Raw genomic sequence first — 82,339 nt, 5'->3', positions numbered from 1 at the left:
GTGGATGCGGGCGCCTATCCCAAGAGCTTCTCCACCCTGAAGCTGGGGGAATCCCACTTCTATTTCTACAACACCCCCGGCGCGCTCACCTTCCCGGACCCCTCCTGGTTCACCGGCCGCGCCTTCGCCCCGCCCGAGGGCGGCGGCATGCCGGCGAACTTCCCGCTGGGCATCATGCAGTTCCCGGCCATGGCCGACGGCGCCTGCCCCACCTGCAAGACGCTGGCGGTGGCCGGCAGCTTCGTCATGTATGCCAAGGGCCAGAACAAGGCCTGTGCCGGCGCGCTGCTGAAATCCATGGCCACGGTGGAGAACGGCACGGCGTGGATGGAGCAGGTGTCGCTCCAGACCGGGCTCAGGTCCGACCCGGCCAAGATCAAGAGCAGCCATGCGGAGTATTTCGCCGAGCTGAACGCGCGCAACAAGGATGCCAAATACTTCTTCGGCACCCCCTTGTTCTACTATCGCGCCAAGTGCGCCGAGACCTACACCCAGGTGATGAACAACGCCTTCCCCGCCGGCCTGATCAGCGTTCCGGAGGCCGCCGAGAAGATGGATGCGGCCTGTTTCAAGGGGTGAGCAGCTGATGGCGCATGATGCAGCTTTGGCGTCTCCAAAAGCGGAACCGGGCGAGATCTCCTCGCCCGGTTCCCTGGCGGACCCCCGCCGCACCAGCTGGCCGGTGCTGATGGTGTTTCTGGTGCCGGCCCTGGCCATCTATGGCGGGCTGACCGCCTATCCGGCGGTGCGGACCATCTACGACAGCTTCTTCACCATCGAGGGCCTGGAGGTCTCCTTCGTCGGGCTGCAGAACTATCGCGACCTGCTCCAGGACGAGACCTTCTGGGTGGCGGTGCGCAACACCTTCGTGTGGGCCTTCATCGCCCCGGTGCTGGATGTGGCCACCGGCCTCCTGCTGGCGGTGGCGCTCTATGCCGGGGTGCCGTTCGCCCGCTTCTTCCGGGTGGCCTGGTTCACGCCGGTGCTGCTGTCCTATGTGGTGGTCGCGATCCTGTGGATGTGGATCTACAATTACGACTGGGGCATCCTCAATGCTGGCCTGCGGGCGGTGGGCCTCGGTTCCCTGGCGCAATCCTGGCTGGGCAATCCCCAATTGGCGCTGGGGGCGCTGATTGTCACCCATGCTTGGAAATGGGCCGGCTTCAACATGGTGGTGTGTCTTGCCGCCATCCATTCGCTGCCCAAGGAAGTGCTGGAGGCGGGCGAACTGGACAATTGCGGCTGGGGCGCCAAGCTGCGCTACATCATCGTGCCCATGCTGCGGCCGACCTTGCTGAACCTCTATATCCTGGCCTTCATCGGCAAGATGAAGATCTTCGATCTGGTGTGGATCATGACCGCCGGTGGGCCGCTATGGGCGACGGAGACCGTCTCCACTTATGTCTACAAGCGCGCCTTCAACTGGAACACCTTCGATCTCGGCTATCCGTCCGCCATTGCGGCGGTGTGGTTCGGGGTGGTGTGCGCGGCGGTGATCATCCTCAACCGCGTCCTCGCCTCCAAAGAGCGGCTGGAATATTGAGATGAGCTTCACCTCCCTGTTCGGCCCCCGCGATCGCGGCGCCACGCCCATGCCCGGCCTGTTCGGCAAGATCATGCTGGCTCTGGTGATCGGCGCCTACACCATCTACACGCTCGGTCCGTTCCTGTGGCTGGCAACCATGTCGGTGCGCACCACGGCGGAGATCAGCGCCGACCATTATGCCTGGCCCCGGCCGTTCCACTGGGAACAGTTCCGCATCGCCTGGGTGGATTCCAACTTCGCCACCTATTTCTGGAACTCCGCCTTCGTGGTGGTGGGCGCGGTGGCGGTCGTCACCTTGCTGGGGGCGGCGGCGGCGCACGCGCTGGCGCGCTATCGCTTTCGCGGCAACCGCGTCATCTATGCGGTGCTGTTCTCCTCCATCATCTTCCCGCCGCAGATCACCTTGATCTCGCTCTACCAGATCCTGGTGAACTACAATCTCTACAACTCCCTGTTCGGGCTGATGCTGGTCTATATCTCGCTCCAGCTGCCGCTCACGGTCTATCTGCTGGAAGGCTTCTTCGCCCGCATCCCGCAGGACCTGTTCGACGCCGCCAAGATGGACGGCTATGGCGATATCGAGATCTTCCGCCGCATCGTGCTGCCCATCGGCATGCCGGCCATCGCCACCACCTTGATCCTGAACTTCATCCAGCTGTGGAACGAGTTCCTGTTCGCCGTGGTGCTGATCACCGATCCCGACAAGCGCACCCTGCCCATCGGCATCCGCGCCTTCATGGGCGACCATTTCCAGGACATCGGCATGATCGCCGCCGGCGTCATGATCTCGGTGGTGCCGGTGATCCTCGCCTATGTCTTCTTCTCCGAAAAACTCATCCGCGGCATGACGGCCGGCGCGGTGAAATAAGAGGAATCGTCATGTCGGTCGTGACCCTCGACAAGATCAGCAAGCGCTATGGTTCGGCCAGTCCGGTGGTGGACGCTGTGGACCTCACCATTGCCGATGGCGAGTTCATGGTGCTGCTGGGGCCGTCCGGCTGCGGCAAGTCCACCACCTTGCGCATGATCGCCGGGCTGGAGGCCATCAGCGCCGGCACCCTGTCCATGGACGGGCGGGTGATGAACCACGTGCCCGCCAAGGACCGCGACATCGCCATGGTGTTCCAGTCCTATGCCCTCTATCCGCACATGAGCGTGGCGGAAAACCTCGCCTTCGGCCTGCGCCGCCGCAAGGTGGGCACGGCGGAAATCGACCGCCGGGTGAAGGAGGTGGGCGATCTGCTCGGCCTCGGCGCGCTGCTGGCGCGCAAGCCCAGTGCGCTCTCCGGCGGCCAGCGCCAGCGGGTGGCTTTGGGCCGGGCCATGGTGCGCGAGCCCATGGTGTTCCTGTTCGACGAGCCGCTGTCGAACCTCGATGCGGCGCTGCGGGTCAACACCCGCAACGAACTCATCAAGCAGCATCATCGCCTTGGCTCCACCATGATCTATGTCACCCACGATCAGGTGGAGGCGATGACCATGGGCACCCGCATCTGCGTGATGAATGGCGGCAAGGTGGCGCAGATCGGCGCGCCATTGGAGGTCTACTGGCATCCGGCCGACACCTTCGTCGCCCGCTTCCTCGGCTCGCCGCCGATGAATCTGTTCACCGCGCCGCTCACCCGCACCAGCGAGGGCTTCGGCTTCGCGACGCCGGGCCTGACCGCGCCGCTGACCCGCTGGTCCGCCGCAACGCTGGCCCCCCATGCGGATCGCCCGGCGGTGTTCGGGGTGCGGGCGGAAGACCTGCATCTGGATCGCGCCGCCGCCGGCCCCGGCCCCACCGGCACCATCCGCGGCCGGGCATTCGCCATCGAGCCTTTGGGGGCGGAGACTTTGGTGGTGTGCGAGACCGCGCTGGGCGAATGCACCGCCCGCCTGCCGCGCACGGTGGCATTGCGGCCGGGGGAGGAGGTGGATCTCCTGTTCTCCGCCAGCGCGGCTTATGTGTTCGACGGCGCCACCGGCAAGGCCATCCCCGCCGACGAGACCGCGAGCGCGGTGCGCGGCGTGCTGCGGAGCCTGCAATGAGCACTTACTCACCACGGGGCGAACTGCGCATCGGCCTCATCGGCGCCGGCTGGGTGACGCAGCACCATCTCACCGCCTGGCGGGCACTGGCCGGGCGCGCCCGGGTGGTGGCCATCGCTGATCCCGACCGCGCCAAGGCGCAGGACCGCGCCGCCGCCTTCGGCATTGCCCATGTCTATGAGGACGCCGCCGCCATGCTGGCGGCCGGTGGCCTGGATGCGGTGGACATCGCCGCCCCCCGCGCCGCCCATGCGGATCTGGTGCGGCAGGTCTCGGCCACCGGCCTGCCGATGATCTGCCAGAAGCCGTTGGCGCCGACCCTGGCGGAGGCGCAGGCCCTCGTCGCGGAAGTGGCCGGGCGCAGCCGGCTAATGGTGCATGAGAACTGGCGGTTCCGGGCCTATTATCGCGATGCCGCCCACTGGCTGAAGTCCGGCCGCATCGGCCGGGTGAAGGCCGCGCGGCTGGTGCTGGCCACCAGCGGCACGGTGCCGGACGCGGAAGGGCGCTATCCGGCGCTGGAGCGCCAGCCGTTCATGCGCACGGAAACCCGCATGCTGGTGGCCGAAGTGCTGATCCATCATCTGGACACGCTGCGCATGCTGCTGGGGCCGCTGGTGGTCTCGGCGGCGGTGCTCAGCCGCACCTGCCCGGCCCTGGCGGGGGAGGATGGGGCGGTGATCCAATTGGAGAGCGCCGGCGGCGCCGGCATCCAGCTGTTCGCCAGCTTCGCGGTGCATGGGGCACCGCCCTCCCAGGCGGACTGGCTGGAGATCATCGGCGAGACCGGCACCTTGCGCCTTGATGGCGCGACGCTGAGCTGCATGGGCCATGCACCGGAAACCCGGCACTATGACCTGGCCGAGACCTATCAGGGCTCCTACACCGCCACCCTGGCGCATTTCCTTGATGCGTTGGCCAGTGGCGCCCCATTCGAGACCGCACCCGAGGATAATCTGGAGACCCTGCGCTTGGTGGAAGACTGCTATCGCCTGTCCGGCTGGGATGCGGGAGAGACCGCATGACGGCTGTGCCTGCGCCCGAGATCGCGCCGCCCGTCTCCCGCGACGCCAGCCAGAGCGAGATCGTCCGGCGCATCGAGGAGGACATCATCTTCGGCCGCTTCGCGCCGGGCTCGCGCCTGGTGGAGGATGTGCTGATGGCCCATTACGGTGCCTCGCGGCATTTCATCCGCCAGGCCCTGGCGCAATTGGAGCGCACCGGCATCGTGCGCCGCGAGAAGAATGTGGGCGCCACCGTCTGCTCCTATTCGGCGGAAGAGGTGCGGCAGATCTATGAGGTGCGCGAGATGCTCACCCGGCAGGCGGCGCTGCTGATCCCGCTGCCGGCGCCCGCGGCGCTGATCGCGGAACTACAGGCGGTGCAGGCGCGCTATGCCCGGTTCGCGGAGGCCGGCGACCTGCGCGGCATCCACGAAACCAACGATGCCTTCCATCTGCTGCTGTTTTCCGCCTGCGGCAACCCGTATCTGGTGAAGTCGCTGCAGGACTATATGGGCCTGACCTTGCCCATGCGGGCCAAGAATCTGGCGGATCGCGACGGCCTGGACCTGTCCCGCCGCCAGCATGATCTGATGATCGAACTGCTGCGCGGCCGCGACAATTGGGCCTTGGCGCAATTGTGCATCGCTCATATGGAGCCCAGCAAGGCGGACTATCTCGACCGCGTGGCCTCCAGCCGCGCGCCTGTGTCACTCGCCGAGTGAGAGCGGCGCGGGCTTAAAGCCCGAGATAGGCGGATCGCACCTTGGGGTCGGCCAAGAGCGCCTGGCCGGCACCCTCCAGCACCACGCGGCCGGTCTCCAGCACATAGCCGCGATCGGCGATGGCCAGCGCGGCGGAGGCATTCTGCTCCACCAGCAGGATGGTCATGCCCTCGGCTTTGAGCGCCACCACCGCCGCCAGGATCTGGTCAACCAAGAGCGGGGCGAGGCCCAGCGAGGGCTCGTCCAGCAGCAGCAATTTGGGCGCCGCCATCAGCGCCCGGCCGATGGCCAGCATCTGCTGCTGGCCGCCGGACAGGCTCATGGCGGCGATGCGGCGGCGTTCCGCCAGCACCGGGAACATGGCGTAGATCCGCTCCAGCCGCTGGGCCTCCTGGCCATCGCGCTTGCGATAGGCGCCGAGGCGCAGATTGTCCTCCACGCTCAAGGGGCCGAACACCTGCCGGCCTTCCGGCGATTGGGCGATGCCGAGGCCGACGCGGGCATGGGCTTTCAGATGGCCGATGGCATGGCCCTCGAACGAGAGCCGGCCCCCGGTCATGGGCTGCACGCCGGAGAGGGTGCGCAGCAAGGTGGTCTTGCCGGCGCCGTTGGAGCCGACCAAGGCGACGATCTCGCCGGTTGCCACGGTGAGGCTCACCTCATGCAGCACCGCGATGCGGCCATAAGCGGAGCTGAGGCCTTCAATGCTGAGCACGATCGGCCTCCCGGCTGCCATGGTCGCCCAGATAGGCGGCGATCACGGCGGGGTCGTTGCGCACGCTCTGGGGCGGGCCTTCCGCCAGCCGCCGGCCCTGGGCCAGCACCAGAACCCGGTTGGAGATCTTCATCACCAGCTTCATGTCATGCTCGATCAGCACCACCGCCACCCCATCGCGGGCGATGGCGCAGATCAGCGCGTCGAGGGTTTCGGTCTCCACCGCATTGCAGCCGGCGGCGGGCTCATCCAGCAGCAGCAGGCGCGGATTGGCGGCCAGCGCCCGGGCGATCTCCAGGCGCTTCAGCACCCCATAGGACAGCGAGCCGGCGGGGCGATCCGCATAGGCCGCCAGCCCCACCCGCTCCAGCAGGGCCAAGGCGGCAGTGCGGGTGATGCGGTTCTGGCGGGAGACCGAGGGCAGGCCCAGCAGGTCCGCCAGCAGCGAGGAGCGCTCGGCCAGATGGCAGCCCACCATCACATTCTCCAGCGCCGTCATGCGGAAGAAGATCTGCAGATTCTGGAACGTGCGGGCCATGCCCCGGCGCACCAGCAGATAAGGCGAGAGGCCGGTGATGGTCTCCCCGTCCAGCGCGACGCTGCCGCGCTGGGGACGATAGATGCCGGTGACGAGATTGAACAAGGTGGTCTTGCCGGCGCCATTGGGGCCGATGATGGAGAACACCTCGCCGGGCTCCACCGCAAAGCTCACCCCATCCACGGCCACGAGGCCGCCGAAGCTGATGCCGATGTCGGAGACTTCGAGCACGCTCATGACAGGCGCTCCAGCAGCCAGCGGCGGATGGTGGGCACGATGCCGTCGGGCAGGAAGATCATGAACACCATGATCAGCAGCCCCAGCACCGCCTGTTCATATTCCTGGAAGGCGGTGAGCGCCTGTGGCAGCACCACCAGGAAGGCGGCGCCCACCACCGCCCCGAACACCGAGCCCAGCCCGCCGATGATGACCATCGCCACCAGCTCGATGGACTGCATGAAGCTGGACGCCTCCGGGGTGATGAGCCCGTTCAGGGAGGCCAGCAATCCGCCGGCAAAGGCGGCATAGACCGCGCCGATGACGAAGGCGCTGAGCTTCTTGGCGGCCACATTCACCCCCACGCCGGCGGCGGCCACTTCGCTGTCATGCAGCGCCCGCAGCGCCCGGCCCGAGGGGCTGGCCTGGAGATTGAGCGCCAGCCACGCCCCCACCAGCAGCGCCCCGGCGCTGACCCAATACCAGTTGAGCGCGCCGGTGATGCGCCAGCCCAGCACGGTCATGCGCGCCACCGCCATGCCGTCCGGGCCGCCGGTGACGGCGCTTTCGCTGTTGAAGACGAGCGCCAGGATCATGCCGAAGCCCAAGGTGGCGATGGCCAGATAATAGCCCTTCAGCCGCAGGATCGGCCGCCCCACCAGATAGGCGATGAGCCCGGCGAGCGCCGCCGCCAGCACCAGGGACAGCAGCGGCGGCAGGCCCAGATGGGCGGGGCCGATGGCCACCCCATAGGCGCCCAGGCCCAGGAAGCCCGCATGGCCGAGACTCACCTGGCCCGCATAGCCCATGAGGATGGTGAGGCCGAGGGCGGCCAGCGCGAAGATCCACACCAGCGCTGCCACCCGCAGGTAGAAAGCGGACGGGGCGATGAGCGGAAACAGCGCCATGATGGCGGCCAGCAGCAGCAGGGCCGCGAGCCGCGAGCGCAGGAGGGCGACCAGCATCACACCCGCTCCACGCTGCGGCCGCCGAACAGGCCGCGGGGCATGAACAGCAGCACCAGGAGGATGGCGACGAAGGCCACCGCATCCTTATAGGTGGAGGACAGATAGCCGGCGCCGAAGGTCTCCAGGAGGCCGATCAGCAGTCCGCCCACCACCGCGCCGAGCGGGTTGCCCATGCCGCCCAGCATGGCGGCGGCAAAGCCCTTGAGGGCGAACAAGGTGCCCACATCGAAGCGGGTGAGGGTGATGGGGGTGACGAGAATGCCCGCCACCGCGCCGATGGCCGCCGAGACGCCGAACGCCAGCGCCAGGATCACGGTGACATTGATGCCCACCAGCCGCGCCGCCAGCCGGTTGGCGGCGGTGGCCAGCACCGCCTTGCCCAGCAGGGTGTGCTCCAGAAAGGCATAGAGGCCGGCCACCACCACCAAGGCGCCGCCCATCACCCACAGGCTCTGCGGCAGGATGGTGGCGCCACCCAGATGGATGGGGTCGGAGCCGGAGAAGGCGGGCAAGGAGTGGAACTGCTTGTCGAACACGATCTGCGCCACGCCGCGAATGAAGATGGAGGCGCCGATGGTGATCATGATCAGCGCCACCGGCGAGGCGCCGCGCGCCGGCTGGATGGCGAAGCGATGCAGCGCCAGGCCGACCATCACCGCCGCGACGATGGCGATGAAGGCGGCCACCGGCAGAGCCAGGCCCGCGGCGGTGAGGAAGACGGTGCCCATGCCGCCGATCATCACGAAATCGCCCTGGGCGAAATTGATCACGTCGGAGGCGTTGTAGATCAGCGTGAAGCCGAGGGCGACGAGGGCATAGACCGCGCCCACCGTCAGGCCCGAGAACACCAATTGCAGAAATTCAGCCATGGCCTCTGGCACCGTGCCTTTTTGCGGGCGGGTCCGCGGCCGGGCAAACCGCCACGGCCGCGGGAAGAGCGAAGGTCAGGAGTGCCGGCGGCTCACTTGGCCGCGGGAGCCAATGCCCAGTCGCCGTTCTTGATCTCCAGCATGCGGAACGAGTCCGTGCCGAGGCCGAGATGATCGGTGGGCGACATGGTGTAGATGCCGGTGACGCCCACATAGCCCTTGGTGGCTTCCAGGGCATCGCGGATCTTCTGCGGATCGGCGGATTTCGCCTTCTCGATCGCCTGCACCACCAATTGGATGCCATCGAAGGCATAGCCGCCGAAGGTGGAGACCGGCTGCGCGGTGGCGGCCTCATAGCTGCCCTTATAGGCGGCGACCACCGGCTTCTGCGGATCGCCATCGGCCAATTTGTCGGCCACCAGCAGCGCCGGGGCGGGCAGGCGCACGCCGTTGGCGGCAGGGCCGGCCAGGTCGATGAAGCTCTTCGAGGCCACGCCATGGCTCTGGTAGAGCGGCACGGCGATGCCGAGCTGGGCATAGTTGCGGGTGACGATGGCCGGGCCCTGGCCGAAGCCGGGGTTCAGCACCGCCTGGAGGCCGGCGGTGTTCTTGATCTTGTTGAGCTGCGGCGTCATGTCGGAATCGGTGGCGCCGTAGCTCTCGTCGGCGACGATGGTGATGTTGTAGTCCTTCACCACCTTCAGGCACTGGGCGCGCATGGACTTGCCGAAGCCGTCGGTGCCGGAGATCAGGCCCACCTTGGTGAAACCGCGGGCCTTCATGTCCTCGAAGATCTTCTGGCAGGCGGTCTTGTCGGTGTGCGGGGTCTTGAACACGAAGGCGCGCACCGGATCGATGATCTCGATGCCGCCGGCGAACGAGACGAACGGGATCTTGGCGTCCTCGAACACCGGGATCATGGCCATGGTGCCGCCGGTGGAGGTGCCGCCCGCCACCGCCACGACCTTGTCGTCTTCGACCAGGCGCGTGGCGAAGGTGCGGGCCTTGTTGGCGTCGCCCCCGTCGTCATAGAGAATGAGTTCCACCGGCCGGCCCAGCAGGCCGCCCTTCTTGTTCAGCTCCTCCACATAGAGCTTCAGCGTCCGCGCCTCCGGGTCGCCCAGGAAGGCGGCGGGGCCGGTGGCGGAGACCACCGAGCCGATCTTGATGGGATCGGCGGCAAAGCTCGCGCTGGTGAGGGCCGAGACGGACAGCGCGGCGGCGAGGGCCGCGGCACGCAGCATCCATCGTCCGGTCGGGGACGTTCCCATGTGGCGTTCCTCCAAAAGGTCTTGAAGCCTGCGACCGGGGGCGGTTGATCCCCCTCCCGGTGCCCGCCCGAGAAAAAGCTTCGCGGGTGGATGCATTGATCCTATGATTAACCGACCGATTGGTCAATGATAGCTGCGCGGCATTTTTCACCCCCTCTCTGGGTGCGCCGCACACGCCTGATCGACCGCTCGGACAATTTTTGTTATGCGGTGAACATGTCAAAGCCCCGGGCGCGCGCGGCAGCGCCGCCGGGGAGGGCGCCCACGGCGCCATAAGGACGGATGGTTTCTGGAATGGCTCGCACCCGCGCACAGGATTACGACGCCAAGCGTCTGGCGATTCTCCACCGCTCGGCGGAATTATTTGCTCAATATGGCTATTCCGGCACCTCGATCACCATGATCGCGGAGGCCTGCGGCGTCTCCAAGGCCTTGCTGTATCACTATTATCCGGACAAGGAGGCGGTGCTGTTCGACATCCTCTCCGCCCATCTGGAAGAATTGGTGGCCGAGGCCGAGCGGGCCGCCGCCTCCACGGAAGATGCCAAAGAACGGCTCTATGCTCTGGTCGCCGCGCTGCTGGAGGCCTATCGTGATGCGGATGCCGAGCATCAGGTGCAGATCGCCAATCTCAAGCTGCTGAATGACGAGCACCAGGAGGCCCTGCGCGCCATGGAGCGCACCCTGGTGACCATCTTCTCCGATGCTTTGGCGCAGGCGGTGCCGGAGGTGGGGCGCGGGCCGTTGCTGAAGCCGCTGACCATGTCGCTGTTCGGCATGCTGAACTGGCATTACATGTGGTTTCGCGACGGCAAGGGCCTGACCCGGGCGGAATATGCCCGGCTCGTCACCGATCTGGTGGCCACCGGCTCGTCCGCCGCCAGCGCCCGGCTGGCGCTCGCCGCTCCGGCGGCGCCGAAGGCGGCCAAGCCCAAGGCGGTGGCATCGGCTGCGCCCAAGGTCACGTCCAAAGCCAAAGCGAAGGCCGTCGCACCTGTGGGCGCGCCCCGCCGCACGGCGGCGCGGGACTAACGGTTTCCAGGGCGCGCCGGTCGGGCTATGGATCGGGCCATGTCGCGCACCCCTCTGGACCAGATTCTGGACCATCTGCGCGGGGAACCCTCCCGCACTTGGTCCATCATCATCACCATCTATGGCGATGCCATCGTGCCGCGCGGCGGCAGCGTGTGGCTGGGCACGCTGCTGGCCTTCTTCAAGGCGCTGGAGATTTCCGACGGCGTGGTGCGCACCGCCATGTCGCGCCTGGCCTCCGACGGCTGGCTGGAGCGGGCCAAAGTGGGGCGCAACAGCTTCTATCGCCTCGCCGACAAGGGCCGCGAGACCTTCCGCGCCGCCGCCGACCACATCTATCATCCGCGCCCGCCGGTGTGGTCCGGCCATTTCGACATGCTGCTGCTGGACAATGGCATGGACCGCGAGGCCGCCCGCGCCGCGCTGGAGGCCGCCGGCTTCGGCGGGCCGGCGCCGGGCCTGTGGATCGCGCCCGCCGGCCGCCCCGTTCCCGCCGCCGCAGCCGAGGCGCTGCGCCTGCACGCGGGCGGGGATGCGGCCACCAACCGGGCGCTGGCGGCGCGCGCCTGGCCGCTGGCGGAAACGGCGGCGGCCTATGCCCGCTTCCTCGCCGTGTTCACGCCGCTGCGGGCGCAACTGGAGGCGGGGGCGCAGCTTTCCGATCTGGATGCGCTGGTGGTGCGGGTGCTGCTGATCCACGAATATCGCCGCATCGTGCTGCGCGACCCCATCCTGCCGCCGGACATCCTGCCCGAGGACTGGCCCGGCGCGGCCGCGCGGGCGCTGTGCGCGGCGCTCTATCGGCCGCTGATCGGCCCGTCGGAGCGCTGGCTCGATGCCAATGGCCTCGCCGAGAGCGGCGATCCACTGCCGCCGGCGCGGGAAATCAGCAGACGTTTCAAGGACTAAGCGAACAAGTGGACGGGGTGTCGTTCGCGGGTTCATTTATGTTACGAAAAAACATTGCATGAGAAAATTTGGTTACATATAATCATTCGAAACAGGGAGGTCACCGTGTACACGCAGGCCCTCAACAGCCAGCCCGAAACGGGCGAACGCCAGATCGAAGACGCCGTCCTCGCCGCCCGCTTCCAGGAGCGGATCGATGCCGAGGAGCGCATCGAGCCCAATGACTGGATGCCGGCCGCCTATCGCCGCACTTTGGTGCGGCAGATCTCCCAGCACGCCCATTCCGAGATCATCGGCATGCTGCCGGAAGGCAATTGGATCACCCGCGCCCCTTCGTTGCGCCGCAAGGCGGCGCTGCTGGCCAAGGTGCAGGATGAATGCGGCCACGGCCTCTATCTTTATTCCGCCGCCGAGACCTTGGGCACGGCGCGGGAGGAGCTGGAAGAGCAGTTGCTGTCCGGCAAGGCCAAGTATTCGTCCATCTTCAATTATCCCACCCTCACCTGGGCGGATATGGGGGCGATCGGCTGGCTGGTGGACGGTGCGGCGATCATGAACCAGATCCCGCTGTGCCGCTGTTCCTACGGGCCTTATGCGCGGGCGATGATCCGGGTGTGCAAGGAGGAATCCTTCCACCAGCGCCAGGGCTATGAAATCATGCTGACGCTCGCCCGCGGCACGCCGGAGCAGAAGGAGCTGGCGCAGGATGCGCTGAACCGCTGGTGGTGGCCCTGCCTGATGATGTTCGGCCCCCCCGATGCGGAGAGCGCCCATTCGGATGCTTCCACCCGCTGGAAGATCAAGCGCTTCTCCAATGACGAGCTGCGGCAGAAATTCGTCGATGCCACCGTGCCCCAGGCCCACTTCCTGGGCCTGACCCTGCCGGATCCTGAGCTGAAGCTCAATGAGGAGACCGGCCACTGGGCCTATGGCGCCATCGACTGGGAGGAGTTCAAGCAGGTGATCGCCGGCAACGGCCCCTGCAATCGCGACCGCATGGCCGCGCGCCGCGCCGCCCACGAGGACGGCGCATGGGTGCGCGAGGCGGCGCTCGCCTTCGCGCAGAAGCAGGGCCGCAAGGCCGCCGCCTGAGCCATCCGCCGGGCCCGCGCCCGGCGCTCACACCCATCTGACAGCCGCCGACGCCCCACAAGAGGCGCGGCAGGGGAGGCATCCATGTCCAATCCGGCCATTCCGCTCTGGGAAGTGTTCATCCGCAGCCGCAACGGGCTGGCGCACAAGCATGTGGGCTCGCTGCATGCGCCCGACGCCACCATGGCCTTGCAGGCGGCGCGCGATCTCTACACCCGCCGCGGCGAGGGATTGTCCCTGTGGGTGGTGCCGTCCAATGCCATCACCGCCTCGGACCCCGCCGACAAGGACATGATGTTCGAGCCCACCGCCTCCAAGATCTACCGTCACCCCACCTTCTACGAGGTGCCGGACGAAGTCGGGCATATGTGAGCGGGCATCGCCCCCCAAGCTGAAGCACCAATCCGGCGGCAGCGGCAAAGCTGCCCCATCCAGGGAGAGACCCCATCATGGCCACCGGCTCCATCACCGTGGCGCAGACGCCGCTTGTGCTCTATGTGCTGCGCCGCGCCGACGATGCGCTGATCCTCGGTCATCGCCTGTCCGAATGGTGCGGCCGCGCGCCCATGATGGAAGAGGAGATGGCGCTGGCCAATATGGGGCTGGACCTCATCGGCCAGGCGCGCTCGCTCTACACTTATGCGGGCGAAGTGGAAGCCGCCGGCCATGACGAGGATGCCTATGCCTATCGCCGCGACGTGCGCGGCTATGGCAATCTTCTGCTGGTTGAGCAGCCCAATGGCGACTTCGCCCGCACCATGGCCCGCCAGTTTCTCTATTCGGTCTATATCGATCTCTATTGGCGGGCGATGATGGCCTCCAGCGATGCCACGCTGGCCGCCATCGCCGCCAAGGCGGAGAAGGAAAGCGCCTATCACGTGCGCCACTGCGCCGAATGGCTGGTGCGCCTGGGCGACGGCACTCCTGAGAGCCACCGCCGCATGCAGGCGGCCATCGACGATCTGTGGGCCTTCACCGGCGAGATGTTCGAGGTGGACGAGGCTGAGCGGGAACTCATCGCCGCCGGCATTGCGGTGGATCCCGAGACATTGCGTGCCGCCTGGACCGCACAGGTGGACGAGGTGCTGGCCACCGCCACGCTCGCCAAGCCCGCCGCCGCCTGGATGCAGAAGGGCGGCCGCAGCGGGCGCCACAGCGAGCATCTGGGCCATCTCTTGAGCGACCTGCAATATATGCAGCGGGCCTATCCCGGTGCCACATGGTAGCCGCCGATAGCGAAGCCCGCCGCGCCGCCGCCTGGCAGGTGGCGAGCACGGTGGTGGACCCGGAGATCCCGGTGCTGTCCATCGCCGATCTGGGGGTGCTGCGGGCGGTGCGGGTGGGAGAGGCCGGCATCGAGGTGGAGATCACCCCCACCTATTCCGGCTGCCCGGCCATGAACATGATCGCGCTGGAAATCGAGCTGGCGCTGGCCAAGGCCGGGCTCGGCCCGGCCAAGATCACCACCGTGCTCTCCCCCGCCTGGACCACCGACTGGATGACCGATGAAGGGCGCCAGAAGTTGCGGGATTACGGCATCGCCCCGCCCGCCAAGGCCGCCGGCCGGCGGGCGCTGTTCGGGGCCGATGTGGTGGCGTGCCCGCAATGCGGCTCCACCGATACGGCGGAGATCGCCGCCTTCGGCTCCACCTCGTGCAAATCTCTCTGGCGCTGCGCCGCGTGCCGGGAACCCTTCGATTATTTCAAATGCCACTGAGCCGGTGATCTCATGTCCACAGCGAGCCCGAAATTTCATCGTCTGGCCATTCGCGACGTGAAGCGCGAGACCCCGGATGCGGTGTCCATCGCCTTCCAGGTGCCGCCCGATCTGGCCGCGGACTATGCCTTCGCGCCGGGCCAGTATCTCACCCTGCGCGCCACTCTGGAGGGGGAGGATCTGCGCCGCTCCTATTCCATCTGCTCGGGGCCGGATGACGGCGAATTGCGCATTGCGGTCAAGCAGGTGGAGAACGGCCTGTTCTCCTCCTGGGTGAACAGCACCCTGCGCAGCGGCGACGAGCTGGAGGTGATGACCCCCACCGGCCGGTTCGGCCTGCACCAGAGCCCCGGCGACGGGCGCCTGCATGTGGGCTTTGCGGCGGGTTCCGGCATCACGCCGATCCTGTCCATCGTGCGCGGCGTGCTACAGCGGGAGCCCGCCAGCCGCTTCTTCCTGTTCTACGGCAACCGCTCCACCGCCGACATCTTGTTCCGCGAGGAGCTGGAGGAGTTGAAGGATCGGTTCCTGGACCGGCTGTCCATCTTCCATGTGCTGTCCCAAGAGGAGCAGGATGTGCCGGTGCTCAATGGCCGGCTCGATGGCGCCAAGGTGCGCCTGCTGCTCAGCGCCATGGTGCCGGCGGCGGCGGTGGACCATGTGTTTGTCTGCGGCCCCTCGGGCATGGCGGATGATCTGGAGGCGACCCTGGCGCAGATCGGCATCGCGCCGGAGAAGATCCATATCGAGCGCTTCGTCTCGGCCTTGGGCGGGCGCCCCCGTCCGGTGCCGGCGCCGGTCGCCGTCGATGCGACGCCGGCCCATGTGGCGTCGCTGATCGTGGACGGCAAGCGCCGCGACATTCCCGTGGCGGAGGGCGAGGCGATCCTGGATGCGGCGCTGCGGGCGGGGATGGATCTGCCGTTCGCCTGCAAGGGCGGCATGTGCTCCACCTGCCGCGCCAAGGTGGTGGAAGGCAGCGTCGAGATGGACGTGAACTACTCCCTGGAGCCGTGGGAATTGCAGGCCGGCTTCGTGCTCACCTGCCAGTCCCACCCCACCACCGCGCGGGTGGTGGTGGATTTCGACCAGATGTGAGCGGCCTTCCATAGCACTCAAGGCCCGGCCCTGCGCCGGGCCTTTTTGTTTGTGGTGCATGGACTTGCGGGAGTCCGAAAATGAAAAGAGCGGCCCGAAGGCCGCTCTTTCCGATCGGGAGGTGCCCGCCCTAGTCCTTCGGGCGGCGATCCACCACGCGCTTGGCCTTGCCCACCAGGGTACGCTCGATGGTGTCCGGCGGATGCAGCTCCATGCGCACGGTGATGCCCACCGTATCCTTGATCCGGTTCAGCACCTGCCCGGCCAGGGCGCCGGTGTCGACGCTGCCCCAGCGGCCCTCGCGCAGTTCCGCATGCACGGTCATCTCGTCCATGCGCCCGGAGCGGGTGAGTTCGAGCTGATAGTGGCCGGAGCAAGCCTCCACCGCCATCAGGATTTCCTCGATCTGGGTGGGGAACACATTGACGCCGCGCAGGATGATCATGTCGTCGCAGCGACCCGTCACCTTTTCCATGCGCCGCATGCCGGGGCGGGCGGTGCCCGGCAGCAGGCGGGTGAGGTCGCGGGTGCGATAGCGGATCACCGGGAAGGCCTGCTTGGTGAGCGAGGTGAACACCAGTTCGCCCTTCTCGCCGTCCGGCAGTACCTCGCCGGTGAGGGGATCGATGATCTCCGGCAGGAAATGGTCTTCCCAGATGTGCAGGCCGTCCTTGGTCTCCACGCATTCCTGGGCGACGCCGGGGCCGATGACTTCGGACAGGCCATAGATGTCGGTGGCATCCAGCGCGAAGGCGCGCTCGATCTCCTGGCGCATGGCATTGGTCCAGGGCTCGGCCCCGAACACGCCGAACTTCAGCGAGGAGGCCTGCGGATCCAGCCCCGCCTTGGTGAAGCCGTCGAGGATGGACAGCATGTAGCTGGGCGTCACCAAGATGGCTTCAGGCTTGAAATCATGGATCAACTGCACCTGGCGCTCGGTCATGCCCCCCGACATGGGCACAACGGTGCAGCCGAGGCGCTCGGCGCCGTAATGGGCGCCGAGGCCGCCGGTGAACAGGCCGTAGCCATAGGCCACATGCACCATCATGCCGGGGCGCAGGCCCGCGGCCCGCAGCGAGCGGGCCATGACATCGGCCCACATGTCGATGTCGGCCTTGGTATAGCCCACCACGATGGGCTTGCCGGTGGTGCCGGACGACCCATGGATGCGCGCCAGCTGATCGCGCGGCACCGCGAACAGGCCGAAGGGATAATTGTCCCGCAGGTCGGTCTTCACCGTGAACGGGAATTTGGCCAGATCCGAGACCTGGCGGAAATCGGACGGGTGGACGCCGGCGGCATCGAACTGCGCCCGGTAGAACGGCACATTGTCATAGGCATGGCGCAGCGACCAGGCGAGGCGCGCGGTCTGCAGCGCCACGATCTGGTCGCGCGAGGCCCGTTCCGCCCCGTCCAGATTGTTCAGGACCGAGGTGTCGAAGGCGGGGGGCTGGAGAGCCATATTCATCGTCTCCTCCTCAAACGGTGTCTTTGGGGTCGCGGCTCTGCGGCGCGCTGGGGACGGTCTCGATGAACGAGCCGCCTATGGTGCGAGAATGCCCGCGAAACTCGGCAATGGTCACGCCATCGCGGGAGATGCACACGTCATAAATGCCGGAACGGCCGCTGCGTGTCACCTCGCGGGCGGTGGCCAGCAGCCGGTCGCCGCGCTGGCCCGGCCGCACGAAGGTGATGCTGCACTGCGCCGCCACCGTGGTGTCGCCATGGGAATTGCAGGCAAAGGCGAAGGCGCTGTCGGCGAAGGCGAACAGGAAGCCGCCATGGGCGGTGCCATGGCCATTGGTCATGGCCTCGCCCACGGTCATGGCCAGCGTCGCCGTGCCGGGGCCCACCGCCACCAATTCGATGCCGAGGCCCTGGCTGGCGCGGTCGTCCGCCCACATCGCCTCGGCAGAGCGCCGGGCAATGTCTTGCGCGGCGGCGGGGCTGATCTTGGCGGCGCTCATGACGGGCGCCCGGTGAAACGGGGCGCGCGTTTCTCCAGGAAGGCGGTGACGCCCTCGCGATAGTCCGGGGTGCGGCCGGCCTCGCGCTGGAGGTCGCGCTCCAGGTCCAGCTGGGCGTCGAGATCATTGCCGCCGGAGGCGTTCAGCGCCGCCTTGATGCGGGCGAGCCCCTGCGTCGGCTGGGTGGCCAGATGGGCGGTGAGGGCCTCGGCCTCGGTGGCCAGAGCGGCGTCGTCCACCACTTTCCAGATCATGCCCCAGGCCAGGGCGGTTTCCGCCGGCAGGGGTTCGGCCAGCATCATCAGGCCGCGGGCGCGGGCATCGCCGATGAGGCGGGGCAGGAAATAGGTGCCGCCCGAATCCGGCACCAGGCCGATCTTGGCGAACGCCTGGAGGAATTTGGCCGAGCGCCCCGCCAGCACGATGTCGCAGGCCAGAGCGATGTTCGCCCCGGCCCCTGCGGCGACGCCATTGACCGCGCACACCACCGGCTTGTTGAGGGCGCGGATGCGGCGGATCAGCGGATTGTAGAGGGTATCCAGCGTCTCGCCGAGATCGGGCGGGCCGTCGCTGCCGGCGCGGTCGCCCAGATCCTGGCCGGCGCAGAAGCCGCGCCCGGCCCCGGTGAGCAGCACCGCGCGGCAGTTGTCGTCCGCCGCAATCTCCGCCAGCGCCTGCGCCAGCGCGCCATGCAGCGCGGTGTTGAAGGCATTGAGCCGGTCCGGGCGATTGAGGGTAAGCGCGGTCCAGCCGTCGCGGCGGTCCACGAGAAGCACTGGCTCCACTGTTTCCTCCTTCAGGGGGACTTGATGACCCCTCTTGAATTAACCGATCGATCGGTTAATCATTAGCGCAAGGGACAGGCTTGTCAACACGCCGCCAACGGTCCCACGGGCAGGGAGAACACCATGGACACTTTGCTCCGGGCGCATCGGGCGCCGCCGGATGAGACGCAGCCGACGTGCACCGGCGCCCGCCGCGTCCCCCTCCCTGCCTCCCGCCTGTCCGGCACCGCCGGCCTTTGCCCATCCCGTTGCGGCGCGGTCCGCCGGGCGCGCCCCACGGGCGCCTGACCTGTCATTTCCTGGAGCGTTTCATGGCCCACGCTTATATCTGCGACTTCGCGCGCACCCCCATCGGCCGCTATGCGGGCGCCCTCAAGGATGTGCGCACCGACACGCTCGCCGCCCATCCCCTGCGGGTGCTGAAGGAGCGCAATCCCGGCATCGACTGGGCGGCGGTGGATGACGTCATCCTTGGCTGCGCCAACCAGGCCGGCGAAGACAATCGCGACGTGGCCCGCATGGCGGTGCTGCTGGCCGGCCTGCCGGACAGCGTGCCCGGCACCACCATCAACCGCCTGTGCGGTTCGGGCCTGGATGCGGTGGGCATGGCCGCCCGCGCCATCCTCACCGGCGACGCCGATCTGGTGATCGCCGGCGGGGTGGAGAGCATGACCCGAGCTCCCTTCGTCATGGGCAAGGCCAGCGAGGCCTTCTCCCGGCAGGCGGAGATCTTCGACACCACCATCGGCTGGCGCTTCATCAATCCGGTGCTCAAGGCGCAATATGGCGTCGATTCCATGCCCGAGACGGCCGAGAATGTGGCGGCGGACTTCGCCATCTCCCGCGCCGACCAGGATCTGTTCGCCTGGCACTCGCAGCAGCGCACCAAGGCGGCGCAGGCGGCGGGTTTTTTCGCCCGCGAAATTGCCCCCATGGACATTCCCGGCAAGAAGGGCGCGGTGACCACCTTCGCGGTGGACGAGCATCCCCGTGGCGACACCACGCTGGAACAATTGGCCGCCCTGAAGGCGCCGTTCCGCAAGGAGGGCGGCTCGGTCACCGCCGGCAATGCCTCGGGCGTGAATGACGGCGCGGGCGCACTCATCCTCGCCTCCGAGGCGGCGGTGAAGGCCTATGGGCTGACGCCACGGGCGCGGGTGGTCTCGGTGGTGGCGGTGGGCGTGCCGCCGCGCATCATGGGCATCGGCCCTTCCCCGGCCACGCAGAAGCTGCTGGCGAAGAACAAATTGGCGCTGGCCGACATCGACCTCATCGAGCTGAACGAAGCCTTCGCCGCCCAGGGCCTCGCGGTGCTGCGCCAGCTGGGCCTGCCCGATGACGCCGAACATGTGAACCCCCATGGCGGCGCCATCGCCTTGGGCCATCCGCTCGGCATGTCCGGCGCACGCCTCGCCATGACCTGCGTCAGTGCCCTGGAGCTGCGCGGCGGCAAGCGCGCCGTGGCCACCATGTGCATCGGTGTCGGCCAGGGCATCGCCGCCTTGATCGAGCGGGTGTGAGCCCCGCCCGCAGTTTCGCATCGCCTTCCCAATCAGGGGCCGCGACGGCCCCACAGGCGCCCCAAGGCGCTCCCGGTCAGCGACCGGACGGAGGAAACAGACCATGACCCAGATCCTCAACAGCTACGCCTGCGACCAGTGGTTCGTGCCGTCGTCCGGGCTGGTGGACATCGTCAGTGCCATCGACGGCCGGGTGGTGGCTCAGGCCTCCAGCACCGGGCTGGCGATGGACGCGATGGTGCGTCATGCCCGTGATGTGGGTGGGCCGGCGCTGCGGGCGCTGACCTTCCATCAGCGCGCCGATATCCTGCGGGCGCTGGCGGGCTATCTGGGCGAGCACAAGGAGCAGCTTTATGCGCTCGCCGCCGACACCGGCGCCACCCGGCGGGACAATCTGAACGACATCGACGGCGGCATCGGCACGCTGTTCGCTTATGCCTCGCGCGGTCGTCGCGAACTCCCCAGCGAGCATTTCGTGGTGGAGGGCGCGCCCGAGGGCCTGTCCAAGGGCGGAACCTTCGTCGGCGCGCATATTCTCACGCCGCTGCATGGGGTTGGCGTGCACATCAACGCCTTCAACTTCCCCTGCTGGGGCCTGCTGGAGAAATTCGCCCCGGCCTTCCTGGCGGGCGTTCCGGTCATCACCAAGCCGGCCACCGCCACCGCTTATGTGACCGAGGCGCTGGTGCGGCTGATGGTGGCATCCGGCGTGCTGCCGGCGGGCAGCCTGCAGCTGATCTGCGGCTCAGTGGGGGATCTGCTGGATCATCTCTCCGGGCAGGATGTGGTGTCCTTCACCGGCTCGCTGGAGACCTCCGAGGCGGTGCGCAATCATCCGGCGCTCTCGCGCCATGCGGTGCGGTTCGTGGCCGAGCGGGATTCGCTCAATGCCGCCGTGTTGGGGCCGGATGCGGTGCCGGGCACGCCGGAATTCGACCTGTTCCTCAAGGAAGTGGTGCGGGAGATGACGGTGAAGGCCGGGCAGAAATGCACCGCCATCCGCCGCATCCTGGTGCCCCGCGCGGTGGAGAGTGTGGTGGCGGAGGCGCTGGTGGCGCAGCTGTCCGCCATCCGCATCGGCGATCCGCGCGCGGAAGAGACCCGCATGGGCGCGCTGGTCAGCCGGGCGCAGCGCAAAGCGGTGCTGGATGCAGCCACCGCCATTGCCGGCGAGGGCGAAGTGCTGTGCGGCAGCCTGGACGCGCCCGAGGCCCTGGATGCGGCCCATCCCGGCGGTGCCTTCCTGGCGCCGATCCTGCTGCGCTGCGCCGCGCCGCTCACCGCCCACCACGCCCATGCCACCGAAGCCTTCGGCCCGGTGGCGACCCTGATGGCCTATGACAGCCTGGAGGAGGCGGTGGCGCTGGTGGCCAAGGGCGAGGGCAGCTTGGTGGCCTCGGTGTTCACCTATGACCCGCAGGTGGCGGCGGCGCTGGTGTTCGGCATCGCGCCCTATCACGGGCGCCTGCTGATGGTGGATCGCGATTGCGCCAAGGAATCCACCGGTCACGGTTCGCCTTTGCCGGGCCTGGTGCATGGCGGCCCTGGGCGGGCCGGCGGCGGTGAGGAGATGGGCGGCCTGCGCGGGGTGTTCCATTATATGCAGCGCACCGCGCTACAAGGCTCGCCGGGCCGGCTGTCGCAACTGACCGGCAGCTGGATCAAGGGCGCCCCGGCGCCGGTGTCGCCGACCCATCCGTTCACGCGCGACTATGATGCCCTCGCCATCGGCGACACGGTGGAGACCGGCGCGCGCACCATCAGCCTGGAGGATATCGAGCATTTCGCCCATTTCACCGGCGATACCTTCTATGCCCACATGGATGAAGCGGCGGCCAAGGCCAACCCGTTCTTTCCCGGCCGGGTGGCGCACGGCTATCTGATCCTGTCGTTCGCCGCCGGCCTGTTCGTGGACCCGGCGCCGGGCCCGCTGCTGGCCAATTACGGGCTCGACAATCTGCGCTTCCTGAAGCCGGTCTCGCCGGGGGATGCCATCCGCGTGCGGCTCACGGTCAAGCAGAAGCAGGCCGGGCGCAAGCCGGAATATGGCGAGGTGCGGTGGGATGCGGAGGTGTTCAACCAGAGCGACGAGACGGTCGCCCGCTACGAACTGCTGACCATGAGCGCCCGGCCAGTGGCCTAACTTCAAAGCCCCTCCCGCGGTCCGCTGCCGGACCGCGGGAGGGGAGGGTGTCAAACGACGGCGTCGCCTTCGCGCACCGGCTCGCCGCGGGACACCCGTGCCATATTGTCGAACATGCGCGAGACCGTGGGGGCGAAGAAGTCCGAGGCATTGGCCGCCAGATGCGGCGTCACCACCAAAGTGGGAATGCCCAGCAGCGGGCTGTCCGCCGGCAAAGGCTCGGTCTCGAACACATCCATGGCGGCGCCGGCGATCTGGCGGCTGTGCAGCGCCGCGATCAGATCGGCCTCCACCACCACCCCGCCGCGGGCCACATTCACCAGGATGGCGGTGGGCTTCATGGCCGCGAACGCCGCCTTGTCGATCATGTTGGCGGTTTCCGGCGTCAGCGGGCAGTGCAGCGACACCACATCGGCGACCGCCAGGATCTCCGCCAGCGAAGCATGCTTCACGCCGAGGGCGGCTTCCTCGGCGGCAGAGAGGGGGGTGCGCTTGGAATAGAGGATGGTGCAGCCGAAGCCCTTCAGCACGCGGGCCACCGCCGTGCCGATGGCGCCGAAGCCGACGATGCCCACGGTCTTGCCGGACAAGGTGTAGGTGTCGCGCGGCAGGCCGCCGATGCCGGCCCAATGGCCCTTCTGCAACTCGGCGTTGGAATAGGCGATGTGGCGCAGCGCGGCCAGCATCAGGCCCAAAGTGAATTCCGCCACCGGAATGGCATTGCTGCCGGTGGTGCGGGCCACCTTGATGCCCAGTTCGCGGGCGGCGTCGATGTCGAGATTATCGACGCCCACGCCCCATTTGTGCAGCAGCTTCAGCTTGCGCGCCGCCCGCAGCACCTCGGCCGAGGCGCCCACCTGGCCGGCGATGGCATAGTCCGCCTCGCCGATGATCTCTTTCAGATGGTCGTCGCCGCGAGCGGTGGCGACGGTGAGCACGAAGCCCGGCGGCAGCAGTTCGCGCAATTTATCGGCGCGGGCGGGCGGGAGCGGGTCGAGCAGAACGATGGTCTCGGTCATAAGGGGCAGTCCGGTCAGGTCAGGAATGTCAGGCGATGGAAAAGCGGGCGCCGGCACGGGCGAGCCCGCCGGAAATGGCCACCGGCGTGCCGTCGGCGCGCCAGCAGGCGGCGCCGGTGAGGGTGCCGTCGTCATTGAACTGGATGGCATTCATGCCGCCGGCCACCCGCGGCACCCGCAGCACCTTGTGGCCGCGGGCGGTGAGGGCCTCGGCCACCGCATCGGGGAAGGCGGGCTCCAGTTCCAGCACCCCGCCTTCGGTCCATACTCGCGGCGCCTCCACCGCCTCCTGCAGGCTCATCTTGTGGTCGATGAGATTGAGGATGGCCTGGAGCGCCGAGGGGAAGATGCGCAGCGCGCCGGGCAGGCCGAGGGCGAACGCCAGCTTGCCGTCGCGCAGCGCCATCATGGGCGCCATGGAGGTGAACACCCGCTTGCCCGGCGCAATGGACAGCGCCCGGCCGGGGTGGGGATCGAAATTGTACATGTAATTGTTGGTCAGCATCCCCGTGCCGGGGATCTGGGTGCAGGCGCCGAACAGGGAATTGATGGTCTGGGTGGTGGAGACCACATTGCCGTCGGCATCCGCCACCGTGACATGGGTGGTGTTGTTGGATTCTCCGCCGGTGATGCCCGCGGTCCAGGCCTTGGCGTGGGCCAGATCGATGCCGGCGCGGCGGCTGTCCGCATACGCCTTGGAGGTGAGCAGGTCCACCGGCACTTTGACGAAGGCCGGATCGGCGGTGGCGACCGCTCGATCGGCAAAGGCGATCTTCAGCGCCTCGGTGATGAGATGCACCCCATCCGCCGAGCCGAAGCCGAGGCCGGCAATGTCATAGGCCTCCAGGATATTGAGCATCTGCACGATATGCACCCCGGCCGAGGCCGGCGGCGGCGGGCCGAGGATCTCGAAGCCGCGATAGCTGCCGCGCACGGGCGCGCGGTCGATCACCTGGAACGCGGCCAGATCCGCCTGGTCGATCAGCCCGCCATTGGCGGCCATGAAATCGGTGAGCGCGGCGCCCAGCGGGCCGTCATAAAGCGCGGCGGGGCCGGTGGCGGCGATGAGGCGCAGGCTGGCGGCATAGTCGGCCTGGATCAGCCGGGTGCCGGCGCGTATTGCGCTGCCGCCGGGCAGGAACAAAGCGGTGAGGCCGGGATCGCGGGAGAGGTCGGCGGCGCAGTCGGCGGTGCAATTGGCCAGATAGGGGCTGACGATGAAGCCGCGCTCCGCCAGCCGGATGGCTGGTTGCAGCACATCCTCCAGCGATAGCGTGCCGAAGCGCGCCAGCGCCATGCACCAGCCGGCCAGGGCGCCGGGCACCGCCACGGATTTCGGGCCGATGAGGTTTTCCCGGTCGCGGGTATCGCGGGCGGTGGCGAGGTCGTCGGACAAGGTCTCATACATGTCCGCCCGCGCCTGGCCGGGGGCAGTAGAGAGGCCGTCCAGCACCAGGGAGCGGCCATCGGCGAGGCGCAGATGGGCGACCCCGCCGCCCAGAATGCCCACCATCATCGGCTCGACGACGGTGAGGGCAAACAGAGCGGCGATGGCGGCGTCCACCGCATTGCCCCCCGCCAGCAGCATTTCGCTGCCGGCGGCGGAGGCCAGAGGATGGTTGGTCACCGCCATGCCGCGCGACCCCGTGGCCGGCAGTTTCTCGCAGGTGAAATCCGCGATCCGGGCGCGGGGAGGGGCGGCGGGCATGGGGGTATCCTGTTCAGGCGTTACGGCGGGGGAGGATCAGGCCGGAACCTTCTCCGCATAGTGCAGCACGAAGCGGGTGCACAGCTCGGTCAGCTTCTCGCTGAGGGCCGCGCCGGTTTCCGCCGAGCACAAGGTGGGATCGCCCTTGGCGACGCCGTCGTGATAGACCTCGTCATAGGCATTGGGCATGTTCACTTCGATGCCCTCGAAGCTGGCGGTGCCGAGGCCGGTGAACGGGATGTCCAGCAGCGGATCGCGCTTCAGCGGCTTGCCGGCGGGGATCAGATCGGTGCGGATCAGCTCCGGGAACAGGTGCAGGCCGAGGCTGGTCAGCGGATCGGAGCCATGGCCGGACACGGCGGCCGCCTTTTCGGCGCCGACAATGCCGGGCAGCAGGCCATAGGCGATGCGCCACAGATAGAGGCTGGGCAGCAGGATCTGGCCGCGCTGGTACAGCTCGCGCGCCACTTCCGAGATCGGGCCCACATTGCCACCGTGGCCGTTGATGACGATGATGCGGCTGAGGCCGTTGCGGTGCAGGCTGTCCACCATGTCGCCGATGACCGCGGTGAGGGTGGCCTGGGACAAAGCGATGCCGCCGATCATGGGGCTGAACCAGTCGTCGCCGCCGAACGGCAGCACCGGGGCCACCAGGGTGCGCACGCCGCGGGCGCTGGCGCGCAAAGCGATCAGCTCCGCCATCTTCTCCGCCAGCAGATAGTCGCCCATGGGGGCGTGCGGGCCCTGATCCTCATGGCTGCCCATGGGCAGCAGAATGACGGGGTTTTCCCCCAGAATTTCACGCGCCTCGCCACCGGCGATGGTGCCCATATGCACGCTGGGGTCTGTCTTGTTGGCCACGTGTGTCTCTCCGGTGGTTTCTAACGGCGGTATCAGGGCTTAGCTGCCGGTGCGGCAGCCCGCGAAATCCGCGTGCGGCCCCGGTCCGAATCTCTGCATCGGCGGTTGGCACCTTGCCACAGCCGGCCGCCGAGGCGCAGCCCGCCGGCCCGTGGGGTGTGCATCATTATCTGAATACCGCTGAGTGGTGTCGTTGGCCCCTGAAGCCTGGGTGGCGGTAGCCGGCGCAGGAATAGGATCAAAAAACGACGTTGCCCCTTTCACCGATCGCGGTGACAGCTTGGTAGCGTCGCGAATCGGTCACGCCGTGCGCGATCTGTGGTCTGGGCGGCGGGAAGAAACTTGCGATGTGATTGACCCCGTGCGGAAAAAGCTACCGCACGTGTTGTCATCAAGATGTTGCCTGTGCGACGTTGCGGAAGCGCCTAGCCGTATGGGGTCAGGCGGACGAAAAATTTGTGTCGGGCCGGATATTTAGAGTCGCGGGTGGGATTTTGTTATGCAGGCGCCGGTTGTTGCGTTCGGTCACGGTGATGTCGAAACCTCCCATCTGCCACGGCGCAAGGTCGGCATCGGGGAGGTGAGTGGCCTGCTGCCGTCCCGATTCGGGACCGGCGCATCACCGTGCCATGCCTTGCCGCGTGGCCTGACGCACGCGCGCATCCGGGCGGAGCGGGGCGCGTGATGGGCGACGGCGGACCGATCTCGATGCCGTCCGGGACCGGGGCCAGCGGCCGCCGGGGCGGCAGGGCGCGCCGTGGTTTCACCGATGCCCTGCTGAGCAGTTGCGCCACCGTGGCGCTGATGCTGGCGCCCGTGGTGGTCACCATGGGTGTGGCGCTGCCCGGCCCGGCGCAGGCGCAGACCAAGACGCTGAGCGCCACCAGCTCCGGCGCCACCCTCGACAATTATCCGGGCTACACCAATTTTCTCATCACCACCGCCACCACCGTCAGCGCCATTTCCGTCAGCGCGGTTGCCGGCAGCGGCGCCAACATCTGGACCCTGACCAACCAGGGCACGGTCACCGGCAATTCCGTCCCGGGCATTTCCTTCGCCGGCGGCGGCCTGGTGACCAACAGCGGCACCGGCGCGCGGATCTCCGGCTCCATCGGCGTGAACATCCTGGGTGCGCAGGGCACCGTGGTGAACGATGGCGTGATCACCGCCAGCAACAGGGGCATCTATTTTGATGCCGGCGGCACGGTCACCAACTCCGGCACCGCGGCATCGATCACCGCCGGCGGGTACGGCATCTATATCAAGAATGCCAACGGCACCGTCACCAATGCCGGCACCATCCGCAGTACGGGCGATAGTGCCATCGCCATCTGGTATGCGGGCGGCAGCGTGACCAACGCCGCCACCGGCGTGATCGCGGGCGCCAACAATGGCGTGACCTTCGGCTCCACCGATGGCGCCAACGCCACGGTCACCAACAACGGACTGATTACCGGCACCAATTCATACGGGGTGAATGTCGATAAGGGCTTTATCAACAACAACGCCACTGGAACGATTTCTGGCAAGTCCGGCGTGCAGATTGGGCTCGGGGGTGCCACGCTCGTCAATGACGGCCTCATTACCGCGAACGGCACCTTCTCGGGGGTGGTGAGCAGCGATGCGAGCAGCCCCGGCGTGCGCGTCATTGGGACCTCCCTCATTACCAATAATGCCACCGGGACCATCACCGGCACCGCCATGGGCATTTACTTGGCCGGTAGTGGAAGCCGGGTGACCAATGCCGGCACCATCAGTGTCGGGGCTGCCGGCGGATTTGCCATCTATTCGATCAGCCTCGCCACCATCACCAATTCCGGGGTGATCCTGGGCGGTTCGTCCGGGACCGGCATCTATCTCGCCACCGGCGGGACGGTGACCAACAGCGCGGTGGCGGCGACGATCTCCGGCGGCTCCAGGGGTATCGCCATCAAGGGGGCGCCTGGCACGGTGTCGAACAGCGGCACGGTGATCAGTGCTTCGGGCGTCGGCGTTGCGCTGGCGCTGGGCGGCAAGGTGACCAATAATGCCGGGGCGACTATTTCCGGCACTGTCGGCGTGACGAACGCGGGCACCCTCGGCACGGTGATCAATTACGGCACCATCATCGGCACGAGCGGCACCGCCATCCGCTTCACCGGCGTATTGGATGACTCGGTGCAACTGCGGCCGGGGGCTGTGGTCACCGGCGTCATGGACGCCGGCAACGGTACCGACTTGTTGCAGTTCGGCGGCTCCACGGCGGGCACCATCGCCAATGTGAGCGCGATCAATTTCGAAAACGTCACGGTCATTACCGGGGCGAACTGGACCTTCACCGGCTCAAACACGCTGGGCAACGCCGCCCTGACCAATCTGGGCCAGATGACGGTCGCAAATGCCGGCACGTTTACCAATGCCGGTTCCGGCTCGGTCACCAATGCGCGGACGCTGACTGCCGCGGGGACCTTCGCCAATAGCAGCGCGCTGACCAACAATGGCACAGCCAGCACCGTCATTGTTGCCTCCGGCGGCCTGTTCGCCAATAGCGGGACCGTCACCAACGGTGGCACGGTCACTATCGCCTCGGGCGGCGTGTTCACCAATAGCGGCACCTTGACCAATAACCGCTTGCTCGCGATCGCCTCGGGCGGCGCGTTCACCAGTAGCGGAATTCTCACCAACGCTGCGAGCCAGACGATCAGCAATGCCGGCCTGCTGACTCTGTCCTCCGGCACCTTCACCAACAATGGTCTGCTGACCAATACCGGCAGCATCTCCGGCACGGTGACACTGACCGCCACCGGAACCTTGGACAACCAGCTCAGCGGCATCATTTCCGCCACCGGGGCGGCGGTGGTGAATGCCAGCGGTGTGACGCCGACACTCACCAACCTCGGCACCATCACCTCGTCCGGCAACAACGGCGTCTACCTGTCCGCCGGCGGCAAGGTGACCAACAGCGGCAGCGCCGCGTCCATCTCGGGCAACAAGTTCGGTGTGAATATCACCGGCGCGGTGGGCACGGTCATCAATGACGGCACCATCCGCTCGGTGGGCGGGGCGGGTTACGCCGCCATCAATCTGGCCGGCGGCGGCAGCATCAGCAATACGGGAACCGCCAGCGTCATCGCCGGTGCCTATGGCATCTCCCTCAGCGGCGGTCTGGGCACGCTGGTCAATCGCGGCACGATTTCGGGCACCTCGGGGAATGGTGTGTTCTTCGCCTCCGGCGGCGCGGTGGGCAACGTCACCAATTACGGCACCATCATCAGCACGGGAGGCGCGGCCCTCTATCTGCAGAGTGGCGCCGTGGTCACCAACGCTGCGGGGGCGACGATCTCCGGCAAGAGCGTCGGCGCTAACATTCTGAACGGTTATGGCGCCGGTTCCACCCTCACCAATGCCGGCACCATCATCGGTACCGATACGGCCTCCGGCATCGGCGTGTTCATCGATGTATTCGGCCAGAGCAATACGGTCATCAACAGCGGCACCATCATCGGCACTGGCGGCACCGCCGTGCAGTTCGGCCGCGTCACCGATGATCTGGTGCGGCTGCTGCCGGGCGCCGTCTTTACTGGCGTGGTGGATGGCGGCGGCGGCACCGATACGCTGGAATTTGGCGGCACCGCGGCGGCCAGTTTCAACGGGCTAGGCGGCTCGGGCTTCATCAATTTCGAAGTGGCCAGCGTGCTGTCCGGCGCCAACTGGACCTTCACGGGCGTGAATTCCGTCGCCGCGTCCATGTCCATGACCAACGCCGGCAACCTGACCATTGCCTCTGGCGGTACCTTCACCAATTCCGGCACCTTCACCAATTCCGGCACGCTGACCGCCACCGGCACGCTGATCAACACGAATACGATGACCAATACCGGCAGCATCGCCGGCGCCGTCACGGTCACCGGCACCGGCGTGCTGACCAATAGTGCGACCGGTATCATCACCGGCCCGGCTGGCGGCGTGGGAGTGTTCGGCTATGCGGGCGCCTCAGGGCCCGTCCAGAATTACGGGACGATCACCGGCTACGAAGCCGTCTGGATGGACGGCGGCGGCATCGTCAATAATGTGGGGACCGGGTCGCAGCTCATCGGCTCGTATATCGGTATTGTCGGCTTCAGCGGCGCGGTCACCGTGACCAATGCCGGCACCATCCGGGCGACCACGCTGTCCACCATCGCCAGCCACGCCTACGGCGTCTATCTGCGAGCGGGCGGCACCATCACCAATTCCGGCAGCGCGTCGCTGATCGCTGCGCCGGACATCGCCATCGGCTCTGGCTCCTTCGGGGCCAACGTGGTGAACAACCAGGGCCAGATCATCGGCACCAACTATGGCGTCTGGCTGGTCAACGGCACTTTCAACAACACCATCACCAATAGCGGCACCATTTCCGGCGGCACCAAGGCGGTGGCGTTCGGCGCCGGCAACGACCTGTTGACCCTGCAGGCGGGGGCCACCTTCATCGGCGTGGTGGACGGCGGCGCCGGCACCAATACGCTCGCCTTCGACGGCACCGGCGGCAGCTTCACCGGGCTGGGCAGCGCCAGCTTCACCAATTTCGGCATCGTCTCGGTCAATAGCGGCGCCAGCTGGACCTTCACCGGCGCCAATACCGTGGCCTCGGGCGTCGCGTTCACCAACAGCGGCACCCTGGCCAACAGCGGCACGCTGACCAACAACACGACGTTGACCAACAACGGCACGCTCGCCAACAGCGGCACGCTCTCCAATGCCGGCCTGCTGGCCACCACATCCGGCGTGCTCAGCAACAGCGGCCTGGTGAACAATAGCGGCAGCATTTCCGGGACAGTGACGCTGACCGGCTCCGGCACGCTGGACAATGCGATCACGGGCCGGATCACCACCACCGGCACCGGCGTCTACGGCATCAGCGGCACGCCCACCGTCACCAATGCGGGCAGCATCGTCGTCGGCGGCACCGCCATCTGGCTGAATTCCGGCGGCCGGGTCGCCAACACTGGCACCACCGCATTGATCTCCGGCGGCACCGGCATTTCCATCCGCAACGCCAATGGCACCGTCTCCAATGATGGGACCATCACCGGCAGCGCCGGCGCGGGCGTCGTGATCGACTATGCGGCGGGCAGCGTCACCAACAGTGCCACCGGGACCATCACCGGCGCCACGGGCGGCGTCAATTTCGGCGACACCTCCGGCGCCGTCGCCACGGTGATCAATTATGGCCTGATCGCCAGCTCCGGCGGCTATGCCGTCAACATGGACCGGGGCGTGGTGACCAACCACGCCGGCGCCACCATGTCCGGCGTATCCGGGGTGCAGCTGGGCACCGGCACGCTGATCAATAGCGGCACCATCACCGGCACCACCACCAATGGCGTGCGCTCCAACGGCGGCGGCAACATCATCGGCAACGATGCCAGCGGACGCATCACCGGCGTCGGCTATGGCGTCATGATGTTCGGCGGCACGCTGACCAATTCGGGCACCATCCGCGCCACCGGCACCAGCGGCGTCGGCGTCTACAGCTTCAACACCGATACCGTCACCAATGTGGGTACGTCGGCGCGGATCGAAGGCGGACACACCGGGGTGCAGTTGCGCAATGCCGGCTCGCTGCTGCGCAATGAAGGCACCATCATCGGCACCGCCGGCTACGGCGCCGACCAGACCACCAACGGCACCATCGTCAACTTCGGCGCGACGGCGCTGATCAGCGGCAGCCTGGGTGGCGTCCTGATCTCGAACGGCACCACCAGCAATGTGATGTCGGTCTCGATCGCCAATGCCGGCACCATCTCCGGCACCGGCACCGCCGGTTTCGGCATCAAGACCATGGATGGCCTGGGCACCATCGCGAACACCGGCACCATCCTCGGCGGCTCCGCCGGGTCCGGCGTTGTGCTGGATGCAGGCGGCTTTGTCCGCAATCAGGTCCTGGCGTCGCTGATTTCCGGCGGCAACGACGGCGTCTATGCCCGTGGGGCGGCCGCCACCATCACCAATTACGGCACCATCATCGGCACCACCGGCGATGGCGTCGAATTGCAGGCTGGCGGCTCGGTGGCCAATCTGGGCTCCGCCTCGCGCATCACCGGCGACCGCAGCGGCGTTTACGGACAGAATGTCGGCGCCACGGTCACCAATGACGGCATCATCACCGGCATTTTCGGTGACGGCATCCTGCTGCTGTTCGGCGGCGCGGTGACCAACAATCTGACCGGCACCATCTCCGGCGATTGCGATGGAATCCAGGGTTTCAACGCGACGGTGGCGGTGACCAATTCCGGCGCCATCCGCGGTGGCTGCGCCACCGGCAAAGGCGTCTATCTGCTCGCCGGCGGCGCGGTCACCAACAGCGGTTCGCTGGCACTCATCTCCGGCGGGGCCAGCGGCATCACCATCGCCAACGCGGCCGGCACGGTGACCAATGAGGGCACCATCACCGGCACCGGCACGGCGGGCATCGGCGTGGCGTTCGATGCCGATACGTTCAACAATACCTTGATCAATGCCGGCACCATCATCGGCACCGGCGGCACCGCGGTGCAGTTCGGCGCCGGCGATGATCTGCTGGTGCTGCGACCCACTTCGGTGATCACCGGCGCCATTGTTGCCGGCGCCGGCACCAATACGCTGGAATTCGCCACCGATACGCTGGGCAATGCCGGCACCATCGGGCGCACCTTTACCGATTTCGCCATCGTCAATGTGGATGCCGGGGCGAACTGGACCTTCACCACCGCCAACACCATCAGCGCCGGGGGCGTGCTGACCAATGCGGGAACCCTGCTCAACCAGGGCTCCATCGCCGCCGCCGTGACCCTGAGCGGGGCGGGCGTGCTGACCAACGCCGCCGGGGCGCAGATCAGCAGCACCACCACCGGCGTTGTGCTGGCCTTGGGCAGCACCGGCTCCCTGGTGAATGCGGGCGCCATCAGCGCGACCAGCATCGGCGTGCAGGCCCTGGGCTCGGGCGTGGTCTCCAACACCGCGACCGGCACCATTTCCGGTGGCGATTTCGGCCTGCAACTGGTGAACGGCACGCTGACCAATGCCGGCACCATCACCGGATCCGGCACCGCCGGCGTCGGCCTCGCCTTTACGGGTACCTTGGCCAATACGCTGATCAACAGCGGCGCCATCATCGGCAATGGCGGCACGGCGGTGCGGTTCGGCGCCGGAAACGACCTGCTTCAGGTGCTCGCCGGGGCGTCCTTCAGCGGCCTGCTGGATGGTGGCGCGGGCAGCAACACCCTGGAGTTCGTCTCCGGCACCGGCACCGCATCCGCCTTCACCAATTTCGATACGGTGGTGGTGGATGCCGGCGCCTCCTGGACCCTCGGGACAGTGCTGTCGATCCCCACCCTGACCAATGCCGGCACCTTGACCAACCCCGGCACGGTGACCAACACCGTCAGCTTCACCAACACCGGCACCCTCATCACCACCGCCGGCGTATTCATCGAAACCGGGAGCCTGACCAACAGCGGCAGCATTTCCGGCACGGTGACCCTGAGCGGCGCGGGCGTGCTGACCAATCAGGCCGGGGGGCTCATCACCGGCGCCGGGCAGGGCGTGTTCGGCGCCGCCGGGTTCACCGGCAGCATCCTCAATGCGGGCACCATCAGCGGCGGCAGCATCGCGGGCGTCGACTTGAGCGGTGGCGGCACCCTCACCAACAGCACCGGGGCGCTGATTTCCAGCAACGCCATCGCCGTGCAGGTGGCGGGCGGGGTCGGCGTCGTCACCAATGCCGGCACCTTGTCCGGCCAGTCCATCGGCGTGCGCTTCTCCGACGCGGGCGGAACGTTCAACAATACCCTGACCAATAGCGGCACCATCATTGGCAGCGGCGGCACCGCGGTGCAGTTCGGCGCCGGTAACGACCTGCTCAAACTGCTCTCCGGCGCGGCCTTCACCGGCGGCATCAGCGGTGGCGCCGGCATCGATACCGTGGAACTGGTCTCCGGCAGCGGATCCTTCAGCGGCTTCAGCAATTTCGAAGTGTTGCAGATCGATGCGGGCGCCAGCTGGACCGTCACGGCAACCGAGACGTTCGCCACCATCACCAATGCCGGAACGCTGATCAATGCCGGCACGCTGAGCAACCTGGACACTGTGGTCAACAGCGGAACCCTGCTCAACACCGGCACGGTGCTGAGCACGGTCACCCTGTCCGGCTCGGGCGTGCTGTCGAATGCGGCCGGCGCGCTGATCCAGGGCGCTACCGACGGTATCACCGGCACCGGCGCTTCGGCGCGGACCCTCACCAATTTCGGCACCATCACCGGCGCCAGCGGCAGCGGCATCTATTTGTCCGCCGGCGGCGGCATCACCAATTCCGGCAGCGCCTCGATCATCAGCGGCAGCCTGCACGGGGTGCGGATGGCCGGCGGTGTCGGGTCGGTAAGCAATGACGGCAGCATCTCCGGCGGTGTGCGCGGCCTCTCGCTGCTGGGCGGCGGCGATGTCATCAACACCGCTACGGGTCTCATTTCCGGCACCACCACCGGCGTCTACATCACCGGCGGTCCGGCCACAGTGACCAATGCGGGCACCGTCACCGGCGGCACCGGCTTCCTCGCCTCGGGGAGCTTCAACAGCACGCTCACCAACAGCGGCACCCTCATCGGAACCGGCGGCACCGCGGTGCAGTTCGGCGCCGGCGACGATGTGCTCACCGTGCTTTCCGGTGCGGTCTTCACCGGAAACGTGGACGGCGGGGCGGGGACCAATACCCTGACCTTCGCCTCCGGCACCGGTACGCTCTCCGCCACCAATTTCCAGCAGGTGAGCGTGGCCAGCGGCGCCTCCTGGAGCCTCGGGGGCAGCCAAAGCCTCACCGTGTTGAGCAACAGCGGTACCCTGACCAATACCGGCACCATGTCCGTCAGCGGAACGCTGAGCAATGCCGGGCAGTTGACCAACAGCGGCAGCATCACCGGCACGGTCACGGTGACCAGCACCGGCGTGGTGACCAACCAGGCCGGTGGCAGCATCTCCGGCCTCCTGGCGGGCATCACCGGCAGCGGTGTCACGGTGGCCAATGCGGGCACCATTTCCGCCAGCAGCATCTCTGGCACCGGCATCGCGCTCAGCGGCGCGGCAAGCGTGACCAATACCGGGACCACATCGGTGGTCTCGGGCGGTCTCACCGGCGTGGCGCTGGGCGGATTGGGCACCATCATCAATGCCGGCAGCATCGCCGGCGTGCTGGGCTATGGCGTGGCGCTGGCGCTCGGCGGCAGCATCTCCAACAGCGGCCGCATCAGCGGCGGTGCGGCGGGCGTGCAGATCGGCGGCGGCACGGCGACGATCACCAACACCGGAACCATTGCCGGCACCGGCACTGCGGGCATCGGCGTTTTGTTCACCGGCAGCGCCTCCGGCACCATCGACAATTTCGGGGTGATCTCCGGGGCAGGCGGCACGGCGGTGAAGTTCGCCGGCGGCACCAACCGCCTGATCCTGGAAGGCGGCAGCACGTTGATCGGCGCCGCCGACGGCAGCCTGGGCGTGAACACCCTAGTGGTGCGCGACAACGCCGTCCTCTCCGGCGTCAACGCCATCGGCTTCCAATATGTGGGCTTCATCGATGCCACCAATGCCATCGATGCCGGCTCCACCATCACCAATGCGACGGTCATCTCCGGCACCCTGACCAACCAGGGCACGCTGAACGGCAAGGTGACGGTGAGCGGCGGCGCCACGCTGACCACCTCGGGCGTGGTCTCGGTGGATGCGGCCTCCACCAACAGCGGCGTCATCGCCAATAGCGGGTCGTTCACCGTCGCCAGCACCTTGACCAATGCGGGCAGCTTCACCAACACCGGCTTGCTCACCAACAATGGTCTGCTGAGCAATACCGGTACCTTGCTCAATAGCGGCACGCTGGTCTCGACCGCCGGCACCTTCTCCACCTCCGGCCAATTGACCAACAGCGGCAGCATCGCCGGCACGGTCACGGTGACCAGCACCGGCGTGGTGACCAACCAGGCCGGCGGCAGCATCTCCGGCCTCCTGGCGGGCATCACCGGCAGCGGTGTCACGGTGGCCAATGCGGGCACCATTTCCGCCAGCAGCATCACCGGCACCGGCATCGCGCTGAGCGGCGCGGCAAGCGTGACCAATACGGGAACCACATCGGTGGTCTCGGGCGGTCTCACCGGCGTGGCGCTGGGCGGGCTGGGCACCATCATCAATGCCGGCAGCATCGCCGGCGTGCTGGGCTATGGCGTGGCGCTGGCGCTCGGCGGCAGCATCTCCAACAGCGGCCGGATCAGCGGCGGCGCTGCGGGCGTGCAGATCGCCGGCGGCACGGCGACGATCACCAACACCGGCACCATTGCCGGTACCGGCACGGCGGGCACCGGCGTCTTGTTCACCGGCAGCGCCTCAGGCACCATCGACAATTTCGGGGTGATCTCCGGGGCAGGCGGCACGGCGGTGAAATTCGCCGGCGGCACCAACCGCCTGATCCTGGAAGGCGGCAGCACGTTGATCGGCGCCGCCGACGGCAGCCTCGGCGTGAATACCCTGGTGGTGCGCGACAGCGCGACGCTCTCCGGGGTGAACGCCATCGGCTTCCAATATGTGGGCTTCATCGACGCCACCCAGGTGATCGATGCCGGCTCCACTATCACCAACCCCACCGTGATCTCCGGCACCCTGACCAACCAGGGCACGCTGAACGGCAAGGTCACCGTGGACCTGGGTGCGACGCTGAATACCAGCGGCGTGGTCCAGGCCGGGGTCAGCTCCGCCAATGCGGGCACCATCGCCAATAGCGGCTCGTTCACGGTCCTGGTGGCGATGGTCAATCAGGGGACGTTCACCAGCACGGCATTCCTTGAAAATGACGGGCTGCTCAGGACCTCCGGCCGGCTGACCACCTCGGGCACGTTCGCGAACCTGGGCAGCCTGGCCAATACCGGCAGCTTCGCCAATCTCGGGGCGCTGCTCAACAGCGGCACCCTGGACAATGCGGCCAGCATGTCCAATGCCGGCACCATCAGCGGTGCGGGCGTGTTCACCAACAGCGGCGGCTTCACCAACAGCGGCAGCGTCGCCACCACGGTGATGCTCGCCGGAACCGGTGCCGTGAACAATCAGGCGGGCGGGCGCATCACCGGCGTCCTCGCCGGGATCTCCGGCGGCGCGGGCGGCAATGTCATTGCCAATGCGGGCACGATCCTCGCCAGCGGCGCCACCGGCGTCGGGGTCGCCCTCAGCACCGGGACGGTGGCGAACAGCGGCGCGAGTGCGCTGATCCAGGGCGGGGCCACCGGCGTTTCCTTCTCCGGCGTCGGGACGCTCACCAATTCCGGCACCATTGCCGGCACCAGCGGGACGGGCGTTGCGCTTGCCGGCGGCGGGCTGGTGAGCAATTCCGGCCTGATCACCGGCGAAGCGGCGGGCCTCGCCATTGCCAGCGGCACCGCGACCATCACCAACACCGGCACCATCTCCGGCACCGGGACGGCCGGCGTCGGCGTGCTGTTCAGCGGCGGCGCCTCCGGCACCATCGACAATTTCGGCACCATCTCCGGGGCCGGCGGCACCGCGGTGAAGTTCGCCGGCGGCACCAATCGCCTGATCCTGGAAAGCGGCAGCGCGCTGATCGGACTTGCCGACGGCACGCAGGGCGTGAACACCATCGTGGTGGAAGGCAGCGCCTCGTTGCAGAATGTGCAGGCGGTCGGCTTCCGCTATGTGGCGTTCCTGAACGCCACCCAGGCCGTCGATGCGGGCTCGACCATCACCAATGCGGCGGTGCTCTCGGGCACGCTGACCAACGATGGCACCTTGAACGGCACGCTCAATGTCGCCGGTGGGGCGACGCTGGCCAACAATGGTGTGGTTGTGGTGACCAATTCCGCCACCAACAACGGCCAGATCACCTCCAGCGGTACGTTCAGCAATACCAATACGCTCACCAGCAGCGGCAGCATCGCCAACAGCGGCACGCTGAGCAATGGCGGTTCGCTGGTCAATAACGGCACGCTGAGCAATTCCGGCAGCATGAGCAATACCGGCACCATCAGCGGCTCCGGCTCGGTCAGCAATACCGGCAGCTTCGCCAATAGCGGCTCCGTGCAGGGCACGGTGAACGGCGTCACCGGCAGCGGCACCATCACCAACAGCGGCAGCATCGTCGGCACTGCCGATACCGGCGTGAACCTGGGCGCCGGCGGCATGCTGACCAATTCCAGCGGCGGCTTCATCCAGGGCGGCATCTTCGGCGTGCAGGTGGGCACCGGCGGCACCGTGGTCAATGCCGGCACCATCCTCGATGATGCCATCGCCGGCCTCGCCTTGGGCAGCAATGCCTCGCTGACCAATTCCGGCACCATCGGCGGCGTCATCGGCCTCCAGTTCACCGGCACCGGCGCCAGCGCCACCAATAGCGGCACCATCGACGGCACCGGCGGTGTGGCGGTGCAGTTCGCCAGCGGCGTCAACAGCTTGACCCTCACCACCGGCTCGGTGCTGAACGGCTCCATCGATGGCGGCTCCGGCGCCGGGCAGATCACGCTCGCCGGCAGCGGAACCTTGACCAATACCATCGCCAATTTCGGCGCCGGCAGCGCGCTCACCATCGCCAGCGGGGCGGTGTGGAACGCCACCGGCAACTGGACCATCGCCTCGGTGACCAATGCGGGTACGCTCCAGCCCGGGGCCGCGGGTAGTGCACTGCGGGTCACCGGCAATTTCGAGCAGACCGCCGGCGGGACGCTCAAGGTGGCGGTGAATCCGGCCGGGCAAAGCTCGCAATTGCTGGTGTCCGGCACCGCGACGCTCAATGGCACCTTGTCGGTGCTGGCCGGCACCGGCGCCTACAATGCCTCCACCACCTATTCCATCCTGACCAGCACCGGGCTGAGCGGCCAGTTCAGCACCATCACCACCGATCTGGCGTTCCTGATCCCGCAGGTGAGCTACAGCGCCCAGGGCGCGGCGCTGACGCTCTCCACCGGCGCGCAGCCGGTGCTATTCTCCAGCGTGGCCACCACCCGCAACCAGTTCAACACCGCCACTGCGGTGCAGATGGGCGGGTCGGGGTCGGCGCTCTATCAGGCGGTGGTGGGGCAGAGCGTGGCCGGCGCCCGCGTCGCCTTCACCATGCTCTCCGGCGAGGCCTATGCCAGCGTCGGCACGGCGCTGCTGGATGACAGCCGCGTGGTGGCGCAATCCATGCTGGGCCGCCTGCGGCAGCAGGCCTATGGCGAGGCCGGCGGCGCCGCTGTGGCGCTGGGATCGGGCGGGCCGGCGCGCGTCACCTCCACGCCGGCGCTGGGCTATGCGGCGGACAGCGGCCTGTCCGCACGGCCGGGCGTGGTGGCCATCGCCGGGGCGGGGTCGACATCCGCCGTGGCCGACGGCGGCGCCTCCCAATTGGTGGCGTGGGGCGAAGCGTTCGGCGGCTGGGGCGAGATCAGCGGCAATGGCAATGCCGCTTCGGTGAGCCATGACCGCTCCGGCTTCATGACCGGCATGGATGCCCGGATCGGCGAGGATTGGCGGGTGGGCGTGGCCGGCGGCTATACCAGCGCCAACCTCTCCATCACCGATCGCGCCAGTTCCGCGGATATCGGCACCTACAGCCTCGGCCTCTATGCGGGCCGCGCCTTCGGGCCGGTCAATGTGCGCGTTGGCGCCGCTTATAGCTGGAGCGACGTGGACATGGCCCGCACGGTCCTGTTCCCCGGCTTCAGCAACGCCTTGACCAGCAGCTATGGGGCGCAGACCGCGCAGGTGTTCGGCGAGGTGGGCTATGGCTTCACCTGGCAGGGACTGGCGCTGGAGCCGTTCGCGGGCCTGACCTATGTGCATCTGAACACCGGCTCGGCGCAGGAGATCGGCGGGGCGGCGGCGCTGAGCCTGCAAAGCTCCACGGCGGACATTACCTATGCCACCTTGGGCCTGCGGCTGGGCACCAGCTGGGCGCTGGGCAATGGCACCACGTTGATGCCGCGCATGATGATCGGCTGGCAGCATGCCTTCGGTGATCTGGATCCGGCGGCCTATCTGGCCTTCACCAGCACCGGGGCGAACTTCAACGTCACCGGCGCGCCGCTGGCGCGCAATGCGGCGCTGCTGGAACTGGGCGCCGACTGGAAGCTGAGCGAGAGCATCAAGCTCGGCGTCTCGTATCGCGGGACGCTGTCCAATACGGTGCAGGACAATGCGGTGACCGGTTCGTTCACCTGGTCGTTCTAAGGGCTCCGGTACGTTCCGGTCGGCTGGCGTCGCGCCTGACCGGGACGGTCTCCATCACAGTCCGAGAACCGGTTTCATCGGACCCACTCGGATCGGTGAACCCGCCTGCGGGATGAGCGGCCGGCGTGAGTTGACACGCCCAGAGGTTTCAGGACATTCGGCCCATGAACGCTTTGCACCCCAATCTCTGCGCCTGCGGCAGCGGGCTGCGCCCGCTGCGCTGCTGCCAGTTGGATCTCGCCACCCTCGGGCCGGCGGCCGCCAGCCGGCATCTGCTGCCCCTGGTGGATGAGGCCATCGCCTGCCACACCAAGGGCGCGTTCGCGGACGCCGAGCGGCTGTGCCTGGAGGTGCTGGAACTGGCGCCGGGGCAGGGCGGGGCGCTGGCGGTGCTCTATCAGATCCGCAAGATGCAGGGCGCCATGGCGGCGGCGGAGGCGCTGGTGCGCCGGCTGGTGCTGCTGGACCCCAACAATGTGTGGGCAACCCAGGAACTGGCGCTGCTGCTGTTCGGCAAGGGCGATCTGGCCGAAGCGGAAACGCATGCCCGCAATGCGGTGCGCATCGCGCCCACGGACCCTCAGTCGCACAATCTGATGGGCATGATCATGACCGAGCTGAACAAGCCCCAGGTCGGCGAATTTCACTATCGCCGCGCGCTGGAACTGCTCGGCCAGCGCCAGCCCATCCTGCTGGCCAATCTGGCCTGGAACCTGAAGAACCAGGGCAAGATGGCCGAGTCCCGCGCGCTCTATGAGGAATCCACGGCGCTGGCCCCCACCATCCTCCAGACCCTGCTGGGCTGGGCGCGCATGGAGGAAACCGACCGCGATTTCGCCCGCGCCGATGCCTTGCTGGATCAGGCGGAGGCGCTGGCGCCGGGCCATCCCAGCATCCTGCTGCACCGCGCGGTGGTACGCGGGCGCACCAAGCAGTATGACGACGCCTTGGCGATCCTCGACCAGATGGCCCAGCAGAGCCCCGGCGGCGGGCTCGGCACCAACGACCTCCTGGAAAAGGGGCGGTTGCTGGACAAGATGGGCCGCTATGACGAGGCCTTCGCCGCCTTCGCGGCCGGCAAGCGGCTGAATGTGGAGCAGAGCGGCATGGTCTATCTGGCCGAGCATGCCGCCCAGCAGGCCGGCCGGTTGAAGGCCTATTTCACCGCCAACCGCCTGCGCATCGTGCCCCGCGCCAAGCCGGTGGAGAGCGGGCCGCGGCCGCTGTTCATCTTAGGCTTCCCGCGCTCGGGCACCACCATGGTGGAGCAGACCCTGTCCGCCCATCCCAAGGTGTCCGCGGGCGACGAACTGACCTTCGTGCACGACATCGCCAATCTGATGCCGCGCATGCTCGCCAGTCCCCTGGCCTATCCCGAGGCTTTGGCCGACCTGTGGATGGGCGACCAGTGCGATGGCCTGGACAATCTGCGCGACTATTACCTCCAAAGGGTGAAGCAACTGGGCATATTGGAGCCGGGCGCGACCCGCTTCACCGACAAGATGCCGCTGAATGAGACCCATATGGGGCTCATCGCGCTGATGTTCCCCGATGCGCCGCTGATCCATGTGTTGCGCCATCCCCTCGACATCGTGCTGTCGGTCTATTCCAATCATCTGACCCATGGCTTCTACTGCGCCAATGCGCTGGAGACCATCGCCCAGCATTATGTGCTGGTGATGGATCTGGTGGAGCACTATCGCCGCGAGATGACGCTGAAGTATCTGGCGGTGCGCTATGAAGACATTGTCGATGACCAGGAAACCCATGTGCGACGCATGCTGGCGTTCGCGGACCTGCCGTTCGACAAGCGCTGCCTGAAATTCCATGAGAACAAGCGCTATGCCCGCACCGCCAGCTACGCGCAGGTGACCGAGAAGCTCTATGACGATTCCCGCTATCGCTATCGCCATTACCTGAAGCATCTGGCGCCGGTGATCCCGATCCTGGAGCCGATGATCACGCGCCTCGGATATTCCATCGATGGCTAGCGCCGGGCAAACAATGGCAGGGCAGGAGACCGCCACGCAGGGCGGGGTGGTGCGCACCGTGGACGCCTGGCTGGCGGAGGCGGAAGCCCATGATCAGGCCGGGCGCCTGGACGCGGCCGAGCAGATATTGGCGCAGGTGCTCGAGGCCCGGCCCACCTATCCCCCGGCGCTGCATCAGGCGGCCATCCTGGCGCACAAGCGCAAGCGGCCCCATGAGGCGATCACCCGGCTGGAGCAGGCCATCGCGGCGGCGCCGGATCACCCGCTCTTCCATCGCAACATCTGCGAATTGTATCGCAGCCAGGGCCGGCTGGATGAGGCCCTGGCCCATGGCCGCCGCGCGGTGGACCTGGCCCCCGACGATGCGGGTGCCAATTACAATCTCGGCGTGATCCATTACGACCGCATGGAGATTGACGAGGCCATCGTCTACGCCCGCCGTGCTTTGGCGCTGGAGCCGGGCATGGCGGCGGCGCATTTCGAGCTGTCGGAAGCCCTGCTGCTGGATGGGCAGTTCGCGGAGGGCTGGGATGAATATGAATGGCGGTTCGATCTGCCCAATTCGCCCAGCCTGCTGCCGCACAAGGACAAGCCGTTGTGGGATGGCAAGCCCATGCCGGACCGCACCTTGCTGCTGATCGGCGACCAGGGCTTCGGCGATACCATCCAGTTCTGCCGCTACGTCTCGCAAGTGGCCAAGCTGTGCCCCAACCTCGTCATGGCGTGCAGTTCGGAAATGAAGCCGATCGTGATGCAGCAGGCGGGCATCACCCGATATGCGGATCGCTGGGAGCATGTGCCGGCGTTCGATGCCTATTGCCCGCTGTCCGGCCTGCCGCGGCTGTTCGGCACCGATCTCGGCTCGATCCCGGTGCCCGTGCCCTATGTGCGCGCCGATCCGGCCAAGGTGGCGCGCTGGCGCGCGCGGCTGGGGCAGTTGATCCCCAATGGCTTTGCGGCCATCGGCATCGTGTGGGCGGGACGGCCCACCCATGGCAATGACTTCAACCGCTCCATGACGCTGAAGCTGCTGGCACCGCTGGCCACGCTGGAGCGCACCGCCCTGGTGTCGTTGCAGATGGGGCCGGCGTCGGCGCAGGTGGCGGACTATTACGGCGCCGCGCCGCTGATCCATCTGGGCGCCGAGATCGCCGATTTCACCGACACCATGGCCATTCTGGAGATCCTCGACCGGGTGGTGGCGGTGGACACCTCCATCGTGCATCTGGCGGGGGCCATGGGGCGGCCGGTGTCGGCGCTGCTGCCGTTCGCGCCCGACTGGCGCTGGCTGCGGGATCGCAGCGACAGCCCCTGGTATCCCAGCGTGGAACTGTTCCGCCAGCCCGCGCCCAATGCCTGGGCCGCACCGGTGGCGGCGGTAGCGGCGCGCCTGGCGGGCGCCGCCTAGAGCGTTCCCGCGCGAAAGGGAGTCCGGTTCGCGTGAAGAAAGCGCTATAAATCAGATAGATAGAGAATTTCACCGAGTCGAGAAGCGGGGAAATGGTCTGGAACGGCGCTGCCCCCCGCCGGGATCGGCCCGTGCACCGCTTGGGTGCCGATGACGCCCTGTGACGGACGGTGCCTGCTCCTGCGCCACCCTGTTCAAGGCGTTCCGCTCAAATTATAGGCAGAGGCGCGCCGCGCCATCCGCTGCGATCCGCAGACCGTGCGGGGCCGCGCCCCCGCACCCCTGGCGCACCATCCAACTGGAATACCACCGGAACACATCCGGCATTTTGGCATGAGATTTGCTGACTGGAGGGGGCGGTTCCATCGGGGACCTTCCGACTTGGGGGCATTGCAATGCGCTGTTCGACCGTGTGTGGACTGTGCCCGTGCCGCGCATCCTGACCGTCGCCGCGGCCCAGCTGGGGCCGATCCAGCGGGCCGATGACCGCGGCTCGGCCGTGGCCCGCATGTGCGCCCTTCTGCGTCAGGCCGGCGCCAATGGCTGCGATCTGGTGGTGTTTCCCGAACTGGCGCTCACCACCTTCTTTCCGCGCTGGTTCATGGAAGACCAGGCCGAAGTCGACAGCTTCTTCGAGCGGGCCATGCCCGCGCCCGAGACCCAGCCTTTGTTCGATCTCGCCAAGGAATTGGCCATCGGCTTCTATCTCGGCTTTGCCGAACTGGTGGAGGAGGAGGGCCGTCTGCGCCACTTCAACACCTCCATCCTGGTGGACAAGACCGGCGCCATCGTCCTGAAATACCGCAAGATCCACCTGCCCGGCCATGCCGAGCATGAGCCGTGGCGCGCGTTCCAGCATCTGGAAAAGCGCTATTTCGAGGTGGGCAATCTCAACTGGCCGGTGACGCGGTCGCTGGGCGGCGTGCTGGGCATGGCCATCTGCAACGATCGCCGCTGGCCGGAGACCTATCGGGTCATGGGCCTGCAGGGGGTGGAGATGGTGCTCATCGGCTACAACACCCCGCGCCACAACCCGCCGGCGCCCGAACACGACCGGCTGTCCGAGTTCCACAACCATCTGGCCATGCAGGCCGGTGCCTATCAGAACGGCACCTGGGTGGTGGGCGCCGCCAAATGCGGGGTGGAGGAAGGCTGCGAGATGATCGGCGCCTCCGCCATCATCGCCCCCACCGGCCAGATCGTCGCCCAGGCGCTGACCCAGGACGACGAACTGGTGATCGCCCGCTGCGATCTGGACCTGTGCGCCTCCTACAAGGAGACCACCTTCAATTTCGCCCGCCATCGCCAGCCGGACCAATACGGGCTGATCACCGCCCGCGCGGGGGCCATCCCGCCGGACTGAGCTTTCCTTTGCCCCTGATGTTTTTCGTCTCTGGAGACGCATGATCCATGGCTTTTGATCTCATCCTGCGCGGTGGTCACGTCATCGACCCCTCGCAGAAACTGGACGGCATCGCCGACGTCGCCTTCACCGGCGGCAAGGTGGCCAAGGTCGGCAAGAATTTGAAGGCGGACGCCACCACCGATGTGCGCGACGTCTCCGGCTATATCGTCTCGCCCGGCCTGATCGATCTGCACACCCATGTCTATTGGGGCGGCACCTCGCTGGGCATCGATGCGGAAGACTTCTGCAAGCTCTCCGGCGTCACCACGGCAGTGGATACGGGCAGCGCCGGGCCGGGCAATTTCGCCGGTTTCCGCAAGCATGTGATCGAGCCCAGCCAGGTGCGTATCCTGGCCTATCTGCATGTCTCGCACGCCGGCATCTATGGCTTCGGCAAGCGGGTCATGGTGGGCGAGAGCGAGGAGATGCGGTTGATGAATCCCATCGACGCGGTCGCGGTGGCCGATGCCAACCGGGACGTGATCGTGGGCATCAAGGTGCGCGTGGGCGCCCATGCCTCCGGCACTTCGGGCGTTGCGCCGCTGGATATCGCGCTGCAGGTGGCCGAGGAGACCGGCCTGCCGCTGATGGCCCATATCGACCATCCGCCGCCGAGCTATGAGGAAGTGGTGGACCGCCTGCGCATGGGCGACGTGCTCACCCATTGCTTCCGCCCCTTCCCCAATTCGCCGGCCACCGTGCAGGGGACGGTGAAGCCGGCGGTGCTGCGCGCCCGCGAGCGCGGGGTGATCTTCGACATCGGCCACGGCAAGGGTTCGTTCGCCTTCAAGACCGCCCGCGCCATGCTGGCCAACGGCTTCCCGCCCGACACCATCTCCTCCGACGTGCACGCGCTGTGCATCGAGGGGCCGGCGTTCGACCAGGTCACCACCATGTCGAAATTCCTGATGCTGGGCATGCCGCTTCAGGAGATCATCGCCCGCTCCACCGTCAATGCCGCCATGGCGCTGAAGCGCCCGGAGCTGGGCTCGCTGAAGCCCGGCAGTGCCGGCGACGCCACCATCCTCTCCGTGCGCGAGGGGAAGTTCGATTATGTGGATACCGTGGGCGAGCATCTGATCGGCGACCGCAAGATCGCCTCCGAGGGCGTCGTGCTTGCGGGCAAGTGGTGGCATCCCAAGCGCTCACAGCGTTTCAAGAAACGCGCGGTCTAGTCAAGATTTACACCGCCATGTGCCGTTCGTCCGCAAAAATGGATGGCATGGCATTTGCCTGGACTGGCTGGGGACCTGGCCACTGTCCTTGAGTCTTTCCACCCCTCCCGTGCAAAGCGGGCGGGTAATACGCCGAAGAACAAGGCGATCCCAACCAGACTGGTCAAAGATCAGGCAATCCGAGGGGAATATCATGGACCGCAGGACATTCATCAAGGGTGTGGCCGGCGCCGGGTCTCTGGCCATGAGCGGTGGGCTGGCCATGCCCGCGCTCGCCCAGGGTGCCGCGAAGACGCTGCGCTTCGTTCCCCAGGCGAACCTGGCCAATTTCGATCCCATCTGGGGCACCCAATATGTGGTGCGCAACGCCTCGGCCCTGGTGTGGGACATGCTCTACGGGCTGGATTCCTCCGGCACGCCGCAGCGCCAGATGGTGGAATCCGAAGAGGTCTCCGCCGACGGCCTGACCTGGACCTTCAAACTGCGTCCCGGCCTGAAATTCCATGACGGCGAGAAGGTGCTGGCCAAGGACGTGGTGGCCAGCCTCACCCGCTGGTCCGCCCGCGATCCCATGGGCATCATGATCAAGGCCACCCAGAAGGAACTGGTGGCGGTGGACGACACCACCTTCCGCTGGGTGCTCTCCAAGCCGTTCCCGAAGATGAAGCTGGCGCTGGGCAAGACCAATGCGCCCATCGCCTTCATCATGCCCGAGCGCATCGCCCAGACCGATCCGTTCAAGCAGATCACCGAATATGTCGGCTCCGGCCCCACCAAGTTCATGAAGGGCGAATGGGTGCCCGGCGCCAAGGCGGTGTTCGAGCGCTTTGCCGATTATGTGCCGCGCTCGGAAGCCCCGTCCTGGCTGTCCGGCGGCAAGAAGATGCTGGTGGACCGCATCGAATGGGTGGTGATGCCCGATCCCGCCACCGCCGCCGCCGCCTTGCAGAATGGCGAAGTGGACTGGTGGGAACAGCCGCTCACCGATCTGGTGCCGCTGCTGAAGAAGAGCAAGAACCTCAAGGTGGATATCGGCGATCCCTTGGGCAACATCGGCTCGTTCCGCATGAACCATATTCAGCCGCCGTTCAATAATCCCAAGGTGCGCCAGGCGGTGCTCATGGCCCTGAGCCAAGAGGACTATATGCGCGCCGTGGCCGGCGACGATGAGAAGCTGTGGAAGATCGTGCCCGGCTTCTTCACCCCCGGCACGTCGCTCTACACCGAAGTGGGCGGCGAGGTGCTCAAGAGCGGCAAGGGCAATCTGGAAGCGGCCAAGAAGCTGCTGAAGGAAAGTGGTTACAATAACGAGCCGGTGGTGTGCGTGGTGGCGCAGGACCAGCCCATCACCAAGGCCCAGGGCGACGTGACCGTGGACCTGCTGAAGAAGCTCGGCATGAATGTGGACTTCGTGGCCACCGACTGGGGCTCTGTGGGCTCCCGCCGCGCCCTGAAGACCCCGCCGACCCAGGGCGGCTGGAGCATGTTCCACACCTGGCATGCGGGCGCCGACTGCACCAATCCGGCCGCTTACCCCGCCATCCGCGCCAATGGCGACAAGGCCTGGTTCGGCTGGCCGGAAAGCCCGGCGGTGGAAACCGAGATCGTGTCCTGGTTCGACGCCAAGAATGTGGAAGAAGAGAAGGCCGCCATCGGCAAGCTCAACAAGGCGGCGATCGAGAATGTGACCTACGCCCCCACCGGCTTCTTCCTGAGCTACACCGCGTGGCGCGACAGCGTCTCCGGCATCACCCAGGGGCCGCTGCCGTTCTTCTGGGGCGTGTCCAAGTCGGCGTAACCGGACATGCTCGGCTACATCCTCCGACGCATCCTCTCCACCATCCCGGTCATGGCGATGGTGGGGTTGTTCGTCTTCAGCCTGCTCTACATCGCCCCCGGCGATCCGGCAGCTGTCATCGCTGGCGACCAGGCGTCGCCAGACGATATCGCCCGCATCCGCGCCAATCTCGGGCTGGACCGGCCATTTCTGGTCCAGTTCGGCGAATGGGGCTGGCGCACATTGCATGCGGATCTGGGCACCTCGATCTTCACCAATCTGCCGGTCACGGAGATGATCGCGCAGCGGATCGAGCCGACCTTGTCCTTGATGCTGCTGACCTTGATCTTCGCCGTGGGCGTTGCCGTGCCCATGGGCGTGGTGGCGGCCTGGAAGGCGGGCACCTGGACCGATCGCGGCATCATGACCTTTGCGGTGCTGGGGTTCTCGGTGCCGGTGTTCGTGATCGGCTATGTGCTGGCCTATGTGTTCGCGCTCCAGCTCGACTGGTTTCCGGTGCAGGGCTACACGCCGTTCTCCAAGGGCTTCGGCCCATGGCTGGGCAATCTGGTGCTGCCGGCCATTTCGCTGGGCTGCGTCTATATCGCCCTGATCGCCCGCATCACCCGCGCCAGCATGCTGGAAGTGCTGGCGCAGGATTATGTGCGCACCGCCAAGGCCAAGGGCCTGGGGCAGGGGAGCGTGCTGTTCATCCACGCTTTGAAGAATGCGGCGGTGCCCATCGTCACCGTGATCGGCATCGGCATCGCGCTGCTGATCGGCGGGGCGGTGGTGACCGAGAGCGTGTTCGCCATTCCCGGCCTCGGCCGACTGACGGTGGACGCCATCCTGCGGCGCGACTTCCCGGTGATCCAGGGTGTCGTGCTGCTGTTCAGCTTCGTCTACGTGCTGGTCAATCTGCTGATCGACATCCTCTACACCTTCCTTGACCCGAGGATCCGCTATTGAGCCTTGCCTCAGACCACCGGCCGGCGCTGCCTGAGGGCTTCGCCGTGGCGCCGGCCTTGCCGGACATCCTCAAGGCGGTGAAGCCGCGCACCGGCGTGATCGGCTTCCTGCGCCGCTATCCCACCATCACCATCGGCAGTGCCCTGCTGCTGGTGCTGATCCTGGTGGCGATCTTCGCGCCCTATCTGGGAACGGTGGACCCGAGCGCCCTCGCCCCCGCCCGCCGCACCCGCGCGCCGTCCGAACTCTACTGGTTCGGCACCGACATGCTGGGGCGCGACATCTATTCCCGCGTGCTCTACGGCACCCGCGTCTCGCTGCTGGTGGGGTTCGCGGTGGCGTTCTTCGCCTCCATCGGCGGGCTCGCCATTGGCCTCGTAGCCGGCTATGTGCGCTGGGCCGACAGCATCATCATGCGGATGATGGATGCCTTGATGTCCATTCCGCCGATCCTGCTGGCCATCTCGCTGATGGCCATCACCCGCGGCAGCGTGGGCAATGTCATCCTGGCCATCACGGTGGCGGAAATCCCCCGCGTGTCACGGCTGGTGCGCGGCGTGGTGCTGTCGCTGCGCGAGCAGCCTTATGTGGACGGGGCGGTGGCCGCCGGCACCCGCACCCCCATGATCATCCTGCGCCATATCCTGCCCAACACCCTGGCGCCCATGACGGTGCAGGCCACCTATATTTGCGGCAGCGCCATGATCGTGGAGGCCATCCTGTCCTTCATCGGCGCCGGCATTCCGCCCAACATTCCCTCCTGGGGCAACATCATGGCCGAGGGCCGGGCGCTCTGGCAGGTCAAGCCGTTCATCGTGTTCTTTCCGGCCGCCTTTCTGTCCGTGACCGTGCTGGCGGTGAACCTGCTGGGCGACGGCCTGCGCGATATGCTCGACCCCCGCCAGGCGAAGGGGCACTGACCATGGCCTTGCTCGAAGTCGAGAACCTCCAGGTCCATTTTCGCACCCCCGTCGGCGTCAACCGGGCGGTGGACGGGGTGTCGTTCCAGGTGAACGAGGGCGAGACGCTGGCCATCGTCGGCGAAAGCGGCTGCGGCAAGTCGGTGACCTCCATGTCGCTGCTGCGCCTCATCCCCGAGCCGCCGGGCAAGATCGGCGGCTCGATCCGGTTCGACGGCCGCGATCTGCTGGCGCTGTCGGAGAAGGAGATGCGGGCCATTCGCGGCAACGACATCTCGATGATTTTCCAGGAACCCATGACCAGCCTCAATCCGGTGCTGACCGTGGGCCGGCAGATCGGCGAGACGCTGCGCCTGCACCAGGGCCTCGACGCCCAGGCTGCCGAAGACAAAGCGGTGGAGATGCTCACCCTGGTGGGCATTCCCGCGCCGGGCCGGCGGGTGCGGGAATATCCGCATCAATTGTCCGGCGGCATGCGCCAGCGGGTGATGATCGCCATCGCGCTCGCCTGCAATCCCAAGTTGCTGATCGCCGACGAGCCCACCACGGCGCTGGACGTGACCATTCAGGCCCAGATCCTCGATCTGATGCGCGATCTCAAGCAGCGGGTGGGGGCGGCCATCGTGCTCATCACCCATGATCTGGGGGTGGTGGCGGAAGTGGCCGAGCGGGTGATGGTCATGTACGCCGGCCGCAAGGTGGAGGAGGCCGCCGTGGGCGAGCTGTTCGCCCGCCCGCGCCATCCCTACACCCAGGGCCTGCTGGGCGCGGTGCCCAAGCTGGGCTCTTCGCTCTCGGGCGAGAGCACGCGGCTGGCGGAGATCCCCGGCCAGGTGCCGAGCCTGACCAAGCCGATCATCGGCTGCGTCTTCGCCGGCCGCTGCGCCATCGCCACCGATGTGTGCCGCACCTATGCCCCGGCGCTGGAACTGAAGGCCCAGCGCCACATGGTCGCCTGCCATTATGCCCAAAAGGACGCGGTTGCCGCATGACGCGCCCCCTGCTGGAGGTCAATGACCTCAAGAAGCACTATCGCATTCCCGGCGGCCTGTTCGGCGGCAAGCCCTCCTTCGTCTATGCGGTGGATGGGGTCTCGTTCCAGGTGATGCGCGGGGAGACCCTCTCCCTGGTGGGCGAGAGCGGCTGCGGCAAGTCCACCGTGGGGCGCGCCGTGCTGCGCCTGTTCGACATCACCTCCGGCCAGGTGGTGCTGGACGGCCAGCGCATGGACGATGCCTCCAAGGACATGCTCCATGCGTTTCGCCGCCGGGTGCAGGTGGTGTTCCAGGATCCGTTCTCCAGCCTCAACCCGCGCATGAAGGTGCGCGACATCCTGGCTGAGCCGATCCGCAATTTCGGCCTCGCCCATTCCTCCGCCGACGTGGAGGCGCGGGTGGGCAAGCTGATGGATCTGGTGGGCCTGCCGCGGGATGCGGTGCGGCGGTTTCCGCATCAGTTCTCCGGAGGCCAGCGCCAGCGCATCTGCATCGCCCGCGCGCTGGCGGCGGAGCCGGAATTGATCGTCTGCGACGAGGCGGTCTCGGCCCTGGACGTGTCGGTGAAGGCGCAGATCGTGAACCTGCTGCAGGACATCCAGCGGGAGCTGGGCCTCGCCTTGCTGTTCATCAGCCACGATTTGGCCATTGTTGAGCACATGACGCATCGTGTCGCGGTGATGTATCTGGGGAAGTTAGTGGAAGTGGCCCCGAAACGCGCCTTGTTCGCGCAGCCGCGCCATCCCTATACCAAGGCGCTGTTGTCCGCCGTGCCGCTGCCGGAACCGGGGGTGAAGCGCAACCGCATCATCCTCACCGGAGACGTGCCGAGCCCGGTCAACCCGCCCAAGGGCTGCCGCTTCCACACCCGCTGCCCCTATGCCTTCGACCGCTGCCGGACCGAAGAACCGGAACTGCGGGCGGCGCCCGGCGACCATTGGTCCGCCTGCCATCTCCACGACCGCCCCGACGGCGAGAACCCCCTGCTGAGCCCCCTGGCCCATTGAGGCCGGGGGCCGCGCCCCCACCGCGCCACGCGACGGCAACGCTGCCGCGTGCGTTCGCGGGCGTGGTGGCAGACCATTGATTTAAAAGAGAAATGGTGCCGCTTGAGGGATTCGAACCCCCGACCCCCTCATTACGAATGAGGTGCTCTACCAGCTGAGCTAAAGCGGCACGCACGCCTTGCGGCGGTTCGAAACCCCTCGCCACCGGCGAAAGCAGTCTCGAGCCCGGACACCGAAATGCCGAACGTGCGCCTCTCATACGGAAGACCGGAGCGAGTTTCAAGGGCGCTGAGGGCCCATCCGCAGGGGCGCGGCCCCAGACGGTGCCAAAGTCCGCCTTTGGCAGGCATTTATCCACCATCGTGACGGGTTTTCCGGCCGCACGGCCGGCGCCGCTTGCCTCGGCCCCTGGGGACGGCTAGGCCTCATCCATGACCTCAGAGGATCAAAAAGCGGCGCGCCTGGCTGCGGCTCTGCGGGCCAATCTGGCCAAGCGCAAGGCGCAGAAGCGGGCGCGGGACGAGCGCCCCGGCGATGCGGAACCCGGCTGCGGCATCGACGAGACGGCGCCCCCCGGCCCAGAGGCTGGGACAGCCGTTCCGTCGGCCACGGATGCCGGCTCTCGGTCTGGCGGGGACGAATAGGCGGCCCTATTTGCCCTCAGCGCGGACGGCATCCGACTGTGCAGATCCGGGGTGGGCTGCGGGCGGCCCTCCCATACCGGCAGCCCGGCAGAGGGCGCCCCGGAAAAGGCGTTCATGGCCGGCAAAGTTGTGCCGGGTCACAAGGCGGGCTAGATCTGCCGGTTAATTCTGTTCGTCGCACAGGCTCCGGCCAGGCGGCGACTTTCCCGCGAAAGCAGCATCGCGGAGCCCTGCGCGCAACGGTGCGCCGCAGTGGCGACGGGTGCGGCAACCGAGGAGCGGTGGTTATATGGATAAGATTCGCATCGTCGGCGGGCAGACCCTGAACGGCACCATCCCCATTTCCGGGGCCAAGAATGCCGCCTTGCCGCTGATGATCGCCGCTCTGCTCAGCGAGGAAAAGCTGGTGCTGGAGAATGTGCCCCGCCTCGCGGACGTGGCCCTGCTCCAGCGCATTCTCGGCAATCATGGCGTCGACATCACCGTCAACGGCAAGCGCAATGGCGATGATCCCCATGCCGGCCAGACCATGGAGATCGACGCCCGCGTGATCGTCGATACCACCGCGCCTTACGACCTGGTCTCGCGCATGCGGGCCAGTTTCTGGGTGCTGGGGCCGCTCCTGACGCGCATGGGCGAGGCGCGGGTGTCGCTGCCCGGCGGCTGCGCCATCGGCACCCGTCCGGTGGATTTCCATCTGGATGCCTTGCGGGCCTTGGGCGTGGAGATCGACATCGACGCCGGCTATGTGGTGGCCAAGGTGGGCAAGGGCCTCCAGGGCGCGCGCATTTCCTTCCCCAAGGTCTCGGTGGGCGCCACCCACACCGCGCTCATGGTGGCGGCCGTGGCCAAGGGCGAGAGCGTGATCGAGAACGCCGCCCGCGAGCCGGAGGTGGTGGATCTGGCCGATTGCCTGATCAAGATGGGCGCCCGCATTTCCGGCGCCGGCACCTCGACCATCCATGTGGAAGGGGTGCCGCGCCTGCGCGGCGCGCGCCATTCCGTGCTGCCCGATCGCATCGAGACCGGCACCTATGCCATGGCGGTGGCCATGACCGGCGGCGATGTGATGCTGGCCGGCGCCCGCCCTGACCTGCTGGAGAGCGCGCTGGACATCATGCGCAGCGCCGGCGCCGAGATCGACGTCAACAATGAGGGGATCCGGGTGCGCCGCAATGGCGCCGGCCTGTTCCCGGTGGAGGTATCCACCGCGCCCTATCCCGGATTTCCCACCGATCTGCAGGCGCAGCTCATGGCGCTGATGACCCGGGCCCAGGGCCGCTCGCGCATCACCGAGACCATTTTCGAGAACCGGTTCATGCATGTGCAGGAACTGGCCCGCCTCGGCGCCCATATCCATCTGGAGGGCGACACCGCCATTGTCGACGGCAATGACCGCCTGAAGGGCGCCCCGGTGATGGCCACCGATCTGCGCGCCTCGGTCTCGCTGGTGATCGCCGGTCTGGCCGCCGAGGGCGAGACCATGGTGCAGCGGGTCTATCATCTGGATCGCGGCTTCGAGCGGCTGGAGGAAAAGCTGTCCCGCTGCGGCGCGCAGATCGAGCGCATCAGCGGCTGATTCCACTGCGCGGCGACCCCGTCACGCAAGATTCCGCTGCGCGCCCGGCAAAGCGTCGCCATTCGCCGCCCGTTGCGGGGCAAAGCCTTGCGGGCGGTGCTCGGCGTCGCTATCTGCGGGTCTGAGCAGAAAAAGGAGTGTCAGCTCATGGACGAGCTCAAGCTCTTCGCCCTGGATGATGAGGATCTGGCCGTCATATCGGCGCATCTCCAGGACGCGGTGGTCAAGGTGGAAGACATGGGCTTCGTGCCCAAGGCGCAGCGCTTTGCCCTGCTGCTCAATCGCTTCGACTGGGACCAGAAGGAAACCGCTCAGGAACTGGTGCGCCGCCGCGCCGGCCTGCATTTCGAGCGGGTGCGCGCCGTCAAGATGCGCGGCTTCGACTTGGCCGCGAAGGACACGGTGCTCAATCTCCTGGCCATCACCTTCGATGCGGTGGAGGAGCCGTCCGGCCATCTGACGCTGACCTTCTCCGGCGGCGCCGAGATTCGCCTGGAGGTGGAGTGCATCGAGGCCGGCCTTGCGGATCTGGGGCCCGCCTGGGGCTGCAACCGGGTGCCCGAGCATAAGGACAGCGCCGCCTGAGGCGGGGCGGATCAGTGTCCTGAGAGTGGAGACAGAGACGGGCCGCGCACGGGGGTGTTGCACTCGGCGGGGTTCCGAGCCTAGGAAACCGTATGCCGATCCGTCTCGATACCCAATCCTCCGCCTTCCCCGAAGCCTTCGCCGCCTTCCTGGCCAGCAAGCGCGAATCCGCGCCCGATGTGGCCGCGACCGTGGCCGACATCATCGCGGCCGTGCGCGCGCGCGGGGATGCGGCGCTGGTAGAATTGTCGCTCACCTATGATCGGGTGGACCTGACCGGCCGCATCAAGGTGGAAGAGCACGAGATCGACGCGGCGCTGGCCCAGGTGCCGGCGGAAACGCTGGAGGCTTTGGAGTTCGCCAAGGCCCGCATCGAGGCCCATCACGCCCGGCAATTGCCCCGCGACGAGCGCTATGTGGATCCGGTCGGGGTGGAACTGGGCCAGCGCTGGACCCCGGTGGATGCGGTCGGGCTCTATGTGCCCGGCGGCACGGCGGCCTATCCCTCCTCGGTGCTGATGAATGCGGTGCCGGCCAAGGTGGCCGGCGTGCCGCGCATCGCCATGGTGGTGCCGTCCCCCGACGGGCTGATCGCGCCGCTGGTGCTGGCGGCCGCACGGCTGGCGGGGGTGAATGAGGTCTATCGGGTGGGCGGGGCGCAGGCGGTGGCCGCGCTGGCTTATGGCACCGCCACCATCGCGCCGGTGGACAAGATCGTCGGCCCCGGCAACGCTTACGTGGCCGCCGCCAAGCGGCAGGTGTTCGGGCAGGTGGGCATCGACATGATCGCCGGGCCCTCCGAGGTGCTGATCCTGGCCGATGGCAACGCCAATCCGGCCTGGATCGCCGCCGATCTGCTGGCGCAGGCGGAGCATGATGCGGCCGCCCAATCCATCCTGGTGACCGAATCCGCCGCACTGGCGGACGCGGTAGAGCGGGCGGTGGAGGCGCAGCTTTCCACCTTGCCGCGCAAGGACATTGCGGCGGCCTCCTGGCGCGACCATGGGGCGATCATCCTGGTGCGGGCCATTGACGAGGCCCCGGCGCTGATCGACCGGGTGGCACCGGAGCATCTGGAAATCCACTGCGAGGATGCCGACCGGCTGGCGGCCCGTATCCGCCACGCGGGGGCAATCTTCATCGGCCCCTATACGCCGGAGGCGATCGGCGATTATGTGGGGGGGACCAACCATGTCCTGCCCACCGCCCGGTCGGCCCGCTTCTCCTCGGGGCTGGGCGTCTATGATTTCATGAAGCGCACGTCCATTCTCAAGTGCAGCGCGGAGTCCCTGCGCGCCATCGGCACGGCGGCGGTGCGCCTGGCCACGGTCGAGCGCCTGGAGGCGCACGGCCGCTCGATCCTGATCCGTACCAACGCCGGCCAACCGGACGCCTGATCTGCCATGACCGACAGCCCCCCCCACCACCGTCTTTGCGCCGTCACCCTCGACGAAGCCTCCATCGGACGGTCGGGGGCGGATGTGGAGCATGAGCGCGCCACCGCCATCTATGACCTTCTGGAGGACAACCGCTTCACGCCGGTGGGCGATCCCGGCGCCGGGCCATATCTGCTGCATATCGGGCTGGCGGATAACCGGCTGGTGCTGGACATCAAGCGCGAGGCCGGCGACCAGGTGGTGCAGCACCATCTCTCGCTCACCCCCTTCCGCAAGGTGGTGAAGGATTATTTCCTGGTCTGCGAGAGCTATTACGCTGCCATCCGCACCGCTTCGCCCACCCAGATCGAGGCCATCGACATGGGGCGGCGGGGGCTGCACAACGAGGGCTCGACCCTGCTCCAGGAGCGGCTGAAGGACAAGATCGACGTGGACTTCGACACCGCCCGTCGTCTGTTCACGCTCATCTGCGCGCTGCACTGGAAGGGCTGACACGCATGGATGCGCCGCTGCCGGAGCGCGCGGTCCGCCCGCAGTCCGTGCTGTTTCTCTGTGGGCAGAACGTGGTGCGCTCGGTCATGGCGGCGGCGCTGACCAAGCATCTGTTCGGCAAGTCGCTCTATGTGATGTCGGCCGGCGTCATCGCCGGCGACGTGGACCCCTTCGTCACCGCGGTGATGGAGGAGGACGGCCTCGACGTGTCGCGGCACAAGCCGCGGACACTGGAGGATCTGGAAGAATATGAGGGGCTGGGATTTGATCTGGCCATCTCGCTGGCCCCCGATGCCCACCATCTGGCCCTGGAGGCCACCCGCACCAATGCGCTGACGGTGGAATATTGGCCCACCGCCGATCCCACCTTGGAAACCGGCAATCGCGAGCAGCGCATGGCGGCCTATCGGGCGGTGCGGGACGAGCTGGAGCAACGCATCCGCGCCCGCTTCCGCCAGGGTGGACGCAGCGCGGGGGGCGGGGCCGGCTGAACCGGCCCCCTCGCGGGTCAATGCAGGTCGCTGAGGCCCTTCAGCAGAGCCGCGTTGAAGCGGGCCGGGTCCTGGATCTGCGGCGCGTGGCCGAGGTCGGGAAACGTCACCAGCCTGGCGCCGGGAATGGCGGCCGCCGCGGCAGGCCCGAGCTTGGCATAGTTGCCGACCTGCTTCTTCACCTCCGGCGGCGCGGCATCCTTGCCGATGGCGGTATTGTCCTTTTCCCCGATCAGCAGCAAGGTGGGGGCGCGGATGAAGCCCAGCTCGTGCACCACCGGCTGGGTGAACACCATGTCGGAGGTCCGCGCCTGGTCCCAGGCCACCGATGCCTTGCCCTCGCCCAGATACATGCCCGCCAGCATGGCCACCCAGCGGTCATAGTCCGGCGACCAGGTGCCGGCATAATAGGTCTTCTGCTGATAGGCCTTGATGCTGTCGAAGCTGGTGCGCAGTTCGCCCGCATACCATTGGTCCAGCGTGCGCGGCGGGATGCCGGCGGCGCGCCAGTCCTCCAGCCCGATGGGATTGACCAGCACCAGCCCGGAGAGATCCTCGGGGAAGGAGAGGGCGTAGCGCATGGCCAGCATGCCGCCCATGGAATGGCCCATGACGATGGGCTTTTCCACGCCCAGCCGGTCCAGCAGCCCCTTGGTGTTGGCGGCCAGCTGGTAGAGCGAAAATTGGTAGCCCTGCGGCTTGGACGACTTGCAGAACCCAATCTGATCGGGGGCCACCACACGATAGCCCGCCGTCACCAATGGCCGGATCACCCCTTCCCAGGTGGCAGCACAGAAATTCTTGCCATGCAGCAGCAGTACCGTGCGCCCGTTGGCCCGCTCCGGCTTGATGTCCATGTACGCCATGTGCATCGGCTTGCGCTGGGACATGAAATCGAACCGCAGCACCTCGTAGGGATAAGCGAATTCCTGCAATTCCGGACCATAAGGCCGCACCACGGGGGCCGCATCCTCCGGCAGTGCCGCGCTGGCGGCGGGGGCCGGGGCGGGCTGTTGGGCCAGGACCGGCGCCGAGATCATCGCCAACAGCACGGTCGCCAGGACTATCGCGCGCATGGGGTCCTTCCTCAGGAGCGGTCTCGGGGCGGCTGAAAGCCGGCGGTATGGGAACAAGGCAGGGGGCGATACTGTTGTGCCTCGGACGGGGCGACAGGCCAACCGCAGGATGGTCGCACGCAGCGACCGGGACAAGACGCGAATGCACCGTTCCCACGCGCAAGCCTTTGGGATAGCGTGCCGCGCGACTGCCGCCAGTGGCGGCGCTCCCTGTTTCAGGCCAGTTGAGGTGACGCAGACGTGAACGACCGGGTCCAGCTCGTGCTCGCCTCGGGGTCTCCCCGACGGCTCGCTCTGCTCAATCAAGCCGGCATTGAACCGGACCTCCTGATGCCCGCCGACGTGGACGAGACGCCGGAACGCGGGGAACTTGCGCGCCGCCTCGCCCTGCGGCTGGCGCTCCAGAAGGGGGAATTGGTGGCCGCGCGGGCCAAGGAGGCCAACATTCCGGCCATCGTCCTGGCGGCGGATACCGTGGTGGCGGTGGGACGGCGCATCCTGCCCAAGCCGGAACTGCAGGATGAGGCGGAAGCCTGCCTGCGGCTCTTGTCCGGGCGCGCGCACCGGGTGTTCACCGGCATTTGCGTGGTCTCCGCCAAGGGGCGCACGCGCACCCGGCTGGTGGAGACGCGCCTGCGCTTCAAGCGCCTGTCGCACGAGGACATCGCCGCTTATCTCGCCTGCGGCGAATGGCGCGGCAAGGCCGGCGGCTATGCCATCCAGGGCATTGCCGGCAGCTTCGTGGTGAAATTGTCCGGCTCCTATACCGGCGTGGTGGGACTGCCCTTGGCCGAGACGGTGGCTCTGCTGGCCGGCGAGGGGTATCCGGTTCGCGCCGGCTGGGTGGAGCGGGCGGCATGAGCGACGCCGAGCACACTCCGCCCGCCTTCGTCTCCAAGCCCTGCGCCATCTGCGGCAAGCCCTCCACCGCGCACTATCGTCCCTTTTGCAGCAAGCGCTGCGCCGATGTGGATCTCCACCGCTGGCTGACCGGCGCCTATGCCATTCCGGTCACCGAGGATGAGGACGAGGACGGCGAGTCCACCGCGCCGCCGCCGCGGCTCGCACCGGAGTGATCGTGACGGCGCCCGTGTCCGACGGGTGCTGATCTGGCGGCGTCGCAGGGGCGGGTCCTGACGCCGCACAGGCTGGGCGAGGGGCGCGCGGCGCTTGCCTTGGGCTTGGCCGCAGGGCAGGAACATAGGGTCCGCTTTCCGCGCCGGCCTCTCGCCACCTCAGGCTCGCCACCACAGGAGTGCGTCCATCGTGACCTCATCCCCCCGCGCCAATTCCACCGCCCAATGGCGGCACCTGGACGCCGCGCATCATCTGCATCCGTTCTCGGATACCAAGGCGCTGAATGCGGAAGGGGTGCGGGTCATCACCCGCGCGGAGGGGGCCTATATCTTCGATTCCGAGGGCCACAAGATCCTGGACGGCATGTCCGGCCTGTGGTGCTCGGCGGTGGGCCATGGCCGCGGCGCCATCGTCGACGCCATCGCCGACCAGTTGCGCCAGCTCGACTATTACAACACCTTCTTCAAGACCACCCATCCGGGCGCGGCGGAACTCAGCGCGGCCATCGCCGCCGTCGCCCCCGCCGGCATGGAGCATGTGTTCTTCACCTCCGGCGGCTCCGAGGCGGTGGATACGGTCATCCGCATGGTGCGCCATTATTGGGCGAGCGTCGGGAAGCCGGACAAGACCGTGTTCGTGGCCCGGCACAATGCCTATCACGGCTCCACCATGGGCGGCGCCTCGCTGGGCGGCATGGCGCCCATGCATGCGCAGGGCGGCCTGCCCATTCCCGGCATCGTGCGCGCGGCCCAGCCCTATTGGTGGGCGGAAGGCGGCGATCTCTCGCCGGAAGACTTCGGCCTGAAGGCGGCCCGCGACGTGGCCCGCGCCATAGACGCGGCCGGGGCCGACAATGTGGCGGCCTTCATCGGCGAGCCGATCCAGGGCGCGGGCGGGGTCATCATTCCCCCCGCCACCTATTGGCCGGAAGTGCAGAAGATCTGCCGCGAGCGCGACGTGCTGCTGGTCTCCGACGAGGTGATCTGCGGCTTCGGCCGCACCGGCGAATGGTTCGGCTGCCAATATATGGGCTTCACACCGGACCTGATCACCTTCGCCAAGGGCGTCACCGCCGGTTATTTCCCGCTGGGCGGGGTGATCGTGGGCGACCGCGTGGCGCAGGGCCTGATCGAGCACGGCGGCGACTTCAACCATGGCTTCACCTATTCCGGCCATCCGGGCGGCTGCGCGGCGGCGCTGGCGACGCTGAAGATCATGCAGGACGAGGATCTGGTGGCGCGGGTGAAATGCGACATCGGCCCCTATCTCCAGCAACGCTGGCGGGCGCTGGCGGATCATCCCCTGGTGGGGGAGGCCCGCATGGTGGGGCTGATCGGCGCGCTGGAACTGACGCCGCACAAGGCGACCCGCGCCAAATTCTCCGGGGAGGAGGGCACCGTGGGCCAGCTGGCGCGGGACATCTCGTTTCGCGAGGGGCTGGTGATGCGCGCCGTGCGCGACAGCCTGATCCTGGCCCCGCCCTTCACCTTGAGCGAGCCGGAGGCGGACGAACTCATCGCCACCGCCCGCCGGGTGCTAGATGCCACCTTGGCCGAGGTGCGCCTGCGTGGACTGTGGGGCGCGGACCTGGTCTGAACGTGCAAATGCCGCTGCGGCATGTCCATGGTCAAGCCTAAGCATCTGGCGTCCATTGGGTGTCTTTATCTGAGCATGTCCACGTAGAGTGGGCACGCTCTCATGCGCTGCGGTTTTGTCTTCGCGTGCTTCTGCGATGGAACGAACGGTCCACGGCAACGTTTATTGCCTGGATCGGTCATCACAGGAGATAGAACATGCGAAATGGTCTTATCGCTTCGGCGTTTGCGTTGGCATTGCTTTCCCCCGCCGTTGCGTTCGCGCAGGGTTCGACCGCGGCCGGTGCTGTGGGCGGCGCGGCGGTGGGTGCCGTCGTGGGTGGCCCGGTGGGCGCCGTGATCGGCGGCGTGGCCGGCGCCAGCATCGGTGCGGCCGGCGAGCCGCCCCAGGAAGTGCGCTCCTACGTGGTCAAGGAGCGTCAGCCCTCGGTGCGGGTGGAGCGCGAAGTGGTGGTGGGCGAGCCCCTGCCGCAGGATGTGCGCGTCTACACCATTCCCGACAACAGCAGCTACGAATATTCGGTGGTGAATGACCGCCGGGTCATCATCGAGCCGCGGACCCGCAAGGTGATCCAGATCATCGAGTGATCGACCGCGCATGGACCGGGGCATCTGTCCCGGTCCATGCGCAGATCTGAAACGACCGGGCGTCAATCGTCCGGTCTCGCTCAGGCGCGCACCCTTCCGGGCTTCAGGCCGGGACGGGTGCGCGCCTGACTGCGTTTTGAGGCTTCAGCGCTCCGGTTCAGCCCGGCGCGGTCTCGCTGAATCCGGGGCAGCGCGCCGGGAAGGCCTCATACCAGGCCACCAAATTGGGGTGGTCGGCCCGCCAGGCGCCGCCGTGGCGGAAATCCAGATAGCCGAAGGCACAGGCGAGGGCGATGTCGCCCGCCGTCGGGGCGCCGGCCGCGGGCGGGGCGGCTTCCAGCTCCGCCAGGGACCGGGCGATCTTGCCGGCCTGGTTGTCGAGCCAGGACTGCACCACTTTGTCCTCGGGCCGGTAGCGGCGCTCATAGACCTGGAGCAGGGCCGCATCCATGACGCCGTCGGCCAGAGCCTCCAGGCGCAAGGTGGCGAAGCGCGCTTCGGTCTCCGTGGGAATCAGCCGGTTTCCGCCGGCCACATGGTCGAGATAGGTCACGATCACCGACGAATCGAACAGCGCGGGGCCATTGTCGCGCAGCAGGATCGGGATCTTGCCGAGGGGGTTCTGCTGCCGCAGCGTGTCGTTGGCATCCATGGTGTCCGCCGTTTCCAGCTCCAGCGGCACGCCGAGCACGGCCGCGGCGACACGCACCTTGCGGGCGAACGGGGAAGACGGCGAATAACGCAGGCGCATGGGAAGACTCGCTCGCAGGAGGATGGAATGCCCCGGATGGGGCAGCGCCCCGGGAGGGCGCTCAGGGGCTGTCCTTTATCGACCCGTCAGGCGGTGGGGACAAGCCATGACACCCGCACCCGCCCCTTGCCGTCGCGGGCCATGATGGGCGCGAGCGCGGTGAGGATGGTGCGCATCTCGTCCGCCAGGGTGAAGGGCGGATTGACGATGATCAGGCCGCTGCCGGACAGCTGGTCCTGGGAGCGGACCTCGGCGAAATCCATCTCCACCTTCAGCGTCTTGGGCAGGCCGAGGCGTGCCACGTCGCGGCGGAAGGCATCCACGGCCATCAGATTCTTGATCGGATACCACAGCATGAAGGTGCCGGTGGCGAAGCGCTCATAGGCGGCGCGCAGGGCCACCAGCATGCGGTCGAACTCGCCGGCTTCCTCGAACGGCGGATCGATCAGCAGCAGGCCGCGCCGTTCGCGCGGCGGCAGATGGGCGCCCACCGCATGCCAGCCGTCCTGCAGCAGCACCTTGGCGCGGGGATCCTCGCCCACGAACTTGTCCAGCTTCAGCCGCTCCTCGCGGTTCAACTCGCAGAACAGGAACCGATCCTGCGGCCGGCCGAGCGCCAGCGCCAGGGCGGGGGAGCCGGGGTAGCGCTTGGGGCCGGCGTGGGTGCGCAACTCGCGCACCGCATCGAGATATGGCGCCAGCAATTCAGCCGCCGGCGCGGGAAGATCGGCCGCCAGCACCCGCTCGATGCCGCTCTCCGCCTCGCCGGTGCGCAAAGCCGAGGTGCCGGCCAGATCATAAAGGCCGGCGCCCGCGTGGGTATCCACCACGCGATAGGCATTGTCCTTCTTGGCGAAATAGGTGAGCACGCGGGCAAGGGCCGCATGCTTCATGACGTCCGCCGGATTTCCGGCGTGAAAGGCGTGGCGATAGTTCATGCTGCGTCTTGAACGGACGCCGGCCTTAGCGCAAGGGGGGAACCGCCAACCGCCGCCCGGCGGGGCAACTGGCGGCATTCACCTGCGGGCAGGCGCGGAAGGCCAGGTCCTTGGTCAGGCACACTCGCACTTCGCGCAATCGGGTGCGGTCGCAATCGACCGCGATCATGTCGGAGGCCAATCCCGGATTGGCCATCTGGAAGGCCGTCTCCACTTCCGCCGCGGAGACCATACGATAGTCGGTGGGGTCCACATAGCTCTGGGGAATCACCACGCGGGCGCGGGCGGCGCGCACCAGATCGAAATACGCGGTGGCCGAAAGGCCCGAGCAGGTGCCGTGCTTGGCCCATTCATGGGTGACGAGGCCGGGGCTCGGCATCAGGTCCAGCATGCCGCGCACCTGGTCGGGGCGCAGGCGCGGCGCCGGGCGGGCGCAACTGTCGGGATAGCCGCGCTCATATTGCGGCCACAGGCCATGCACCACGAAGGCGTAGGGGCGCGGCCCGCCGCATTGCAGGCCATCGGGCTTGTCCCGGGTGGCGCAATAGGAGGGCGACCAGGAGAGCGAGAGAACGTAGAAATCGAACTGGCCGGGCACATTGCGGCCCGACCCGTTCTCTTGCGCCTTCGCGCCGCCGATCGCCGCCAGAACCAGCAGCAGGGCGGCGCAGGCGCGCAGACTCACGGCTGGGCCATCTTGCAGTTGGGCGCGTAGGCAAATTCGCGGTCATAGGCGGCGATGCACCATTCCACGCCCCAGGTGAAGCCCTGGAAGCCGCCGTCCTCGATGATGGAATAATACAGCGTCTGCTTCTTGGAATCGGTGGTGACCACCGTGGCGCGGCAGTAACGGCGCGGCACGAAGCCTTCGCCCCAGGGCTTCAAGGCGATCTCGTGCACGTCCGAATAGCTGACGATATTGGCGTTCTTTTTCCAATACATCCGCTCGGTTTCGGCGAAGTGGTTGGAAATGGTGCCCAGCGCCAGGGGCTCGGTGCAGGCGGGCACGTCGCCGCTGAACTTGTCGTTGGGCAGCCAGAAGTTCTTTTCCAGCCAATTGGCGGCATGAGCCGGGGCTGCCATGGAGGCCACCACGAGCGCTGCCATTCCGGCCCGTGCCCATGCCTTGCGCACCATCGAACCCATGTCTCTCTCCCAGCACCCAACGTGTCGGGCGGACGATGGCTCCGGCCCGCACGGCGGTCAAGCGCAGCCGTGCAACACTTGGCCAGAAAACGCGCCGCGCCGGTGCATTTGCGCCCGCGCCACCGGCACCACCCACCTGCGGTTGGTGGCGCGTGCCGGCCCGACGGGGACGGTGGGCCTCACATCCAGAGCTTCTCGCTCTTGAATGCGGGGGCGCTGTAGAGATCGGCGACGAATTCCCCATAGCCGTTGTAGAGCAGGGTCGGGCGCCGCTCGCCGGTGGCGATGTCCTTCTCCGTGGCCTGGCTCCAGCGGGCGTGGGGCACCTGCGGGTTCACATTGGCCCAGAAGCCGTATTCGGCGCTCTGCACCGTCTCCCAGAAGGTCTTGGGCTTCTGCTCCACGAAGGTGAACTTCACGATCGCCTTGATGGATTTGAAGCCGTACTTCCACGGCGTCGCCAGCCGCAGCGGGGCGCCGAACTGGTTGGGCGCCGGCTTGCCGTAAATGCCGGTGACCAGGAAGGCCAGCTCATTATTGGCTTCCGCCAGGGTCAGCCCCTCCACATAGGGCCAGGGATAGAAGCGGCCGGACTGGCCGGGAGCGACCTCCTTGTCCAGAAAGGTCTCCATGCGCACGAACTTGGCGCTGCCCAGCGGGCGGGCGTAATCCACCAGGGCCTTCATGGGGAAGCCGCTCCACGGCACCGCCATGGACCAGGCTTCCACGCAGCGGTGGCGATAGACCCGCTCCTCCAGCGGCATGGCTTTCAGCAGATCGTCGATGCCCACCTGCATGGGCTTTTCCACCAGCCCGTCGATGGTCACCACCCAGGGACGGCGCTTGAGCTTGGCGGCAGCCTTGGCGACGTCGTAATTGGTGCCGAACTCGTAATAATTGTTCACCGAGCTGGCGGCGGTCTCCGGCGTCAGCGGCCGATCCAGCGTGTAACGCGGATTGCGCGCCACGGGATACAGGCCGGCGGAAGGGTCCGCTGCGCCCGCTGTCGCCTGGGCAAAGGCGCTGCCGGGCAGGGCGCTGGCCCCGATCAGTCCGGCACCGGCCCCGAGCAGCGCGCGACGCGAGAGAAACACCGCTTCCGGCGTGACATCCCGCTCCGGGATTTCCCAGCCGCGTCTCGACTTGATGAGCATCGTGTAGCCTCCGTTGCGCCGGAGCATCACGATGCGGGCGGGTCTGCGCAACTCAAACGGTTGTGTTCACAGGGCTTGTAACGAAAGGCATTTGGCGGCCGCTGCCGAAATCTCCGCCTGCGCCGGGCGCCCGCGCCCACGCGCGTCCGGCCGCCCGGCGCCGGATGTGAGGACGTCGCGATGGCAAAGGCCAGGCCGGCGGCGAGGGCCAAACGCAAAACATCCGCGCGGCGCAGGCCACGCAGATGCTTCAAGCTCGGCTCAAATACTCTTAAGACGCCGGATGCCCGGCGGCGCATCGCCTCAGCGTGCGCCGGCAGCGACCCGGGGCTTGGAGGGCAGCAGGCCTTCACGCTGGGCGCGCTTGCGGGCCAGCTTGCGGGCGCGGCGCACCGCTTCGGCTTCCTCGCGCGCCCGCTTCTCGGACGGCTTCTCGTAATGGCCACGGAGCTTCATCTCGCGGAAGATCCCCTCGCGCTGCATCTTCTTCTTGAGCGCCTTGAGGGCTTGATCGACATTGTTGTCGCGGACGAGAACTTGCACGTGTTTGCCTCTTCGAGCTGTTGCGCCGAGCGAACCTGACTGGGTGTGAACCCTAAAGCGGACGGGGAGGGGGCGCTCACGCACCGCACCTGACCCGTGCCGAAAGGAGCGTCTCCATATCAGGCGGCGACAGGCTTGTCCACAGGGCTGTTGCGCGTTTCCCAGCATCGCAGATGGGTCCGAAAAGCTATGCCGGCGAACGATCCGGGCGGGCGGCGCGGCTCTCCGTCTCGCTGGCGCAGGTTTCGCAGAGCCGTTGCACGCTTGACGCCGGCCTCTGCCACAAGGCCGGGGGCCGGTGGCATGCTCGGCCGCCTTGTCGCCGGTCCGATGCCCCGGCTCCTCCTGCGCTCTGGCGCAGTGGGCGCGGGCGCCGCCGCCATCAACGCGGCGCCTCCTGCCCGATGCCGGACCAAAAGACGCTCTGCGCAGAAGAAAAGAGCGGCGCCGTGGGGCGCCGCTCTTCAGATCTGAACCCTCACTGGAGCGTCAGGCGATCACTCGCCGAACAGCTTGCGCTGCCACCAGCCGGAGCGCGGCTTGGCCGGGGGCTCGGTGCTGACCGGCGCGGGCTGCGGCGCCGGCTCCGGGGCGACGGGGGCTGCGGCCTCGGCAGCGGTGGTCTCTTCCGGTGCGGCGGCGGATGCGGGCTCGGCGACAGCGGGCTCGGCCACCGGTGCCGGTGCGGACGCCATGGTGCCGAAGCTGGTCGGGACCGGAGCCTTCTCGCGCACCGTGGAGCGACGGCGCGGTGCCGGCGCAGGTTCGGCTTCCGCAGCCACCGGGGCGGCGGCCACAGGCGCGGCCACCGGCTCCGGCAGCGGCACGGAGGCGATCACCGCTTCGCCGCTCTCCTGCGCCGCAGGCCGGGCGTCGTCATCGACGGACGCCACTTCCATCTCGGCGAAGGTCTCGGCATTGGGGAATCCCAGATCGCGCGGGGCCTGCTCGGGTGCCTCGTCGCCATCGTTGCCTTCAGCTGCGTCCTCGCCGGACAAGGGGGCGGACTCATCCCCGTCACGGCGGTTGCGGCGACCGCCGCGACGGCCACGGCGGCGGCGGCGGCGATCGCCGTTCTCGCCTTCACCGCGGTCATCGCCACGCTCTTCGCCATCGCCACGGGCTTCGTCGTCGCTCTCGTCGCCTTCGCCGGCAGCGTCTTCGTCGCCTTCGGCGGTGTCATCTTCGTGGGCCTCGTCCGTGCGCAGCTCGCGGGCTTCGCCCTCGCGCTCGCCCCCCTCACGCTCGCCACCGCGCCGACGGCGACGGCGACGGCGCTTGCGCGACTGCTCGTCCGTGCTGCGCTCGGATGCCGTGGTCTCGGTCTCCGCGTCCGCCTCGACCTCAACGCCGTCCTCGATCGCCTCTTCGTCCTCGTCGTCATAATCCTCATCCGGCAGGATGGAATCCGGCTGGATGACGTTGGTGAGGCGCGGCGCGGGCGGCGGCGGCACGGCCAGTTCGCCCTTGTCGATCAGGAACGGCTGGTGGCCGGTGACGCTGTCGTCGGCCTGCACCACCAGGGTGACTTCGAAGCGCTCTTCCAATTCGCGCAGGTGGGCGCGCTTGTGGTTGAGCACATAGAGCGCCACTTCCGCCCGAGTGCGGACGATGAGGTTGTGGGTGGCCGAGCGCAGCAACTGCTCTTCCATGGCCCGCAGCAGCTGCAGCGAGACCGACGCGGCGGAGCGCACATGGCCGGTGCCGCCGCAGGTGGCGCACACCTCGATGGAGCTTTCCAGAACGCCGGTGCGGATGCGCTGGCGGGACATCTCCATCAGACCGAAATGGGAGATGCGGCCGACCTGGATGCGGGCCCGATCGTTCTTCAGGCAATCCTTCAGCTTGCGCTCAACCGAACGGTTGTTGCGCTTCTCTTCCATGTCGATGAAGTCGATGACGATCAGGCCGGCGAGGTCGCGCAGGCGCAACTGCCGGGCGATCTCCTCGGAGGCTTCCATATTGGTCTTGAGGGCGGTGTCCTCGATGTGGTGCTCGCGCGTGGAGCGGCCCGAGTTCACGTCGATGGAGACCAGGGCTTCCGTCGGATTGATGACGATGTAGCCGCCGCTCTTCAGCTGCACCACCGGGGAGAACATGGCGTCCAGCTGATGTTCCACGCCGTGCTTGGCGAAGATAGGCTGCGGCTCGCGATAGGGCACCACGTTCTTGGCATGGCTCGGCATGAGCATGCGCATGAAGTCGCGGGCCTCGCGGAAGCCTTCCTCGCCGGCCACGTGGATGTCCTCGATCTCCTTGTTGTAGAGATCGCGGATGGCGCGCTTGATCAGCGAGCCTTCCTCATAGACCAGGCTCGGGGCGCTGGAGGTCAGGGTCAGCTCGCGCACCGTTTCCCACAGGCGCAGCAGATATTCGAAGTCGCGCTTGATCTCGACCTTGGTGCGGTTGGCGCCTGCCGTACGCAGGATGATGCCCATGCCTTCGGGCACTTCCAGATCCTGCACCACGTCCTTCAGACGCTTGCGATCCACCGCATTGGTGATCTTGCGGGAGATGCCGCCGCCGCGCGCGGTGTTGGGCATCAGCACCGAATAGCGGCCGGCGAGGGACAGATACGTGGTGAGGGCGGCGCCCTTGTTGCCGCGCTCCTCCTTCACCACCTGCACCAGCATCACCTGGCGGCGGCGGATGACTTCCTGGATCTTGTAGCTGCGGGCGCGGCGCTGGTGGGAGCGCTCGGGCACTTCCTCCAAGGCGTCGTCGGCGCCGAGATTCTCGACGAACTCGTCTTCCTCGTCGCCCACTTCCTCGACGTCGGCATCGCCATTCTCGTCATCGGCGGGCTTGCGGCCGCGGTTGCGGCCCGACCGGCGCGAGCGGCGACCGCGATCGTCGCGACCTTCCCGCGAGCGGCCTTCCACCGGGGCGGCTTCGTCCGCCTCGGCATCGGCGCTCTGAATTTCAGGCGCGTCCGCATGGGTCGCGTCGTCGGCCTGGTGCGCATCGTGCTCGGCATAAGCCAGAACCGGATTGTCCTGGCGCTCGCCGTCGGGCGCCTCGGCGGCCACTTCGGCGTCCAGATTGGCGGCCTGCTCGGCGGGGGCGGGCAGGGCCTCGCCCGTCAGCGGTGCCGCGTCGTCGCTCGCGGGCGCGGGCACATGGTCCTCGGCGGCGGCGATGTGCGCCACGTCGGTCTCGTGCGGCAGCGTCTCGGGATCGAGCGGCTCCGCGTCGCGGCTGTAGTGACGCTGGCCCTCGAAGCCGTGGCCGTCATCCTCGTCATCGGGCGCGCCGTGGCGGGTGATGGCGCCGTCCTCGATGGTGTCGATGATCTCGTCGTCTTCGACCTCTTCCACGTCGCTGTCGTCGGCCTCATCGGCCTCGCCGTCGTGGCTGGCCACTTCGGACACCACATCGTCGCTGGTCGCGCGCTTGGAGCGCGACCGGTCGCGGCGACGCTCACGGCGCTCGTCTTCCTCGTCGGCGAGACGGGCGGCGCGCTCTTCCTCTTCGATCAGAGCCTGCCGATCGGCGACGGGGATCTGATAATAATCCGGGTGGATCTCGCTGAAGGCGAGAAACCCGTGGCGGTTGCCGCCATATTCGATGAAGGCCGCCTGGAGCGAGGGCTCTACGCGGGTGACCTTGGCGAGGTAGATATTGCCCCGCAGCTGCTTGCGGGACGCGGATTCATAGTCGAACTCCTCGACCCTGTTCCCGCGCACGACCACAACCCGGGTCTCTTCCGGGTGGGTGGCATCGATGAGCATCTTGTTGGCCATGGAAATCTCTCTTCGCGGCGTCGGAGCCAAAGCTCCGCCACGGCCGGCGGTGCAGAGCCCGCGAACCGTTCAGACACCGGATATGATGGCGGAAGAAGACAGAGGATCGGCGGCGCGCAGGTGTCGTGGCGACACCTTCGGCATCGGGCCACACGGAAGCACGCTCTGCGTGCTGGTCGTGCGATTGAACGTCCATGCCCTCGGCTACTCGTCCCTCAGCGAAATATCAGGCCGGACCCGTGTCCAACCCTGGCATACAACCGCTCGATCCCCTCGATATCAGGGGAACTCCTCGACACCCGTGCGACCGCCCCGCCCTGACTCAAAGCCCGCGTGCCATGAAACCCGCTTGCGCGCGCTTCAGACCGGCTTCGAAGCGCGCTTTCGCGCGCTCGTCGCGACGGCGCGATCCAAATGATCTGGATCAGCCAGCGACGGATGATGCCCCTTCTCTCAAAGGAGAGACGGCACCGGAGGGAGACTGCGGACGCCGGAAGGCCAGAGGCGAATTCCGGAACGCGAGCCGTATGCATTTCCTTCTTACTCGCCCGGCTCGTGTCTTGGCAAGGATCATGCAAAAGCATCATGCCCACGGTCTAGGCACGCCTGTGCCGGGGGCAGCTTCGCGCAGCCTTGTGCCGCTAAGCGTGGCCATGTGGCCGCGGTGCCACACCCGCCGGTGGACCGGGCGAGCGCGTCAACCAGTGGTTAACGCCCGGCCCGCTATCGAGTACATCTATTGCAGCGGTCCTCGGAAGGTCGATGTGTCAACGCATGCGCGTGCTCACTTTCCCGAACCTGATGGTGGCGAACGACGCCCCGCGGGACAGCTGATTTCGCGCTGCAAGAGCCTGATACCGCTGACCGGACTGCGCCGCTGGCGCGCCGGCGCATTGGCGATGCTGATGGTCGCGGTGGTTTTGCCGGGCAGCGGGCTCGATGCCGCGGATGCCACCAGCGCGGTTGCGGCCAAAGTGGTCGTCGCGCCGCAGAAGGCGGCGTCGGAGGCTGCCAAGCCGGGACCCGACACGGCCCCGCCCAGCGCCGATCCTCTGAAGAGCGCCGATCCTGTGAAGATTGCCGCCCGCGCCGCGGTGGCGCCGCCCAGCGGCCCGGCGACCGCCATGGCGGCGCGGCTCGCGGGCGACGGCCAGCGCACCCGCCTGGTGATCGATCTCAGCCGCACGGTGGAATTCCGCGCCTTCACTCTGGCCAATCCCTACCGGGTGATCATCGACCTCACCGACGTGACCTTCGCGCTGAAGGCGGATGCCGGCGAGATGCGTCGGGGACTGGTCTCCGCTTATCGATTTGGGGTGTTCGCCCCCGGCAAGGCGCGGATCGTGCTGGATGCGGGCGAGCCGGTGCTGATCGACAAGGCCTTCGTCATCGAGGCGCAGGATGACCAGCCCGCCCGTCTGGTGGTGGACCTGGTGAAGACCGACGCGGCCGGGTTCGGCCGAGCCCTGCCGACCCCGGTCGAGCCGGCCGGTCCGCCCGCGGTGGCCGCCGAGCCCGCAACCCCCGGCGACAAGCGGCCGGTGATCGTTCTTGACCCCGGCCATGGCGGCATCGATTCGGGCACCACCGGCGCCAGCGCCTTTGCGGAAAAGGCCATCGTTCTCGACGTGGCTTTGGCGCTGCGCGAGAAACTGGAGCGCAGCGGGCGCTTCCGGGTGGTGATGACCCGCTCCACCGACACGTTCGTGACGTTGGGCGACCGGGTGCGGCTGGCACGCTCCAGCCATGCGGCCCTGTTCGTCTCCATTCATGCGGATGCGTTGGCGGCGGGGGACGGACGCGCCCAGGGCGCCAGCGTCTACACCTTGTCCGATACCGCCAGCGACTCGGATGCGGCGCATCTGGCGGAAAAGGAAAACAAGGCGGATCTGATCGCCGGCGTGGACCTGACCGAGGAAAACAGCCAGGTGGCGGATATCCTCTATGATCTGGCGCAGCGGGAGACCAAGACGTTTTCCGCGCTGTTTGCCCGCACCCTGGTGGGCAGCATGAAGACCGCGGCGCGGCTGCATAAGTCGCCCATCAAGTCCGCCGGCTTCCGGGTGCTCAAGGCCCATGACGTGCCGTCGGTCCTGGTGGAGCTGGGCTATATGTCGAGCCCGCAGGATCTGAAGCAGATGACCTCCGACGCTTGGCGCGACAAGCTCACCGACGCCATGCTGACGGCGGTCAACGACTTCTTCACCACCCGCGTCGCCGGCGCGGTTCCAGGGGCTGTCCCGCCCAAATAGACGGGTATGCCCCTCTCTGCGCCTCGACAGCACCGCCGCTGCCATGCAACGGAAGTGAGAGCGCGGCGGCGTCTTCGTCGTGAAGCAGCCACAGTTCGCCAACATAGCCTTTTGGGATAGGTTTGCGGTAAGTCAGCCGCGAGCCGGCGCCCCCATGGGGTGGCGTATCTGTCTGGCATGGAATGGTCGGTCCCGGCGCTCGGGAGGCGGCTTCGGTGGGGGAGGGAGCCGGCGACATGCGGCTGCTGTTGAGGTTCTTCGGCTTCCTGTTCGCTCTGGGCACCCTGCTGCTGCTGGTGGGCGCGGCGGGTGCCACTTATTTCGTCTGGAAATATTCCCAGGATCTGCCGGACTACACCCAGCTGCAAAATTACGAGCCGCCGGTGATGACCCGTGTCCATGCCGGCGATGGGTCGCTGGTGGCGGAGTACGCACGTCAGCGCCGCCTCTATATTCCCATCCAGTCCGTGCCCAAGCTGGTGGTGGAGGCCTTCCTCTCCGCCGAGGACAAGAATTTCTACGAGCATGGCGGCATCGACCCGTCCGGCATCTTCCGTGCCGGCATGGTCTATTTGCAGAATTTCGGCTCCAACCGCCGGCCCCAGGGCGCGTCCACCATCACCCAGCAGGTGGCCAAGAACTTCCTTTTGACCAACGAAGTGTCGTTGGATCGCAAGATCAAGGAAGCCCTGCTGGCGCTGCGCATCGAGCGCGCCTACTCCAAGGATCGCATCCTGGAGTTGTATCTCAACGAAATCTATCTCGGCATGGGCTCCTACGGCATCGCCGCCGCAGCGCTGACCTATTTCGACAAGTCGGTGGAAGACCTGAACATCCAGCAGGTGGCGTATCTCGCCGCGCTGCCCAAGGCGCCATCCTCCTATAATCCGTATCGTGACCGCGAGCGCGCCATCGACCGCCGCAACTGGGTCATCGACCGCATGGCGGAGAACGGCTTCATCACCGCCGCCCAGGCCGAGACGGCCAAGAAGAGCGGCCTGGATGTGACCCCGCGGCCCACCGGCGCGCAGATCTTCGCGGCGGAGTATTATGCCGAGGAAGTGCGCCGCCAGATCTATGAGCGCTATGGTGAGACCAAGCTCTATGAGGGCGGCCTGTCCGTGCGCACGTCGCTCAATCCGCGCCTCCAGTCCATCGCCAAGAAGACCCTGGCGGATGGTCTGGTGCGGTATGACGAGCAGCGCGGCTGGCGCGGGCCGGTGCATCATTTCGATCTGAGCGGTGACTGGGGCCCCAAGCTCGCGGAGTTCAAGGCGTTCTCGGACATCCCCTGGAAGCTGGCCGTGGTGCTGGATTCCGGCAAGGACACCGCGCGCATCGGCCTTCAGCCGCCGCGGGAGCGCTCCGGCGGCATCTCCAGCGCCCGCGACGTCGGCCTGATCAATCTGGACGGGGTCAAGTGGGCCCGCTGGACCAAGGGGCCGGACGCCGGGCGTGCTGTCACCTCGGTGTCGCAGGTGCTGAAGCCCGGTGACGTGATCTATGTGGAACCCATCGCGGGCAAGGATGGGCAGTATCGCTTGCACCAGATCCCCGAGATCGAAGGGGCGATGGTGGTGATGGAGCCGCTCACCGGCCGCGTGCTCGCGCTGGCGGGGGGCTTCTCCTATGACGAGAGCCAGTTCAACCGCGCCACCCAGGCGTTGCGCCAGCCGGGCTCCTCGTTCAAGCCCATCGTCTATTCCGCCGCGCTGGACAACGGCTATACGCCCTCCACCGTGGTGCTGGATGCGCCGATCGAGATCGACCAGGGCCCCGGCATGCCGGTGTGGTCGCCGGAGAACTACGCCAAGAAGTTCTATGGCCCGCAGACCCTGCGCTTCGGCCTGGAGCAGTCGCGCAACGTGATGACCGTGCGTCTGGCCCAGGACGTGGGCATGCCGCTGGTGGCGGACTATGCGCGCAAGTTCGGTGTGTATGACGACATGCTTCCGGTGCTCTCCATGGCGCTGGGCGCGGGCGAGACCACCTTGATGCGCATGACCGGCGCCTACGCCATGATCGCCAATGGCGGGCGCCGCGTGACGCCCTCGCTGATCGATCGCGTGCAGGATCGCTACGGCCACACCATCTACCGCCATGATGAGCGCGAGTGCCGCGGCTGCGATGCCGACAAGTGGGACAACCAGGCGGAGCCGACCCTGATCGACCGCCGTCCCATCGTGCTGGATGCCATGACCTCCTACCAGATCACCGCGCTCATGGAGGGCGTGATCCAGCGCGGCACCGGCACCGCGCTGAAGGATCTGGGGCGCCCGGTGGCCGGCAAGTCGGGCACCACCAACGAAGAAAAGGACGCCTGGTTCATGGCCTTCACCCCGGAAATGGTGGTGGGCGTGTATCTGGGCTACGACCGGCCCAAGCCCATGGGCAAGGGGTCCACCGGCGGTGTGCTGACCGCGCCCGTGGTGCGCGACTTCATGAAGACCGCTCTGGCGGACAAGCCGGCGATCCCGTTCCGGGTGCCGCCGGGCATCAAGCTGGTGCGAATCAATCCCAAGACCGGCTTGCGGGCCGGCCCGGGGGAGAATTCGATCCTGGAAGGCTTCAAGCCCGGTACCGCGCCGCCGGACAGCTATTCGGTCATCGGTGCCGGCGATGCCTCGCTGGGAGTGACGCCGGAAGCGGACCGTGCGGTTCGCTCTGGCACCGGCGGGCTGTACTGATCGGCGACACGGGGGCATGGGCCACGGGCGCGGGGGCGCCGGTGGGCGCATGGCTGCGATTTTTATGATGGGGCCAAAACTGCGCCGGCAAAGGCTTTGCGCGGGATAGGCTCGGCTGGCGTGGGGGCGGGCGTTTACAGGCCGGCCCTGCGCCGGTAGGTTCCGCCGCCCTCAGTTCGGAGAATGGTTTGCCATGCGTGCGGAGCTCGCCGCGAAAGTCGACGAGATCAATGCTTCCGTTGATCTGCTGCGTCAGCACCTCAACGTGGATCGCTCGCGCCGGCGCCTCGCCGAACTGAACGCCATCGCCGAGGATCCCAAGCTCTGGGATGAGCCGGACCGGGCGCAGAAGATCATGCAGGAACGCACCGGCCTGGAAGATGCGCTGGGCGCCATCGACCGGGTCAATCGCGACCTGGCGGACAATGTGGAACTGATCGAGCTGGGCGAGGCCGAGGGTGACGAAGGCGTCATCGCCGAGGCGGCCGGTGCGCTGGATCATCTCAAGGCGGAACTGGCCCGTCGCGAGCTGGAAGCGCTGTTCTCCGGCGAGGCGGATTCCAACGATACCTATCTGGAAGTCCATGCGGGCGCCGGCGGCACCGACAGCCAGGACTGGGCCTTGATGCTCCAGCGCATGTATACGCGCTGGTCCGAGCGCCACGGCTTCAAGGTGGAACTGGTGGACGAGTCCGCCGGCGAACAGGCGGGCATCAAGTCCGTCACGCTGCAGATCAAGGGCCACAATGCCTATGGCTGGCTGAAGACCGAAGCCGGCGTGCATCGCCTGGTGCGTATTTCGCCATTCGATTCCAACGCCCGGCGCCAGACCTCCTTTGCCTCGGTGGACGTCTATCCGGTGATCGACGACCGCATCGTGGTGGAGATCAACGAGAGCGAAGTGCGCATCGACACCATGCGTTCCGGCGGCGCCGGCGGCCAGCATGTGAACAAGACCGAATCCGCCGTGCGCCTGACCCATCTGCCCACCGGCATCGCGGTGGTGTCCCAGGGCGACCGCTCCCAGCACAAGAACAAGGCAACCGCCTGGAACATGCTGCGGGCCAAGCTCTATGAGGCGGAACTGAAGCGGCGCGAGGCCATCGCCATCGCCGAGCAGGCGGCGCGCACCGACATCGGCTGGGGGCACCAGATCCGCTCTTATGTGCTCCAGCCCTATCAACTGGTGAAGGACCTGCGCACCGGCGTCACCTCCGGCACCCCGCAGGAGGTGCTGGACGGCGCCCTGGATCCGTTCATGGAAGCGGCCCTCGCCCAGCGCGCCTATGGCGGCGGCCCCGGGCAGGTGGAAGACGTGGACTGACGGCCGAACGCCTGGTGTGAAATCGGGGAGCAGTGCTCCCCGATTTGTGAACAGCTTCGCGTCGGCTGAAAAGGATCAGCCCAGCGCCTGGGCGGCCTTGAGCACCTCTTCCGCATGGCCGGGGACCTTCACCTTCGGCCACACCTGGGCGACGGTGCCGTCGCGGCCGATGAGCAGGGTGACCCGCTCTATCCCCATGTATTTGCGGCCATACATGCTCTTCTCGACCCACACGCCATAGGCTTCCAGCATGCCGCGGGTCTCGTCCGAGCCGAGCGGGATCTCAAGGTCGTATTTGGCCTTGAATTTGTCCTGGGCGGTGACCGGATCGGCCGAAACCCCAAGGATCGCCGTATCTGCGGCGGCAAAGTCGGCCCGCAAGCCGTTGAACGCGATGGCTTCCTTGGTGCAGCCGGAGGTGTCGGCCTTGGGATAGAAATAAAGCACCAATTTGCGGCCCGCATAGTCCTTCAGCGACACCTGCGAACCGCCATCGCGGTCAAGCGTGAACGTAGGGGCGGGCGCTCCGACCTGGGGAATTTGTGACATCTGCCTTCCTTTCGACGTGACGACGTCATAGCGCAGGGCCCATGGCCTTGCCTCGGAGAACGGATCGTACATTCTGCCTGCCGACGGGAATCCGGCGCGGGGGCGCGCACGGATGATGCCGGAGGGTGCAGAAGGCATGGGCGAAGACCAGGCGCAGTTCAAGTCGCCGGTGCGCATGCCGCGCCGGTCTCATTTGCGCGGTCTCACCGGCGCCCTCATTCCGCGCTCGCGCGTGGCGCGCGCGCTGGTGGGCACGCTGCTGCTGCTCATGGGCCTTGCCGGCCTCGGCGCGCTGGTGATCTATGGCCTCGTGGCTGCCGGGATCGTCACCGCCAATCTCGCCACCCCCTATATCGAGCGCGCCATCGCCGACCGCCTGGACGGCAAGTATGTGGTGCGAATCGGCTCCACGGCGGTGGAGACCATGCAGGGCGGGGCGACGGTGGTGATCGCCCGCGACATCTCGCTCAGCGAGCCGGACGGCACCTTGGTGGCCAGTGCGCCCAGCGCCGAGGTGGAACTGGAAGGCAGCCTGCTCACCCTGACGCCGAAGGCCCGGCGGTTTGACCTCATCGGCGCCGAGATGACCGTGCGCATCGGTGCCAAGGGCGAGGTGGCCGTGGCCGCCGGGAAGGGCGCGCGGCTGCTCTCCACCGGCGCCGCCCCTCCCGAGCCCGATCCGCGCCCGCCGGCGCCTGCGCCGGGGGCGCAGACCCAGACACAGCTGCCTCAGGGCCAGGGCGCTGCGGCGACCGCGACGCCGGCGGCTCCCGCCGGGGCGGCTCCGAACGCCGCCGCTCCGAATGCCACCGACACGGGAGCGGCCGCCGACCTCGGCGGCGATCCGCTGGTGATGAAGGCGTTTGCGGACTGGTTGAACGCCTTGGAGCAGAGCGGCTTCGATGGCGGTGCGCTGTCCGACGTGGGCCTCAAGGATGGCTCGCTGGTGGTGCAGAACGAGGCCACCGGTCGCCAGATCCGCTTCGACAACATCTCGGTCCGGCTGGGACGCACCGCCGACGGCGGAGCGGTGTTCACCTTCACCTCGCAGCAGCCCCATGGCCTGGCCACCCTGGTCGCCACCATCGGCGCCGCGCGCAACGGCGAGCGTCCCATCGACCTGGTGCTGAAGGATGTCTCCACCCGCGATCTGGTGCAGGCCTTCAGCCAGGACTTGAAGCGCTTCTACATGGACACCCCTCTGGGGGCGACCTTGCGTGCCCGCATCGCCAATGACGGTCGCATCCTGGCGGCCGAGGCGGGGGTGTCGCTGGGCGCGGGCCAACTGGGCAATGGCGAGGATCCCGAGGAACGCTTCGTCATCGACTATGCCCAGGCGCGCCTCGTGCTCGACCCGGCGCAACGGGTCATCAATGTGGAGCCGCTGACCGCGGCGAAGAATGCCAACAAGATCGCGCTGAAGGCGGTGATCTCGGTGCCGAGCCAGTCGGGTCAGTCGTGGCCCTATGAGGTATCGCCGGTGAGCATCGTGCTGGCCGGCCCGGAAATGAACGATCCGCCGCTGATCGTGTCCGACTTCAGCCTGACCGGCCGCTACACCCCGCCCGACAAGAAGCTGCTGATGGAAAAGGGCGATCTCAGCAACGCCACCGGCGCGCTCAGCTTCAGCGGGCTGTTCGATTTCGGCGTTCCCGTGCCCTATGTGCAGCTCAAGGCCATCGGATCGCGCATGCCGTCGGCAACGGTGAAGCGGTTCTGGCCGGTGACGCTGGCGCCGCCCGCGCGCACCTTCGTGCTGGAGAATCTCTCCGGCGGCACGGTCGATGGCACCTCGGTCAACGTCAATATGGCGCTGGATCTGATCGGCCAGAAGGACGTGCCGCTGCCCGAAGATGCGGTGCGCCTGGACATGACCGCGTCCGGCATCACGCTGCGGGCGGTGAAGGGCCTGCCGCCCTTGGTGAATACCCGCCTCTCCGTCGCGGTCACCGGGCGCTCGGTGCGGGTGAACATCCCCGAGGCGACCGTGGTCACGCCCCAGAACCGCAAGCTCGCGGTCTCGGACGGCGTGTTCATGATCCCCGACTATTTCCCGCGCGAACCGAGCGGCCTGGTCAAGGTGAAGTTCGACGGGCCGGCGGATGCGGGCATCGAAGTGCTGGGCATGGAGGCCCTGAAGGGCAGCGAGGGCCAGGCGTTCGATCCCTCCACCACCCGCGGCAAGCTCTCGGCGCTGCTGCAGGTGAAGATCCTGTTCCACAAGGTGCCGCAGCCGGGCGATGTGGACTATTCGCTGGAAGCCAAGCTGACCGATTTCGGTGTCGACAAGATCTTCCAGAACCAGCGCCTGGAAGGCGCCAGCGTGGACGTGTTCGCCTCGCCCGCCGGGGTGCTGCTGCGCGGCGACGGCAAGGTGGCAGGCGCCCCGCTGACGTTCGAGTATGACAAGAAAAAGGACAAGGCCGACGCGGACGTGAGGGTGAATGCCACCCTGGACGACGCCTCGCGCCAGAAGCTGGGTGTGGACATTTCCTCCATCTCGGGGCCGATCGCGGTGAAGCTGGTGGGCACCACCAACAACAAGCAGACCCGGGCCGCCATCGAACTGGACCTGACCGCCGCGCGCATCCTGGATCTGGTGCCCGGCCTCACCAAGCCGGCGGGCAAGCCGCTGAAGGCCAAGTTCACCTCCAACGATGCCGGCAAGACCATCCGCATCGACGACCTGATCCTGGACGGCTCCGGCACCTACATCCGCGGGGCGCTGGAATTGTCCGACGAGGGCGACGTGGTCTCGGCCAATTTCCCCTCGTTCCAACTGAGCGATGGCGACAAGGCCAGCCTCAGGGCCGAGCGGTCGGGCGATGTGCTCAAGATCCGCATCACCGGCGAGGTGGTGGACGCCCGGGGCATCATGAAGAGCCTGGTGGGCACGCCGTCGGGCCCGGCGAAGAAGGAGCAGAAGAGCCAGGACGTGGATGTGGAAGCCAAGATCGGCGCCATGACCGGCAACAATGGCGAGGTGCTGCGGCAGCTGGATCTCTCCGTCGGCCGCCGCGGAGTGGAATTGCGCAGCTTCTCGCTCACCGCCAAGGCGGGCCGGGAAGGCACCGTCGCCGGTGAAATCCGCAATTGGGGCGATACGCCCCGCCGCGCGCTCTATGTGAGCACCTCGGACGCCGGCGCGGTGCTGCGGTTTCTCGACACCTATGGCAAGATGCAGGGCGGCACCATGTGGGTCATCATCGACCCGCCTCGCGGCGACACCAGCCCGCAGAATGGCGTCGTGAATCTGCGGGACTTCGTGATTCGCGGCGAGCCGGGCCTCGACAGCCTGAGCGCCGCCGCGCGCGACAGCTCGGGCAAGGTGGAGCAGGGCACCGCCGTGTTCGAGAAGGCGCAAGCCCAGTTCACCCGCACCACGGGCAAGATCGCCATTCGCGACGGAGCGATCTGGGGCCCGGTGGCGGGCGTCACCGCCGAGGGCACCATCGACTTCACCGCCGAGCGCATTTCCATGCGCGGCACCTATGTGCCGGCCTATGGGCTCAACAATCTGTTCAGCAAGCTGCCGATCATCGGCGCCATCCTGGGCGGCGGACCCAACGAGGGCCTGCTCGGGGTGACGTTCGAGATCACCGGCCCCATGAGCGGGCCGACATTGCGGATCAATCCGCTCTCGGCGGTGGCGCCCGGCTTCCTGCGCAAGATGTTCGAGTTCCGCGGTGCGGGCGACGGCAAAACCGCGCCTTAGCGCGGTCTCCCTCCTGACGCAGGGCTGAAGCAAGGTTCCAGCCCCACGGTGTGCGGTGGACGGTAGCCACGTGCGACTGCTACACGTCAGCCGCCATTTCACTGGCTAGGGGGATCGAACGTGCGTGCATATTTCATAAGCGGCGTGGCGCTGGCGTTGATGGTCGGCAGCGTGACACCGGTGCTCGCCAAGGGGCCGGGCAAGTACACCGTAAAGGGCGTGAATGTGGAGGAGAAGTCGAACTACTCCGGCACGGCCACCATCACCAAGACCGGCGAGAATGCCTGGAAGGTGGTGTCGGTGATCGACGGCGACAAGTTCGACGGCTACGGCATCGGCGACGAGGACATCATCGCCGTGACCTTCTCCGGCAATGGCTCCACCGGCGTCGCGCTGTATGTGGCGCAGGACAACGGCGGCTATAAGGGCATCTGGGCGTTCAAGGGCGACAGCAAGGTCAGCGCCGAGGAACTCATCCCCAAATAGGCCCGATCCGGCGTGGACGGCGGGCCGCTCGGCCCTCCGTCCCACCATGCGCCGATCATCGCCCGGTGATCACACCGGGCGGAGCAGGATGTGCTTCTTCTTGCCCAGCGAGAGCTTGATGACGCCCTCGGCGCTCAGGTCCGCTTCGGTGAGCACCAGCTTCTCGTCGGTCACGGTGGCATCGTTGACCTTGAGCCCGCCGCCCTTGATCTGCCGGCGCGCTTCGCTGGTGGAGGCCACCAGTCCCGCCGAGACAAAGGCCGTATTCGCCGCCAAACCCGCCTTCAGCTGATCCGCCGGCACCTCGATGGTGGGCAGGTTCATGGCCAATGCGCCGTCCTCGAAGGTCGAGCGCGCGGTCGCCTTGGCCTCTTCGGCGCGGTCACGGCCGTGCAGCAAAGCGGTGGCCTCGGTGGCCAGCACCTCCTTGGCGAGATTGATCTCCTGGCCGCCCAGGGCGCCGAGACGGGCGATCTCATCCAGGGGCAGTTCGGTGAACAATTTCAGGAACCGCACCACGTCCGCATCGCCGGTGTTGCGGAAGTATTGCCAATATTCGTAAGGGGCCAGCAGGTCCGCATCCAGCCACACGGCGCCGCCGGCGGTCTTGCCCATCTTGGCACCGGAGGAGGTGGTGAGCAGCGGCGTGGTCAGCGCGAACAGGTCCGCGCCGCGCATGCGCCGGCCCAGCTCCATGCCGTTGACGATATTGCCCCACTGGTCGGAGCCGCCCATCTGCAGGATGCAGCCGTGGCGCGCGTTCAGCTCCACGAAGTCATAGGCCTGCAGGATCATGTAGTTGAATTCGAGGAAGGTGAGCGGCTGCTCGCGCTCCAGCCGCAGCTTGACCGAATCGAACGTCAGCATGCGGTTGATGGTGAAGTGCGGGCCCACCTCGCGCAGCAGCGGGATGTATTTCAGCTCATCCAGCCACTTGGCGTTGTTCTCCATCACGGCGCCGGCGGAGAAGTCCAGGAAGCGCTCGAACACCTTGCGGATCGAGCCGATATTGGCGTCGATCTGCGCGTCGGTGAGCATCTTGCGGGCTTCGTCCTTGCCGGACGGGTCGCCGATCTTGGTGGTGCCGCCGCCCATGAGCGCGATGGGCTTATGCCCGGTGCGCTGCAGGGTCCGCAGCATCATGATCGACAGCAGATGCCCCGCGTGCAGCGAGGATGCGGTGGCATCGAAGCCGATATAAGCGGTGATCGGCCCTTCGCTGGCCTTGGCGTCGAGGCGCTCCAGATCGGAGCACTGGTGGATATAGCCGCGCTCGTCGAGCACGCGCAGGAAATCGGAGCGAAAGGCGGTCATGGCGATCTGTTCGGATGACGGAAAGGAGCGGTGGTGTAACAGGTCTTTGCCGGGAATGCATCGGCTGGCCATGCAACGGCGATACGCGCGGGGATGAGATGCGGGCGATCGGGCTGATGAGCGGCACCTCCATGGACGGCATCGACGCCGCTTTGATCGAGACCGATGGCGAAACCGTCTCCTGGCTCGGCCCGTCTTTGACGCTCCCCTATGACGGCGCCATGCGGACCCTGCTGGAAGGGGCGATGGCCGATGCGGTGGGCGTGAATGACCGCGACAGCCGCCCCGGAAGGTTGGTGGAGGCGGAGCAGCGCATCACCACGCTGCATGCGCAAGCGGTGCGGGCCTTGCTGGACACCCTGCGCCTGACACCGGGCGATGTGGACGTGGTGGGTTTCCACGGCCAGACGGTGTTCCATCGGCCGGAGGCGGGCCTGACGGTGCAGATCGGGCTCGGTTCGGCGCTGGCGCGGGATCTGGGCCTCACCGTGGTGGCGGACTTTCGTGCCGCGGATGTGGCGGCCGGCGGACAGGGGGCGCCGCTGGTGCCGGTGTTCCACCAGGCTCTGGTGCGGGGCCTGGCCCTTCCGGCGCCGGTGGCGGTGCTGAATATCGGCGGCGTCGCCAATGTGACGGTGCTGGATGGGG

At 67.3% G+C, this 82,339-nt stretch carries 61 protein-coding genes, 1 tRNA gene and 1 pseudogene (1 of these 63 only partly in view); 41 read left to right on the top strand and 22 right to left on the bottom strand.

The annotated features are described in order from the left end of the window. From AAG816_RS08140 to AAG816_RS08115, 6 genes and pseudogenes are all read left to right on the top strand, one after another. Window positions 1-579, top strand: a pseudogene (locus tag AAG816_RS08140) (ABC transporter substrate-binding protein); the annotation flags it as partial. Between the two features lie 7 nt (window positions 580-586). Further along, window positions 587-1,543 carry a sugar ABC transporter permease gene (locus AAG816_RS08135; RefSeq protein WP_341989093.1) on the top strand — a complete coding sequence of 319 codons (957 nt, stop codon included), beginning with the start codon at window positions 587-589 and terminating at the stop codon, window positions 1,541-1,543. Between the two features lies 1 nt (window position 1,544). Further along, complete coding sequence (locus AAG816_RS08130) at window positions 1,545-2,414, top strand: carbohydrate ABC transporter permease (protein ID WP_341989092.1); 870 nt, start codon at window positions 1,545-1,547, stop codon at window positions 2,412-2,414. Between the two features lie 11 nt (window positions 2,415-2,425). Beyond that, window positions 2,426-3,577: an ABC transporter ATP-binding protein gene (locus tag AAG816_RS08125; protein WP_341989091.1), complete on the top strand. Its 1,152-nt coding sequence runs from the start codon at window positions 2,426-2,428 to the stop codon at window positions 3,575-3,577. Then, window positions 3,574-4,602: a Gfo/Idh/MocA family oxidoreductase gene (locus AAG816_RS08120; protein WP_341989090.1), complete on the top strand. Its 1,029-nt coding sequence runs from the start codon at window positions 3,574-3,576 to the stop codon at window positions 4,600-4,602. Before AAG816_RS08125 ends, AAG816_RS08120 begins: the two co-directional genes overlap by 4 nt. Then, window positions 4,599-5,303, top strand: a complete 705-nt coding sequence (locus AAG816_RS08115; RefSeq protein WP_341989088.1) for a GntR family transcriptional regulator — start codon at window positions 4,599-4,601, stop codon at window positions 5,301-5,303. The genes AAG816_RS08120 and AAG816_RS08115 overlap by 4 nt, the downstream gene beginning before the upstream one ends. Before the next feature lie 13 nt (window positions 5,304-5,316). On the opposite strand, the gene AAG816_RS08110 is transcribed toward AAG816_RS08115, so the two are convergent. From AAG816_RS08110 to AAG816_RS08090, 5 genes are all read right to left on the bottom strand, one after another. Beyond that, window positions 5,317-6,018 carry an ABC transporter ATP-binding protein gene (locus AAG816_RS08110; protein WP_341989087.1) on the bottom strand — a complete coding sequence of 234 codons (702 nt, stop codon included), beginning with the start codon at window positions 6,016-6,018 and terminating at the stop codon, window positions 5,317-5,319. After that, entirely contained in the window at window positions 6,005-6,793 is a 789-nt protein-coding gene (locus AAG816_RS08105; protein WP_341989085.1) for an ABC transporter ATP-binding protein, read from the bottom strand. The genes AAG816_RS08110 and AAG816_RS08105 overlap by 14 nt, the downstream gene beginning before the upstream one ends. Continuing rightward, a complete protein-coding gene (locus AAG816_RS08100; RefSeq protein WP_341989083.1) occupies window positions 6,790-7,737 on the bottom strand; it encodes a branched-chain amino acid ABC transporter permease in 948 nt (315 codons plus the stop codon). The genes AAG816_RS08105 and AAG816_RS08100 overlap by 4 nt, the downstream gene beginning before the upstream one ends. Continuing rightward, complete coding sequence (locus AAG816_RS08095) at window positions 7,737-8,609, bottom strand: branched-chain amino acid ABC transporter permease (protein ID WP_341989081.1); 873 nt, start codon at window positions 8,607-8,609, stop codon at window positions 7,737-7,739. The genes AAG816_RS08100 and AAG816_RS08095 overlap by 1 nt, the downstream gene beginning before the upstream one ends. Window positions 8,610-8,701: 92 nt before the next feature. Continuing rightward, window positions 8,702-9,880, bottom strand: coding sequence for an ABC transporter substrate-binding protein (locus tag AAG816_RS08090; protein WP_341989080.1), 1,179 nt, complete (start codon window positions 9,878-9,880; stop codon window positions 8,702-8,704). Between the two features lie 294 nt (window positions 9,881-10,174). Here AAG816_RS08090 and AAG816_RS08085 point away from each other — a divergent pair, with 294 nt between their 5' ends. The 7 genes from AAG816_RS08085 (at window position 10,175) to paaE (ending at window position 15,728) form a co-directional block, all read left to right on the top strand. After that, the gene (locus AAG816_RS08085; RefSeq protein WP_341989079.1) at window positions 10,175-10,912 is read left to right on the top strand and encodes a TetR/AcrR family transcriptional regulator; all 738 of its coding nucleotides are present in this window, start codon (window positions 10,175-10,177) and stop codon (window positions 10,910-10,912) included. Between the two features lie 39 nt (window positions 10,913-10,951). Continuing rightward, on the top strand, window positions 10,952-11,821 hold the full coding sequence (gene paaX, locus AAG816_RS08080) for a phenylacetic acid degradation operon negative regulatory protein PaaX (protein WP_341989076.1): 870 nt from the start codon (window positions 10,952-10,954) through the stop codon (window positions 11,819-11,821). A gap of 105 nt (window positions 11,822-11,926) precedes the next feature. Then, complete coding sequence (gene paaA / locus AAG816_RS08075) at window positions 11,927-12,913, top strand: 1,2-phenylacetyl-CoA epoxidase subunit PaaA (RefSeq protein WP_341989075.1); 987 nt, start codon at window positions 11,927-11,929, stop codon at window positions 12,911-12,913. Between the two features lie 84 nt (window positions 12,914-12,997). Beyond that, on the top strand, window positions 12,998-13,285 hold the full coding sequence (gene paaB, locus AAG816_RS08070) for a 1,2-phenylacetyl-CoA epoxidase subunit PaaB (RefSeq protein ID WP_341989074.1): 288 nt from the start codon (window positions 12,998-13,000) through the stop codon (window positions 13,283-13,285). 77 nt (window positions 13,286-13,362) lie between these two features. Continuing rightward, on the top strand, window positions 13,363-14,139 hold the full coding sequence (gene paaC / locus AAG816_RS08065; RefSeq protein WP_341989073.1) for a 1,2-phenylacetyl-CoA epoxidase subunit PaaC: 777 nt from the start codon (window positions 13,363-13,365) through the stop codon (window positions 14,137-14,139). After that, complete coding sequence (paaD, locus tag AAG816_RS08060; RefSeq protein ID WP_341989072.1) at window positions 14,133-14,630, top strand: 1,2-phenylacetyl-CoA epoxidase subunit PaaD; 498 nt, start codon at window positions 14,133-14,135, stop codon at window positions 14,628-14,630. Before paaC ends, paaD begins: the two co-directional genes overlap by 7 nt. Window positions 14,631-14,642: 12 nt before the next feature. Beyond that, window positions 14,643-15,728 carry a 1,2-phenylacetyl-CoA epoxidase subunit PaaE gene (paaE, locus tag AAG816_RS08055; RefSeq protein WP_341989070.1) on the top strand — a complete coding sequence of 362 codons (1,086 nt, stop codon included), beginning with the start codon at window positions 14,643-14,645 and terminating at the stop codon, window positions 15,726-15,728. Window positions 15,729-15,858: 130 nt separating this feature from the next. On the opposite strand, the gene paaK is transcribed toward paaE, so the two are convergent. Genes paaK through paaG form a run of 3 tightly spaced genes read right to left on the bottom strand, consistent with a single transcriptional unit; the run spans window position 15,859 to window position 18,480 of the window. Further along, a complete protein-coding gene (gene paaK, locus AAG816_RS08050; protein ID WP_341989068.1) occupies window positions 15,859-17,196 on the bottom strand; it encodes a phenylacetate--CoA ligase PaaK in 1,338 nt (445 codons plus the stop codon). Window positions 17,197-17,206: 10 nt separating this feature from the next. After that, a complete protein-coding gene (gene paaI, locus AAG816_RS08045; RefSeq protein ID WP_341989067.1) occupies window positions 17,207-17,695 on the bottom strand; it encodes a hydroxyphenylacetyl-CoA thioesterase PaaI in 489 nt (162 codons plus the stop codon). Further along, window positions 17,692-18,480, bottom strand: coding sequence for a 2-(1,2-epoxy-1,2-dihydrophenyl)acetyl-CoA isomerase PaaG (paaG, locus tag AAG816_RS08040; RefSeq protein WP_341989066.1), 789 nt, complete (start codon window positions 18,478-18,480; stop codon window positions 17,692-17,694). The genes paaI and paaG overlap by 4 nt, the downstream gene beginning before the upstream one ends. Before the next feature lie 311 nt (window positions 18,481-18,791). Between paaG and pcaF the strand changes: the two genes are divergently transcribed. Both pcaF and paaZ read left to right on the top strand, forming a co-directional pair. Then, window positions 18,792-20,000 carry a 3-oxoadipyl-CoA thiolase gene (gene pcaF / locus AAG816_RS08035; protein ID WP_341989065.1) on the top strand — a complete coding sequence of 403 codons (1,209 nt, stop codon included), beginning with the start codon at window positions 18,792-18,794 and terminating at the stop codon, window positions 19,998-20,000. A gap of 103 nt (window positions 20,001-20,103) precedes the next feature. After that, entirely contained in the window at window positions 20,104-22,143 is a 2,040-nt protein-coding gene (paaZ, locus tag AAG816_RS08030; protein WP_341989064.1) for a phenylacetic acid degradation bifunctional protein PaaZ, read from the top strand. Between the two features lie 50 nt (window positions 22,144-22,193). Here the strand turns inward: paaZ and AAG816_RS08025 are convergent, their stop codons facing one another. From AAG816_RS08025 to AAG816_RS08015, 3 genes are read right to left on the bottom strand one after another with little or no spacing between them, the layout of a single operon-like run. Next, the gene (locus AAG816_RS08025) at window positions 22,194-23,162 is read right to left on the bottom strand and encodes a 2-hydroxyacid dehydrogenase (RefSeq protein WP_341989063.1); all 969 of its coding nucleotides are present in this window, start codon (window positions 23,160-23,162) and stop codon (window positions 22,194-22,196) included. Window positions 23,163-23,190: 28 nt separating this feature from the next. Continuing rightward, window positions 23,191-24,870: a gamma-glutamyltransferase gene (gene ggt / locus AAG816_RS08020; RefSeq protein ID WP_341989062.1), complete on the bottom strand. Its 1,680-nt coding sequence runs from the start codon at window positions 24,868-24,870 to the stop codon at window positions 23,191-23,193. Between the two features lie 36 nt (window positions 24,871-24,906). Continuing rightward, entirely contained in the window at window positions 24,907-25,731 is an 825-nt protein-coding gene (locus AAG816_RS08015) for a creatininase family protein (RefSeq protein ID WP_341989060.1), read from the bottom strand. 681 nt (window positions 25,732-26,412) lie between these two features. On the opposite strand from AAG816_RS08015, the gene AAG816_RS08010 reads away from it, so the two are divergent. The 10 genes from AAG816_RS08010 (at window position 26,413) to AAG816_RS07965 (ending at window position 51,565) form a co-directional block, all read left to right on the top strand. Continuing rightward, a complete protein-coding gene (locus AAG816_RS08010; protein WP_341989059.1) occupies window positions 26,413-39,918 on the top strand; it encodes a hypothetical protein in 13,506 nt (4,501 codons plus the stop codon). 164 nt (window positions 39,919-40,082) lie between these two features. After that, window positions 40,083-41,909, top strand: a complete 1,827-nt coding sequence (locus AAG816_RS08005) for a sulfotransferase (protein WP_341989058.1) — start codon at window positions 40,083-40,085, stop codon at window positions 41,907-41,909. Then, window positions 41,902-43,317: a tetratricopeptide repeat protein gene (locus tag AAG816_RS08000; protein ID WP_341989057.1), complete on the top strand. Its 1,416-nt coding sequence runs from the start codon at window positions 41,902-41,904 to the stop codon at window positions 43,315-43,317. The genes AAG816_RS08005 and AAG816_RS08000 overlap by 8 nt, the downstream gene beginning before the upstream one ends. Window positions 43,318-43,744: 427 nt before the next feature. Further along, window positions 43,745-44,680: an N-carbamoyl-D-amino-acid hydrolase gene (locus AAG816_RS07995; RefSeq protein WP_341989056.1), complete on the top strand. Its 936-nt coding sequence runs from the start codon at window positions 43,745-43,747 to the stop codon at window positions 44,678-44,680. A 47-nt stretch (window positions 44,681-44,727) separates the two neighbouring features. Next, window positions 44,728-45,897, top strand: a complete 1,170-nt coding sequence (locus AAG816_RS07990) for an amidohydrolase/deacetylase family metallohydrolase (RefSeq protein ID WP_341989055.1) — start codon at window positions 44,728-44,730, stop codon at window positions 45,895-45,897. 193 nt (window positions 45,898-46,090) lie between these two features. After that, a complete protein-coding gene (locus AAG816_RS07985; RefSeq protein ID WP_341989054.1) occupies window positions 46,091-47,695 on the top strand; it encodes an ABC transporter substrate-binding protein in 1,605 nt (534 codons plus the stop codon). 6 nt (window positions 47,696-47,701) lie between these two features. Further along, the gene (locus tag AAG816_RS07980; RefSeq protein WP_341989053.1) at window positions 47,702-48,643 is read left to right on the top strand and encodes an ABC transporter permease; all 942 of its coding nucleotides are present in this window, start codon (window positions 47,702-47,704) and stop codon (window positions 48,641-48,643) included. Then, window positions 48,640-49,563 carry an ABC transporter permease gene (locus tag AAG816_RS07975; protein WP_341989051.1) on the top strand — a complete coding sequence of 308 codons (924 nt, stop codon included), beginning with the start codon at window positions 48,640-48,642 and terminating at the stop codon, window positions 49,561-49,563. The genes AAG816_RS07980 and AAG816_RS07975 overlap by 4 nt, the downstream gene beginning before the upstream one ends. A 2-nt stretch (window positions 49,564-49,565) precedes the next feature. Then, window positions 49,566-50,555: an ABC transporter ATP-binding protein gene (locus AAG816_RS07970; RefSeq protein WP_341989050.1), complete on the top strand. Its 990-nt coding sequence runs from the start codon at window positions 49,566-49,568 to the stop codon at window positions 50,553-50,555. Further along, window positions 50,552-51,565: an oligopeptide/dipeptide ABC transporter ATP-binding protein gene (locus tag AAG816_RS07965; RefSeq protein ID WP_341989049.1), complete on the top strand. Its 1,014-nt coding sequence runs from the start codon at window positions 50,552-50,554 to the stop codon at window positions 51,563-51,565. The genes AAG816_RS07970 and AAG816_RS07965 overlap by 4 nt, the downstream gene beginning before the upstream one ends. Before the next feature lie 93 nt (window positions 51,566-51,658). Here the strand turns inward: AAG816_RS07965 and AAG816_RS07960 are convergent. After that, a tRNA-Thr gene (locus tag AAG816_RS07960) sits at window positions 51,659-51,734 on the bottom strand. A gap of 262 nt (window positions 51,735-51,996) precedes the next feature. On the opposite strand from AAG816_RS07960, the gene AAG816_RS07955 reads away from it, so the two are divergent. From AAG816_RS07955 to AAG816_RS07930, 6 genes are all read left to right on the top strand, one after another. Further along, window positions 51,997-52,209: a hypothetical protein gene (locus AAG816_RS07955; RefSeq protein WP_341989048.1), complete on the top strand. Its 213-nt coding sequence runs from the start codon at window positions 51,997-51,999 to the stop codon at window positions 52,207-52,209. A gap of 289 nt (window positions 52,210-52,498) precedes the next feature. Next, window positions 52,499-53,788 (top strand): UDP-N-acetylglucosamine 1-carboxyvinyltransferase, encoded by a 1,290-nt coding sequence (gene murA / locus AAG816_RS07950; RefSeq protein ID WP_341989047.1) that lies wholly within the window; start codon window positions 52,499-52,501, stop codon window positions 53,786-53,788. A 147-nt stretch (window positions 53,789-53,935) separates the two neighbouring features. Next, on the top strand, window positions 53,936-54,373 hold the full coding sequence (locus AAG816_RS07945; RefSeq protein ID WP_341989046.1) for a DUF2948 family protein: 438 nt from the start codon (window positions 53,936-53,938) through the stop codon (window positions 54,371-54,373). Between the two features lie 92 nt (window positions 54,374-54,465). After that, a complete protein-coding gene (gene hisD / locus AAG816_RS07940; protein WP_341989045.1) occupies window positions 54,466-55,770 on the top strand; it encodes a histidinol dehydrogenase in 1,305 nt (434 codons plus the stop codon). Window positions 55,771-55,776: 6 nt separating this feature from the next. Further along, complete coding sequence (locus AAG816_RS07935; protein WP_341989044.1) at window positions 55,777-56,262, top strand: UPF0262 family protein; 486 nt, start codon at window positions 55,777-55,779, stop codon at window positions 56,260-56,262. Window positions 56,263-56,267: 5 nt separating this feature from the next. After that, window positions 56,268-56,753 (top strand): arsenate reductase ArsC, encoded by a 486-nt coding sequence (locus AAG816_RS07930; RefSeq protein ID WP_341989043.1) that lies wholly within the window; start codon window positions 56,268-56,270, stop codon window positions 56,751-56,753. Window positions 56,754-56,770: 17 nt separating this feature from the next. Here AAG816_RS07930 and AAG816_RS07925 read toward each other — a convergent pair whose 3' ends face one another. Next, a complete protein-coding gene (locus AAG816_RS07925) occupies window positions 56,771-57,829 on the bottom strand; it encodes an alpha/beta hydrolase (RefSeq protein WP_341989042.1) in 1,059 nt (352 codons plus the stop codon). Window positions 57,830-58,069: 240 nt separating this feature from the next. On the opposite strand from AAG816_RS07925, the gene AAG816_RS07920 reads away from it, so the two are divergent. The 4 genes from AAG816_RS07920 to AAG816_RS07905 all read left to right on the top strand — a co-directional run bounded on the left by AAG816_RS07920 (window position 58,070) and on the right by AAG816_RS07905 (window position 61,089). Further along, window positions 58,070-58,690: a Maf-like protein gene (locus tag AAG816_RS07920; protein WP_341989041.1), complete on the top strand. Its 621-nt coding sequence runs from the start codon at window positions 58,070-58,072 to the stop codon at window positions 58,688-58,690. Beyond that, the gene (gene yacG / locus AAG816_RS07915) at window positions 58,687-58,905 is read left to right on the top strand and encodes a DNA gyrase inhibitor YacG (protein WP_341989040.1); all 219 of its coding nucleotides are present in this window, start codon (window positions 58,687-58,689) and stop codon (window positions 58,903-58,905) included. The genes AAG816_RS07920 and yacG overlap by 4 nt, the downstream gene beginning before the upstream one ends. Window positions 58,906-59,095: 190 nt before the next feature. Then, window positions 59,096-60,502, top strand: a complete 1,407-nt coding sequence (locus AAG816_RS07910) for an aspartate aminotransferase family protein (protein ID WP_341989039.1) — start codon at window positions 59,096-59,098, stop codon at window positions 60,500-60,502. A 197-nt stretch (window positions 60,503-60,699) separates the two neighbouring features. After that, window positions 60,700-61,089 (top strand): DUF1236 domain-containing protein, encoded by a 390-nt coding sequence (locus AAG816_RS07905; protein ID WP_341989038.1) that lies wholly within the window; start codon window positions 60,700-60,702, stop codon window positions 61,087-61,089. Window positions 61,090-61,246: 157 nt separating this feature from the next. Here AAG816_RS07905 and AAG816_RS07900 read toward each other — a convergent pair whose 3' ends face one another. From AAG816_RS07900 to AAG816_RS07870, 7 genes are all read right to left on the bottom strand, one after another. Further along, window positions 61,247-61,840 carry a glutathione S-transferase N-terminal domain-containing protein gene (locus tag AAG816_RS07900; protein ID WP_341989037.1) on the bottom strand — a complete coding sequence of 198 codons (594 nt, stop codon included), beginning with the start codon at window positions 61,838-61,840 and terminating at the stop codon, window positions 61,247-61,249. 86 nt (window positions 61,841-61,926) lie between these two features. After that, a complete protein-coding gene (rlmJ, locus tag AAG816_RS07895; protein ID WP_341989036.1) occupies window positions 61,927-62,778 on the bottom strand; it encodes a 23S rRNA (adenine(2030)-N(6))-methyltransferase RlmJ in 852 nt (283 codons plus the stop codon). Window positions 62,779-62,803: 25 nt separating this feature from the next. After that, complete coding sequence (locus tag AAG816_RS07890) at window positions 62,804-63,463, bottom strand: ribonuclease T2 (protein WP_341989035.1); 660 nt, start codon at window positions 63,461-63,463, stop codon at window positions 62,804-62,806. Beyond that, on the bottom strand, window positions 63,460-63,924 hold the full coding sequence (locus AAG816_RS07885) for a hypothetical protein (RefSeq protein WP_341989034.1): 465 nt from the start codon (window positions 63,922-63,924) through the stop codon (window positions 63,460-63,462). The genes AAG816_RS07890 and AAG816_RS07885 overlap by 4 nt, the downstream gene beginning before the upstream one ends. 179 nt (window positions 63,925-64,103) lie before the next feature. After that, complete coding sequence (gene msrP / locus AAG816_RS07880; protein WP_341989033.1) at window positions 64,104-65,078, bottom strand: protein-methionine-sulfoxide reductase catalytic subunit MsrP; 975 nt, start codon at window positions 65,076-65,078, stop codon at window positions 64,104-64,106. A 303-nt stretch (window positions 65,079-65,381) separates the two neighbouring features. Next, on the bottom strand, window positions 65,382-65,621 hold the full coding sequence (gene rpsU / locus AAG816_RS07875) for a 30S ribosomal protein S21 (RefSeq protein ID WP_341989032.1): 240 nt from the start codon (window positions 65,619-65,621) through the stop codon (window positions 65,382-65,384). Between the two features lie 497 nt (window positions 65,622-66,118). After that, on the bottom strand, window positions 66,119-69,364 hold the full coding sequence (locus tag AAG816_RS07870; RefSeq protein ID WP_341989031.1) for an Rne/Rng family ribonuclease: 3,246 nt from the start codon (window positions 69,362-69,364) through the stop codon (window positions 66,119-66,121). Between the two features lie 905 nt (window positions 69,365-70,269). On the opposite strand from AAG816_RS07870, the gene AAG816_RS07865 reads away from it, so the two are divergent. From AAG816_RS07865 to prfB, 3 genes are all read left to right on the top strand, one after another. Continuing rightward, window positions 70,270-71,616, top strand: coding sequence for an N-acetylmuramoyl-L-alanine amidase (locus AAG816_RS07865; protein WP_341989030.1), 1,347 nt, complete (start codon window positions 70,270-70,272; stop codon window positions 71,614-71,616). 236 nt (window positions 71,617-71,852) lie between these two features. After that, window positions 71,853-74,303 (top strand): penicillin-binding protein 1A, encoded by a 2,451-nt coding sequence (locus AAG816_RS07860; RefSeq protein ID WP_341989029.1) that lies wholly within the window; start codon window positions 71,853-71,855, stop codon window positions 74,301-74,303. Window positions 74,304-74,496: 193 nt separating this feature from the next. Further along, window positions 74,497-75,627, top strand: coding sequence for a peptide chain release factor 2 (gene prfB / locus AAG816_RS07855; protein WP_341989028.1), 1,131 nt, complete (start codon window positions 74,497-74,499; stop codon window positions 75,625-75,627). A gap of 75 nt (window positions 75,628-75,702) precedes the next feature. On the opposite strand, the gene AAG816_RS07850 is transcribed toward prfB, so the two are convergent. Beyond that, the gene (locus AAG816_RS07850; protein ID WP_341989027.1) at window positions 75,703-76,176 is read right to left on the bottom strand and encodes a peroxiredoxin; all 474 of its coding nucleotides are present in this window, start codon (window positions 76,174-76,176) and stop codon (window positions 75,703-75,705) included. A gap of 136 nt (window positions 76,177-76,312) precedes the next feature. On the opposite strand from AAG816_RS07850, the gene AAG816_RS07845 reads away from it, so the two are divergent. Next, window positions 76,313-79,891, top strand: a complete 3,579-nt coding sequence (locus AAG816_RS07845) for an AsmA-like C-terminal region-containing protein (RefSeq protein ID WP_341989026.1) — start codon at window positions 76,313-76,315, stop codon at window positions 79,889-79,891. 120 nt (window positions 79,892-80,011) lie between these two features. Beyond that, a complete protein-coding gene (locus AAG816_RS07840) occupies window positions 80,012-80,377 on the top strand; it encodes a hypothetical protein (RefSeq protein ID WP_341989025.1) in 366 nt (121 codons plus the stop codon). Window positions 80,378-80,446: 69 nt separating this feature from the next. On the opposite strand, the gene tyrS is transcribed toward AAG816_RS07840, so the two are convergent. Further along, complete coding sequence (gene tyrS / locus AAG816_RS07835) at window positions 80,447-81,691, bottom strand: tyrosine--tRNA ligase (protein ID WP_341989024.1); 1,245 nt, start codon at window positions 81,689-81,691, stop codon at window positions 80,447-80,449. Between the two features lie 98 nt (window positions 81,692-81,789). Here tyrS and AAG816_RS07830 point away from each other — a divergent pair, with 98 nt between their 5' ends. Beyond that, window positions 81,790-82,339 carry the 5' end (the start) of an anhydro-N-acetylmuramic acid kinase gene (locus AAG816_RS07830; protein WP_341989023.1) on the top strand. The gene runs 563 nt beyond the window's last position, so the window shows 550 of its 1,113 coding nt (coding positions 1-550); it begins with the start codon at window positions 81,790-81,792; its stop codon lies beyond the right edge, outside the window.

The organism is Azorhizobium sp. AG788 (assembly GCF_943371865.1).
GTDB lineage: Bacteria > Pseudomonadota > Alphaproteobacteria > Rhizobiales > Xanthobacteraceae > Azorhizobium.
Note: the sequence above shows the minus strand (reverse complement) of the source record. Positions and strands in the feature narration are given on the sequence as shown.

What these genes read in the sequence shown, in the direction of transcription:
- AAG816_RS07905 (WP_341989038.1), top strand. Translation starts at nt 60,700, where the DNA reads ATGCGAAATGGTCTTATCGCTTCGGCGTTTGCGTTGGCATTGCTTTCC.
- AAG816_RS08120 (WP_341989090.1), top strand. Translation starts at nt 3,574, where the DNA reads ATGAGCACTTACTCACCACGGGGCGAACTGCGCATCGGCCTCATCGGC.
- paaX (WP_341989076.1), top strand. Translation starts at nt 10,952, where the DNA reads ATGTCGCGCACCCCTCTGGACCAGATTCTGGACCATCTGCGCGGGGAA.
- AAG816_RS08025 (WP_341989063.1), bottom strand. Translation starts at nt 23,162, where the DNA reads ATGACCGAGACCATCGTTCTGCTCGACCCGCTCCCGCCCGCCCGCGCC.
- AAG816_RS08100 (WP_341989083.1), bottom strand. Translation starts at nt 7,737, where the DNA reads ATGCTGGTCGCCCTCCTGCGCTCGCGGCTCGCGGCCCTGCTGCTGCTG.
- AAG816_RS07870 (WP_341989031.1), bottom strand. Translation starts at nt 69,364, where the DNA reads ATGGCCAACAAGATGCTCATCGATGCCACCCACCCGGAAGAGACCCGG.
- paaB (WP_341989074.1), top strand. Translation starts at nt 12,998, where the DNA reads ATGTCCAATCCGGCCATTCCGCTCTGGGAAGTGTTCATCCGCAGCCGC.
- AAG816_RS07945 (WP_341989046.1), top strand. Translation starts at nt 53,936, where the DNA reads ATGGACGAGCTCAAGCTCTTCGCCCTGGATGATGAGGATCTGGCCGTC.
- paaC (WP_341989073.1), top strand. Translation starts at nt 13,363, where the DNA reads ATGGCCACCGGCTCCATCACCGTGGCGCAGACGCCGCTTGTGCTCTAT.
- tyrS (WP_341989024.1), bottom strand. Translation starts at nt 81,691, where the DNA reads ATGACCGCCTTTCGCTCCGATTTCCTGCGCGTGCTCGACGAGCGCGGC.
- AAG816_RS07845 (WP_341989026.1), top strand. Translation starts at nt 76,313, where the DNA reads ATGGGCGAAGACCAGGCGCAGTTCAAGTCGCCGGTGCGCATGCCGCGC.
- AAG816_RS07955 (WP_341989048.1), top strand. Translation starts at nt 51,997, where the DNA reads ATGACCTCAGAGGATCAAAAAGCGGCGCGCCTGGCTGCGGCTCTGCGG.
- AAG816_RS07970 (WP_341989050.1), top strand. Translation starts at nt 49,566, where the DNA reads ATGGCCTTGCTCGAAGTCGAGAACCTCCAGGTCCATTTTCGCACCCCC.
- AAG816_RS08000 (WP_341989057.1), top strand. Translation starts at nt 41,902, where the DNA reads ATGGCTAGCGCCGGGCAAACAATGGCAGGGCAGGAGACCGCCACGCAG.
- AAG816_RS07990 (WP_341989055.1), top strand. Translation starts at nt 44,728, where the DNA reads ATGGCTTTTGATCTCATCCTGCGCGGTGGTCACGTCATCGACCCCTCG.
- paaD (WP_341989072.1), top strand. Translation starts at nt 14,133, where the DNA reads ATGGTAGCCGCCGATAGCGAAGCCCGCCGCGCCGCCGCCTGGCAGGTG.
- hisD (WP_341989045.1), top strand. Translation starts at nt 54,466, where the DNA reads ATGCCGATCCGTCTCGATACCCAATCCTCCGCCTTCCCCGAAGCCTTC.
- AAG816_RS08130 (WP_341989092.1), top strand. Translation starts at nt 1,545, where the DNA reads ATGAGCTTCACCTCCCTGTTCGGCCCCCGCGATCGCGGCGCCACGCCC.
- rlmJ (WP_341989036.1), bottom strand. Translation starts at nt 62,778, where the DNA reads ATGAACTATCGCCACGCCTTTCACGCCGGAAATCCGGCGGACGTCATG.
- prfB (WP_341989028.1), top strand. Translation starts at nt 74,497, where the DNA reads ATGCGTGCGGAGCTCGCCGCGAAAGTCGACGAGATCAATGCTTCCGTT.
- pcaF (WP_341989065.1), top strand. Translation starts at nt 18,792, where the DNA reads ATGGCCCACGCTTATATCTGCGACTTCGCGCGCACCCCCATCGGCCGC.
- AAG816_RS07865 (WP_341989030.1), top strand. Translation starts at nt 70,270, where the DNA reads ATGGTCGCGGTGGTTTTGCCGGGCAGCGGGCTCGATGCCGCGGATGCC.
- paaZ (WP_341989064.1), top strand. Translation starts at nt 20,104, where the DNA reads ATGACCCAGATCCTCAACAGCTACGCCTGCGACCAGTGGTTCGTGCCG.
- AAG816_RS07860 (WP_341989029.1), top strand. Translation starts at nt 71,853, where the DNA reads ATGCGGCTGCTGTTGAGGTTCTTCGGCTTCCTGTTCGCTCTGGGCACC.
- AAG816_RS07925 (WP_341989042.1), bottom strand. Translation starts at nt 57,829, where the DNA reads ATGCGCGCGATAGTCCTGGCGACCGTGCTGTTGGCGATGATCTCGGCG.
- AAG816_RS07850 (WP_341989027.1), bottom strand. Translation starts at nt 76,176, where the DNA reads ATGTCACAAATTCCCCAGGTCGGAGCGCCCGCCCCTACGTTCACGCTT.
- msrP (WP_341989033.1), bottom strand. Translation starts at nt 65,078, where the DNA reads ATGCTCATCAAGTCGAGACGCGGCTGGGAAATCCCGGAGCGGGATGTC.
- murA (WP_341989047.1), top strand. Translation starts at nt 52,499, where the DNA reads ATGGATAAGATTCGCATCGTCGGCGGGCAGACCCTGAACGGCACCATC.
- AAG816_RS07980 (WP_341989053.1), top strand. Translation starts at nt 47,702, where the DNA reads ATGCTCGGCTACATCCTCCGACGCATCCTCTCCACCATCCCGGTCATG.
- AAG816_RS08095 (WP_341989081.1), bottom strand. Translation starts at nt 8,609, where the DNA reads ATGGCTGAATTTCTGCAATTGGTGTTCTCGGGCCTGACGGTGGGCGCG.
- yacG (WP_341989040.1), top strand. Translation starts at nt 58,687, where the DNA reads ATGAGCGACGCCGAGCACACTCCGCCCGCCTTCGTCTCCAAGCCCTGC.
- AAG816_RS07985 (WP_341989054.1), top strand. Translation starts at nt 46,091, where the DNA reads ATGGACCGCAGGACATTCATCAAGGGTGTGGCCGGCGCCGGGTCTCTG.
- AAG816_RS08005 (WP_341989058.1), top strand. Translation starts at nt 40,083, where the DNA reads ATGAACGCTTTGCACCCCAATCTCTGCGCCTGCGGCAGCGGGCTGCGC.
- AAG816_RS08085 (WP_341989079.1), top strand. Translation starts at nt 10,175, where the DNA reads ATGGCTCGCACCCGCGCACAGGATTACGACGCCAAGCGTCTGGCGATT.
- AAG816_RS07965 (WP_341989049.1), top strand. Translation starts at nt 50,552, where the DNA reads ATGACGCGCCCCCTGCTGGAGGTCAATGACCTCAAGAAGCACTATCGC.
- paaK (WP_341989068.1), bottom strand. Translation starts at nt 17,196, where the DNA reads ATGAATATGGCTCTCCAGCCCCCCGCCTTCGACACCTCGGTCCTGAAC.
- ggt (WP_341989062.1), bottom strand. Translation starts at nt 24,870, where the DNA reads ATGCCCGCCGCCCCTCCCCGCGCCCGGATCGCGGATTTCACCTGCGAG.
- AAG816_RS07885 (WP_341989034.1), bottom strand. Translation starts at nt 63,924, where the DNA reads ATGGGTTCGATGGTGCGCAAGGCATGGGCACGGGCCGGAATGGCAGCG.
- AAG816_RS07930 (WP_341989043.1), top strand. Translation starts at nt 56,268, where the DNA reads ATGGATGCGCCGCTGCCGGAGCGCGCGGTCCGCCCGCAGTCCGTGCTG.
- paaE (WP_341989070.1), top strand. Translation starts at nt 14,643, where the DNA reads ATGTCCACAGCGAGCCCGAAATTTCATCGTCTGGCCATTCGCGACGTG.
- AAG816_RS07900 (WP_341989037.1), bottom strand. Translation starts at nt 61,840, where the DNA reads ATGCGCCTGCGTTATTCGCCGTCTTCCCCGTTCGCCCGCAAGGTGCGT.
- AAG816_RS08105 (WP_341989085.1), bottom strand. Translation starts at nt 6,793, where the DNA reads ATGAGCGTGCTCGAAGTCTCCGACATCGGCATCAGCTTCGGCGGCCTC.
- AAG816_RS08090 (WP_341989080.1), bottom strand. Translation starts at nt 9,880, where the DNA reads ATGGGAACGTCCCCGACCGGACGATGGATGCTGCGTGCCGCGGCCCTC.
- AAG816_RS07935 (WP_341989044.1), top strand. Translation starts at nt 55,777, where the DNA reads ATGACCGACAGCCCCCCCCACCACCGTCTTTGCGCCGTCACCCTCGAC.
- AAG816_RS08135 (WP_341989093.1), top strand. Translation starts at nt 587, where the DNA reads ATGGCGCATGATGCAGCTTTGGCGTCTCCAAAAGCGGAACCGGGCGAG.
- AAG816_RS08115 (WP_341989088.1), top strand. Translation starts at nt 4,599, where the DNA reads ATGACGGCTGTGCCTGCGCCCGAGATCGCGCCGCCCGTCTCCCGCGAC.
- paaI (WP_341989067.1), bottom strand. Translation starts at nt 17,695, where the DNA reads ATGAGCGCCGCCAAGATCAGCCCCGCCGCCGCGCAAGACATTGCCCGG.
- AAG816_RS08125 (WP_341989091.1), top strand. Translation starts at nt 2,426, where the DNA reads ATGTCGGTCGTGACCCTCGACAAGATCAGCAAGCGCTATGGTTCGGCC.